120 protein-coding genes and 1 tRNA gene (2 of these 121 running past the window's edge) are annotated in these 109,757 nt (G+C 60.3%); 64 read left to right on the top strand and 57 right to left on the bottom strand.

Features of this window, described 5'->3' with window-relative positions:
- The 4 genes in view from ACK509_RS11405 to ACK509_RS11390 are tightly spaced (at most 55 nt apart) and all read right to left on the bottom strand, a layout consistent with a single transcriptional unit that may run on beyond the window.
- A protein-coding gene (locus ACK509_RS11405; RefSeq protein WP_410766661.1) for a YqcI/YcgG family protein crosses the window boundary here: on the bottom strand, positions 1-30 show its start. It extends 768 nt beyond the left edge of the window; 30 of the gene's 798 nt are visible here — the first part of the coding sequence; the start codon lies at positions 28-30; its stop codon lies beyond the left edge, outside the window.
- A 55-nt stretch (positions 31-85) separates the two neighbouring features.
- Entirely contained in the window at positions 86-559 is a 474-nt protein-coding gene (locus ACK509_RS11400) for a GNAT family N-acetyltransferase (protein WP_410766660.1), read from the bottom strand.
- Between the two features lie 42 nt (positions 560-601).
- Complete coding sequence (locus ACK509_RS11395; protein WP_410766659.1) at positions 602-2,101, bottom strand: sodium:solute symporter family protein; 1,500 nt, start codon at positions 2,099-2,101, stop codon at positions 602-604.
- Positions 2,101-2,316: a DUF3311 domain-containing protein gene (locus ACK509_RS11390; RefSeq protein ID WP_410766658.1), complete on the bottom strand. Its 216-nt coding sequence runs from the start codon at positions 2,314-2,316 to the stop codon at positions 2,101-2,103. The genes ACK509_RS11395 and ACK509_RS11390 overlap by 1 nt, the downstream gene beginning before the upstream one ends.
- A 159-nt stretch (positions 2,317-2,475) precedes the next feature.
- Between ACK509_RS11390 and ACK509_RS11385 the strand changes: the two genes are divergently transcribed.
- From ACK509_RS11385 to dnaG, 3 genes are all read left to right on the top strand, one after another.
- Entirely contained in the window at positions 2,476-3,219 is a 744-nt protein-coding gene (locus ACK509_RS11385) for a sugar phosphate isomerase/epimerase family protein (protein WP_410766657.1), read from the top strand.
- A gap of 2 nt (positions 3,220-3,221) precedes the next feature.
- Positions 3,222-3,422 (top strand): hypothetical protein, encoded by a 201-nt coding sequence (locus tag ACK509_RS11380; protein ID WP_410766656.1) that lies wholly within the window; start codon positions 3,222-3,224, stop codon positions 3,420-3,422.
- Positions 3,423-3,653: 231 nt separating this feature from the next.
- Positions 3,654-4,970 (top strand): DNA primase DnaG, encoded by a 1,317-nt coding sequence (dnaG, locus tag ACK509_RS11375; RefSeq protein WP_410766655.1) that lies wholly within the window; start codon positions 3,654-3,656, stop codon positions 4,968-4,970.
- A gap of 26 nt (positions 4,971-4,996) precedes the next feature.
- Here dnaG and ACK509_RS11370 read toward each other — a convergent pair whose 3' ends face one another.
- Positions 4,997-5,410: a GNAT family N-acetyltransferase gene (locus ACK509_RS11370; RefSeq protein ID WP_410766654.1), complete on the bottom strand. Its 414-nt coding sequence runs from the start codon at positions 5,408-5,410 to the stop codon at positions 4,997-4,999.
- Positions 5,395-6,708 (bottom strand): DUF92 domain-containing protein, encoded by a 1,314-nt coding sequence (locus tag ACK509_RS11365; protein WP_410766653.1) that lies wholly within the window; start codon positions 6,706-6,708, stop codon positions 5,395-5,397. Before ACK509_RS11365 ends, ACK509_RS11370 begins: the two co-directional genes overlap by 16 nt.
- A 165-nt stretch (positions 6,709-6,873) precedes the next feature.
- Here ACK509_RS11365 and ACK509_RS11360 point away from each other — a divergent pair, with 165 nt between their 5' ends.
- Entirely contained in the window at positions 6,874-7,482 is a 609-nt protein-coding gene (locus ACK509_RS11360; RefSeq protein WP_410766652.1) for an undecaprenyl diphosphate synthase family protein, read from the top strand.
- Between the two features lie 6 nt (positions 7,483-7,488).
- On the opposite strand, the gene uppS is transcribed toward ACK509_RS11360, so the two are convergent.
- Entirely contained in the window at positions 7,489-8,418 is a 930-nt protein-coding gene (uppS, locus tag ACK509_RS11355; RefSeq protein ID WP_410766651.1) for a polyprenyl diphosphate synthase, read from the bottom strand.
- A gap of 115 nt (positions 8,419-8,533) precedes the next feature.
- Here uppS and ACK509_RS11350 point away from each other — a divergent pair, with 115 nt between their 5' ends.
- The 7 genes from ACK509_RS11350 to ACK509_RS11320 are packed head-to-tail and all read left to right on the top strand — an operon-like array spanning position 8,534 to position 13,489.
- Positions 8,534-8,938 (top strand): DUF5778 family protein, encoded by a 405-nt coding sequence (locus ACK509_RS11350; protein ID WP_410766650.1) that lies wholly within the window; start codon positions 8,534-8,536, stop codon positions 8,936-8,938.
- Between the two features lie 47 nt (positions 8,939-8,985).
- A complete protein-coding gene (locus tag ACK509_RS11345) occupies positions 8,986-10,047 on the top strand; it encodes an Lrp/AsnC family transcriptional regulator (RefSeq protein ID WP_410766649.1) in 1,062 nt (353 codons plus the stop codon).
- A 1-nt stretch (position 10,048) separates the two neighbouring features.
- Positions 10,049-10,696, top strand: coding sequence for a bifunctional precorrin-2 dehydrogenase/sirohydrochlorin ferrochelatase (locus ACK509_RS11340; protein ID WP_410766648.1), 648 nt, complete (start codon positions 10,049-10,051; stop codon positions 10,694-10,696).
- Entirely contained in the window at positions 10,693-12,063 is a 1,371-nt protein-coding gene (gene hemA / locus ACK509_RS11335; protein ID WP_410766647.1) for a glutamyl-tRNA reductase, read from the top strand. The genes ACK509_RS11340 and hemA overlap by 4 nt, the downstream gene beginning before the upstream one ends.
- A gap of 49 nt (positions 12,064-12,112) precedes the next feature.
- Positions 12,113-12,388, top strand: a complete 276-nt coding sequence (locus ACK509_RS11330; protein WP_410766646.1) for a 4a-hydroxytetrahydrobiopterin dehydratase — start codon at positions 12,113-12,115, stop codon at positions 12,386-12,388.
- Between the two features lies 1 nt (position 12,389).
- The gene (gene lwrS, locus ACK509_RS11325) at positions 12,390-12,767 is read left to right on the top strand and encodes an LWR-salt protein (protein WP_410766645.1); all 378 of its coding nucleotides are present in this window, start codon (positions 12,390-12,392) and stop codon (positions 12,765-12,767) included.
- Between the two features lie 53 nt (positions 12,768-12,820).
- Positions 12,821-13,489, top strand: a complete 669-nt coding sequence (locus ACK509_RS11320) for an HAD family hydrolase (protein ID WP_410766644.1) — start codon at positions 12,821-12,823, stop codon at positions 13,487-13,489.
- Positions 13,490-13,550: 61 nt separating this feature from the next.
- Here ACK509_RS11320 and ACK509_RS11315 read toward each other — a convergent pair whose 3' ends face one another.
- From ACK509_RS11315 to glp, 3 genes are all read right to left on the bottom strand, one after another.
- The gene (locus tag ACK509_RS11315) at positions 13,551-14,297 is read right to left on the bottom strand and encodes a response regulator (protein ID WP_410766643.1); all 747 of its coding nucleotides are present in this window, start codon (positions 14,295-14,297) and stop codon (positions 13,551-13,553) included.
- Between the two features lie 87 nt (positions 14,298-14,384).
- Positions 14,385-16,268 (bottom strand): molybdopterin biosynthesis protein, encoded by a 1,884-nt coding sequence (locus ACK509_RS11310; protein ID WP_410766642.1) that lies wholly within the window; start codon positions 16,266-16,268, stop codon positions 14,385-14,387.
- Entirely contained in the window at positions 16,265-17,485 is a 1,221-nt protein-coding gene (glp, locus tag ACK509_RS11305) for a gephyrin-like molybdotransferase Glp (RefSeq protein ID WP_410766641.1), read from the bottom strand. Before glp ends, ACK509_RS11310 begins: the two co-directional genes overlap by 4 nt.
- A gap of 129 nt (positions 17,486-17,614) precedes the next feature.
- On the opposite strand from glp, the gene ACK509_RS11300 reads away from it, so the two are divergent.
- The 8 genes from ACK509_RS11300 to ACK509_RS11265 all read left to right on the top strand — a co-directional run bounded on the left by ACK509_RS11300 (position 17,615) and on the right by ACK509_RS11265 (position 24,846).
- Positions 17,615-18,004, top strand: coding sequence for an Hsp20/alpha crystallin family protein (locus ACK509_RS11300; RefSeq protein WP_410766640.1), 390 nt, complete (start codon positions 17,615-17,617; stop codon positions 18,002-18,004).
- Between the two features lie 8 nt (positions 18,005-18,012).
- Positions 18,013-19,689 (top strand): ABC1 kinase family protein, encoded by a 1,677-nt coding sequence (locus tag ACK509_RS11295; RefSeq protein WP_410766639.1) that lies wholly within the window; start codon positions 18,013-18,015, stop codon positions 19,687-19,689.
- A 57-nt stretch (positions 19,690-19,746) separates the two neighbouring features.
- Positions 19,747-20,175 (top strand): DUF5518 domain-containing protein, encoded by a 429-nt coding sequence (locus tag ACK509_RS11290; RefSeq protein ID WP_410766638.1) that lies wholly within the window; start codon positions 19,747-19,749, stop codon positions 20,173-20,175.
- Positions 20,176-20,249: 74 nt separating this feature from the next.
- Positions 20,250-20,624 (top strand): translation initiation factor IF-5A, encoded by a 375-nt coding sequence (locus ACK509_RS11285; RefSeq protein ID WP_410766637.1) that lies wholly within the window; start codon positions 20,250-20,252, stop codon positions 20,622-20,624.
- A gap of 15 nt (positions 20,625-20,639) precedes the next feature.
- On the top strand, positions 20,640-21,449 hold the full coding sequence (locus ACK509_RS11280) for an agmatinase family protein (protein ID WP_410766636.1): 810 nt from the start codon (positions 20,640-20,642) through the stop codon (positions 21,447-21,449).
- 288 nt (positions 21,450-21,737) lie between these two features.
- Positions 21,738-22,499 carry a Nif3-like dinuclear metal center hexameric protein gene (locus tag ACK509_RS11275; protein ID WP_410766635.1) on the top strand — a complete coding sequence of 254 codons (762 nt, stop codon included), beginning with the start codon at positions 21,738-21,740 and terminating at the stop codon, positions 22,497-22,499.
- Positions 22,500-22,604: 105 nt separating this feature from the next.
- Entirely contained in the window at positions 22,605-23,642 is a 1,038-nt protein-coding gene (locus ACK509_RS11270) for a deoxyhypusine synthase (RefSeq protein ID WP_410766634.1), read from the top strand.
- Positions 23,643-23,754: 112 nt separating this feature from the next.
- Entirely contained in the window at positions 23,755-24,846 is a 1,092-nt protein-coding gene (locus ACK509_RS11265) for a hypothetical protein (protein ID WP_410766633.1), read from the top strand.
- A 38-nt stretch (positions 24,847-24,884) separates the two neighbouring features.
- Here ACK509_RS11265 and ACK509_RS11260 read toward each other — a convergent pair whose 3' ends face one another.
- Positions 24,885-25,325, bottom strand: a complete 441-nt coding sequence (locus tag ACK509_RS11260; RefSeq protein WP_410766632.1) for an NUDIX hydrolase — start codon at positions 25,323-25,325, stop codon at positions 24,885-24,887.
- A 233-nt stretch (positions 25,326-25,558) separates the two neighbouring features.
- Between ACK509_RS11260 and ACK509_RS11255 the strand changes: the two genes are divergently transcribed.
- From ACK509_RS11255 to ACK509_RS11245, 3 genes are all read left to right on the top strand, one after another.
- Positions 25,559-26,437 (top strand): hypothetical protein, encoded by an 879-nt coding sequence (locus ACK509_RS11255; protein WP_410766631.1) that lies wholly within the window; start codon positions 25,559-25,561, stop codon positions 26,435-26,437.
- A 127-nt stretch (positions 26,438-26,564) separates the two neighbouring features.
- Entirely contained in the window at positions 26,565-27,464 is a 900-nt protein-coding gene (locus ACK509_RS11250) for a hypothetical protein (protein ID WP_410766630.1), read from the top strand.
- Between the two features lie 52 nt (positions 27,465-27,516).
- On the top strand, positions 27,517-28,368 hold the full coding sequence (locus ACK509_RS11245) for a hypothetical protein (RefSeq protein WP_410766629.1): 852 nt from the start codon (positions 27,517-27,519) through the stop codon (positions 28,366-28,368).
- On the opposite strand, the gene ACK509_RS11240 is transcribed toward ACK509_RS11245, so the two are convergent.
- Positions 28,328-29,389, bottom strand: a complete 1,062-nt coding sequence (locus ACK509_RS11240) for a GNAT family N-acetyltransferase (protein ID WP_410766628.1) — start codon at positions 29,387-29,389, stop codon at positions 28,328-28,330. The two genes, ACK509_RS11245 and ACK509_RS11240, sit on opposite strands and share 41 nt — an antisense overlap.
- Positions 29,390-29,628: 239 nt before the next feature.
- Positions 29,629-31,464: a cation:proton antiporter gene (locus ACK509_RS11235; protein WP_410766627.1), complete on the bottom strand. Its 1,836-nt coding sequence runs from the start codon at positions 31,462-31,464 to the stop codon at positions 29,629-29,631.
- Between the two features lie 219 nt (positions 31,465-31,683).
- On the opposite strand from ACK509_RS11235, the gene ACK509_RS11230 reads away from it, so the two are divergent.
- A complete protein-coding gene (locus ACK509_RS11230) occupies positions 31,684-32,364 on the top strand; it encodes a flavodoxin domain-containing protein (protein ID WP_410766626.1) in 681 nt (226 codons plus the stop codon).
- 108 nt (positions 32,365-32,472) lie between these two features.
- Here the strand turns inward: ACK509_RS11230 and eif1A are convergent, their stop codons facing one another.
- From eif1A to ACK509_RS11210, 4 genes are all read right to left on the bottom strand, one after another.
- Positions 32,473-32,757: a translation initiation factor eIF-1A gene (gene eif1A / locus ACK509_RS11225; RefSeq protein WP_410766625.1), complete on the bottom strand. Its 285-nt coding sequence runs from the start codon at positions 32,755-32,757 to the stop codon at positions 32,473-32,475.
- 265 nt (positions 32,758-33,022) lie between these two features.
- Positions 33,023-33,217 (bottom strand): cold-shock protein, encoded by a 195-nt coding sequence (locus ACK509_RS11220; RefSeq protein ID WP_410766624.1) that lies wholly within the window; start codon positions 33,215-33,217, stop codon positions 33,023-33,025.
- Positions 33,218-33,434: 217 nt separating this feature from the next.
- Positions 33,435-33,689: a HalOD1 output domain-containing protein gene (locus tag ACK509_RS11215; RefSeq protein WP_410766623.1), complete on the bottom strand. Its 255-nt coding sequence runs from the start codon at positions 33,687-33,689 to the stop codon at positions 33,435-33,437.
- A 76-nt stretch (positions 33,690-33,765) separates the two neighbouring features.
- Entirely contained in the window at positions 33,766-34,413 is a 648-nt protein-coding gene (locus ACK509_RS11210; RefSeq protein ID WP_410766622.1) for a helix-turn-helix domain-containing protein, read from the bottom strand.
- A 111-nt stretch (positions 34,414-34,524) separates the two neighbouring features.
- On the opposite strand from ACK509_RS11210, the gene ACK509_RS11205 reads away from it, so the two are divergent.
- The 5 genes from ACK509_RS11205 (at position 34,525) to ACK509_RS11185 (ending at position 38,826) form a co-directional block, all read left to right on the top strand.
- Positions 34,525-35,367 carry a potassium channel family protein gene (locus tag ACK509_RS11205; protein WP_410766621.1) on the top strand — a complete coding sequence of 281 codons (843 nt, stop codon included), beginning with the start codon at positions 34,525-34,527 and terminating at the stop codon, positions 35,365-35,367.
- Between the two features lie 82 nt (positions 35,368-35,449).
- A complete protein-coding gene (locus ACK509_RS11200; RefSeq protein WP_410766620.1) occupies positions 35,450-35,941 on the top strand; it encodes an SRPBCC family protein in 492 nt (163 codons plus the stop codon).
- 125 nt (positions 35,942-36,066) lie between these two features.
- Positions 36,067-36,882, top strand: a complete 816-nt coding sequence (locus ACK509_RS11195) for a hypothetical protein (protein WP_410766619.1) — start codon at positions 36,067-36,069, stop codon at positions 36,880-36,882.
- 142 nt (positions 36,883-37,024) lie between these two features.
- Positions 37,025-37,996 (top strand): aldo/keto reductase, encoded by a 972-nt coding sequence (locus ACK509_RS11190; RefSeq protein ID WP_410766618.1) that lies wholly within the window; start codon positions 37,025-37,027, stop codon positions 37,994-37,996.
- A gap of 86 nt (positions 37,997-38,082) precedes the next feature.
- Positions 38,083-38,826 (top strand): fumarylacetoacetate hydrolase family protein, encoded by a 744-nt coding sequence (locus ACK509_RS11185; RefSeq protein ID WP_410766617.1) that lies wholly within the window; start codon positions 38,083-38,085, stop codon positions 38,824-38,826.
- A gap of 18 nt (positions 38,827-38,844) precedes the next feature.
- Here the strand turns inward: ACK509_RS11185 and ACK509_RS11180 are convergent, their stop codons facing one another.
- Positions 38,845-39,063 carry a hypothetical protein gene (locus ACK509_RS11180; protein WP_410767257.1) on the bottom strand — a complete coding sequence of 73 codons (219 nt, stop codon included), beginning with the start codon at positions 39,061-39,063 and terminating at the stop codon, positions 38,845-38,847.
- Positions 39,064-39,265: 202 nt separating this feature from the next.
- Here ACK509_RS11180 and ACK509_RS11175 point away from each other — a divergent pair, with 202 nt between their 5' ends.
- Positions 39,266-39,874, top strand: a complete 609-nt coding sequence (locus ACK509_RS11175) for a translation initiation factor IF-2 subunit beta (protein WP_410766616.1) — start codon at positions 39,266-39,268, stop codon at positions 39,872-39,874.
- Positions 39,875-39,950: 76 nt separating this feature from the next.
- Positions 39,951-40,973 carry a response regulator gene (locus ACK509_RS11170; protein WP_410766615.1) on the top strand — a complete coding sequence of 341 codons (1,023 nt, stop codon included), beginning with the start codon at positions 39,951-39,953 and terminating at the stop codon, positions 40,971-40,973.
- Here the strand turns inward: ACK509_RS11170 and ACK509_RS11165 are convergent.
- Positions 40,970-41,986: an NAD-dependent epimerase/dehydratase family protein gene (locus tag ACK509_RS11165; RefSeq protein ID WP_410766614.1), complete on the bottom strand. Its 1,017-nt coding sequence runs from the start codon at positions 41,984-41,986 to the stop codon at positions 40,970-40,972. The two genes, ACK509_RS11170 and ACK509_RS11165, sit on opposite strands and share 4 nt — an antisense overlap.
- 81 nt (positions 41,987-42,067) lie before the next feature.
- On the opposite strand from ACK509_RS11165, the gene ACK509_RS11160 reads away from it, so the two are divergent.
- The gene (locus tag ACK509_RS11160; RefSeq protein WP_410766613.1) at positions 42,068-42,895 is read left to right on the top strand and encodes a helix-hairpin-helix domain-containing protein; all 828 of its coding nucleotides are present in this window, start codon (positions 42,068-42,070) and stop codon (positions 42,893-42,895) included.
- Between the two features lie 25 nt (positions 42,896-42,920).
- Here the strand turns inward: ACK509_RS11160 and ACK509_RS11155 are convergent, their stop codons facing one another.
- The 6 genes from ACK509_RS11155 to ACK509_RS11130 form a co-directional block, all read right to left on the bottom strand.
- Positions 42,921-43,193, bottom strand: coding sequence for a hypothetical protein (locus tag ACK509_RS11155; protein ID WP_410766612.1), 273 nt, complete (start codon positions 43,191-43,193; stop codon positions 42,921-42,923).
- 124 nt (positions 43,194-43,317) lie between these two features.
- Positions 43,318-43,722, bottom strand: a complete 405-nt coding sequence (gene msrB / locus ACK509_RS11150; protein ID WP_410766611.1) for a peptide-methionine (R)-S-oxide reductase MsrB — start codon at positions 43,720-43,722, stop codon at positions 43,318-43,320.
- Positions 43,723-43,764: 42 nt separating this feature from the next.
- Complete coding sequence (locus ACK509_RS11145; protein ID WP_410766610.1) at positions 43,765-44,181, bottom strand: hypothetical protein; 417 nt, start codon at positions 44,179-44,181, stop codon at positions 43,765-43,767.
- Positions 44,182-44,184: 3 nt separating this feature from the next.
- On the bottom strand, positions 44,185-44,886 hold the full coding sequence (locus ACK509_RS11140; protein WP_410766609.1) for an RAD55 family ATPase: 702 nt from the start codon (positions 44,884-44,886) through the stop codon (positions 44,185-44,187).
- Between the two features lie 83 nt (positions 44,887-44,969).
- Positions 44,970-45,743, bottom strand: a complete 774-nt coding sequence (locus ACK509_RS11135) for an aldo/keto reductase (protein WP_410766608.1) — start codon at positions 45,741-45,743, stop codon at positions 44,970-44,972.
- Complete coding sequence (locus ACK509_RS11130; protein WP_410766607.1) at positions 45,740-46,426, bottom strand: HAD family hydrolase; 687 nt, start codon at positions 46,424-46,426, stop codon at positions 45,740-45,742. Before ACK509_RS11130 ends, ACK509_RS11135 begins: the two co-directional genes overlap by 4 nt.
- 134 nt (positions 46,427-46,560) lie before the next feature.
- On the opposite strand from ACK509_RS11130, the gene ACK509_RS11125 reads away from it, so the two are divergent.
- Complete coding sequence (locus ACK509_RS11125) at positions 46,561-47,598, top strand: NAD(P)/FAD-dependent oxidoreductase (protein ID WP_410766606.1); 1,038 nt, start codon at positions 46,561-46,563, stop codon at positions 47,596-47,598.
- Positions 47,599-47,625: 27 nt separating this feature from the next.
- Here the strand turns inward: ACK509_RS11125 and ACK509_RS11120 are convergent, their stop codons facing one another.
- Positions 47,626-49,365 (bottom strand): Rieske (2Fe-2S) protein, encoded by a 1,740-nt coding sequence (locus ACK509_RS11120; RefSeq protein ID WP_410766605.1) that lies wholly within the window; start codon positions 49,363-49,365, stop codon positions 47,626-47,628.
- 143 nt (positions 49,366-49,508) lie between these two features.
- Between ACK509_RS11120 and ACK509_RS11115 the strand changes: the two genes are divergently transcribed.
- Entirely contained in the window at positions 49,509-50,372 is an 864-nt protein-coding gene (locus ACK509_RS11115; RefSeq protein ID WP_410766604.1) for a CehA/McbA family metallohydrolase, read from the top strand.
- Between the two features lie 15 nt (positions 50,373-50,387).
- Here the strand turns inward: ACK509_RS11115 and ACK509_RS11110 are convergent, their stop codons facing one another.
- Positions 50,388-51,290 (bottom strand): CPBP family intramembrane glutamic endopeptidase, encoded by a 903-nt coding sequence (locus ACK509_RS11110; protein WP_410766603.1) that lies wholly within the window; start codon positions 51,288-51,290, stop codon positions 50,388-50,390.
- A 132-nt stretch (positions 51,291-51,422) separates the two neighbouring features.
- Here ACK509_RS11110 and ACK509_RS11105 point away from each other — a divergent pair, with 132 nt between their 5' ends.
- On the top strand, positions 51,423-52,346 hold the full coding sequence (locus ACK509_RS11105) for a 2-dehydropantoate 2-reductase (RefSeq protein ID WP_410766602.1): 924 nt from the start codon (positions 51,423-51,425) through the stop codon (positions 52,344-52,346).
- A 24-nt stretch (positions 52,347-52,370) separates the two neighbouring features.
- On the opposite strand, the gene ACK509_RS11100 is transcribed toward ACK509_RS11105, so the two are convergent.
- From ACK509_RS11100 to ACK509_RS11090, 3 genes are all read right to left on the bottom strand, one after another.
- Entirely contained in the window at positions 52,371-52,781 is a 411-nt protein-coding gene (locus ACK509_RS11100; RefSeq protein ID WP_410766601.1) for a hypothetical protein, read from the bottom strand.
- Complete coding sequence (locus tag ACK509_RS11095) at positions 52,778-53,059, bottom strand: ArsR/SmtB family transcription factor (RefSeq protein ID WP_410766600.1); 282 nt, start codon at positions 53,057-53,059, stop codon at positions 52,778-52,780. The genes ACK509_RS11100 and ACK509_RS11095 overlap by 4 nt, the downstream gene beginning before the upstream one ends.
- 121 nt (positions 53,060-53,180) lie before the next feature.
- On the bottom strand, positions 53,181-53,804 hold the full coding sequence (locus ACK509_RS11090; protein ID WP_410766599.1) for a hypothetical protein: 624 nt from the start codon (positions 53,802-53,804) through the stop codon (positions 53,181-53,183).
- 160 nt (positions 53,805-53,964) lie between these two features.
- On the opposite strand from ACK509_RS11090, the gene ACK509_RS11085 reads away from it, so the two are divergent.
- Positions 53,965-54,597, top strand: coding sequence for a hypothetical protein (locus ACK509_RS11085; RefSeq protein ID WP_410766598.1), 633 nt, complete (start codon positions 53,965-53,967; stop codon positions 54,595-54,597).
- Between the two features lie 13 nt (positions 54,598-54,610).
- On the opposite strand, the gene ACK509_RS11080 is transcribed toward ACK509_RS11085, so the two are convergent.
- Positions 54,611-55,126 (bottom strand): hypothetical protein, encoded by a 516-nt coding sequence (locus ACK509_RS11080; protein WP_410766597.1) that lies wholly within the window; start codon positions 55,124-55,126, stop codon positions 54,611-54,613.
- Between the two features lie 186 nt (positions 55,127-55,312).
- On the bottom strand, positions 55,313-56,356 hold the full coding sequence (locus ACK509_RS11075; RefSeq protein ID WP_410766596.1) for an Lrp/AsnC family transcriptional regulator: 1,044 nt from the start codon (positions 56,354-56,356) through the stop codon (positions 55,313-55,315).
- A gap of 96 nt (positions 56,357-56,452) precedes the next feature.
- Here ACK509_RS11075 and ACK509_RS11070 point away from each other — a divergent pair, with 96 nt between their 5' ends.
- Positions 56,453-57,577: an anthranilate phosphoribosyltransferase gene (locus ACK509_RS11070; protein WP_410766595.1), complete on the top strand. Its 1,125-nt coding sequence runs from the start codon at positions 56,453-56,455 to the stop codon at positions 57,575-57,577.
- A 3-nt stretch (positions 57,578-57,580) separates the two neighbouring features.
- On the opposite strand, the gene ACK509_RS11065 is transcribed toward ACK509_RS11070, so the two are convergent.
- The 3 genes from ACK509_RS11065 to ACK509_RS11055 form a co-directional block, all read right to left on the bottom strand.
- A complete protein-coding gene (locus ACK509_RS11065; protein ID WP_410766594.1) occupies positions 57,581-58,123 on the bottom strand; it encodes a hypothetical protein in 543 nt (180 codons plus the stop codon).
- Between the two features lie 51 nt (positions 58,124-58,174).
- The gene (locus ACK509_RS11060; RefSeq protein WP_410766593.1) at positions 58,175-59,188 is read right to left on the bottom strand and encodes a succinylglutamate desuccinylase/aspartoacylase family protein; all 1,014 of its coding nucleotides are present in this window, start codon (positions 59,186-59,188) and stop codon (positions 58,175-58,177) included.
- 86 nt (positions 59,189-59,274) lie between these two features.
- A complete protein-coding gene (locus tag ACK509_RS11055) occupies positions 59,275-60,252 on the bottom strand; it encodes a bile acid:sodium symporter family protein (RefSeq protein ID WP_410766592.1) in 978 nt (325 codons plus the stop codon).
- A gap of 129 nt (positions 60,253-60,381) precedes the next feature.
- Here ACK509_RS11055 and ACK509_RS11050 point away from each other — a divergent pair, with 129 nt between their 5' ends.
- Positions 60,382-60,900: a peptidylprolyl isomerase gene (locus ACK509_RS11050; RefSeq protein WP_410766591.1), complete on the top strand. Its 519-nt coding sequence runs from the start codon at positions 60,382-60,384 to the stop codon at positions 60,898-60,900.
- A 2-nt stretch (positions 60,901-60,902) separates the two neighbouring features.
- Here ACK509_RS11050 and ACK509_RS11045 read toward each other — a convergent pair whose 3' ends face one another.
- Positions 60,903-62,096, bottom strand: coding sequence for a hypothetical protein (locus ACK509_RS11045; protein WP_410766590.1), 1,194 nt, complete (start codon positions 62,094-62,096; stop codon positions 60,903-60,905).
- Between the two features lie 92 nt (positions 62,097-62,188).
- On the opposite strand from ACK509_RS11045, the gene ACK509_RS11040 reads away from it, so the two are divergent.
- Complete coding sequence (locus ACK509_RS11040) at positions 62,189-62,533, top strand: ferredoxin (protein ID WP_410766589.1); 345 nt, start codon at positions 62,189-62,191, stop codon at positions 62,531-62,533.
- A gap of 40 nt (positions 62,534-62,573) precedes the next feature.
- A tRNA-Leu gene (locus ACK509_RS11035) sits at positions 62,574-62,658 on the top strand.
- Positions 62,659-62,945: 287 nt separating this feature from the next.
- Here ACK509_RS11035 and ACK509_RS11030 read toward each other — a convergent pair.
- Genes ACK509_RS11030 through ACK509_RS11020 form a run of 3 tightly spaced genes read right to left on the bottom strand, consistent with a single transcriptional unit; the run spans position 62,946 to position 66,299 of the window.
- Positions 62,946-63,761 carry a hypothetical protein gene (locus ACK509_RS11030; protein WP_410766588.1) on the bottom strand — a complete coding sequence of 272 codons (816 nt, stop codon included), beginning with the start codon at positions 63,759-63,761 and terminating at the stop codon, positions 62,946-62,948.
- On the bottom strand, positions 63,758-65,077 hold the full coding sequence (locus ACK509_RS11025; protein ID WP_410766587.1) for a tubulin/FtsZ family protein: 1,320 nt from the start codon (positions 65,075-65,077) through the stop codon (positions 63,758-63,760). The genes ACK509_RS11030 and ACK509_RS11025 overlap by 4 nt, the downstream gene beginning before the upstream one ends.
- 52 nt (positions 65,078-65,129) lie before the next feature.
- Complete coding sequence (locus tag ACK509_RS11020; protein WP_410766586.1) at positions 65,130-66,299, bottom strand: tubulin/FtsZ family protein; 1,170 nt, start codon at positions 66,297-66,299, stop codon at positions 65,130-65,132.
- Between the two features lie 490 nt (positions 66,300-66,789).
- Here ACK509_RS11020 and ACK509_RS11015 point away from each other — a divergent pair, with 490 nt between their 5' ends.
- The 5 genes from ACK509_RS11015 (at position 66,790) to ACK509_RS10995 (ending at position 72,717) form a co-directional block, all read left to right on the top strand.
- The gene (locus ACK509_RS11015) at positions 66,790-68,478 is read left to right on the top strand and encodes an MFS transporter (RefSeq protein ID WP_410766585.1); all 1,689 of its coding nucleotides are present in this window, start codon (positions 66,790-66,792) and stop codon (positions 68,476-68,478) included.
- A gap of 92 nt (positions 68,479-68,570) precedes the next feature.
- The gene (locus ACK509_RS11010; protein WP_410766584.1) at positions 68,571-69,308 is read left to right on the top strand and encodes a tetratricopeptide repeat protein; all 738 of its coding nucleotides are present in this window, start codon (positions 68,571-68,573) and stop codon (positions 69,306-69,308) included.
- 50 nt (positions 69,309-69,358) lie between these two features.
- Positions 69,359-69,535 carry a hypothetical protein gene (locus ACK509_RS11005; protein ID WP_410766583.1) on the top strand — a complete coding sequence of 59 codons (177 nt, stop codon included), beginning with the start codon at positions 69,359-69,361 and terminating at the stop codon, positions 69,533-69,535.
- Between the two features lie 73 nt (positions 69,536-69,608).
- Positions 69,609-71,903, top strand: coding sequence for a methyl-accepting chemotaxis protein (locus ACK509_RS11000; protein WP_410766582.1), 2,295 nt, complete (start codon positions 69,609-69,611; stop codon positions 71,901-71,903).
- Between the two features lie 310 nt (positions 71,904-72,213).
- Complete coding sequence (locus ACK509_RS10995; protein WP_410766581.1) at positions 72,214-72,717, top strand: DUF5813 family protein; 504 nt, start codon at positions 72,214-72,216, stop codon at positions 72,715-72,717.
- Positions 72,718-72,795: 78 nt separating this feature from the next.
- On the opposite strand, the gene ACK509_RS10990 is transcribed toward ACK509_RS10995, so the two are convergent.
- Together ACK509_RS10990 and ACK509_RS10985 are read right to left on the bottom strand one after the other, a co-directional pair.
- Positions 72,796-73,032 carry an Lrp/AsnC ligand binding domain-containing protein gene (locus ACK509_RS10990; protein WP_410766580.1) on the bottom strand — a complete coding sequence of 79 codons (237 nt, stop codon included), beginning with the start codon at positions 73,030-73,032 and terminating at the stop codon, positions 72,796-72,798.
- A gap of 2 nt (positions 73,033-73,034) precedes the next feature.
- On the bottom strand, positions 73,035-73,718 hold the full coding sequence (locus ACK509_RS10985) for a potassium channel family protein (protein WP_410766579.1): 684 nt from the start codon (positions 73,716-73,718) through the stop codon (positions 73,035-73,037).
- Positions 73,719-73,826: 108 nt separating this feature from the next.
- Between ACK509_RS10985 and ACK509_RS10980 the strand changes: the two genes are divergently transcribed.
- Entirely contained in the window at positions 73,827-74,060 is a 234-nt protein-coding gene (locus ACK509_RS10980; protein ID WP_410766577.1) for an Lrp/AsnC ligand binding domain-containing protein, read from the top strand.
- Between the two features lie 7 nt (positions 74,061-74,067).
- Here ACK509_RS10980 and ACK509_RS10975 read toward each other — a convergent pair whose 3' ends face one another.
- The gene (locus tag ACK509_RS10975) at positions 74,068-75,114 is read right to left on the bottom strand and encodes a thiamine pyrophosphate-dependent dehydrogenase E1 component subunit alpha (protein ID WP_410766576.1); all 1,047 of its coding nucleotides are present in this window, start codon (positions 75,112-75,114) and stop codon (positions 74,068-74,070) included.
- A gap of 110 nt (positions 75,115-75,224) precedes the next feature.
- Between ACK509_RS10975 and ACK509_RS10970 the strand changes: the two genes are divergently transcribed.
- The gene (locus ACK509_RS10970; RefSeq protein ID WP_410766575.1) at positions 75,225-75,545 is read left to right on the top strand and encodes a hypothetical protein; all 321 of its coding nucleotides are present in this window, start codon (positions 75,225-75,227) and stop codon (positions 75,543-75,545) included.
- Between the two features lie 4 nt (positions 75,546-75,549).
- Here the strand turns inward: ACK509_RS10970 and tmk are convergent, their stop codons facing one another.
- On the bottom strand, positions 75,550-76,143 hold the full coding sequence (tmk, locus tag ACK509_RS10965) for a dTMP kinase (RefSeq protein WP_410766574.1): 594 nt from the start codon (positions 76,141-76,143) through the stop codon (positions 75,550-75,552).
- A gap of 189 nt (positions 76,144-76,332) precedes the next feature.
- On the opposite strand from tmk, the gene ACK509_RS10960 reads away from it, so the two are divergent.
- The 5 genes from ACK509_RS10960 to cofG all read left to right on the top strand — a co-directional run bounded on the left by ACK509_RS10960 (position 76,333) and on the right by cofG (position 81,470).
- A complete protein-coding gene (locus ACK509_RS10960; RefSeq protein ID WP_410766573.1) occupies positions 76,333-77,238 on the top strand; it encodes a complex I NDUFA9 subunit family protein in 906 nt (301 codons plus the stop codon).
- A 216-nt stretch (positions 77,239-77,454) separates the two neighbouring features.
- Positions 77,455-78,639: a tubulin/FtsZ family protein gene (locus ACK509_RS10955; RefSeq protein WP_410766572.1), complete on the top strand. Its 1,185-nt coding sequence runs from the start codon at positions 77,455-77,457 to the stop codon at positions 78,637-78,639.
- The gene (locus ACK509_RS10950; protein WP_410766571.1) at positions 78,608-79,399 is read left to right on the top strand and encodes a hypothetical protein; all 792 of its coding nucleotides are present in this window, start codon (positions 78,608-78,610) and stop codon (positions 79,397-79,399) included. Before ACK509_RS10955 ends, ACK509_RS10950 begins: the two co-directional genes overlap by 32 nt.
- Before the next feature lie 6 nt (positions 79,400-79,405).
- Entirely contained in the window at positions 79,406-80,020 is a 615-nt protein-coding gene (cofC, locus tag ACK509_RS10945; protein WP_410766570.1) for a 2-phospho-L-lactate guanylyltransferase, read from the top strand.
- Positions 80,021-80,312: 292 nt separating this feature from the next.
- The gene (gene cofG, locus ACK509_RS10940) at positions 80,313-81,470 is read left to right on the top strand and encodes a 7,8-didemethyl-8-hydroxy-5-deazariboflavin synthase subunit CofG (RefSeq protein WP_410766569.1); all 1,158 of its coding nucleotides are present in this window, start codon (positions 80,313-80,315) and stop codon (positions 81,468-81,470) included.
- A 33-nt stretch (positions 81,471-81,503) separates the two neighbouring features.
- Here cofG and ACK509_RS10935 read toward each other — a convergent pair whose 3' ends face one another.
- Both ACK509_RS10935 and cofH read right to left on the bottom strand, forming a co-directional pair.
- The gene (locus ACK509_RS10935) at positions 81,504-82,052 is read right to left on the bottom strand and encodes a metal-dependent hydrolase (RefSeq protein WP_410766568.1); all 549 of its coding nucleotides are present in this window, start codon (positions 82,050-82,052) and stop codon (positions 81,504-81,506) included.
- Between the two features lie 12 nt (positions 82,053-82,064).
- Positions 82,065-83,435 (bottom strand): 7,8-didemethyl-8-hydroxy-5-deazariboflavin synthase subunit CofH, encoded by a 1,371-nt coding sequence (gene cofH / locus ACK509_RS10930; protein ID WP_410766567.1) that lies wholly within the window; start codon positions 83,433-83,435, stop codon positions 82,065-82,067.
- 132 nt (positions 83,436-83,567) lie between these two features.
- On the opposite strand from cofH, the gene ACK509_RS10925 reads away from it, so the two are divergent.
- A complete protein-coding gene (locus tag ACK509_RS10925; RefSeq protein WP_410766566.1) occupies positions 83,568-83,960 on the top strand; it encodes a DUF5518 domain-containing protein in 393 nt (130 codons plus the stop codon).
- Positions 83,961-84,070: 110 nt separating this feature from the next.
- The gene (locus tag ACK509_RS10920; protein ID WP_410766565.1) at positions 84,071-84,319 is read left to right on the top strand and encodes a hypothetical protein; all 249 of its coding nucleotides are present in this window, start codon (positions 84,071-84,073) and stop codon (positions 84,317-84,319) included.
- A gap of 48 nt (positions 84,320-84,367) precedes the next feature.
- Here the strand turns inward: ACK509_RS10920 and ACK509_RS10915 are convergent, their stop codons facing one another.
- On the bottom strand, positions 84,368-85,081 hold the full coding sequence (locus ACK509_RS10915) for a DUF2270 domain-containing protein (protein WP_410766564.1): 714 nt from the start codon (positions 85,079-85,081) through the stop codon (positions 84,368-84,370).
- A 229-nt stretch (positions 85,082-85,310) separates the two neighbouring features.
- Here ACK509_RS10915 and ACK509_RS10910 point away from each other — a divergent pair, with 229 nt between their 5' ends.
- The gene (locus tag ACK509_RS10910; RefSeq protein WP_410766563.1) at positions 85,311-86,330 is read left to right on the top strand and encodes a phosphoribosylaminoimidazolesuccinocarboxamide synthase; all 1,020 of its coding nucleotides are present in this window, start codon (positions 85,311-85,313) and stop codon (positions 86,328-86,330) included.
- A 271-nt stretch (positions 86,331-86,601) separates the two neighbouring features.
- Here the strand turns inward: ACK509_RS10910 and ACK509_RS10905 are convergent, their stop codons facing one another.
- Complete coding sequence (locus ACK509_RS10905) at positions 86,602-86,952, bottom strand: VOC family protein (protein ID WP_410766562.1); 351 nt, start codon at positions 86,950-86,952, stop codon at positions 86,602-86,604.
- Between the two features lie 33 nt (positions 86,953-86,985).
- On the bottom strand, positions 86,986-87,972 hold the full coding sequence (locus ACK509_RS10900) for a formyltetrahydrofolate deformylase (protein ID WP_410766561.1): 987 nt from the start codon (positions 87,970-87,972) through the stop codon (positions 86,986-86,988).
- 177 nt (positions 87,973-88,149) lie between these two features.
- Here ACK509_RS10900 and ACK509_RS10895 point away from each other — a divergent pair, with 177 nt between their 5' ends.
- The 4 genes from ACK509_RS10895 to purQ all read left to right on the top strand — a co-directional run bounded on the left by ACK509_RS10895 (position 88,150) and on the right by purQ (position 90,315).
- Complete coding sequence (locus ACK509_RS10895) at positions 88,150-88,389, top strand: hypothetical protein (protein WP_410766560.1); 240 nt, start codon at positions 88,150-88,152, stop codon at positions 88,387-88,389.
- Between the two features lie 47 nt (positions 88,390-88,436).
- Positions 88,437-89,315, top strand: a complete 879-nt coding sequence (locus ACK509_RS10890; protein ID WP_410766559.1) for a winged helix-turn-helix domain-containing protein — start codon at positions 88,437-88,439, stop codon at positions 89,313-89,315.
- A 72-nt stretch (positions 89,316-89,387) separates the two neighbouring features.
- Positions 89,388-89,639, top strand: coding sequence for a phosphoribosylformylglycinamidine synthase subunit PurS (gene purS / locus ACK509_RS10885; RefSeq protein WP_410766558.1), 252 nt, complete (start codon positions 89,388-89,390; stop codon positions 89,637-89,639).
- Between the two features lies 1 nt (position 89,640).
- Positions 89,641-90,315, top strand: coding sequence for a phosphoribosylformylglycinamidine synthase I (gene purQ / locus ACK509_RS10880; RefSeq protein WP_410766557.1), 675 nt, complete (start codon positions 89,641-89,643; stop codon positions 90,313-90,315).
- On the opposite strand, the gene ACK509_RS10875 is transcribed toward purQ, so the two are convergent.
- Entirely contained in the window at positions 90,316-91,788 is a 1,473-nt protein-coding gene (locus ACK509_RS10875; RefSeq protein ID WP_410766556.1) for an HTTM domain-containing protein, read from the bottom strand.
- A 564-nt stretch (positions 91,789-92,352) separates the two neighbouring features.
- Here ACK509_RS10875 and ACK509_RS10870 point away from each other — a divergent pair.
- A complete protein-coding gene (locus tag ACK509_RS10870) occupies positions 92,353-94,014 on the top strand; it encodes a multicopper oxidase family protein (protein ID WP_410766555.1) in 1,662 nt (553 codons plus the stop codon).
- Between the two features lie 572 nt (positions 94,015-94,586).
- Here ACK509_RS10870 and ACK509_RS10865 read toward each other — a convergent pair.
- A complete protein-coding gene (locus ACK509_RS10865; protein WP_410766554.1) occupies positions 94,587-95,663 on the bottom strand; it encodes an archaeosine biosynthesis radical SAM protein RaSEA in 1,077 nt (358 codons plus the stop codon).
- Between the two features lie 93 nt (positions 95,664-95,756).
- On the opposite strand from ACK509_RS10865, the gene ACK509_RS10860 reads away from it, so the two are divergent.
- From ACK509_RS10860 to ACK509_RS10850, 3 genes are all read left to right on the top strand, one after another.
- Positions 95,757-96,827: a hypothetical protein gene (locus tag ACK509_RS10860; protein ID WP_410766553.1), complete on the top strand. Its 1,071-nt coding sequence runs from the start codon at positions 95,757-95,759 to the stop codon at positions 96,825-96,827.
- Positions 96,828-96,953: 126 nt separating this feature from the next.
- A complete protein-coding gene (locus tag ACK509_RS10855) occupies positions 96,954-98,885 on the top strand; it encodes an aldehyde ferredoxin oxidoreductase family protein (RefSeq protein WP_410766552.1) in 1,932 nt (643 codons plus the stop codon).
- Between the two features lie 104 nt (positions 98,886-98,989).
- A complete protein-coding gene (locus ACK509_RS10850) occupies positions 98,990-99,232 on the top strand; it encodes a hypothetical protein (protein ID WP_410766551.1) in 243 nt (80 codons plus the stop codon).
- A 24-nt stretch (positions 99,233-99,256) separates the two neighbouring features.
- Here the strand turns inward: ACK509_RS10850 and ACK509_RS10845 are convergent, their stop codons facing one another.
- From ACK509_RS10845 to ACK509_RS10825, 5 genes are read right to left on the bottom strand one after another with little or no spacing between them, the layout of a single operon-like run.
- Positions 99,257-99,595, bottom strand: a complete 339-nt coding sequence (locus ACK509_RS10845; RefSeq protein WP_410766549.1) for an AzlD domain-containing protein — start codon at positions 99,593-99,595, stop codon at positions 99,257-99,259.
- Positions 99,595-100,284, bottom strand: coding sequence for an AzlC family ABC transporter permease (locus ACK509_RS10840; RefSeq protein WP_410766548.1), 690 nt, complete (start codon positions 100,282-100,284; stop codon positions 99,595-99,597). Before ACK509_RS10840 ends, ACK509_RS10845 begins: the two co-directional genes overlap by 1 nt.
- Before the next feature lie 59 nt (positions 100,285-100,343).
- Complete coding sequence (locus ACK509_RS10835; RefSeq protein WP_410767256.1) at positions 100,344-100,781, bottom strand: hypothetical protein; 438 nt, start codon at positions 100,779-100,781, stop codon at positions 100,344-100,346.
- Complete coding sequence (locus ACK509_RS10830; RefSeq protein ID WP_410766547.1) at positions 100,778-101,035, bottom strand: hypothetical protein; 258 nt, start codon at positions 101,033-101,035, stop codon at positions 100,778-100,780. Before ACK509_RS10830 ends, ACK509_RS10835 begins: the two co-directional genes overlap by 4 nt.
- A gap of 1 nt (position 101,036) precedes the next feature.
- A complete protein-coding gene (locus ACK509_RS10825; RefSeq protein ID WP_410766546.1) occupies positions 101,037-101,315 on the bottom strand; it encodes a ubiquitin-like small modifier protein 1 in 279 nt (92 codons plus the stop codon).
- 303 nt (positions 101,316-101,618) lie between these two features.
- Here ACK509_RS10825 and ACK509_RS10820 point away from each other — a divergent pair, with 303 nt between their 5' ends.
- Positions 101,619-102,386, top strand: a complete 768-nt coding sequence (locus tag ACK509_RS10820; protein ID WP_410767255.1) for a DUF502 domain-containing protein — start codon at positions 101,619-101,621, stop codon at positions 102,384-102,386.
- A gap of 167 nt (positions 102,387-102,553) precedes the next feature.
- A complete protein-coding gene (locus tag ACK509_RS10815; RefSeq protein WP_410766545.1) occupies positions 102,554-107,782 on the top strand; it encodes a beta strand repeat-containing protein in 5,229 nt (1,742 codons plus the stop codon).
- A gap of 53 nt (positions 107,783-107,835) precedes the next feature.
- Here ACK509_RS10815 and ACK509_RS10810 read toward each other — a convergent pair whose 3' ends face one another.
- Both ACK509_RS10810 and arcS read right to left on the bottom strand, forming a co-directional pair.
- Positions 107,836-108,222, bottom strand: coding sequence for a hypothetical protein (locus ACK509_RS10810; RefSeq protein WP_410766544.1), 387 nt, complete (start codon positions 108,220-108,222; stop codon positions 107,836-107,838).
- 71 nt (positions 108,223-108,293) lie between these two features.
- Positions 108,294-109,757, bottom strand: partial view of an archaeosine synthase subunit alpha gene (arcS, locus tag ACK509_RS10805; RefSeq protein WP_410766543.1) — the 3' portion only. The gene runs 294 nt beyond the window's last position; only the last 1,464 of its 1,758 coding nucleotides appear in the window; its start codon lies beyond the right edge, outside the window; the stop codon is at positions 108,294-108,296.

The following is a 109,757-nucleotide window of genomic DNA, read 5'->3' as shown; positions in this document are numbered from 1 at the left end:
CATGAGTACTTGCAGCCCCGACTCGTTCATGTTCGGGGCTTAGTGTGCGTAGATTTGAGTATTCGGGTTTGCAGGTCGAACACCCTCAGAGCGGACGGTCCATCTTCACGTATCGCGTCTCGTAATCCATCGCCTCGTAACACTGGCGGGCGGTCTCGTTGCGGGCGTGGACCGTGAGCGCGGCACTCTCACAGTCTCGCTCGCGGCCCCACTCGTGTGCGCGTTCGAGCAATTCGGTCCCGAAACCTGCGCCCCGATTTTCCGGCGCGACGTAGAGGTCCTTGATTTTGGCACGGGGGCCACGAGCGAAGACCGACGGCCCTTCGGAGTACGTTACTGTCGTATAACCGGCGAGGACCCCATCTTCGACCGCGACGAAGGTCTGTACGTCCTCGTCGTCGAGTTGCGCTCGTCGATAGTCGATTGCCTCGGTGCGGACATCTACCTCCTCAGCGAGTGAATCGCGTTCGTCGATTCCTCGCATCTCGTCGGCGAAGGGAAGCCACAGGTCGTCGATGAGTACGGGAACCTCGTCGGCGCGGATAGGGCGAATATCCATGCGTATCCCGACAACTCGATGACACGAAAAAGGAGTTGTGATTCAGTCGGCGCGGAGTTCCTCGGAGAACCGATACTGATTCTCGTCGGGGGCGGCGGCGGTGATGACAGAGACACCGACCGTCAGAATCAGCGAGAGCAACATGCCCCAGAGGGCGTAGTCCCACGTGAGATACGTCGCACCGAGGACAGCCATCCCGCCGACTTCGACCGGTGGGACGAAGACGTGCGCGAGGTAGAACACCTGTGCGCCGAGGATTCCGGCGAACATCCCGGTTCGCGTCGTTCGCGTCCAGTAGAGGGCGACGATGACGGGCAGGGCCATCTGGGCGAACCCACCGAATGCGGTGTCACCGACTTCGATGAGCGTCCCGGGGCGGAACAGACTGGCGACGAAGGTGAGCGTCGCAAAGAGTGCCACACCGAGGCGGGCAACCCACGCTTCGCGGGCGTCGCTCGCGTCGGGTGCGACGAACGGCCGGTAGAGGTCACGGGTGAAGTACGACGACCCAGAGAGAAGCATCGAGTCCGACGACGACATCATCGCGGCCATCGCACCCGCGACGACGAGCGCGGCGAACCAGACGGGCGTGTACTCGTTGAGGAGGACGGGAAGGACGTTGGCTCCTTCAGGAACCGAGATACCGAGTCCGGCCGCCCACGACCCGAGGATGAACGCAGGAACGAACAGCAGGACGACGAGAACGGGCCACAGGGCGAACGAGCGTTTGAGTACTTTCGCCGACTTCGCGACGAAGAAGCGTTGGTTGATTTGCGGGAACATCGCCACGCCGAAGGCGATGGTAATCGCCGAAGAGATGATGAACTGCGGCGTGTAGAGGCCGCCGCCGAGTGCGACGAACTCGGGCTTGTTGGTCACGAGCGCGTTCGAGAGTGCCGCAGGGCCACCTGCCGCGGCAGCGACCCATCCGACGGCCAGCCAGACGACGCCGAGCATGAACAATCCTTGGAGGGTGTCGGTCCACGCGACGCCACGCAGGCCAGAGAGGACGACGTAGGCAATCATGAACACCGTGATACCGGCGGCACCGGCCCAGTAGGGAACGATACCGTTCGTGAGGCCGACGATTGCTTCACCGGCACCCATCTGTTGGAGCATTACGTAGGGAAAGAGCCAGAAGAGGCTGATACCGGCGACGAGCGCACGGAGGCGAGTCGAGCCGAATCGGTCGCCGAGCATCTCGCCGAGGGTCACGTAGCCGTGTGCCTTGCCGACGAGCCACTGTTTGTACCCGATGAGGTACCAGAGGATGGCGAAGAGAATCCCATCCATGACGCCCATGACGAGAATCCACTCGGGACCGGCGCGGAAAGCGAGGTCCGGACCGCCGAAGAAGGTAAACGCCGAGAGGAGGGTTGCGAAGGTCGTAAACAGCAGAACGACGGTGCCGATGGAACGACCAGCGAGATAGTAATCTTCCGCCTGTCTGCTGGTGAGCCGATAGGCGAGAAGCCCAATTGCGAGGGCGACGACGAGGTATATCCCGATGATTCCCAGTTGGATTCCGAGGGCAGAGACCATCAGCGAGTCACCTCGTTCATTCCACGGTCCCACGCACTGCGCGTGAACTGGTAGAAAATCACAGCGGCCAGTCCCATCCAGCCGATGTGCCACCAGAGCCACAGTGGTAACCCTGCGAAGACACGGCTATCGCCCCAGAGGAACCACGGAACGGCGAACGTTACGAGGACCGCGAAGGTGGCAATCCATAGATAGTCGATACGTGCTCTCGACATGATTGGAGACAATAATAGTTATCCAAACGTAAGTGTTACTCTATTAACCTACACCCGAAGCTATTGGAGAAGAATTTTCTTCAAAGAGGGGTATCGAACTGATAATACCTCTTCAACCCGGTCGGAAAGGTTTCGTGACGGGAAAATGAGGTGTGAACGATGAATTTCGGTCTCCAACTGTACTCACTGCGTGACCTCGGCGAATCGACATCGGCACTCGTTCGACGCGTTGCCGACGCTGGCCTCGACGGCGTGGAGTTCGCTGGCTTGGACGACGACGACGCGATTCTCGATGCACTCGCAGAGACAGGACTCAGCGCTCCCGCCGCACACGTCCCAATCGAGGACCTCGAATCCGACCTCGACGCCGTCTGCAAGCGATACGGCGAAGTTGGCGTCGAAACGTTGGTCGTGCCGTATCTCCCACCAGAAGCCTTCGCAGATGTCGATGCCGTGGACGAGACGGCGCACCGATTAGACGACCTGACCGCCCGTTGTGACGACCGTGGATTTCGCCTCTGCTATCACAATCACGAACACGAACTGGCGATGGTCGATGGCGAACGCGCACTGGACCGACTCGCAGAAGAGTCCGGAATCGGATTCGAACTCGACCTCGCGTGGATTCTCGCCGCCGGTGCCGACCCTATTACCTACATCTCTCGATACGCCGACCGTACGCCGCTCGTCCACCTCAAAGACGTGGTGGTGGACGAAACCGCCGAGCGTGGTGGTCGCCCGGTGATGCTCGGTGAGGGCGAACTCGATATCGACGCGTCACTCGCAGTCGCTCGCGACGCCGCCGTCGAGTGGGCAATCGTCGAACACGACTTCCCAGACGACCCCGCGGCGTTCTGCGAGTCGGCCGGGGAGACGACTTCCAGCCTTCGAGAGGCGTTCTGACCGTGACTAGCCCTATCGCCGTGGTGATTCCCGGCGGCGTCGGCTTCGGAATTGGACTGCTCCTTGCAGGACCGCTCGGGGCCGGTGTTGGCGTGATGCTCGGTGTCGCACTTGGTGTAGTGGCGAGTCAAACGGAGTTAGATATCGACGAGTCACGACCGGATTCGAACGACACAACCGAGCATACCCCGTCAGAGAACTAACCAAAACTGGACGCACATTAGCCGTTTTTCGCACACAGAACGGTCGTGGTTGCGTTCTGAGTGCCCATTATATTCGACTCAGGAATGGATATATAAAGAGAAAATTTTTGTGTAGTTATCGAACGACCACGATAGATATTTCCCTCGTGCATGACTTATATACAGGTAGGCTGTGGGTATCCCCCGCATCATCATCATCAATTCACCACTCCCCGCAAGGGGGTTTCATCAATGGACGACACTGCAAAATATCTCATTCACGCTTCAATCTCCGCCGATGGGGTGGTCGAACGGAGTGACGTCGTTGGAGCGGTCTTCGGACAAACCGAAGGTCTGCTCGGCGACGAACTCGACCTCCGCGACCTCCAACAGTCCTCCAAAGTCGGTCGGATAGACGTACAGATAAGTTCCGAGAACGGCCACTCGTTCGGGAACCTCACTATCGCCAGTAGCCTCGATAAAGTCAAGACGGCCATCCTCGCTGCCTCACTCGAAACGCTCACTCGCGTCGGGCCGTGTCAAGCCGTCATCGAAGTGACGAACATCGAAGACATCCGCGAGGCCAAACGCCGGATGGTCGTCGAACGCGCGAAAGAACTGCTCACCACCTCGTTCGACGACACCATCATGTCTTCGACCGAGATTCTCGAAGAGGTCCAAGAGAGCGTTCGCGTCGAGGACATCACCGACTATCACGGCCTTCCCGCCGGACCGCGTGTTGCTGATTCGGATGCCATCATCGTCGTCGAAGGCCGCGCAGACGTGCTGACACTCCTTCGTTACGGCATCAAAAACGCTGTCGCCGTCGAAGGCACGAACGTCCCCGACGAAGTGGCCGCTCTCACCCAAGAGCGCACCGTCACCACCTTCCTCGATGGCGACCGGGGTGGCGAACTCATCCTCCGCGAACTCGCACAGGTCGGGGATGTAGACTACGTCGCGTTCGCCCCCGACGGTGAGTCGGTCGAAGACCTCGAACGAGAGGCCGTCATCAAGTCCCTTCGAAACAAGGTCGCATTCGCGGCCCTCCCCGACGAAGGTGACCTTCGTGCCGCGGTGAGCGTCGCACAACAGAGTCTCCAAACACACACCGACCACCTCTCAGAACCACCGACACCGGACGATGACGCCGTGCCGACACCAACAGACCCGACCGAGGTTCCGAGCGAAACCACCTCGGATGGCGGCGCAGTCGCAGTCGAGCGCACCGCCGACGAAGGGTCGGTCGAGGCCGTCGCAGTCGAACAGGAGACCAAGACGCTCGTTGACCACGTGAGCGAGGTCGTCACCGACGAGAGCGGTCTCGCGCGACTCCTCGACCACGGCCTGAAACTGAGCGACGAAGTAGCCGTCGAGAAGATTTACGAGACGCTCGAACACACCGACACCGCTCCGCTCGTCGTCATCGTCGATGGCGAAGTGAGTCAGAAACTCGTCGATATCGCGGCCCAACGCGGCGTCCAACACGTCATCGGCCGCTCCAAAGGCGAGTTCGTCAAAAAGCCAATCAGCGTTCGCGTTCGCACGGCGAGTCAGTTGCTCCCGTAGGAGCGTCGGACCGAACACTCGGCTTCTCACTTCGGTTGGCGAATCATTCGAATCCCTTCTTCCCCAGCGAACGCGTCGGCGACGCGTCCATCTACTTCGAATCCAAGGCTTTCGTAGCACGCCCGCGCCACAGCGTTCTCTGGATAAACGAAGAGCGTCAACTGTGAGTCTGGCCGCTGGGCGTGATACGCATCGATAAGGTCCGTTCCACGGCCTTCACGCCGAAAACCCGGGGCAACTGCGAGTTCTGCGAGGTGGTCACCAATTGCGAGGAGATACCCAACTGGAGCGTCGTCGGAATCGACCGAGACGAGAACTGTACCGACTGTCGGCCACGAATCGAGCAGGTCAGAAGATGGATGCGAGAGCAGTTTCTGGAGGGATGAAAGACGGGCGCGTTCGTCGGGACTCGCTCGGCGAACCGTCACAGCGGGAGCCATACGAGCATCGCGCCGAGTGCGCCAGCGAGCGTCGCAAGGAAGTTGACTGCCTGGTTACCGAGCCCAGCGCCTTCGACCGTCGCGCCGAGGAGGCTATCGACGGTCATACCGATGATGCCGCCACCGAGGACGGCGAACGCGGCGAGTGGCGACGGAAGCGGAAGCAACACGAGCGCGAGTCCAGCGACGATTGCCCCGCCGACGATACCGGCGATTTCACCCTGCCACGTCACCGCGCCGTCGGTTCCCGGTGAGACGCGCTTGAACGTGGTGATGAGTCGTGGGTTGTCGTAGAGACCGCCGATTTCGCTGGACAGCGTGTCGCTCATCGCGGCGGCGACAGAGCCAGCGAAGGCGAGAACGAACAGATTCGTGCCGAGTTGATGGCCGATGGTTTGCGTGAGTGCGAACCCGACGACGGCGACGAGCGAGACGGCGGAGTTGCCGAGGACGTTCCCCGTTCCGCGCGCACCTTCGTTCTCTTCGGCGACGCCGCGGGACTCTTTCTGGTCGTAGCGGAATTTGGTTGCGAGGCCGCCAATTCCGAAGAACGAGATGAGGACGATGAACCAGCCAATGCCGCCGAGTGCGGTTGCGAGCAAGCCGAGAAAGACGCCGGTCAACATGCCCGCAATCGACGCCGTGCCAATCGCGTAGGCGGCGTATCCCAGTGCGATGGTCAGGCCGATACCGAAGGCGGCTTCGAGGGTCGAAATCTGTCCGGCGAGAACGTCGACACCCCAGAGCGCGAAGGCGATAGAGACCATGACGAGCGGGTCGTCCCGCTCGTAGAGCGTGGTCCGAAGGAGTGCCGCGAGAAGTCCGCCGAGTGTGGCGAGGAACGCGAACCGCGGAAGCAACAAGATGGTGTCAGAGATGCTCGCGACTGCGACCTGCCCGAACGTTCCGGCGAGGAACGCCCCGGCGACGAATCCTGCTGTCGTGAGAAAGTCGTCGGTCGAACGTTCTCCCACGAGTTTTGCACCGAGGTTGCCGTAGGCCAGCATGAGGACGCTCGCGACGAAGAGTGACATCGGGAGTTTGACCCGAGGAATCGTCGCCAAGAGTGCCAGTCCGGTCGCCGCGAGTGCGAACCCGGCGAGGCCGTTGAGTCGGCCGTCTTTTCGGTCGCCGGGACGAGCAAACAGCTCGAAGAGGGGGCCATCGTCGATGACGAAGGCGGCGAGAAGTGCCACTGCGGCGAACGGGACAAACGCGGCGCTCCCGAGGGACGGTGCGGCGAGTGCCAGCGTCCCCACGCCTGCGAATCCACCCGCTCGCCGGAGTGTGGAAGTCACATCGTCCGATTTCCCCGACGCGCACTTAACCCTCCCGACATGGGAAATCGCAGGATTCCTGCGAGTGTTAGCAGTCGAAAATGGGTCGTAGTTTCTGAACGAACGATGCCTGCCCGAGGGAACCGAACCCGAACAATTAGGTCCGACGACGGCGGATGAACCGCCGTGGGACTGTACGACCACTACCTCGCGCTCAGATTCCGGTTAGACGAGACGGCCGCGCCGCAGCACATCGCGCTCGTCATCACCGAACGCGACCTCTTGGAGCAAGGCGCCTACGACACGCTCTCGAAGTTCATCCAGTGGGCCTTCGAGTACGGTGCCGAACGCATCACTATCTCCGTGAGCGTCCTCGACGAGGCGGTGGTCCCGACGCTCTCCCGAGAACTTCGAAACCTCGATGCAACCCAGCAAATCGAGGTGCGCGAACCCGGCGACACCGAGCAAGCGACCGCACCGATTCAGGTCAATATCGGTCTCGGCGGGAAACGCGAGTTCGCCGAAGTGGTTCGCTCGCTCGCCGAAGAGGTAGACGCTGGCGAACTCGACCCCGAAGACATCGACGGCACCGAAGTCGAGCGACGACTCGTGTTCCCGAGCGAACCGGATTTAGTCATCAAAACGGGTGCCGAGCGACTCTCGGATTTCATGATTTGGCAGTCCGTCTACGCCGAACTCTACTTCACCGACGTGAACTGGCGCGATTTCAGAAAGCGCGACTTCTTGCGGGCGTTGCGGGACTACAAGGATAGACAGCGAAGATATGGTCGGTAATCGCGCTCAATCCGCCGATTCCTCGCTCCGCTTTGCCAACTCCTCTGTGACCTCCGCGGCCCCAGACGACGAGAGTTGCTGACGAAGACGCCCAGCCACCGTCTTTGCATCTGCCAGTTCGACTTCGGCGACGGCACGGACGAGTGCGACGGCGCGCTCCGTACGGGTTCGTTGCCACGATTTCTCACGAGATTCGTACGTTCGAATGCCACGCAGGAAGTCGATTCGAGAGAACTCCGGCCAGTATGGCGCACAGAAGTAGACTGCGGCCTCGTTGCCGTTGGCGTGCCACGGCAGGAAGTTCGACGTTCGCTCGTCGCCGCCGGTGCGGATGATGAGGTCAACGTCGCGGACGTGTTGCCGCGAGAGACGTGATTCGACGGCATCGACATCGACCTCGTCGGGCGAGAGTGCGCCGGATTCGACGGCGCGACATACGTCTCGGGCGGCCCCGAGCAGTTCGGCGCGGCCACCGTAAGCGAGTGCGATGTTCAGCGTGAAGTTGTCGTAGTGGGCGGTTTCTGACTCGGCGAAGTCGATTGCCTCCTGGACTCTCTCGGGGAGCATGTCAACCTCGCCGATGGCGCGGATGGCGACTTCGCTCTCGTGGACGCGCTCGGCTTTGGCGAACTCGTAGAGTTTCGACTCGAAGAGGTCGAACAACGGTTCACGCTCGTGGTCCGGTCGGTCGAAGTTCTCGGTCGAGAAGGCGTAAAGTGTGAGTTCTTCGATGCCGAGTTGTTCGCACCACTCCAAGACGCGCTCTGTCGTCTGCGCTCCGGCGCGGTGACCGTCTGGTGCATCCTCGCCGTGTTCGCGTGCGTAGCGCCGGTTTCCGTCCTGAATGATTGCGACGTGAGTGGGACCGTCACCGATTTCGCGGCGCAGCATGCGCTCGTAAGCGCGCTGAAATCCCTGTCGAACCCACCCGAGCATACCTGTTCGTGTATTGGTGGACGCATGTGTCTTGTGGGTTTCGGCAGAATGCGTCGAATCGAACCCTGTCCACGCAAATCGCCACCCGTTTGTATCCCGCCACGAAGCGTCATACATGAGCGAGACTATCGACGACGACCTGTACAAGCGAACCCTCGCCCTCCTCGAACCGGGCGACATCGAACTCGTCGGTGCAATCGTCCACACCGACCTTTCGGGGCAAGAAGACCTCGAAATGCACGAACTCACCGTCGCAATCAACGATATCATCGCCGGGAACGCGAACAAGGGCGACGCGTGGATTTACGCCGGAAACGACGACACCAACTTCTCGTCGAACCAATTTCAGGGGCTCTCTGTCGAAGACGACGAGTTCGTCTGGGAGTGCCAGCAACTCCTCCGACAGGGAACGTTCGACCTCGTGTTCTACTACGAAGCGACCGCCGACCACGAGGCAATCGTCGCCGACCTCGGCGCACTGGACCACGTCGAGCGCGTGACGCCAGTCCCCAGCGAATAGGGCGGCCAAGCGAGTCGTTTATCGTCATCGCATCCTGAGTCACGCCCATGACTCAGGCGGACGCGGACCTCTCTCCTCTCGACCGCGCCATCGTCAATGCCTTTCAGGGTGGGTTCCCTGTCGTCGAACGCCCCTTCGAACCCGCCGCAGAAGCGCTCCGTGAGCGCGGCATCGACGTGACTGGGACCGAACTCTGCGAACGAGTGCAAACGCTGGACAAGGACGGAATCCTCTCCCGCTTCGGCGCGCTCGTCAACGCCGAAGAAATCGGCGGCACGGCGACCCTCGTCGCCATGCACGCCCCACCGGACCGCTTCGACGAGGTGGCCGAACAGGTGAACGCCCACCGGGAAGTCGCCCACAACTACGAGCGCGAACACCCGCACCTCAACATGTGGTTCGTCGTCTCCGTCGCCGACGAGTCGCGCGTCGAAGAGGTTCTCGGCGAAATCGAGGACGAGACCGGCCAACCGACGTACAACATGCCGAAACTCCACGAGTTCCACGTCGGCGCGAAGTTCCTTCTCGACGGCCCCATCTCCGACGGCGACTTGGACCTCTCACACCTCGGCCCCGACGTCGAACCCACAGACGAGCGAACCCTGACGCCCGACGAGCGCGACCTCGTCCTCGAAATTCAGGGCGGCCTCCCGATTACCGAAACCCCGTATGCGGACGTTGCAGACGCGCTCGGCCAAGACACCGAGTGGGTCGTCTCGACTATCAAGCGATTCAATCTCGAAGGGAAGGTTCGACGCGTCGGCGTCATTCCGAACCACTACGCACTCGGTTACACCGAGAATGGAATGACCGTCTGGAACGTCCCCGACGACATCGTGATGGAAGTCGGCCCGGAAATCGCCAGCCTCGACTTCGTAACCCACTGTTATCGCCGCCCGCGCCACGAAGGTGTGTGGCAGTACAACTTCTTCGCGATGACGCACGGCCGCTCAGAAGCAGAGAGCCAAGCACGCATCGAGCGCGTCCGCGAGGTAATGAGCGAGTATTGGGACGTGGGCGACGACGACTGGGATTCCCTGTTCTCGACACGCATCTTGAAGAAGACCGGCATCCGAATGGAAGAACGAGCGGACGCGAACACGGAGTGAAATGATACCGCTGGTACACGATTTCGAGGGTGAGACGGTACTCGTCGTCGGTGGCGGACCGGTCGGTGCGCGCAAAGCCCGTCGATTCGCCGAAGAAGCCCGAACCGTCGTCGTCAGCCCCGAATTCACCGACCGCGACTTTGGCGATGCCGAACTCGTTCGTGCGACAGTGACGACCGACGACGCCGACGAGTGGATTTCCAAATTCGCCCCGGCGCTCGTCGTCGCGGCGACGAACGAGTCTGCTGTGAACGATGCACTCGTCGCTGCCGCCCGAAATCGTGGGGTACTGGTCAATCGAGCCGACAAGAGCGGTGAGCGCGACGTTGGAAGCGTCGTCGTCCCGGCGACCATCGAGGATGGCGACGTGTCGGTCGCAATCACGACCGGCGGCGCGAGTCCTGCGCTGTCGAAGTACCTGCGAGAACGCCTCGAAGTAGAGATAGCGGGCGCGGGGAAGATGGCCGAATTGACCGAAGAATTGCGGGCGGAACTGAAAGATTCGAATCGCACACCAGCCGAACGCCGTGACGCGATTCGTGCGGTCGTGCGCGACCCGTCAGTTTGGAAGGCTTTACGTAGCGGGGATACAAACCCCCGGCGAGAGGCAGCGCGCGTGATTCGAACCACTGCAAACGAGGACGCATGAAAGACACAGGCATCATCTCCGGTGTAAGCGTCGCCCACGACCGGGCCAGTATCCCGGAGATAGAGTCGGCCTCGGTCGAAGACATCCACACCGTCGTCGAGCGATTACTCTCTCGAGACGGCGTGACCGAAGCGTACTCGCTCCAAACCTGCAACCGCGCGGAAGCGTACGTCGTCACCGACAACGCAACCGCTGGTCGCCGCGCGCTCGAAGATTTCGCACTCGACGTTCGAGAGGGTGCAGTTCGCCACATGGACCACGAAGAGTCCCTTCGCCACCTCATGCGGGTCGCGTCCGGACTCGAATCGCTCGTCCTCGGCGAAGACCAAATTCTCGGACAGGTCAAAGACGCCCTCGAAGTCTCGAAAGAACTCGGGGGCATCGACCTGATGCTCGAAGACGCACTCATGAAAGCCGTCCACGTCGGCGAACGCGCCCGCGACGAGACGGCCATCAACGAAGGCGCAGTCTCGCTCGGCAGTGCCGCGGTCAGACTCGCCCGCGCCGAGTTCGACCAGCCGATTTCGTCGGTCAACGCACTCGTTGTCGGCGCAGGCGAGATGGGAACACTCGCCGCAAAAGCACTCGCCGCCGCCGACGTGGCCGAAATCGTCGTCGCAAACCGAACCGAGTCGAACGCCCAGCACGTCGCCCGGGAGGTTCCGGCCGACGCGACCGCGACCGGTCTCGACAGACTCCAAGACCAACTGAGAGACGCCGACCTCGTGATTTCGGCGACGAGCAGTCCGGAGTACGTCATCGACGTGGCCACACTCGAAGAGGCGGGCGAGACGATGCTCATCGACATCGCCCAACCGCGTGACATTCACCCCGAATCGTCCACCCTCGAAACCGTCACACTCCGTGATATCGACGACCTCGAAACCGTCACCGACCAGACCGAGAGTCGCCGCGAAGAGGCCGCACGCGCCGTCGAGTCGATGATCGACGACGAACTCGACAACCTTCTGGACGCGTACAAACGCAAGCGCGCAGACGACGCAATCAGCGCCATGTACGAGGCCGCCGAACGCGTCAAGCAACGCGAAGTCTCGACGGCGATTTCGAAATTAGAGGCCCAAGACGACCTGTCCGACGAACAGCGCGAGACGGTCGAATCGCTCGCCGACGCACTCATCGGCCAACTGCTCGCCGCGCCAACCAAGAGTCTTCGTGAGGCCGCTGGCGACGACGACTGGACGACCATCCAGACCGCGATGCGCCTGTTCGACCCCGGATTCGAAGACGGCGCAGTCGAGATGGAGGCACCGCCATCGGGACTCATTCCCGACGATGCAACGGCCTCGGACCTGCCGGACGACGAGGAGATTCCGCGACGCGTCATCGAACAGTTTTCGGACGACTGAGTCGAGACCACCCCCGAATCCTTATTCTACTAGCCCGCGACACGTTCGTATGGCACAGCGACTGTCTGACGACGAGGTTGACTCGAAACTCGCCGACGGCTGGAACCGAGAGGGAGACGAAATCGTCCGCGTCTACGAGTTCGATACGTACCTCGATGGCGTCGATTTCGCCGCGTCCATCGGCGAGGTAGCCGAAGAAGAGTACCACCACCCCGAAATCACCATTCGATACAAGAAGGTCGAAGTTCGTCTGACGAGCCACGAAGAAGGTGGACTCACCGAAAAAGACCTGCGACTCGCCGACCTGTTCGACGACGAGTTGTGAGATGGCAACCTACGTGTTCCGGGTCCGCTTTCGACTCGACACTGCCCCCGGCGTTCGAACGACTCCGAAGACGTTCGAGACGACCGTTCGCGTTCCGGCGGTGAGGCCGGGCGAAGACGGATGGTTGCTGTTTCGGGATGCACTCTGGAGAGGCGAGGTAAACGACGAGCGCCACGCCCGCAAACTGGCCGAGTCGTGGCTCAGCGTCCCGGTCGATTCGTGTTCGTTTTCGGAGTTCCAGACGACCGAAACGGAGTTAGCGACGCTTCGTGAGGCGATTTCGGACGACCTCGATGCGTTCAACGCCGAATCGGTTCGTGACGTTCTGCACAAGTACTTCGGCAGTGCGATTCGCGTCGAAGGTGACAAAATCGAGTAATCTCTGGCCCGACGGAAGAAATTTATCCAAACATCGCCTATAGAATAGTCCGAATGGTCCTCGATGAATACGATTTCTGGTTGTTCGACCTCGACGGAACCCTCGTCGATGCCGAGTGGTCATACACCCGTGACGTGTTCGACCGCGTCGGCGACAGACTCGGGTACGCCTTCTCTAATCGCGAGGCTGAGACGATTTGGCACGGACTCGGGGGTGCCCGCGACCCGACCCTCCGCGAGTGGGGAATCGACCCCGGCGAGTTCTGGCCAGCCTTCCACGCAGAAGAAGACCCGTTGAAACGCGCCGAAGTAACCTACCTCCACGACGATGCCGAACGCCTCATCGCAGACGTTCACGATGCGGGCCTCCCGGTCGGTGTCGTCACCCACTGCCAGCAGTTCTTGACCGACCCCGTCCTCGACCACCTCGACATCCGTGACTGGTTCGACACGGTCATCTGCTGTACCGAAGAGACGGGGTGGAAACCCGACCCCGCACCCGTGAGACGTGCAATCTCGCAATTGGGCATCGATACGCGACTGCGCACTGACGGTGGTGTCGCGGGCGTCCTCGCGGGCGACGGCGAGAGCGACATCGGCGCGGCGTGGAACGCTGGTTTGGATGGCATCCACGTCGAACGCCACGGACCGGACCACCGCGGACGGTGTGTTCTCGGTGACTACCGTCTCAACACGTTCGACGACCTGATGCGGCAGCGATAGCACAGACTGTCAGCGTGCTGTATCTGGATTTCGCGCGGAGAACGAAGAGAGACGCCGACGCTCAGTAGTCTTTTATCGAGCGTGGTCGAGCGTAGATGTCTCCGGCGCTCGTGACGGCGAGTTCGAACTCTCCGTACTCGAATCTGACTTCGACGCTCGATTCTGCTTGCTTGTCTACGAGCGGTTCGAGGAGTGACTGGAGCGCCTCGGGGTCGATTGCGTCGAACAGTGGCACTTCGATAGCCGCGAGTCCTGCGTGTGCCTCCATCGCTTCGATGATGGTTATCGAGAGTTCGGCCTCACCGACCCACTGACCGATGAGGTCCCACTCTTCGGCGAGTCCGAGCGATGCCTTCGATGCCGCACTCGCGTGCGTCGAAAGTGCCTCTTGGAGTGCCGATTCGCCTGCTTCGAACGAAGCTTCGAACTCGTCCGATTCGTTGACTAACTCTTCGACGCGCTTGAGGACGGTCGAGAGGTCGCCCGGCCCTGCTTTCTGTACGTACTCGGCCACACCCGCGGCAGTGGCGATATCGGCGACCTCAACCCACTCTTTCGCGGTGAAAAGGAGGATTGGAAGGTCGTCGTCTCGTTGGTTGATAGCCGCGACGAGAGGGGTCCCGTTGGGGAGTACAAGCGAATCGCTCACTACACAGTCGATGTGCGATTCGTCCAGCACATCGAGTGCTTGTGCCGCCGACGCTGCGGTAACGAGTGTGACCGCATCGATCTGCTCGAATGCCGCCTCAGAGAGGGCGAGCATATCGGGATCGTCATCGACGTGGAGGACAGCCAAATGGCGATGCATGTGACCACCTATACACCACAGCGATATATGTGTTTCACATTTTTTATATTTCTTGATGACAAGAATGTCGATAAAATCATACCACTTTTAGACAGACCGATATCCGTCGAGATTCGTGAGGACGGTGGCTGTCGATTCGAGTGCGGCACGCAACGCAACGACACCCGGTTTTTCTGTTCGGTCTGGGGCGGCAAAGACGCGAACTGGCTGTTCGCCAAGCGACACGAAGTCGAGACCTAGTGTCTCTGCCGACGTTCGGAGTCCGAGTCCCACGTCGGCACGGCCAGTGAGTACGGCACGCGCAGGGCTTTCGAAGGCTTTGGTCGTCCGGTCGAACCCCTCGATGTCTTCGACGAGTTCGTGTCGCGTGCGACCCTGTTGGTCGGCGAGCGTGCCAATTTCGGTTGCGAGCGCCGTTCGGAGCCCCGAGTTCGTATCGCGGTTGACGAATCGGAGGTCGGATTCCACGAGGTCGGAGAGTCCTCTGACATTCGCGGGATTTCCCTCGGGGACGACGAGTCCCCACTCGCGCGTCCACGACCCGAGTTCGACACCCACGTCGTCGCGGTTGGCGTCGCCAGCGACGACTGCGACGTCGGGGACGCCATCGCGGAGGCGACGAAGTCCTTCGCGCGACCCAACCGCGAGATAGCGCGGCGACGAGACGCGGTCCAAGAGCCGTGAGAGTGCCGGGTCGTCCTCGCCGACACCGAGGAGTTCGGGTGGGCGAACGTCGGCCGAGAAGAGCTGTACTTCGACCGTCTCGCCTTCAGCGAGATACGATACGTCCGGCGGGACTTCGACCACGCCGTCGGCTTCGACGAGACTCGTCGTCGCACCCGAGCCTTTATCGACCGGATAGACGAGCAACTCGCCGTCGCCGTCAGAGACCAGTCCGACGGGCATGAGTCGCATTCGCCCTTCGGTGTAGCGTTCGCGGACCGCCATCGCCCCCTCGATGGTCGCCGTCCGCGGTTCTGGAAGCCCTGCGGCGTCGCGGATTTTCGGGGCGACGAACGAGCGGAAGATGGTGAGTGCCGAGACGGGATAGCCCGGCAGACCGATGTATGCACTTCCCTCGCCCAACGTGCCGACGAGCATCGGTTTGCCGGGTTTGACGGCGACACCGTGCATGAGGAGGTCGCCGCGTTCTTCGACCACGCGATAGATGACGTCCACCGCGCTCGCGGAGGTTGACCCGGACGAGAGGACGAGGTCGCACTCGTCGGCAGCCTGGCGGAGCAGGCGCTCCATCTCGTCGTAGTCGTCACCCGCGTGCGGGTAGAGTTTCGGAACGCCACCCGCTTCTTCGACGCCCGTGGCGATGGTGTAGGAGTTCACGTCGTAGATTTGCCCCGCTTCTGGTCGCAGGGATTCGCCGGGTCGAACGAGTTCGTCACCGGTCGAAACGATGCCCACGAGTGGCTTCCCGCGAACGGGGATTTCGTCCACACCGAGTGCCGAAAGCAGGCCGATTTCGCGGGGTGTAATGCGTGTGCCGGGGCCAAGTGCGCGGGCACCGGCGGCGATGTCGGTTCCGGCGGGCATCACGCTGTCGCCGGGTGCGACGGCCTTGTAGACGGCAATTTCTCCGTCTCGTTCTTCGATTCGCTCGACGATGACCACGGCATCCGCACCGGGTGGCATGACCGCACCAGTCGAGATTTCGACTGCCGTTCCGGGTTCGACTTCGACATCGGGTTCGGAACCGGCGTGGACTGCTCCCACGAGTTCGAGTTCGATGGGGTCCATCTCGTCTGCGCCGAAGGTGTCGCGGGCGCGGACTGCGAATCCATCCATGCTCGCGCGGTCGAATCCGGGCACGTCCATCGTCGCGTCGATTCGCTCGGCGAGGATTCTCCCGCGCGACTCGGAGAGCGAGACGGTCTCTGTCTCGGGTGAGATAGCCAACGAGTCGATAGTTTCGCGGGCCATCTCGGGGGAGGCGAGGTCGCGGAACTGTTTTCTCATGCGGACCACTCCCAGCCTTCGACGGTGACGGTTTCACCTTCGTCGTATCCCTCGACTGCTTCGGGGACGACGACCCATCCATCGGAGAGGGCGACGCTCGATAAGATACCAGAGCCACTGGTTCTGGTCGGTTCGGCCAGCGGTTCACCCTCGGAGTAATCGAGTCGGATGCGGGCGAAGGTTCGAGTGCCGGGCGAACTCGGAAGCTTTCGCGTCAAGGCCGCTTCGACCGTTGGGAGGGGTCGTTCTGTGAGGTTGCCGACGTGCTTGATGACGGGTCGGAGGAACTGGAAGGCGTTGACGACGCAGGCGACAGGATAGCCCGGCAGCATGACGATTGGCGTCTCTTCGATGATTCCAAGCGCGACCGGGTGGCCGGGTTTGAGTGCGACCCCGTGGACGACGACCTCGCCGAGTTCAGAGACGACATCCGGAATCAAGTCGCGCTCGCCGACCGACGACCCGCCGGTGGTGACGATAACGTCGTGGTCGAGATTCGATTCGAGTGCGTCGCTGAGTCGGTCGTGGTCGTCGGTGACGATATCTCGATAGCTTGCATGGCCGCCCCAGCGCTCGGCTAATCGAGAGACAGTGAGGCCGTTCGTTTCGATAACTTCGCCCGGTTCGGGGTTAGATTCGACGACTTCCTCGCCGGTCGGAATCACCGCGACAGTCGGGCGTTCGTAAACAGAGACGGATTCAGCACCGACAGAGCGGAGCAATCCGAGGTCGGAGGGTCGAAGTTCGTGCCCCGCGTCGAAGAGTTGGTCGCCTTCTTCCACGTCTTCGCCCCGTTCGCCGACGTTTTCGCCCTCGGCGAGTGCTTCGAACACTTCGAGTTCGTCGCCGAACTGTTCGGTGTCCTCTATCATGACGACCGCATCAGCGCCGTCGGGGAGGTTGCTCCCGGTGTGGACGCGGACTGCGGTATTCGGTTCGACCGTCTCGTCGGCGACGCGGAGGACGTTCGGTGCGCGGCGACTCGCCCCGAAGGTGTCACGAGCGCGGACCGCGAATCCATCGACTGCGGCGCGGTCGTAGCCGGGAACGTCCGCGAGGGCGGCGGCGGGTTCGGCGAGAACACAGCTATCAGCCTCGCCGAGTGGCCGTTCGACGATTCGCTCGTGCGGCGAGAGTGCCGCGAGAAATGTCTCGCGGGCCTCGGCCAACCGGGTTCGTTCTTTGAACCCGGCAGTGCGTCGGTCGTCGTGGTTCATGTCCGTCCTTTGGTGCGGGTGACAAAAAGCGTCAGCCTCACACAGTCCCGGCGGGATTGGCCGGTTTTCGCCCACCCCACGGCGAAAATGACCGCCGGGTTTTTCGACCCCGCGTCCTTATTGACCCTCATGTCAGCACTGCGCGACGCGCTGTCCAGCCTTCCGGACGCGGTGTTCGCCGACCTCCTAGAGTCCGACGAGGAGTATCTTCTCGTCCTCGACCTGCCCGGTGTCACTGCCGAAACGGCCGACCTTCGGGTCGAAAACGGCCGATTGGTCATCGAAGCGCGACGCGACAAGCGTCTTCCAACCGAATTCGAGTACGTCCGCGAAGAACGCCCGTTGTTCCTCGATGCAGAAGTTCCCCTGCCGCCGGATGCACTCGGTGACGACGCCTCGGCCGCTCTCGACCGTGGGGTACTCGAAATCCACCTGCCCAAGCGCTCGAAAGCCGGTGAACGGACGATTCCGATTACGTCCGGCGACGAGGAACCCTCGTCGGCCAGCGACGACGCCTAACGAGGCTGGTGGTCACGCTGGTCAATTTCCGCGCCTACTGGCGGTTTCTCGTCGTCCTGTACCAGTTCTTTCCGCTCATCGTCGCTTACACCCGCGACAGGCGGAAGTACATCTTCTTCGGCGGCCAACGGCGCGTCTCACCCGAGATGCGCGTCGAACGCGCTGAGGTTCTCTTAGCGTCGCTATTGACGCTCGGTCCGACGTTCATCAAGTTGGGCCAACTGCTCTCTACGCGGCCTGATATCCTGCCACCGCAGTACATCGACGTCCTCGGAACGCTCCAAGACGACGTACCTCCCGCGCCGTGGGAAGAATCTAAAGTCGTCCTCGAAGAGGAACTCGGGCCAATCGACGAGGCGTTCGACTCGTTCGATACCAACCCCATCAGCGGCGCGAGTCTCGGACAGGTGTACGTCGCCGAGTACGAGGGCGAAGAAGTCGCCGTGAAGATTCGTCGCCCCGGTATCGAAGAACTCGTCGAGGCCGACCTTCGAGTGGTTCGCTGGTCGCTGCCGCTCCTCATGCGGTTTATCGGTGAAGGCCGGGCGTTCTCGCTCGAAAACCTCGCCGACGAGTTCGCCAAGACCATCCGCGAAGAGATGGACTACGACGAGGAAGCCCGAACCTTGGAGGCGATTCAGCAGAACTTCGCCGACAACGATTCGCTCGTCATCCCGACACCGGTTCACGAGCGCTCCGACGACCGGGTTCTCACGATGGAGTACCTGCCGGGGACGAAAATCAACAACGTCGAACGACTCGACGAACTCGGCATCGACCGAACCGCGTTGGCGACGAACCTCCAGCGCATCTACCTCCAGATGATTGTGGACGACGGCGTCTTCCACGCCGACCCCCATCCGGGCAACCTCTCTGTCACCGACGACGGGAAGATTATCTTCTATGACTTCGGGATGCACGGCGAAGTTGACCCCTTCATCCAGGGGAAGATTGTGGAGTTCTACATCGCCGTCGCAAATCAGGACGTAGACGCCATCCTCGACACCCTCATCGAGATGGGGACGCTGAGCCCCAACGTCGATAGACAGGTGATGGGCGACGTGATGGAACTCGCTATCGCCGACGCCCGTGGCGACGATATCGAACAGTATCGCGTCAATCAAATCCTCGAACAGGTCGAATCCACGATTTACGAGTTCCCGCTTCGCTTACCGCGGAATCTCGCACTCGTGCTTCGGGTTGCGGGCGTCGTCGAAGGCGTGTGTGTCACCCTCGACCCGGACTTCGACTTCATTTCGGTCGCAACCAGTTACCTCACCGAGGAGGGCTACCGCGAGGAGAGTATCGAGAAGATTGCGAAGGGCGTCGGCCAGCAGGCACAGAAGACCGCACAGTCACTCTTCCGTGTCCCGCCGAAACTCGAACGCGTCCTCGACCGGGCCGACCGCGACAACCTGACGGTCAACGTCAAACTCGAAGACGGAAAGGGCGTCTTCGACCGACTGGCGAAGCGACTCATCTACGGAATTTTCCTCTCATTCGGGTTCGTCTCGACGGTTCTCGTCTACGCCTTGAATCCAGAGAATCTCGTCGCGGTCGGGGCCGCAGGGATACCGACGGTGTTCGTCGCACTGCTCCTTTGGCGGTCGTTCCGCGCCAAGAAAGGTATCCGTGCGACCCCGCAATTCACCCGACAGAACCTTCGGGAACGTCGCCAAGAGTAATCACATCTGAGAACCGGGCGCACACGTTTATCTGCGTCCACGAGAGTATGTCCCTGTATGACACAGTGGCGAGTAGTGTTCACTGGGGTGGGTCTCGCCGCATGCACCGAGCTGTTGGTCTATCTCATGACGGGGCAGTTCACCCTCGTCGGTGGGGTGACTGGGAGTGCCCTCGCAGGGTACGTCGTCGGAACCGACCCCGCAGATGGGGCGTGGCACGGTCTCTTATCCGGTGTCGTTTGGGGGTGTTTGTTGATGCCACTCTCGATTCTGCTCACCTTCTTGAACGAGACGCCGATTCTCTTTCCATTTCAGTATCTACTCCCATTCTTCGAGACGTCGGGTGAACTCACGACGGCAATCATGCTCGCGCTCTCGTTGCCAAACGTCGCTTCGGGGGCGCTCGGAAGTGTTGCGAGACGCGATGCCGAGGGGACGTGGTTCGACCCGTCGATGGCAGAGGTCGAAGCGGTAGACGAGGCCTAAGTCGATTACGGGAACACACCACGTAGGAGCGCCGTTCCAAACCGTTTATACCCTCCTTCCCATAACGGAGAGACATGGCGAAAGAGCAAAAGCAGGTTCGCGAACTCCAAGAAGGAAGCTACGTCATGATGGAAGAAAAGCCGTGCAAAATCTACGCTTACAGTACCGCAAAGCCCGGTAAGCACGGCAGTGCGAAGGCTCGTGTCGAAGCCCGTGGTGTCTTCGACACGAAGAAGCGTTCGCTCTCGCAACCTGTCGACGCGAAGGTTTGGGTCCCGATTATCGAGCGAAAGCAGGGTCAGGTCGTCTCTGTCACCGGCGAAGACGCTCAGATTATGGACCTCGAGACCTACCAGACGTTCACGATGCGCATCCCCGACGACGAGGAACTCAACCCCGAAGACGAAATCGAGTACCTCGAATACGAAGGCCAGCGCAAGATCGTCTAAACGGGGGATACTGAGATGTTCCCCGGGGCAATCGCAGACCGTGAGGTAGCAAGCTACGTCATCGTCGGCGCCCCGCTCGACATCTCCACCTCTTTCCAACCTGGAACCCGTTTCGGACCGAATCGAATCCGTCAGTTCGCCGGGTCGTTCGACGACTACGACCGCCGAACTGACCAATTTTTCACCGAGTTGGGCGTCCACGACGCGGACGATGTCCGCGCGTGGGACGACGCACCCGAATACATCGAATGGCTCACCGGGAGCGTCCGCGACGCAAAGTGGGACGACGCCGCCCCTCTCCTCCTCGGCGGCGAACACACTATCACCGCCGCGGGCGTCTCTGGTGTCGAACCCGACGTGTTCGTCTGTCTCGACGCACACCTCGATTTGAGAAAAGCGTACGACGGTAACGAGTGGAGTCACGCGACCATCACCCGGCGCGCCCTCGACGAACTCGGCGTCGAACGCGCAATCATCCTCGGCGCTCGAACTGGCTCACCCGACGAGTGGGAACGTGCCGAAGCAGACGATGTGACCGTCGTTCCACCCGAAGAAGTCGCCGATTGGGAACCGGATTTCGACGACGAATCCATCTATCTGAGTGTCGATATCGACGCCGCCGACCCGGCATATGCGCCGGGAACCGGGACGAAAGAGCCGTTCGGCCTCACCTCTCGTGAGATGCGCGACGTGGTTCGGTCGGTCGCGCCGTCTGCTGATGGTTTCGACGTAGTGGAAGTCAACGACCGCGACGACGGCCAAGCGGCGACGTTGGCGGCGAAGTTGCTTCGGGAGTTCGTGTTTTCGCACGCGGACGGGCAGTAGCCTCGGCGCGCTCGCTGATTTTCGTCTCTTTCTGCTGTTGAAACCTGTCCGTCTATGACGAGAATGACGTGTTGCGTAGAGAAAGCGAAGTCATCATCGACGGAAATTCGACCTCGGCGACCTCGGTCGTAAAAATCGAGATGGGAAGATGAAAGCGTGTGCGAGAGTACGTTAGAGTTCGACGACACCGAGTTGCTGAAGCATACCGAGGTCGTCCTGTTGATACTCGGTGAGTAAGGGGTTCACCAATCCCGTTTCTTACAAGTCCCCGAACCACGACTGACGAGTATGAGACTCTCCGAAGTCGTCGCCCGATTCGACGAGGTACTTTCACCCGACGAGTTCGCCGACGTTGACGCCAGTCCGAACGGCTTGCAAGTCGGACCCGACGAAGCCGAGGTCGAAACCGTCGTCTTCGCCGTCGATGGCGCGACCGCAACTTTTGAAAAGGCAATCGAACTCGATGCCGACCTCTTCGTGACGCACCACGGTCTGATTTGGGGCGGGTTGGACCGAATTACAGGAAACGAGTACGACCGCATCGCACCGCTCATCGAGAACGATATCGCGCTCTACGCGTCGCATCTCCCGCTCGATGGAAATCAGAAGTACGGCAACGCGGCAGGTGTCGCCGACCACCTCGGTCTCGGCTCGCGCGAACCGTTCGGCTCCGTTGGCCCGGTTCACATCGGCCAGTACGGCGAGTTCGAATCCGGGAAGACGAGCGAGGAGATTCGAGACGCACTGGACGAACTCGAAGGCAACGACGGCACGCAAGTACTCGACTTCGGCCCCGACGAGATTTCCTCGGTCGCTATCATCACCGGGTCGGGAACCGATTGGCTGGACGAAGCAGTCGAACGAGGTGCAGATGCACTCGTGACGGGCGAAGGAAAACAGCAGGCCTACCACGAGGCACGCGAAGCGGGGATTTCGATATTCCTCGCAGGCCACTACGCGACGGAGACGTTCGGTGTGAAGAACCTCCAATCACTCGCCGACGAGTGGGAACTGGAGACCGAGTACGTCAGTCATCCGACTGGGCTGTAGTCCGGCTACTCGACTCGAGTGCAGACACGTCTTTCGGCCTGCTATTTTATCCCACACTCTCGGCGGACCGGGGCGTTGAAACGCCCCGCCATCGCAGAGAGAGGCATGAGCGACCACGACGCCCACGAAGACGAGGGCGGCTACGAGATGCCGCACCGCGAAGAGTTCCAGCACAACCCGCTCGGGCACGCCGAAATCACGAGTGGCATGACTGTCGGCGAACTCGTCCAGCAGTACGGCCACGCCGGTATCGGCGCGGCAGACGTCCACGAGGCCGCAGATATCTACTACGAGATGTTGGCCGACGACGACTGTACGGTGTTCGTGTCGCTCGCGGGCGCGATGGTCCCCACTGGCATGCGAAAAGTCGTCTCCGACCTCATCCGTGATGGCCACGTCGATGCGCTCGTGACGACTGGTGCGAACCTCACCCACGACGCCATCGAAGCCATCGGCGGCAAGCACCACCACGGCGCACACGACCACGAAGAGAAGACGCCGCGCGAACACGACGAGACACTCCGTGACGAAGAAGTCGACCGTATCTACAACGTCTATCTCCCGCAGGAGTACTTCGCACTGTTCGAGTCGCACCTCCGCGACGAAGTCTTCCCGCCGCTCGAAGCGGAAGGCATCGTCAGCATCGAGCGCCTCTGTCGAGAACTCGGTCGTGCCAACAGCGAGGTCAACGAACGCGAAGGTATCGAGGAAGACGCCGGTGTCGCCGCCGCTGCCTACGAAGCCGACGTGCCGATTTACTGCCCCGCAGTGCAAGATTCAGTACTCGGATTGCAGGCGTGGATGTACTCTCAAACTTCACCGTTTTCGCTCGATGCGCTCTCGGACATGACGCCGCTGACGGACCTCGCCTACGATGCCGACACGGCTGGCTGTCTCCTCGTCGGCGGCGGCGTTCCGAAGAACTTCACCCTCCAGACGATGCTCGTCACCCCCGGTGCATACGACTACGCCGTCCAGATTACGATGGACCCCGCGGCGACCGGTGGCCTCTCGGGGGCGACTCTCGACGAAGCTCGTTCGTGGGGTAAATTAGAGAAGGACGCCCGCAACGCGACCGTTCTCGGCGATGCGACGATAATGCTCCCGCTCTTGGTCGCCGCCGCCCGCGAACGCCTCGAATAAGCGGTCTCTCGTCGCCCCATCTGCACTCTTTTCCATCGGTCGATAGCCACGTTCTCACTCCCGAGAATAGGGCAGAAACACCTAACAGCCTCTTATCGAATCGGTAGCACGAATGACGGCCACGCCGCTCGCGTCACTCATCGACGAGTGTTCAGATGTCGAACTCGCCGCCATCTTCGAGTACATCTGGGAGGCACGAGGGTACAATACACGCGTCCGGTTCAAAGGCCCGCACGTCACCGTCGAAGCCGACGGTGAAACAGAAGATGGAACGCCCCGCGAACTTCGAATCTGGATAACGACGACGAAACGGATTACCGCCGATATGACGAGCGCGTTCGTTCGGACCTGCAAGCGGGCGAGCGTCGAACCATACCTTGCTGTCGTTGGTCGTGGGGGGCTAGACTCCGACGCCCACCAGACCGGTCTGGTCGAACTCGATGCTCCCACAATCGCCGTCGAAGTTCGAGAGACTGGGGTCGAAGATTTCGTCCGTGGACTCGTCGGCACCGAAGAGCCAGTCTCTCGAAACTGGCTCGGCGAACCCGTCGAATCCGAGGACGAGAGTGTGACGGGTGACGAGCGCGAGAACGAAGCCGAGACCGAACAAGAACTGTCTCGTCGCGACGCACTGAAGACGGTTGGTCAGTACGTCGTCGGTGGGGTCGTGCTATACGTCGTCGTCGAACGCATCTCTGATTTCGTCCAATCGTCGCCCACACTCCGCGCCGAAGTCACCGCTGGACGGGAGTGGGTCGGCTCCCACCTTCCCGACGCGTCGCTTCCAACCGTCGAGTGGTCGATTCCGACACCACAGCCACTCTACGCCGAGTCGGAGAATCCGAACACCGACCCGAAGTCGGGAGACAAACCAACGACTGCAACCACGGTTGCATACGAGAACCTCGCTACGGACCCGGATGGTTACACGGGGACCGCAGTGACGTACACTGGCCGAGTCGATTCGACGAGGGAAGACGAGACGGTCCGACTCGCAACCGTGACTGTCGAGGGGGAAGACGGTCGTTTGACCGGCGACGTGGTTACTCGATGGCCGACCGGAGAGTTCTTCGACGACGCTGTCGGGTTTCGACTGCTCGAAGGCGACGAAATACGGTTCTGGGGGACTGTCGCCGGGTCGATGTCGCTGTCTGGTAGGCCGTCGGTTCCACTCATCGACGTGAGTGCGCTGGAGAAGGCCTAATCTAGCTGACGGCCAGCGAACGTCCACTGTCGTAGGCCTCAGTGTTCTGCAATCACATCGACGATGGCTTCCGGGTACAGCGTCCGCGAATTCGTTTCGAATTCGGCCACGGGTATCCATCGGACTTCGAACTCTTCGCCAATCGTCTCTTCATACCCAACCATCGCCTCCTGTTGGTACACTGCTTCGTCAGCGATATCACCCTCGTAGAGGAGGGCGATTTCGTGACATTGCGTCCCGTCGAAGGTGAACCGGTTCTCGACGTGTGTGAGTAGTTCGACGTTCTCCAATTCGACACCCAGTTCTTCGTCGAATTCCCGACACACTGCCTCCTCGCTGTGTTCGCCAAACTCGATTCCACCACCGAGTGGCCGCCAGAACGTTTCGTCTGCTTCGGGGTCGTATCCACGCCCAACCAACAACTCGTCGTCTCGCCAAACGAGCCCTAAAACCACCGGACGGATGTCGCGCCAACTCATGGCCCCTCTCTTCGAAGAAGAGGTCTAAATGTGTTCTGCAGACGAAAAGTGACTTGCCCACCCATCGGAAAGGTGTGAATGGCCGATGACGAGGCACCCGTTCCGAACCGAACTAGGCACTCGGTGATGCGGAGCCCTATGAGTGCCGAGGCCGCATTCCTATTCATCTCGACGTGTGTGACATTCCACACGTTTACTACGACGGAGGGCGGTACAATTGCTACTACGTGACCATGTCGTGGGAAGAAAGCGTACGCAAACGACCAGAGGGCGTCGATATCCGCGACATCTTTGAAGACGTCTACTCGCCTTCGAACGCCACGCAGTACGAGGCAGTCGTTGGAATCGCGTGGCTCGCAGAGTTGTGCCCAGAGCGACTTCGAGAGAAAGAAGACGCCCTCATCGGCTTGATTGGCACGCTCCCAGATTACGACGTACTCGGACAGCAACAGCGCAACCCATTCACACTCTCTGGGACCAGAATGTGGGCGATGCGGGCCGTGGGACTGTATCTTCGAATCCGTCCAGACCTGTTCACGACCCTCTTTTCGATGCTCGAAGAAGGTAGTCGTAGCGTCCAAGAAGACGCGTGTGTGGCACTGGCAGTTGCAACGCAGATTGGGCCGACGTATGTTGCAAACGTAGAGCCGACGCCGAGTTCGAGTCACTACGCACGAGAGTGGCCGAAGAGTGTGTCTGCACTGGCCCACGAGAGCGACATCGTTTCGGCAAACGCGCTCTATCTCCTCGCCGCTGGTGTCCCAGAACGGTGTGTAGACGCCTCGAATCTTGTCTCAGAACTCGAATTTCAGGCTACAACAGGAACAATCAAACCCGGGGTCGTCCCGTTCCTTCGAGAGCTTGCCCTGTGCAACCCAGAACACGCTTCAGAAATCGTTGGTCGTCTGCTTTCGCTGTTCGGAGATATCCACGACTACGAGGGCGAGTTGCTCGTCTGGACGCTCCTCGCCTGCAAAGAAATCGCAGCCACGAACCCAGACGCGTTCGCTGACCATCTGACGACAATTCGTGCGTTGGTAGACCACGAATCGCCAGCTGTGGAGCGGTATGCAAGCGACGTGCTTGCGGCCGTCAGTACCGAAATCGACTGACTGTGCCAGCGCCCGGCGCGTCTGCCATAGCACATCGTGTGCGCATTTGGTCAAGAAGGTTCGGCCGGAACCACACGCCGAACGTGGACGGCGGAAACACTATACAATATCAACTAGATGACCTGATATGAATCTAATAACTCGGTTGCTGAACCGAATTACTGGCGGTTCTGACGACGAACAATCGGCGGCTGAGACACCAGCAGACGAGGACAGTGGGCAACCGAACGGTTCCGAGCGACGACCAGCAGACCCACCGACAGAGCCAATGGGAGCATCGCCAGTCGCCGACGGCACAGTCACGATGCAGAGCCACGGCAGCCATTGGGATACAGTCCTTCCAGACGACGGAACCGGCACGAACATCGATGACCTCGTGTTTCAGACCGTAAAAGAAGGCGAACCAGTGGAGGGCGTCACACACGAAGACCAGAACGTCACTGGCTACATCGGCGACGGCGAAGAAGTCAAACCGATGGTCGTCACCCTCGACAGCCAAGTTGCGACGGCCTACCCACGCATCGAAGGTGTGACACACGAGTTTTCAGCGACGCAATTGAACGAGTGGAACATTGGAATCGAGGCATGGATTGGCGGTGACCTCGGCCCCGCAGGCGTCACAGCCTTCGCGACGAACTACTTCGAACACCCACCCGAACACTTCGGTGGCGACTGCTCGGTTTCACTGGCGCTGTCGGCCTACGACTTCGGCGAGTCTGATTACGATACTATCGTCGGCGAGGATGGTGAAGAGTTGGACGTCTCCGATTTCGTCGGCTTCCGCCCGTGGGAGCGAGGTGCGCCCGACGACTACGTGGTCCGGACGAAAGTCAAAGAGACGACCCGAGTCGAACACGGACCGATACAGGGCTACCTGCTCCGCGTTCCACTCTTCAGACCGGAAGGCGAGGCAGGGCCGGAATTCGACGTGAACCTCTTCGTCGCCGACCACGTCGCAGGCGAGTACGAACCCAACGTCGGCGACAGTGTCGAAGGAGCCTGCTGGTTGCAAGCCGAATTCAACTGACGGAATTACTGTCAGCACATAGATATTTATAACGTGTTCGTGAACTGAACTTATGCCAAACTGGACAGTCTACAACTTCGAGTGTGAAGACGTGAGCAGTCGCGAGGCGCTCATGGAGTGGTTCGAGGCGAACCACCCGGTCGAATTTCCGGCAGACGACGATTCGGTGTTCGCCGACTACGACAACGGTGAGCGAACGGTCGGTGCGGACTACGCGTGGATCGACCGGTATCTGTACGTCACGGTGATGGGCGAAGCAGAGACACTCGTCGCCGAGACGTTGGACCTGTGGAACCGGGCCGCAATCGCCGAGTTCGACAGCAAAACGGAGACGGTAACGGACATCACGCTCATCGTCGATACAGAAGCAGGACGAGACGACGAGATTGCGGCCGTCAAGTTCGAAGGCGAAGAAGGGTACGGTGGCAACGACGTGATGTACGCGCTGGCGATGGCGCACCAGTTCCGATTCCGAGCCTATTCCGCACAGTCGCCGACGAGTCAAATCACCCCACATCCTGCCGCATTCGACTACGTGACAAACGTCGATGCGTTCGTCGAAGACCTTGGAGACGTAACTGGCGTCGAACCAACCGACGAAGGGCTCGAATTCATTCGCACGGACCCCGCTATCGACTACAAGGTGGCCCGCGACGACCCGACCGAGAGCGACGAGCGTGGGGTGGACCGCGTTACCGTCGTCGATACGGACACTGGTGAGGTGACGGCGTACAACTCTGGGGACGAGGTTCCCGAAGAAGAAGAAAAAAAGTGGGTTGTTCGGCCGTATTCGGAATCTGTTGGGATGAGTAACCTTCTCGAATCCAGTGCCTATCGTATCCGAACGTCCAGCTTATCCACGATTACAACCCTTTCTCGACGACTTTCTGCCGTCCGAATTTGAACAGCGGCCACATGAGTTGATTCCGCCCGCGCTCCCACCGGAGAACTGGGACAGGTTGTGCGCCGTATTGGGTCTTGAAGCGGAACACGGAGTTGTCGAAGTGTGAGCCAGCGCCCCCGAAACTGTACGTCTCGAACTCCTGTTCGATGCCCCATTTGATTGCCCGGGAGTGGATGAGTTCAGACGGATAGAAGTCGTAGCAGTCGCGGTCCGGAATCGCCGAGAGCCAGTGGTGGAGCGTCGAGTTCTCGGTGTCGAGCAGGTAGATGTACTTGCCCTTTACGTTTCCATCAACGTAGGCCGTAAACACGCGAATACGCTCGCCGAAGTAATCTCGGAGAGTCTCGAAGAAGGAAAACGGGATGAGATTTCCATCGACGCGTTCGGTGTTCTTCTCGTACATCCCGTAGGTTTGGTGGATGTTCGTTCCAAGTGTGCTAATGTCGATTTGGTACTCTTGTTCGTGTGCCCGGCGGACGTCCTTGCGTCGTGACTTGTCCATCTCGGCGAGAATCTTCTCCCACCCATCCGAGAGGTCGATCAAAAACGTGGCGACGTTCGAGTTCGGTTCGTATCCGCGGGCGCGAAGATACTGCCCATAGCGGATGTGTCCAAGGTCGTAGGTCGAAATGAGATGATACAGTAGTCGGCCGTCAGACGCTGAGTCGAGGGCCTCGAAGAGTCGGTCGATGTTCTCGCGCTCGTTGGTGGAGATTATCGGCCCCCCGTGGCCGATTCCACCGGACTCCATCACGGAGATATCGAGAGCCGAGATGACGGAGTTCGTGACGTCGTTCGGAACGGTCAACTCCGAGACGAAATTGGGGAAGATAGCGATTGGATTGGAGTCTTTACTCACGACGACGTGCCGAGGTTCGTAATCGAGTCCATCTTCCACGGCGGCGAGCCATTCGTGGCGATGGAACAGAGTTCCCTGTTCAGTATGCGTTACGAGGTTGTTCCACTGGTTTTCGTTGAACTCGTGGATACTCCTCAGGACCGTCGTCCCGTCCGTGTTCACACGAGAAGTTTTCCCTAGGGCCATAGTCCGGAAAACTGGTGGAACTATATTGGTTATTTGTCACCTTATCTGGTTGTTTCGGTATTCGAACAGTATCAGCACAGCCTCGAGAGAATCTATTCGTCACTGAAAACCACCACCCGACGTGAATGGTATGTTAATGGTCGGGACTGGTGGCGCTCTCGTGTTGGATGCGTCGGTACAGAAACCGAGAGACTGCAACGCAGTTCGAACATCCATCACCCGGTGAGGAGTTCTCTCGCACGTTCGACTGCGTTCGACCGGCCGAAGATGGTGACTCGGTCACCTTTCCGCAGTACCGTCTCTTGTGTGGGGACGATAAATGCAGACCCACGCTTGACCAAGACGAGAACGGCCTGGTCCGGGACGTGGAGCGCGCCGATTGCCTTGCCGTCCACGGCGTCGGAGATGACGGTTTCTTCGGCGAACTTCTGTCGGTGTTTGGTGGTCGCTCGCCACTCGAAGAGACTCGGAAGAGCGACCAGTTCTTCGATTCCGTTGACCGTCGCTGTCGTGGGTGTGAGCGTCGAAACGCCGATATCGCGGAAGGCACCAACTTTGGTTTGGTCGTTCACCAGCGAGATGAGCGTCTCGACACCGAACGTCGAACGAGCGATTTGGCACGCGAGGACGTTCACTGCGTCGTCGCTCGTCGCCGCGATAACCATCTCGGCGTCCTGTGCGCCCGCGTCTTTCAGCACGTCCGCATTCGTTCCGTCGCCGTGGACGACCGAGTAACCCGCCGCCTGTAACGACGAGATGGTCCGGTCGTCGCGCTCGACGATGACGGGGTTCTCCCCCCGCTCGTCGAGCCTATCTGCGAGCAATCGTCCGATTTCGCTACCGCCGATGATGAGTGTGGTCATGGGTACGATGTTGAGTGTCTGCGCGATGAGCGGTGCCGCCCCTGCTTCGATGACGACAGTCACGAGGATGACGAGAAAGACGAGACTCACGACGCTCGATGCGTTCGCGATGCCCGCAGAACTGAGTTGCAACGAAAAGAGCGTCGCCGTCGCCGCCGGAATGATTCCTCGCGGGCCGATAGCCGCGATGAAGGCTCGCTGATTCAGCGAGAACTCCGAGTTGTAAGTCGAGACGAACACCGCGAGTGGACGGACGACGACCATCGCAAGGACGACGACACCGAGCCCGCCCACTCCGAGTGCGACGATATCTTCGAATTGGATGAGCGCCGCGAGGACGATGTACACCGCGCTCAGCACCGTCGTCGAAATCGCATCGCTGAACCCGGCAATTTCCTCACTGAACGGGATATCGGTGTTCCCCATCGCTAACCCGGCGACCGCGACGGCGACGACACCCGCTTCGGTGGCGAACAGACTCGCAACGGCGTAGGTCAGCAACGCTGCGGCGAGGACGACGATTCGGGAATCTCGCACCGAGTTGCTGAACGACCGTAGAACGAACGCCAAGAGGAGTACGGTAACGAGACCGAACAGGATACCAATCGCCACTTGGCTGATGAAGTCGGCGACGATATCTCCTTCACCCGACACGCGTATCGACCCGATTGTCACCGAGAAGACGACCGCACCAACCACCGCCGCAACGGGGTCGTTGACGATGCCTTCGGTTTCGAGGATGCTCGAAACCTTCTCAGAGACGGATATTTGCTCCAAGACGGGTGTGATGACGGTCGGGCCGGTTGCGATGAGAAGCGCGGAGACGAGAAACGAAATCGACCACTGCAATCCGAGCAGGCCGCGAATCGCCAACCCAAGTCCGACGAAGGTAATGGCCGACCCGATGGTTACGAGATAGAGCGTCGGTCTGGGTGTGGCCCGAATCTTCGTTCGAGTGAGAGAGAACGCTCCCTCGAAGATGATGATTGCGACGGCGATATCGACGAAGAGTGAGAGTTGCTCGCTCGTGAGACCTGCACTGAAAAACCCGATACCCTCCGGTCCGATAGCGATGCCGAATGCGAGCAAGAACACGACGTTCGGAACCCCAACCCACTCCGAGATGAGTTTCGAGACGGCCCCGAGCGCGATGATGACCGAGATGATGACCAACGGGTCTGTTGCCATTTCTTCTCCTTTGTGACGGCCCTTGACAGGTCAGGTGCGTCGCTCTGTAGAGAGAGGAGTCCGACGGAGAAAAACGAGCCATACCGAATGAAGACGACCTCCGTTCGGAGGGTCGAGTGACCAAGTCCGTTGGCACGAAACCGTTCTCTCTGCTGTGTGCATGCAGCTGGCTATCACCAGTTAATGCCACGAACAGCGTATGCGTAGGTGTGAGTTCAAATGGTATCGATTCTCGTGGCGTACGGAACAGGTGAAGGGCAGACGGCGAAAGTATCCAAACACATCACAACCGTCCTCGAAGCACGGGGACACGAAGTAACGAGCGTGAACGTCACGGACGACCCAGATGTCGATGTCGAACCGTTCGATGCGGTGCTGGTTGGTTCACCAGTGAACAACCGCAAACACCGTCCTGCGGTGGTCGCGTTCGTCGAGCGAAATCGTGCGGCGCTCGAAGCGCGTCCGAACGGCTTTTTCCAACTGTCGTTGGCGTCGATTATTCCGCTTCGATGGGCACGAGAAGGCGCAGGCAAGTTCGTCGATGACCTCACCGACCGAACTGGGTGGCACCCCGACCGTGTTGGTCTGTTCGCAGGGGCCGTCGCGTACACGAAATATCCCCCGATGGAGCGAGTGATATTCAAACTCGTCTCGGCGGTGACGACGGGTGATACAGACACCTCACGCGATTACGAGTACACCGACTGGGACGACGTGTCGGCGTTCGCAACCGAGTTCGCCGAGTTCGTCGAATCGACGGTTGGTTCGAAGACCGTGAAGGCTGGCAAGAGCGAGGTGAGACGAGTCGTGAAAGTGGTTGCCGGTACCGCACTGGTGGTTGCACTCGTGGGCGTGGTGTACGAACTGGCCGTTCGCAGGCCGTTTCTTCACGAGTGTTAGCAGTTTCGCGGTCTCTGTCGATAGTTCACTGCGCGCACCGGGCAGTAGCCTCCGCTCGCACGCTCGAACTCGGCTAGAAGAAGTCTCGCCTTTCGGCGAAGGGGGTCATTAGTCGATGTGGCCTTCGCGACGGAGTTGCTCGGCGTCTTGGTCGGAGTAGCGCCATTCGATGTTCGCTTTCTCGTCTTGCCAGTCCCACGGTTCAACGATGACGGTGTCGCCCTCGTTGATCCAGGTGCGGTACTTCATTCGGCCGGGGATACGGCCCATTCGCTCTTTGCCGTCGTTACAACGGACGCGAACGTGGTTTCCACCATTGTGTTCTGTTACGACTGCGAACAGTTCGTCTCCCCGAGGCATTCGGAGATTTCGGCGTTGAGTTTCTTCGCTCACGGGTTACCGTAGAGCGGGAGACGGATAAGTTATCGGAGAGTCCTGATACCGTGTGTCAAGCTGGGAGAAATCGAATTTTAACTCTCGTGTGACCGCGAGAGCATCGCTCGCTCATTTTAAGCCCGGTATCGCTCGAATCGAACGTTCTCAGAGCGTTGGAAATACGCTTGACATGAGGCCGGTACAGTGACTATTGGCACTCAAAATGCAAGTCGTCGTAAAATCTGATGTCTTTCGCCGCAGTTACGCGGTGTACTAAACTAATTTAAAGACGCGTCAGGTTTGCTGCGCGTGGTCCCTTGGGGGACTGTTCGATACTGAATTCAACATCCTGGTTCTCTTCGAGGTCCGGACCGCCGATGTCGTCCATGTGGAAGAACACGTCGTCGTCTGCGTCGTCCGTCGAGATGAAACCGTAGCCGCCTGTGTCGTTGAAGAAATCAACGTTTCCTTTCGCCATTGCTTTTGGACAAAGTGCCCATCAACGGTTAAGACTTGCGAGGTTTGTTATACCACGGCTCCAAAAATTTTGAAATTATTTTCGTTCTCCCGGGCCAGTTAGACAATCGTCTTCTGATTACTAGGAGTTGCCGGGAGTCACCACCCGATTCGGAGGCCACAGGCTGAGCTTCTGTGGTATCCACAGTTCGATAGAAAACGGTCACAAAGAGACTGGTTTACTGCTTGAGCGAGAGCGCCGAGACGTGTCCACTCTCATCGACGGTCACTTCGTAGCCGTAGTAGCAGAACGTGAGTGAAGAAAAACCATCGTCGCCTTCGACGAGGGTGTCCAGTGCTTCCGGGTCGATAACGTCCGCGAGTGGCGTCGTGAGGTCGGTTTCGTGAACAGACTCTTCGCGCGCGACGGCCTGAACGACTCGAAAACTCGGAAGTGAGTTGGCATCGTGCCGTGGGGATAGTGTGGGTGTCATTCCTGTGTCTGAGCAGTGGTGGCGACGTGACATTTGCCCGTTCCTTGACTATGTAAGACAACGACCCCATGAGTGACTAGGAGTTGGCGACGAGGGGAGTGATGAGCGTTCGCGTCCCGCGACGCAAGCGGCCTGCGAGTGCCTGTCTGGAGATGCCGAGTGAAGACGCGATATCTTCGAGCGTGGCACGCCTTGGTTCGTCAAAGTACCCCTGTTGATACGCGATGACGAGCGCTTCGTGCTGTGCGTTCGAGAGGCCTTTCTCATCGGGACTCTTCACAGCACTGGCGTGGTAGATTTTAGTGAGTGACACCGGGATATCACGGGTCGAACACCACTCGAATAGCTGACTCACGTTAGTTCTGTTCTCTGCTCGTAGCGTGAAGGTCCACGAGTCGTCGGTCCCCGTACCACCCATCAAAGTGAGCGGGAGTTGAGAGAGTTCGGTAATTGCGCTCTCAACGGAGTCTGACCATTCGATTCGGTAGAGTGTTCCATGGCCTTCTACTTCGTCCACTACACGAACGCGATGAATTCCATCGTGTACAGTCGTGGCTTCGACGACGTTCTGTGGTTCGACGCCCCGAACCCACAGGAACGGAACCACCGCATTCACCGTCGGAACGACTCTATCGAGTTCGACTTCGATACCGGGCAGGTCGGCAAACACCCGACCGATATCGAATGCATCCGCAGGAATCTGTATCTCGACGATGGTTGCCATGCACGCTGTTCGTGCCCGATATGCCTGATTCTATGCCCTGTTTCGACGAGTAGGCCGAACCGATACCTGTCGGCAGAGAGATTCATTACGATTCGGAGTTCCAAACACTGTATGGGAACGCACGCCTCGACGCGAGCGCCACGTGGATTTCGAGAGCAAGTAGAGTTCTATCTCGTCGACCACGAAACCCCGCTCGGAAAAGCCATCGACATCTCGCTTTTGGTGTTGAACTTGGTTTTCGTCGGCGTGTTCGTCGCCCAAACGTACTCGCTTTCAGAGCCGACACAAGAGTTGCTTTGGCAGGCAGAAGTTGGTATCGCGCTCGTGTTCGTCGCCGAGTACGTTCTTCGTCTCTACGGCGCACCAAATCGACTCGCCGAGTTCACCAACCCGTACACGATAGTCGATTTACTCTCGGTAGTCCCGACGCTCTCGGTGCTGTTACTTCCTCCGTCGATTATCGTCCTCAACATCGGGTTCCTCCGGGTCGTTCGAGTCATCCGAGTGCTTCGGTTTTACCGATTCACGAAAGACGAAGAGTTCTTCTTCGGGACGGTCTCGGTCGAGACACTCCGTGTGATGAAACTCCTCTTGACGGTACTCGTCATCTTCTTCGTCTCTGCGGGGTTGTTTTACAGCGTCGAGTTCCGGGCGAATCCGAGCGTGAACAACTTCGGCGACGCATTCTACTACATGGTCGTTAGTCTCACTACTGTGGGCTTTGGCGACATCATCCCGATGACGCATGCGGGGCGTTGGGTGACAGTCGCTAGCGTCCTCGCCGCAATCGTGCTGATTCCGTGGCAGGCAGGGAAGATTGTACGCGAGTGGGCACACAGAGACCAGGTCAACGTCGTCTGCCCCGATTGTGGCCTCTCGTATCACGACCCAGACGCCTCACACTGCAAGGCGTGCGGGCACGTCATCTACCAAGAGTACGAACCGCCGGAGTAGCGACAGAAAGAGGTTTCAGACGGTGGTTTTCTTCACCGATCCGACAGCAAGGATATGTGTTCAGCACGCGACTAGTAGGGAGATGGAAGCATCCGCAACGGTCGAAGTACGCAGACCAATCGAGGACGTATTCGCGTACATCTCTACTATCGAAGCGATGAGCGAGTGGGTCGTCGGCGTCGGCGAAACACATCGTATCTCGGGTGACGAGGCCACCGTGGGTGCGCGTTACGAGAGTACCTACTCCTACAGCGGACGGACACAACCGATGGTACTCGAACTGACTGCTATCGACGCACCGTCTCGTCTCGAGATGACCGCTATCGAGGGGCCGTTCCCGTTCGACGCCCGTCTCGAACTGGCCGAAACGCCGAGCGGGACGCTCGTCACGAATACCGTCGACAACAAGCCTGACGGCCGTGTTACGGCGTTCATGTTCACCGTCTTCAAGCCAGTCATGCGATGGCTCATGGCGCGACAACTCCGTTCGGAACTGCGCGAACTCAAATCGAGGCTAGAAACTGACGTGAAGATGAACCGTCCACCGGCCCCACAGGAAACGTCAACACATTGAATTTTGTAGCTTGTTTTTGCCTTTATAAGGGCTATCGAAAACAAGAAAATAGCCGTTGTGAGCAGATAATGCACGGTTATCGCACCAGTGGATTAATCAAGTATTATCCCGAACCCATGTGTCAAATGGGGGAGCATAGTCGGAAATTCAACGGGGATACGAAGGTTCTCTACCGACAGGCGGTCAAGACGCCATTGCCAAACGAAGACGCAGAGCGCGTCTTTCATGAGAACATGATGGGGGTCGCGGATGCGCAGGTCAAGAAGGCAGATATGCTGGAAGACCCAGATGTTCCACTCATCGAAGCGTACGAACGACAACTCGAAGGGATTTCAGCGGCGTATCGAACTCGACTCGACCAGATTGCGGGAGACGAGTACGAGCGTGTCGCAATGGAGTACCACACCGGCGAGCGAGACGACACCAAAGGGGCGCTCGCCGCGTACTACTTCGAGGGGTTGTGGCGGATGCAACAACGGATTACAGTCGCAGATATGCTGTTCTTTCCTATCATCCTCCGGTACCCAGACTGCTTTACGGTGAACATCAGATTCGCTAGCACCTACTTGACCACCGAGTCGGTGCTGTACGAGTCACCGGAACATTCTGAGGAGGACCTCGACGAGAAGTATCACGAACGGTACTACAACGATAGCCTCTACTCCCAGAAAGAGGCCGCCCAACAGATTCGAGATTGGGCGACAATCATCCGCGAAGAGTTCCCGGACCCAGACGAGGTGCCGTTTGAGGAACGAAAGTACGGAGGCATCGTCTCCGCCGGAGGACGCCGTGGGTCGGTGTTCTCTTCGATGCTCAAACGTGTCGAACCCGACCCCGACCGCTTTTCGGACAGTATCGACCAGCCGATGCTCGTAGACGAAGGGCCTGAAGCACAGCGGACCGAAGACGAACTACTCACCGAAGACGCGCTGATTATCTAACATCGAGAAGGCCCAACGTTAGCCGAATATATGAGTCCGCTTTTGATACTTGCTTAGGTCAGCGTTGGGCCACTCAATCGGTCTTCGACCACCAACTCACCACCCGGCCGTGTTTATCTGTCAGGCCGTCAAACACCAGACGATGGAGTACACGACATTCGGCTCGACGGGCATGACCGTGAGTAAAATCTGTCTCGGCTGTATGAGCTTCGGGGCGAACTGGGACGACTGGACGCTCGACACCGACGAAAGCAGGGAACTCATCGAGCGCGCAATCGACCTCGGAATCAACTTCTTCGATACAGCAAACGTCTACTCCTACGGCGAATCCGAGGAGATTCTGGGCGACGTCCTCGCCGACTACGACCGCGACGAGATGGTCGTCGCGACCAAAGTCTACGGACAGATGCGTGACGACGACCCGAACTCGGGTGGCCTCTCGCGCAAGACCATCGAACAGGAGTTAGACAATTCGCTCGACCGACTCGGCATGGACACGGTTGACCTCTATCAAATCCACCGCTGGGATTACGACACGCCAATCGAGACGACGATGCGCGCGCTCGACGACGCCGTTCGACGCGGAAAGACCCGCTATATCGGTGCCTCGTCGATGTGGGCCCACCAGTTCGCAGAAGCACAGTACACCGCCGATGCACAGCACCTCGACAAATTCGTCTCGATGCAGAATCTCTACAACCTCGCCTACCGCGAAGAAGAGCGTGAGATGATGCCGTACTGCGCGAAGAACGACATCGCCACGATGCCGTGGAGCCCGATGGCCGCAGGATTCCTCACGCGCCCCTACGAGGACTTCGAATCGACGACTCGCGGCGAACACGAAGCCGACGTGGGCCGACCGTACCTCGAAGGTGGCGGCCCGGCAGTCAACGAACGCGTGCAGGAACTCGCCGACGAGAAGGGCGTGAAGATGGCCCAAATCGCCCTCGCGTGGCAGTTCAACAAAGATTGGGTGACGACGCCCATCGTCGGCACCTCCAGTATCGAGCACCTCGAAGATGCGGTCGAAGCCCTCGATATCAAGCTCTCCAGTTCTGAGATGGAGTATCTCGAAGACCCCTACGAGGCAGTTCGCGTCTCCGGCCACGAATAGGCCGAGGCCCGATTCTCTCCGTTCACTTCCGACACACGCCGCCGCCAGCCGTAGGGCTAAGTGAGCGGCGAACCCACCCACTGCCGATGCGACTGGCACGAATTCAGACTGACGAGGGGGTCGAGACGGGCGAGTACGTCGGCGAGGATAATGCAGGCGAAACCGGCGTCGTCCGCGTCGATGGCGCGGAGTACACGCTGGGCGAAGACGCCGAACTGCTCGCACCGTGCGACCCATCGGCGCTCTACTGCGTCGGACGGAACTTCGCGGCGACACTCGACCAGATGGACTACGACGTGCCGGACGAACCGGACTGGTTCATCAAACCGCCTGTCTCGGTTCGCGGGCCGGGCGCGAAGGTGCCGTATCCGTCGTGGACTGACGAACTCACGTATGCGGGCGAGTTGGCGGCCGTCATCGACCGCGAGTGTTCGAACGTTTCTGAACAAGACGTTGCGGATGTGGTTCGCGGCTACACCATCCTCGACGACCTCGACGCGCTCGACCAACCGGGCCGAACCGCACGCAAAGCATTCGATGGCTCTGGACCGCTCGGGCCGTGGATTGAGACGGATGTCGACCCGGCGAACCTCGACATGACGACCCACGTCGGCAGCGAGTTGCGCCAGGAGTCGAACACGGAACTGATGCTCTTTCCACCAGCGAAAATCATCTCGCACCTCTCGGAACACTACACGTTCCAACCCGGCGACGTCGTCTCGTTCGGCAGTCCCGCGAATCCGGGGCTGGTCGAACCCGGCGAGACGGTCGAAATTTGGTACGAAGGCGTCGGGATACTGAAGCACGAAATCGTCGAGGCGTCGGACTGAAAACGAGAGTGCCGGACGTCAGTTCAGGGCATCCACTTCGTTCGTGAGGTCTGCCGGTTGGTCCACGGGCCCGTTGACGAACAACCCGTGGGCCATTACGACGGCAGCGACTGCGCTAAACCCGACGATGGCCGTCGTCGGTGCTATTGCAGTGAACTGCCCGACGAGAACACCAGCGACGAGGCTGCCGAAGATGCCTGCGAGGACGAGGTCGTAGTACTGCCACGTGTACCCCATATCTACGAGTTCGAGCGCCAGCACTGAAGTGGTATCGACCAGTTCCGCAACAGGTGATTTTGAAACGAATGCAGGTGTCGTCGGATGGGGTCGCTTCGGTCTGTTCGTGGCGTTATCGGCCACCGAATCGATATCGGACTCCTCGAACCCGCATCCGAGACGTTGACGGAACGGCTATACGTTGCGAGAAACTCGTGTGCCTATGGAATACCAATCGGCGCTCGATAGAGCCCTCGATATTCTCCCGGAGCGGAACGTCGAACAAGAGCGGTTGCGAGTCCCGGACCCGCAAGGTGAAACGGACGGTGCATTCACGCGCCTGACCAACCTCGGCGAAATTGCCGACGCCCTCTCGCGCACACCGAACCACCTGCACAGTGCAGTCCAGCGCGCACTGGGTACGAGCGGACAACTCGAAGGTGACCGCGCACGCTACAGCGGTTCCTTCTCTATCCGCGACTTCAACGAGGCAATCGACGACTACGTGGACGAGTACGTCACCTGTTCCGAGTGTGGCCTGCCCGACACGCGTCTCACCACCGAAGACGGCGTAGACATGCTTCGCTGTGAGGCATGTGGTGCGTTCCGTCCGGTCCAGAAACGCTCCAGTGCGAGTGCGAACCGCCAGCAAAACGCCGTCGAAGAAGGCCGCACGTACGAAGTCGAAATCACGGGCACGGGCCGGAAAGGCGACGGCGTCGCACAGCGCGGCGAGTACACTATCTTCGTCCCCGGCGCACGCGAAGGCGAGACTGTCCGCGTCTACATCAAGAACGTAAGCGGGTCGCTCGCGTTCGCCGAGAAGGCATAAATTTCTCACTCGTCGGTCGTTTTCCAGAATACGCACCATCCCGAATGCATATCAAATGGCACATCGACTAGAGAGTATGTCTCGGGTGAGTGACGCGGCTGTCGGCCACTTCATCTCTCATCGCGCACGTGAGGAACCCATCGAGGTGCTTCACGTCGACGATGACCCCAGATTCGCCGAGTTATCAGCGGCATTCTTACAGCGCGAATCGACCAACTCCCCACCGCTCGAAGTCCAAACCGAGACGGACCCGACTGCAGTGTCCGACCACTTGGACGAGGTCGAGTGCGTCGTCAGCGACTACGACATGCCCGAGGTTGACGGACTCGAACTACTAGAAACAGTCCGAAACTACGACGCAGAATTACCGTTTATCCTCTTTACCGGCAGAGGGTCCGAAGAGATTGCGAGCAAAGCAATCTCCGCTGGCGTCACCGACTATCTCCGAAAAGGTGGTGGGTCGGACAACTTCGACGTGTTGGCAAAGCGGATTCGAAATGCCGTCGCCACGCGCCGCGCCCAACACGCTGCCGAACAGAGCCATCGACTACTCAGAAACGTCATCGACGAACTTCCGCAGTGTGTCTTCGTGAAAGACATCGACGGGCGGTATCTCCTCATCAACGAGACGGGGGCGAACGCGTACGGCGGCACCGCTGCGGAAATCGAGGGCAAGACTGAGCGGGAACTGAACGACTCGGAGACCGCCGAGCGATTTCACGAGGAGGACAAAGCAGTCATCGAACGCGGGGAGGCGACCCACATCCGCGACCAGTATCGAGTTGACGACGACGGTGACGAATTCGTCGAGCAAGTCACGAAGGTTCCGTTCAGTATCGAGACGCTCTCGGCGACTGGCGTACTCGGTATCGCCGACGAAGTGACCGAAGAGCGACGGAAAACGGCACAGCTCCAGAGCGCCGTAGCGACGCTTGAGAAGTTGCGGGCGCAGTTGGACACCGAATCCGACGACGGAACCTCACAGTCACCTGTCGCCGACGACCCCGCCACGCTCATCGACGAACTCGAAACGACACTCACCGACCCAGACTCGGTGGACGTACAAACTGTTCTGCAACGCGACGAAGACGAAGCCTAGCGGCCAGGCTCGAACGAAGCGAGAAAGGAGTTCGTATTCTCGCGCCACGCCGTTGCGAGTTCGTCGTCCAACGGCTCTGCGTCCCACGCGTCGATTCCATCGTTCGAATCCAGCCACTCGACCGTCCTTTCGACTCCCGTCTCGAAGTCGATTGTGTACTCGAAGTCGAGGTCGGCTTTCGCCCGGGAGTTGTCGAAGACAGTGCTGTACTGGAAGTGGTCACGGAGCATCCGTGTTCGCTCGGGAGCGACGGTGCGGAGGACGTGAGTCGGGATGTGAACGAGGTCCGGGTCGGGTGCATCGAGGGCGTTGGCGACGCGAGCGTGGTACTGATTCCACGTCATCGTCTCCTCGCTGGTGACATTGTAGGCACGCCCACCGACACCGGGATTTTCGACTGCGCCCACGAATGCCCGTGCGACGTCGTCACGGTGGCACGGCCCCCACAGCGAGGTGCCGTCACCGTGGACGATAATCGGCTTTCCCTTGCGGATTCGGTCGAGGTAGTACGACCCCATGCCGAGGGTGTGGACGAGTGGAGAACCCTCGCCATATGTGTTCCACGGTCGGAGAACAACGACGTCGATGTCATCACCGTGTGCCTCGAAGAACACGTCTTCGGCGGCGATTTTCCCGGCGGCGTAGTCGCTCACTGGTGGATTTCGTGGACTCGATTCGCGAACGGGATTCTTCGGTGGCGGTCGGTGATACACGTCGATAGTGCTACAAAAGACGTAGCGCTCGACCGACTGTGGACAGCACGACAGTGCGTTACGGGCAGTCTTGGCGTCGAAGCAGGCCAAATCGACGATTGCATTTGGAGACGCTTCTTCGAGCGCCGAGGCGAGGTGGTCGCTGTCGCCTCGGTCGCCGGTCACGGTGGTCACCGACTCGGGAAGGTGGTCGTCGGTGTGGCCCCGCTGGAAACTCGTCACCTCGTGGTCTGCGTCGAGTAATCTGCGGACGATTCCGGTCCCGAGAAGTCCCGTTCCGCCGATGACGAAGACGTGCATACACTTCTGGGGCGTGCGGCCACCAAAAAGCCCGCCCCGATGTCGAAAACAGTCATTCTGTTGGAAGACCAAGGGTAGTAGATGAAAGTCTACACGACAGATGGGTTGGTAATCGACTGCGGTGGCTACAAAGCAGTCCGTGCGGGTGGGGTCGTACTTACGAAGGATAAGAAGCGAAAACACGTCATCGGCTACGTCCCCGAGACGCAACTGCGGTATATCCTTCCGGACGACGTCGAACCGGAGACTGACGAGGACGACGAAACCGGAGAGACGGAAAGAGAAAGTTCCGAAGGCGGCGACGAGTCTGTGAACGACGAAGCCGACGACGCAGTGAGCGAAGACGCCGAGGACGCAGAAGACGGAGAAGTAGACGAAGACGCGGTTATCGACTTCACGAGCGAATCTGTAGATACGACGACGAGCGACGGGGGCGGATCCGACACCGACGCCGAGACTCACGAAGAGTCAGTCGCCGCAGCGGAAGTTACTTCGGACGAAATCGGTGTTGTGAGCGCCCCGAGCGACGAAGGGGTCGCTTCGCACACCCACGACGATTTGGTGGCGTCACTTGGCGACCACGACAGCCGAATCAGTGCGCTCGAATCGCGCGTCGATGAGTTGTCGGCCCAGATGACGAACGTCCTCGAAGAAATTGAAGTCGAACCGTACGACCCAGAGGAACTCACGAACATCCGAGGAATCGGGTCTGCGTACGCGACACGACTCCGCGAGGCGGGTATCGACACGGTCACGAAACTACTCGAAACGCCCGTCGAAGACCTCGTGGTGGCGACTGAGGTGAGCGACCGTCGCGCCGAAGAGTGGAAGCACCGCGCCGAGACACACATCGAGCGTGAGCAAGCAGTGAGTACGTACGCTACCGAAGACGAAGTTGACGAAGAATAAATCGCAGTAGTCTCGCGGGGGACACTCAGGAGAGTCTCACGAAGAGAAGTAAGACACCGAAGAGAGTCGAAGCACCACTGATAAAGAGCAACCCACCACTCATGACGAGAACCGCACCATCGAAGGAGACGGGTGCGCCACTGGTTGCGATGTCGGTCAACGTGAGTCCGGTCGTGAGGTCGGCGACCGGTCCGAGAACCGCGAGGCAAAACGTCAGCGCGCCGACGAGGACGAACACGTACGGCGTGAGAGAAAATTCACGCCGAGGGGGGCGGTGTGTGGAGTAGCCGCGAGACATACTCCTCTTTCGTGAGCAGGGGTGTTTGCTACGAATCGACTACCATCAGACACGACGAGTTAGCCGAAACCTACCAGAATCGGAGAAATACACCAAAGCACGAGCATCGCTCGTTACGAAGTGCCTACTCGTCCGTTTCGGAGTCGAAATCCAGTGCGACCGAGTTGATACAGTATCGCTCGCCGGTTGGGTTCGGTCCGTCTTGGAAGACGTGTCCCAGATGGCCGCCACAGGTCTTACAGACGACTTCGACGCGGTTCATCCCGTGACTCGTGTCGCGGCGGCGTTCGATGTTCGTCTCGTTGCCAGCGAAGAAACTGGGCCATCCACACCCGGAGTGGTACTTCGTCTCCGAGTCGAACAGTTCGGTTCCGCATCCGGCACACCGGTAGGTTCCGTCGTCGGTTCGGTCCACGTGTTCGCCCGAGAATCGAGGTTCAGTCCCCTGTTGGCGAAGGACGTTGTACGCGTCTGGGGAGAGTCGTTCGCGCCACTCTGCTTCTGAGAGTGAGAGTTCGTTTTGCGCCATACCTAGACAAAAGTGTGCCAGTCAGAAAGCCGCGTCGGCGACTTACTGCTTGCGGTGAAGAAACTTCGGGAGGCGCAGTCGCCCCAAGTCGTCGGCGTTGATATCGAGCAACGTCGTTCGGCTGACTGCCCCAGGAACGCCGGTGTTCTCGGTGGGGCGAAGCATCCCGACAGCGGACTCGACTTCCTCGACTTCTTCGTCCTGTTCGACGAGTGCTTCCCACGCGTCGGCTTTCGTCTCGAAGTTGCCGCGCTGGTTTCGCACGCGCTGTTTCCCTTCTTCGAAGGAGAGTTGAAGCACGCTCCGGCCATAAGCGGTGTTCGCTTGGCGGCGGAGGCGCTCGAACTCGTCTTGGTTTGGCGCACCGAGTGCCGTCGAGACACCGAGTGCGTACATTCGGCGAATCAACTCTTCGTCGGTGAGCGTTCGCCACTCTGTTCCGAATGCCTGGTCGTACATGCGTTAGAGGTCGACTTTCGAACGCGGGTCGACGATGAGTCCGTTGTCGGTGAATTTGAGCGAACGGATATCGCAGTCGATGTTCGTCCCGCGCATCTTGATGACTTGGATTCCGCGAGTCATCCCCGTTGCTTCTAGGTAGTTATGGAAGAAGATAACCCCGTGGGCGAGGAAGTGTTCGTCCGCGTAAGACGATGGGTCGGTCATCTCCGAGATGAGTAACGTCGTCGCCTCACCCTGCTTGAGCGCCGTCAAAAAGCGCGTCATCTCTTCTTCGCCGTTGGAGAAGAAGAGTCGAAGCAACATCGTCGAGTCGATGACGAGCCGGTCGACCTGTCGCGAGTTGACGAACGCGACGATTTTGTCGGTCAGACTCTGGACGTTCGAAGAGCCACCCTGTGAAAACTGGTTCAACAGGTGCTTGCCCTTCGGACTCACGAGGTTGATGTATCGGAACGTATCCGAGTTCGTGAGCGTCTCGAAGCCGAAGTTGAAGCTCGACATGTCGTTGACGAGTTCGTCTTCGGTTTCGTGCATGGTGATGTACATACACGTCTCTCCGTTTCGGAGACCTTCGGCGATGAACTGTGCTGTGAACGTGGTCTTACCACTGCCTGGAGGGCCGCTGAGGACATACAGTCGGTGCGGCAGGAAGCCGCCCTGAATAAGGTCGTCGAACCCGCTTACCCCACTCGGAATCCGCATGGTCAGACCCACCGTGCGTCCTGTAATAATCGTTCCGGGATGAGTAATAAATTTGAGAATTCGTGGCGCTCGTTTCTGTGGTATTACTCTGGGAATAGCTCGACTTCGTTCTCGATGCTATCGAGATGTTCGACATCCTCCACGTCGAGGCTGAGCGTCGTCGCCTCCATGTTTGCTCGAAGGTGTCTCTCACTCGATGCCTTCGGAATGACACAGACGCCTTTTGCGACCAGCCACGCGATACTGACTGCTTCCGGAGTCGTATCGTGTTTGTCTGCGACTGCGACGACTTCGTCGATCTCACCGACGCGCCCGCCTGCGAGCGGCGAGTAGGCGACGACATCGTAGCCGTGTTCGCGTGCGTGTTCGAGGAGTTCTGGGCGTTGGAACAGCGGGTGATACTCGGTCTGGTGGGCCGCGAGCGGTGCAGAGAGGAGGTCCACTGCTTCGTCCAGTTCCTCGACCGTGAAGTTGCTCACGCCGACGTTCTCGACGAGACTCGAATCGACGAGTTCGTCGAACGCGCGCAACGTCTCCGGCGGGTCGTAGGTCTCGATGGGGCGATGGACGTAGAGGAGGTCAGCGTAGTCGGTTCCGAGGCGGTCGAGACTCTCGCGTGTCGTCCGCAATACGTCGTCGTAGGCGAGGCTATCGGCCCACACTTTCGTTGCGAGAGAGATATCGTCGCGCGGAACATCAGCTTTGGCGAGTGCGTCGCCGACGACCTGTTCGTTCTCGTAAATCTGTGCAGTGTCGATGTGGCGATAGCCGAGTTCGAGCGCCGTCGTGACCGCAGTCGCCTTTTCTGGTGTGTCGAGACCCATCGTACCGAGACCGGGATTCGGAAGTGAGGTCATCGAGCTACCTCCGTCGAATCGAGAACGGGGACGCCATCGAGCGTGAGTAAGTCATCGAGTCCCGCTATCTCGTGAGTCGGGTCGGGAGAAGGCGTGTGGTCGCGGCGGTGTCCGCGGCGGATGAACGCCGAATCGACGCCCGCGGCGTGGGCAGCGACGATGTCGCTGTCACTGTCGCCGACGTAGAGCGGCGAATCGACGCCGAGGTCGTCCATCGCTCGTTCGATGTAGTAGGGGTCGGGTTTCTTGCGCTGGAGGCTCGTCATCGACGGTTCGCGGCCGTAGGCGGTCGGGAAGAGGTCGGTTACGTCCATGGTTTCAACCACGTGGTCGATGGTCGCCTGCTGGTTGTTCGAGACGATGCCCATGGGGGCGTCGATACGGCGAACCGAGTCGAAGTCGTCGTACGGGGTCTTGTGTCCGGCGTCGATTGCCTCACACTGGGCGGCCGACGCGAGTTCGTCGCGGGTGCGGAACAGCGTTTCAGGGTCGAGGTCGTAGGTGTCGGCGACTGCGCGCACGTCTTCGGGGACGACGTGGATGACGAGTCGTTCGACGTGGTCCGGGTCAGGGTTCGAAACACCAAGCGTTTCGAACGTCTCCCACGTCGCCTCGCGGAGGACAGAGAGTTCGACGAGCGTCGTGAGTACGCCGTCGTGGTCGAAAATGACCGAATCGTACATACAAAGTGTGAGAAAGCGGGAGGTGAATTGTTTTCGCCTTGCGGCACCCGCCGACATTCGCCGGTGAGAGAGCCTTTTAGCACCTTGCGTCCTCAGCTAGGAGCAATGCTGGCTGGAGCAGACGGAGAGTGGCAATGAGCCGGAACGTGTGTATCGTCGGCGCTGGCGTTGCGGGTATCGGGGCGGCCTACGCGCTGCGTACGACTGATTCGAACGTGACGATTCTCGAGAAGAGTCGTGGCGTCGCAGGTCGCGCGGCAACCCGCCGAAAGAACGGGTGCCGATACGACCACGGCGCGAACTACGTCAAAGACTACGACGAGCGAACCGCAGACCTGATTCAAGAACTCGGAACCGACGGCTTGGTCGATATCGACGAACCAATCTGGACGTTCGACACCGACGGCGAGATTGCCGAGGGTGACAGCCGCGACGAACACAAGTGGACGTGGGAAGCGGGAATCACCCAACTCGGAAAGCGCCTCCTCGAACAGACGAACGCGACGGTCGAACGCGAGACGCGTGTCGCCGCAATCGACCGCGACTACGAGACTGGCGTCTGGTCGGTAGTCGATACCGACGACGTTCGACACGGCCCGTTCGACGTGGTTCTGCTCACGCCACCTGCCCCACAGACCGCCAGTATCCTCACCGAGATGGGCTGGGGAAGTCAAGATATGGTCGCCCTCCGCGAGGCGATAGGTAGCGTGACCTACCGGACGATTCGCTCGATAATGCTCCACTACCCCTTCGAGCGCGACGACCCGTGGTACGCACTCGTCAACACCGACAAAGACCACGATATCGGCTGGCTCGCCCGCGAAGAGTGTAAAGACGGCCACGTCCCCGACGGTGAGAGCCTCTTAGTCGTCCAGATGAGCCCCGAGTGGTCAGAAGCGCACTACGACGACGACCCCGAGGAGATTGCCACCGTGGCCGCCGACAAAGCCGCCACACTCCTCGACGATGACCGCCTGCGCGACCCAGACTGGGTTGACCACCAAGGCTGGCGATACGCGCTTCCGAACGGCACGGCGTTCGAAGAAGTCATCCGCCGCGGCGAGGACGCCGGACTCTACTTTGCTGGCGATTGGACCGTCGGTGAAGGGAGAGTTCACGCCGCTCTCTGGAGCGGTATCGAGACGGGAGAGCGAATCATCGACCAGTTCTGAACGCCACTCGTGGCATGGTCGGCGATATCAGTCGTCTGCTTCGTGAATCGCCTCGCCGCGCTGGAGTCGTGCCGCGATAGTGAACGTCTGCTCACGCTCTCGTCGCGTCGGCGAATGGGCGGCGAGATACCGGGCAACCCCGACCATGAGCGTCCGTGCTTCTTCTGATGGCCGCTCGGCCGCCTGTGTGAATCCTGCTTCGAGGGCTTGGTAGGTGTGGAACCCTGCATCTTCACGCAAGAGAGCCGCGGCGAGTTCGTTTCGGAGCGTCCCGATTTCGCCGCCTGAGTCGAGGAAGTGCGCGGCGGCCGCGCCCGCATCGTTGACCTGTCCTTCCATGTCGAACGCCTGAGTGAGGCGTGCCAGCGTCTCGTCCGGGTTCATCCCGTCGTCGGTGGTCGGGAGCGGCGCTGGTGGTGTGTTGAGGAAGCGGTCGAGATAGACGTTGATAGCGGCGTCGAAGACACCACGGTAGAGTTCTTTCGCGTCGGTTCGGCGGGTAAGTTGGTGAACCGCGTTCGCGTAAGTGAACGTGTGGTGAACGGTGTTCCAGTCGGAGAACTCGTTGGTGGTCGAGAACTGTGTCACGCGCATACCGGCGGCGAACGCGACGACGCTGGCGAGGTCTTCGGGCGTCGCGCCTTCTCGAATCGCTTCGACCAGTACGTCGATGATTGCGTCGGGGTCGTCCTCAAGGAGCGTTTCGAGCATGTCCGCTGGTTTGGACCACGTTCGATTCCTGCCGAATCGGATGAACTGGTCCAGTTCGTCGAACGTGTCGTCTAAGCGCCCGGCGAGGTCGATAGGGCGTCGCCACGACGCGGACTCTTCTGCTCTGTCGGCCATTGCGAGGCCTCGAACCAGACTCGGAAGTACGTCGTCGGCGTGTTCCCAGCCGATGTGGTCGAGCGACTCGCAGGCTTTGTTGACGAAATCGAGCATGTGGCCGGTGTCGAGGTATCGGTGATCCGTGGCGGCCGCACCGAGCATGTGCGCGATGTCGGCATCGACGTAACCGGCGGCGATAGCGGTTCGTAAGACGCGTTCTGCGCCGTCGGGGTCGCGGACTTCGATACTCTCGCGGAACCACGACAGCAAGCGGTCGAAGTCGGCATCGACGTCTTCGAACGCGTCTTGGTCGAATCGGGGCGGTTCGCCTGCGGTGTCGCTGGCGACCTGAATCAGCCCGTGATACAGCGCGCGTTTGGCGTCGTCGCCCTCGACGTCGCCGAGGACGTTCGCCATCGCGGTGAGGATGGTGAGACCGGGACCCCATCCCTCACGTCGATACTGTGCGCCAAACCTGACGCCCGCTTCGATGGCGTCGGTGGTCGGGACACCCTCGTCTTGGAGGCCGATGACGGCCTTTGCGACGACGAGTCGGAGGTTTCGTTCGAGGCCGTCTTCGAGGCGTTGTCGCCAGTGAACTGCGGGCGGTTCGTCGGGTTCCGGAGAGGGGTCCACGTAGACGGTTCCGTCTCGAATTTCGACCGGGTACGAGAGTACGTCGTCGGCCCACGGGTCGAAGGTGTCGCCGCAGGAGAGTTCGAAGCGCGCGTGATGCCAGTGGCACGTGAGAACACCGTCATCGACGGTCCCACGAATCAGTGGAAAACCCATGTGGGGGCACGCGTTTGCAACCGCTCGAACCGACCCTTCGTGGTCGAAGAGAGCGATTGCATGACCGTCGAGTGAGACGAGTTTGCGGCCCGCCTCAGTGAGTTCGTCGCGGTCACAGGCGGGGACGAATGTGTCAGAGACTGCCATACACTGAGTTGGTGTGGAGTGTTCCTAAAGATTCGCTGAAATGAATTTACGTAAATTCCACGACGAGAGCGAGTTCAGTGGTATGAAAAAAGCTAGCACGATTCGGACGTGGATTTTTCGTCTTCGAAGTCGAAACGTGTTATGTGTCCACGCTGACTGTCCGTCTCGACCCACACGTTCACTCCGAGGGGTCATACGACGCGCACGACCCAGTGGAACTCATCTTGGAGCAGGCCGCCGAAATCGGCCTCGACGCCGTGGTCATCACCGACCACGACGTCATCGACGAGTCGGTTCGCGCGGCGCAACTCGCGCCGATGTACGGCCTCGTCGGCATCCCGGGTGTCGAAGTTTCCACTGCGGACGGCCACCTCCTCGCCCTCGGCGTCGAGAAACTTCCACCCCGGCGGCGACCACTCGATGAGACTGCCCAATGGGTCCACGACCACGGCGGTGTCGCTATCGTCCCGCATCCCTTCCAGCGGAGTCGCCACGGCATCCGAAAGAAGCGCCTCGCGGCCTATCACGAGAAAGTGGGCCGTGACGCCTTCGACGCTATCGAGACGTACAACTCGTGGCTCTTTACGGGCTACAAGAACCGCCGCGCACGCCGCTTTGCGGCCCGCCGCGCCTACCCGAGTGTCGCCGGAAGCGACGCCCACAAAGTCGGGTACGTCGGGCGTGCCTACACCGAAATCGAGATTCCAGACGTGTCGCGGGCGTCGCTCACGGCCGACGACATCCTCGATGCGATTCGTGAGGGTTCGACCCGCGTTCAGGGCCGCCGCACCCCACTGCCGACGAGTACGAAACACTACGCCGGTGCCGCCGGTCGGAAATCTGCCTACTACGCGAAACAGGGCGCACTCGTCAGTGCCATTCTCGCCAAAGAAGGCGCACTCAAATCTGGCTACTACGCCAAGATTGGCGCGCTCAAGAGCGGGTACTTAGCCAAGCGCGGTGCGGTTCGTGGCGCGCAGTTGCTTGGTCGGTTCGCATCGCGGTAGACTCACAGTTTCTTCTCAGTTAGCTTGTCGCGGGTGACGTGTCGATGATATCGTCTCAGAGAACCCGCTGGTCTCTGCTGGATGGCGTGCGAGGTGGTCTGGTCCCTGTGTGGCGATGAGTACGAGCGCAACGAGCCACACTGCCGCCGCAAACGCACCGATAGCGGCCACGCGAACTTCGTCGTAGATTGGCGTCCCGACGACCGTCGCGTCGATTGGGATGAGACCACTCAAGAGGTTCATCGCACCGTGACCGAGCATCGCTATCCACGCACTGCCCGTCTCGTTGTAGAGCCACGTCAAGACGAGTGAGAAGCCGACGATGCTGACGCCCCAGAGTACCTGCTGTCCGAGCGGCCACGTCCCGTGGGGTGCCGAGGCGGTGAAGAACATCGGGAGGTGCCAGAGTGCCCAGAGGACACCGATGAGCAGTCCTGATTGCACCGCGCCGTATCGGGCTTGCAACTTCGGCAGGGCGAACCCTCGCCAGCCCAGTTCTTCTTTCCCGCCACCGACGATGGCTTCGAAGAGGATGAAAAGCGGGAGTGTGAGGTAGAACACGAATCCTAAATCGAGGACGCCGAGGTCGATGGGGTACCCGAGGAGACCGTATATTGCCGTCCCGAGTGCGACGAACACGAGTGGGATACCGACGACAGCGATGTACCACCGGGGGGCGAGTCGCCAGCGAAGTCGTGGTGTGAACCACTCTCGGACCGACTCACCGGCCGCCCACAAGACGACGACAGCAGCGAGGAACGGACCGAGCGCACCGAGAGTAAAAAGACCCCACGTCGTCCACGATGGTTCCAAGTCGAACAAGAAGACGGGTGCCTCGATAGCCCACGTAATGGCATACGCGAGGATGAAAAAGACCGCTACTGGGTGTGTACTGATTCGGTGTTTGATGGAAGGCATGGTTGTTCACCTACGAATTCGTGTCAACAGAATATTACATATGGCACCGGTTCTCATCCAGAGAGAACGACGCACGGGACGAGAGAGCCCCGCCTTCCCAATCTCTTTCATCTGGTCTCGTCTACTTGCGCTATGAAATTCGCCATCTTTGGAGCGGGCGGAGTCGGTGGATATCTCGGGGCGAGACTGGCAGACGCCGGGCACGAAGTCCATCTCATCGCCCGAGGGCCGCACCTCGATGCACTCCAGTCCGAGGGGTTGCGCGTCGAGAGCGTCGCTGGCGACACGGCAGTCGAACTCCCGGCGACAGACGACCCAGAAGACATCGGGTCGTGTGAGTACGTATTGCTCTGCACGAAAGCGTACGACGTCAAAGGGGCCGCGGCGGACCTCGAACCACTTCTCGGCGAGAACACGGCGGTCGTCTCGTTTCAGAACGGCGTCGACAGCGAGCGATGGGTTGCCGAGGTCGTCGGCGACGAACACGTGGTCGGTGGCGTCGCGTACATCTTCTCGACCATCAAAGAACCGGGCGTCGTCGAACACACTGGTGGCCCGGCACGATTCGTCTACGGCGAACTCGATGGCGAGAAGAGCGACCGAATCGCCGCACTTCACGATGCGTTCTCAGCGAGTGACGGTATCGACGCCGTCCACGCGGAGGACATCAACACCGAGCTCTGGCGAAAGTTCGCGTTCATCTGTGCGCAGGCAGGAATGACTGCGACCACGCGTCTCCCGATAGGCGACGTTCGAGAGAGCGACGCCTCGTGGGAGATGTTTCGTGACATCATGGTTGAAGTGGTCACAGTCGCCCGCGCGGAGGGCGTAGACCTTCCTGAGGGCCTCGTTACGGAGTGGCTCGAATTCGCGCGTGACCTCGACCCAGCGATGTACTCGTCGCTCCACTACGACCTGACTCACGACAAACCGATGGAACTCGAAGCACTCCACGGGTCGGTGGCTCGACACGCCGACGCCGTCGGTATCGACGTGCCGATGAACGAGGCGGTCTACGCGATTCTCAGTCCATGGGCAGACCGAAATAGCCGATAGAAGGCCGAGACAGCCACCGCGCCCTCACCGATAACTCTGATACAGCAAGACGACGACCGCGACGGTCGCAAAGAGGTCGGGGAGGAAGGTGAACGCCCCGATACTCACCTGTGGGCGGAATCCGAAGACGATGGCCGCCAGCGGATTCGAGGTGAGCGCGTACAGCAACAGCGAGATGGTGAACACGACGAGACTCAGGGTAAACGGGTTCGGCAAGTCGCGGTAGACCCGAACGTAGTTGTACGCGAGCGCGACGAGCAAGACGACGTTGAACGTCGAGACGAGCAGTTTCACCTGCAAGAAGAGCGCAAGCCGCGGACGGATATCGCGTCCGAGTGCGGCAGGAACGATGAGTGTCGCACCGATTGCGATGAGTACGCCGATGAGCGTCACAAACAGCGTCCGCTTCATTGGGTCGGGTTCAACGTCGCTCATTCGAGGTCGGCCTCCTGTGCGATTTGGTCGAGGATGTCTACGTTCTGTTCCATGCGGTCTGAGAGAAAGTACGTCTTGCCGTAGCCGTCGCCCATGGTGGTCAAAACTCCGTTTTCTTCGAGGAGTTCGAGGTGGTGACGGACCGTCTTGTAGTTCAAATCCAGTTCGTCGGCGAGTTGGTTCGCGTTCATCGGTGTGTCGGCGAGCGTCCGAACGATACGCAGGCGGTTTTTCCCACCGCGAGCACCGCCGATGAGCCACCAGAGCACCCGACGCATCTGTTTGCACCTCTCAGGTTGAGTATAAAAACGATGGGGGCCGGTGGAGGGACCGGAACAGCATCCATGTTCGAAATAGAGAGAGACACGAGTGGTCAGCGAGATTAGCGTTCGCGCGTTGTTAGCGACCAACTCCGCGGTCACGGTCGCCGTCGTGGCGATGCCAGTTCTGGGCCGAACGCTCATTCCAACGTTCGCGGAGGTCGCTCACGTCGTGGCCGAGCTTTTCGAGTGTGTCGAGAGCGACTTCACGAAGTTCACCGGGGTTCGCGCCGTCTGCACGGGCAGCCTCGACCGCATCACGGAGCGTCTCGACTTCGTCGTCGCTCAGGTCGTAGTGGGCTTGTAGGCGGTCGAGTTTCCCATCGAGGCGATTCTCGAAGCGGACTTCGTGCATATCTTCGTGCGTGACGCCGTACTGGTGGAGTCGCCCGTGGACGACGAGACGAATCGCGTGGGAAGACGCGTCGTCGGCACGCATCTCGCTCACTTCGTCTTCGATAGATTGCTTCTGTTCGTCGGTCAGGTCGAACTGGTCGAGGAACGTCGAGAGGTTGGTGTAAGCGGGGTCCGTCGGTCGGCGGTCTGTTACGTTGTCCGTGGTCGAGTCGGTCGCTTGGTCAGCGGTCTGTGCGTCGTCGGTCGGTTGCTCGGTTGTCGTCTCCTGTGCCGCGGCGAGTCCGACGATACCGCCGGAGACGACGAGTACCGCGAGGAGTGCGCCGATGAGTGTCTTGGTTCGCATTGGGTATCACCCACTCATCTCGTGGCCGGGGGGTATGAAACAGATTTGCCGAATTCGGGCACGAGACGGACATCAGACGGGCACGAGTTAGACCCAAATTCCAGTGGAAACAGAGGTTTTGGTCCAGAAAGTACTTGTCAGCAGTTCGTGGAGTTCAGGTATGAATCGAGAGGCCGTCGTTGTACTGTTGGCCGCAGTCGTCGGACTCTCACTCGTTGCGTCGCCGGTGCTGATGCACGACTGGACCGAGCGGGCGACTTTCTCGACAGAACCAGCAGCGCAGTCGTTGTTAGATGGTGAGATACCCATACATCAGTACGACGACTTATCGCAAGATGCGCAACGCGCGGTACGGAAGTCTATCGAATCGCCAGATGGCTCGCATTCGATTTACGGACGCGAGGACTGGCCTGACGATTTTGAGTATGCGACAGACACCGTTGACCCCGGCTCTGGGTGGTACATCGCTGACTATCAAGGAGCGTACTACGAACTCAAAACGTGGGGAGATGGCGGATTTTGGTTCGTCTACTGGGCGTACGAACTCCCGGTCATGGGCTACGGATTCGTACTGCTGTGGCTCACTAGACGAGCGTATATCGGCCGCTATCCAGCCCGAAACATGGTGGCGCTCGCCGCACTCGGCGTCACCTTCCACCTTCTCGGCCCTGAATTCGACTTTCCGATACTCGCCCCAATGCAGTTAGTCGGGGCGTGGACTGTCGCCAGCGTCGCCATCGTACTCGTGGCCGTGAGAGAGTACACGTACACCCGACCACCGGTCGAGGCGTAGGGCCGGTGAGCCACTATTCGTTCTGTTCTCCTCGCATCCCACTCCGCGGTTGTCCGCCCTCGAAACACCCATCGGGTAGATAGACTTTCGCCGGTGGTTCACCGGAGATTTGAATGTCGATTTCGAGCAGGAGAAACTCGGTGTCGCCGAAGGAGTCGGTCACGCGACCGGTGAGCGGCCCCGCAGAAGACCACTGCACCTCGTCGGTCGTCTCGTCGCGGTAGAGGAGGTCGAGGAAGTACTCGACCGAAGCGGGTTCCATGCGCAACGAGAAGTCGGTGCAGTCCAGCGACACCGTCGCAGTTGCCCGCCGGAATTCGATTGTTTGAGTCTTTGACTCCGGTTCGGAATCAGTCGGTGATGGGGTAGCTAGCTCCGCAACAGATATCGAATCCGAATCGGGAACTCGTGTCGCCATCATCGGGACGTTGTTCTCTGTCGATGGTGTCGCTGTCGAACACCCCGCTGTCCATCCCGTCAGGCCGACCCCGATGAGGTGCAGTATGCGCCGCCGTGATTGCGGTTCCATCGTCCTGTAGTCGTATCCGCCCGAAACGAGAGACAGACACCGTCTCGCCGTCGTCGTGTGTTGGTTTTCCGAGCGATTCGAGGAGAGAACACCCCCAAAAATGTATATACAGATACAACTTCCACTGGCAAAACCGTTCTGTCAGCCCGTAATACGCACTTTCAGGAAAAGAGACGAGTCGCCAGTTCAGTCCTCGGAACTGACGAGTGCTTCGTACTGCGCGCCGGTCTGTTTCAGGGTCTTGGTGGAGTAGAGACGCTCGTGTTCGAAGGGGAGGTACTCGTCGGCGAGTTCGTCTATCTTCTCGTCCACGGCATCGGCTTCGCGGCCATGAATCATCGTGAAGAGGTTGTACGGCCAGTCCTGTTCTGGGCGACGCGGGCGGTGGTAGCAGAGGGTGACGTAGGGGAGACTCCCGACGTGTTCACCTCGAGCATCGAGTTCGTCGTCGGGGACGTTCCAGACGACCATGCAGTTGTTGTGAAAGCCCGTGACGACGTGGTTGACGATACAGCCGATTCGTTTGATACAGCCGTCGGCGAGGAGACGTTCGATGGCGTCGATGACTTCCGCCGGTTCGGCGTCGATGGCCTCGGCAACGTCGCGGTAGGGCGTCTTCGAGAGCGGGAACCCGTCTTGAATCTCCACGAGGAGGCGAGCGTCGAGGTCCGAGAGGTTGCCCGTGGCGTTCTCGGAGATTCGGGTGGCACTCACCTCGGTCTGTTCGAGGCTCTCGCGGGCGAAACGGTCCTCGTTCATCACCGGAAATTCGAGGTCGATGTAGTAGTCGGTCAGCATCGGGAGGTTCAGCACCTCACACCCCGTTCGTTCCTCGATTTCTGCGAGTAGTCGGTCGCGCGTCTCCCGAGAGCCAGCGGTGACGACGAACCACATGTTCCAGTCGTGGTCGCGGCGGTAGTTGTGGTTCACTTGCTGATAGCCGTTGATGACCTCGGCAACCTCGTCGAATCGGTCGTCAGGAGCCGAAACGGCCGCGAGGGTCGAACTCCCGATGACCGGCGGGTTGAGGACCGCACCGAACCGCCGGAAGATGCCCTTCTCGCGGAGCCGTTTGACTCGTTCCAGGGCGTCGTCTTCCTCGATACCGAGTTCGTCGGCGACGACGCGGAAGGGACGTTCGGCGACCGGGAAGCCACTCTGGTAGTCGTCGATGAGGGCGGCATCGACCTCGTCGAGGTCGTCTCGCCAATCCTCCGACAGCGCGCTCATTGTCGCGGCTTAGGAGTCCGGAAGCCTATCCCTTTCGGACGCGGGCGGGCAGGCACGAACAGGACGTTTTTTGCGCGCTCACTCGAACACTCAGCCATGACGAATGCCGACAACGAGTTCGGACCGTGGCCGCTGAAGCGCCTGATGACCGAGGTCGTCGGAACGGGCACGAAATCGGCCGAAGACATGAGCCGCGAGCAGGCGACAGAAGCGATGGAGCGCATCCTCGCGGACGAACCCGACCACACGACGCTCGGCGCGTTCTGGCTGGCGAACCGGTGGAAACACAACAACGCCGAGGAACTGGCGGCCTACGCCGACGTGATGGCCCAATACGTCGAGTACGCCGAACCCGACGTGGACCCCGTGGACTGCGGTGCCAACTACGACGGCAAGGGCAAGACCGCAATTCTCGGCGTCGGCGCAGGTGTCGTCGCGGCGGCCGCGGGCACGCCCGTGGTCGTCCACTCCGGTGACCGCGTCCCCACGCAGAAACAGGACGCCTACAAGCACGTCCTCGACGCACTCGACGTTCGCACGGAACTCGAACCCAGCGAGTCGGCGGATATGGTGGACGAGACTGGTTTCGGCTTCTACTACCAACCGAAGTTCAACCCCGCGATTCACGCACTGTGGGAGCGCCGCGACAACATGGGCGTTCGCACCTTCGTCAACACCATCGAGACCATCGCCAATCCGGCGAATGCCTCCACTCATCTTGGGTCGTTCTACCACCTCGCCTTTGCGAAGAAGATGACGGACACCTTCAAAGAGAGCCAGCACCACGACCTCGACCGCATCGTCATGTTCCAGGGAATGGAAGGCTACGACGACATCCGCCCCGGCTACACGAAGGTCGCCGAGTGGACCGCGAGTGCGTCGCATAGCGACGCAGAACAGTCGAGCGGTGATGAACCGCGAGACGACGACGGCACCTTCGAGGATTTCGACATCGAGACGGCCAACTATGGAATGGACTTCGAGTACGACGACCTCGGTGTCAACGAAGACGACGTTGCGGGCGACTCCGCCGAAATTACGGAAGCCGTTCTCTCCGGCGAACGCGACGACCGATTCGCCGACGCAATCGCCCTCAACGCGGCACTCCGCATCTACGCCCGGCAGGATGCAGACTCCATCGACGAAGGTCTGGAGATGGCTCGTGAGGCTATCGACTCCGGTGCCGCAGAAGCAGTCCTCGAAAACCTGCGCGACTTCTAAGGCTCAGGCTTCGACTACGTCGAATATCGCACCGAACGAGTTGTGTTCGTTTTCTTTTTCGTCGCCGATATCGACATCGCGCGCCTCGAAGCAGTAGCGACCCGGTTCGAAGGCGGCTTCAGTAATCTCCCCGAACGCTGAAGACCTCCCATCGGATGCCTCGGCGTGGACAGCAAGATTCCAGACGTACGACCCGCCAGCAGGGACGCCAGCACCCATATCGAGGACATAGTTTCGAGGCCTGATATCGACCCATTCTCCATCCTCAAGACGCCACAGCCACCAGTAGTCGGGACCGATGAACAGGTCGTGGTCACTCCGGTTGACGAGGTGCATCTGTACCTCGTCGCCGATGGTGACCTGTTCGCTGTCTGGGTAGAGAAACACCTGCTCGTCGGTCAGTTCGTGATAACACAAGTCGATGCTGTCTGGACAGGGAGCCTCGGGGTCGAATCGTGAGTTCGGGCTTGCCGCCGGTGCAGCACACCCAGCCAACCCAGCAACTCCAACAGACCCCAAAAATCGCAACACGTCGCGTCGTTGCATATCTGCGGCTCAAACTGCGGCGATAAATGTCTTCTTGCCTACTATTCGAGCCTAAAAGTCGAACTCCTCGTCCACGCTGTCGAACGGGTCATCTTCGTCTCCATCCAGCGGGAGTGCCACGCCGACGAGCGTCGTTCCGGCGGTGACGGTGGCCTCGCGGGCGATAGAGTAGACGACGCCGCCGCGTTCGGCTTCGACTTCTTGGAGCATCTCGTAGGTGGTCGGGTCGTACACCCAGCCGAGGTGGTCGCCGGGGCGCACGTCGCGGCCGAGTTCGAGGTCTTCGCGGGCGACGAAGAGACCGGATTCGGCGGCAGTGACGCGCCCGAGGTGATTTCTGTAGGTCTTGCCGTCCCACGAATCGACTGCGCCGGAGAGAATGCCGAGGTGGCGAGCGACGTTGAGAACCCCAGAGACGCCCGCGTCGATAGCGTCTTCGACCAGTTGCTTGTTGTGCGCCAGTTCGGGCGTGATAGAGGGTATGTTGGCTTCGGTGGCGGCGACACGGAGTTTGCCGCCGAAGTTGCGCTCGGCCCACTCTTCTTCGGCGTCTTCGCCCGCGGCCTCGGCGAGCAGGACGTCGATACCGAAGGCTTCGGCGAGGGTCCGTGACTCGTCGTGGCCTTTTCGGTAGACCGTGTGAGTCAGCATGTCTGGACTGCCGGTGTGGAGGTCAACGATAGCGTCCGCTTCGCTGGCGTACTCCCAGAGTGCGGCGGCCATGCGTTCGTGGAGTGAGCCATCCGAATCGCCGGGCCACACGCGATTCATGTTCGGATTGACCGAATCGACCGCCTCGGGCGTGGTGTACGAGACGCGGTCGAACGTCAGTGGGTCGGCGACGGGAACGGCGATAATGCGTCCAGAGATGGATTCGCGGTCCAATCGGCTGTGGAGTCGTCGGAGGACTTCGGTGCCATTTATCTCTCGGCCGTGTTGGGCCGCTTGGATGTAGAGTGTCGCCCTGTCGGCCGTCCCGTCGGCCGGTTCGTAGACGTGAACCGTCGTCTGGACCGGGACACCGGAAGGAAGTCGGGCGAGCGTCACGGTCTCCGCAGTGTGCATACACACCGCAACGCAATCGTATCTCTTGTAGGTAGGGGGAATCCGCAGTCGGCGACGTGAAAAATCGGTCGCGTGTCGGGCGGTACTCAGTCGTCGGCGGGTGCGGCAGTCGGCCGACTCGACTCTTGGCGCGAGAAGTAGCTTGCGAGCGCCGGGCCGGTGACGTTGTGCCACACGCTGAACAGTGCGGGCGGCAGTGCGGCGAGCGGCGAGAAGAACGCGACAGCGAGTGCGGCGGCGAGTCCACTATTTTGCAGGCCGACTTCGAAGGTCGTCGTCCGAACACGGTCGTCGGGCATGCCTGCGAGCTTGCCAGCGCCGTAGCCTGCACTGAGTCCAATCGCGTTGTGGATGACGACGGCGGCGATGGCGGCGACTCCTGCGCCGAGAATCGTATCCACGTTGAGGCCGACGACGGCCGCGACGATGGCGACGATAGTCACCACAGAGATGAGCGGGAACACGTCGAGTCCGGCCTCAGCAGCCTCGGGCGCGGAGCGGTCGAGCGCGATTCGGAGCGCGAAGCCGAGGACGACCGGGATGAAGACGATTTGGACGATACTCAGAAAGAGGTCCATGAAGCCGACCTGCAACTGCTCGCCAGCGAGGGCGACCACCCACGCAGGCATGACAATCGGCGCGGCGAGCGTCGTGACGGTCGTAATCGCAACCGAGAGCGCCACGTCACCTTCACCGAGATAGGCCATGACGTTCGACGCCGTGCCCCCAGGAGCGGCACCGACGAGGATGACGCCGACGGCGAGTTCGGGCGGGAGCGAGAGAGCAACGGTGAGCGCGTAGGCCGCGAGCGGCATCACGAGCCATTGGGCGAGAACACCGACTGCAACCGCACCGGGTTGTTCGGCGAGTCGTTTGAAGTCGATTGGTTGGAGCGTCAGGCCCATCCCGAGCATGATGATGCCGAGTCCGAGCGAGATATGTGGGGCAATCCACGTGAACAGACTCGGTTCGACCAGCGCGAGACCCGCCGCGGCGAGGACGAGAACGACGAAGTACGTGTTTGCGAGATTCGAGGCCTTTCGAAGGGCTGAGAGGGCGCTCATTTTGGTCGCCCTCCAGTGACATGACATGTCATCTCATCACAATCGTTTGTGTCAAATTGATATGTCTGTCGATACGACTATTGTAGTCGGAGCGGCACGGTTTTCACGCGCCCGCCCGACGATGGGTATATGAGCGATAACCCAACTGCCACGCTCCACACGACAAAGGGCGACATCACGGTCGAACTGTTCGCCGACAAGGTCCCCAACACGGTGGACAACTTCGTCGGTCTCGCCACGGGCGAGAAGACGTGGGTACACCCCGAGACGGACGAGACGAAAGAGGACGAACCCCTCTACGAGGATATCCTCTTCCACCGCATCATCGACGGTTTCATGATTCAGGGTGGCGACCCGACCGGAACCGGCCGCGGCGGCCCCGGCTATACGTTCGACGACGAGTTCGACTCGGACCTTAGCCACGACGGCGCTGGCGTCCTCTCGATGGCGAACCGCGGCCCCAACACCAACGGCTCGCAGTTCTTCATCACGCTCGCCGCACAGCCGCACCTCGACGGCAAACACGCCGTCTTCGGGAAGGTCACCGACGGCATGGACGTCGTCGAAGAAATCGGCTCGGTCCCGACCGACCGCCAAGACAAGCCGGTTTCGGACATCGTCCTCGAATCCGTCGACGTCGAACAGTAAGCTTAGCGCGCGTTGACGGCCCACGACGGTGGCTCCACCGTCGTCTCGTCGATTGCCCTATATTCGAACCACACTGTTACTGTCACGCCATCTCGCGTCTCGTACGACACCTCCATCGACCGCACGAAGCCAGAGTCTTCGATAATCGCGCTGACGGTGTATCGAACCGACCGCGGGAACTCGTTACCACTGCCGACGATTTCGTACAGTTGCGTGCCGTTTTCGACCGACGAGTTCACGACCCGAGAGTTCTCTGTCGAGAGGTACCAGTCGATGTACGACTCCGCGCGAATGGCTTGGCGACCCGGCCCGGCCACGGTCTCGGGGTCGATGACGCGAACGGCGACACCATCGGGTTCGGACGGGCGACGGGCGTACCGGAACGTCCCATCCGCGAAGGCGTCTTCGGAGGCTGTTGGCCGCGGAAAGGCTCTGAGCGTGCCACTTCGCTGGACGGACGAGCGGTATCGATGCGGCGCTTCGACGGCGACGGTCTCTACCGCGCTGCCGGTCTGATTGCCCGCAATCGACTCACGATACCCAATCGTCCACTGATACGAGTGATTCCCGAGTGCCTCGCGGTGGGCTGTAGCGAGCGCTGTGGCATTTTCGACGCCCGCCGTCGTCAGACCGGGGGCAATCGCACGGGGGACGGGTGTCGCTGTCGGCGTCGAAGTGGAGGATTCCGTGGCCGCAGGCGACGCGTCTTGGGTCGCCAGTTGGACGCCCGAAAGTGGAATCATCCCAGTTACGACCGCGGCGGCCACAACCAACAAAAGAGCGACGAGAACGAGCAAGGGGCCAAGCCATCTGCGCCGCGGGCGCTCTGTAACCGGCGTGCTGAGGAGGGAACCAAAGTGCGCAGAAAAGAGTCGGTCACTTTGGGCTTCCGGCAGTCCGTACCGAGCCATCTCGAAGATATCACCGACCGAATAAACCGTCGCTGTCGGCGAGTCAATCTCCCCGAGTGCGACGATGACGTTCGTCTCTGCTGGCGGCGAGCGCGTCCCTAAAAACGACTCAGTAGCGAGTGCGATACGCTTGGTTTCACCGCCGCGAGTGGCGACGATAGTTTGCCCGTCGATTCTCGTCTCCCATCCCCGCGCCGCCCAGAGGTCCGCGAGAAACTGCCGTTGCTCGCGGTGAGAGCGGGAGCGAAACGCGCTGTCGAAGCGCTCGCGTCGGGGACGGGCCATCAGCCATCGTAGGAGAGCAACGCGGAAAGAGCCACCGGGCACACTCGAAGGCGACCGACAGCGCAAAGTCGCCGCGGTTGCAACCCCCGTCGATGAGTGAGGAGACCGAGCGTCCGAAGCCGAGCGACTTCGGAAGCGACGCAAACGCTCCGCCGGTCGAAGAAAAGCCCTACAAAATCATCTTCGAGGCCAACAAGTGCTTCGGCGCGGGGCGGTGTGCCGAGGTCGCAGACAACTGGGAGATGGACCTTGCAACCGGACTCGCCCGAGCGAAGTCGTACTTTATCGGTGAGGACGAACTCGACGAGAACATCCGCGCTGCAGAGGTGTGCCCGGCGAAGAAAGGCCGTGGCGTCATCCACGTCATCGACCGACGGACGGACGAAGAAATCTCGCCAGACCCGAATGGCGATGGCTCGCTGTCGGTCGATTGGTAACCGAAAGCACTTTTCTTCCCCCCTGATAACGAACGACTGAGCGGGGGTGGCTGAGCCTGGCCAAAAGCGGCGGACTTAAGATCCGCTCTCGTAGGAGTTCGCGAGTTCAAATCTCGTCCCCCGCACTTGTACCGAGGAACTTTGTGACGAGTGCCAAGTGCGGCCAGAGTGATTTGAATCAGGGAGCAATGTGCGACATTTCGTGTCGCAAAAAGACGAACGGCGAAGCCGTGAGTCGCGTTGCGACCGTGGTTCAAATCGAACGGCGAGTTTGAACGAGACGAGACGCAGCGCCGAAGGCGACCGTCTCGACGTTGTTCAAATCTCGTCCCTCGAATCGATTGTAACAAAGAGAGCGATGCGTCCAGAATCCCGGCCGACAAAGACAGTGAAGTTGCGAAAAAAGTGTTCGTCAGTACAATCGCGACCCACCGTCGTCGACGTGGCTCGATGGACCGTCGTTCCTGACGCCATCGACGAGCGTGACGAGTCCGCCGAGGAACCAGCCAACTGGAACCGCGAGGGCGAACCACATGCCGACGTACGCCAATCCCTGCAACTCGAAGGAGGCACGGATGAACGAGGCGACGCCAGCGAAGTCGAGGACGTTGTCGAGAATCCAGATTGCAAGCGACGTCGAACTCGGGAAGACGATAGACGCCAGCGTCGGGGAGTAGAGTGATGCGACGACTGGGGGAAGGAAGATAGCTGTTACACCGAGTGGATATGCGAGGAGGACGGTCACGGGCCGACCATCCAGACGCTTGAAGTAGAGTGTGAGAACCGCAGAGATAGTTGCGACGACGCCCGCGACGACGACGGCGACGAACCCTTCGAACGCGATGGGTGAGATGTACGTCGCTGCCGAGAAGAGACCCCAGATGAGGACCGAAAGCACAGCCACGCCAACGAACCCGAGTCCGGCCGTGAATCGGTCGATTCGGTGGGCGTAATATCGGGTGGCGAGACCGACGACGAAGAGCGGATAGCCGACGACGAGGAAGAGTACGCCGAGGGCCGCCCACAGGTGGTACGCGACAGCACCGCCGGTGTCCTCCGGTTTTCGGTTTTCGACGACCGAATTGCTGCGGTCACGGGCGAAGACGACCTCCATCCACGACATGTGCAACCACCGCAGGTCGATTCGCATGCCTGTGACCATCTCTGCGGCCCAGTTCGGCATCCACCACGGGGAGTCGTCCCACTCCGGGTCGATTGGACTGGTCATCTCGAATCAGCCGCCCCGACCTCTGACACCTCGGCGTCCAAGGCTTGTTGGTGTTCGATGGCAGTCTCCTGAATCTCTTTGATTCTATCGACGTCGGTCACGTTCGAGAACAGGATGACCACGGTGAGCGACGGAGCCCTGTCGTGCGGTTCGTCGCCCGCCATCACTTCGACGATGTCGGCTTCTCGTTCGAGCCAATATCGACCACCCTCGAATCCCTTTCGAGAGAGCGTTCGAGACGGGCCAGTGAGGACGATGAGCGCTCGGTCGGCACTCGAAATCTCACACGGGAGCGTCAGTTTCGACAGCGCCGCTTTGCGGACGAGTCTGTTTATCTTCGCCGCGTCAGTCGCGGTATCGTCGTCGTCCATCTCGGCTTTGTTTGCCCAGTTGGAGTCGGGCATCCACGCAAAGCGGTCGCTCATCGAACGAACCCACGAGCGAACCCCACCGGCCTGTGGCAGGTCGAACGAGGCGTAGCCGATAGACGAGATGCCGCCCGTATCGAGCGTCCGCATGATGTCGCTCGGGTCCATCCGGTTTTCGGACTCGGTACTCCCGCGGAACTCGCCTGCGGCGAATAGTGTGACGAGTCGCTCGGCGAGTGCGACGTTCATGCGCTCGAACTCACCGGTGGAGTCGTCGGCAGGGTTGGTCGCGTCAGCAGTGTCGGGGGCGTCAGCGGTGTCGGTATCGTCGGTGGGCACGTCCTCGTCGGAGCCTGTCGCTTCGTCTGCGGCATCGTCTTCTTCAGGTTGCAGACGACCCACAGAGTCGAAGTCGGCGTCTCGCCACGCGTCGTTGTCGAAGGTGATGACGTTGTCCGCCGTGGCGACGAAGGACTGAAGCGTTCGTGCGGCGGTCAACGCCGGTTCTTGTCCTTCTGACGTGGCGGGAAGGACGCCGACTGCGTACACCGGTTCGTCACAGATTTCTTTCAACTGGTCGATGACGACGGCACCGGCACCGCCGCCGGTTCCGCGCCCGAGTCCGGCGACGACGAGGATGCCGTCTACCTGATGGAACTCGATGAGGTCGAACGCACGGATGATGTCGTTCTTCTCCTCGCGGGCGATTTCGGCCGCCAAATCCGGGTCGCCGTCGATGTCTTCGCCGCTCGCTTCCCAGTAGACGTCTCCGATAGTCAGCCGACGCTCTTCGGGAACGTGTTCGGGGGCGTCGAACGCGGTTGGCGTCGAGTTGATGAGCAGGGTATTCCCGTTGCAAAGGTTTCGACCCGTCTCCTTCTCGAACTCCAAGACTTGGTTGACGATACGACTCCCTGCGTTACCAACGCCGACGACTGCGAGCTTCATGGCACCAGTCCCTGAGAGGTGTGTGCTACCTCCCGGTTCACGGGACTCATGGTCAGATGACCGGGTCGATTTTGCCGTCTTTGTCCGTTATCAGGTCGGCTATCTCTTCTTCGCGGACGGCCTCCTGCTCGGCAATTTTCTCCTGAGCAGCAACCGCTTGCTCCTGAATCTTTTCGATTCGAGGGGTCTGGGTGACGTTCGACAGCAAGACGACCGCAGAGAGCGCAGAGGCGTTCTCTCGTGGGTCGTCGCCAGCGAGTACTTCGACCGTATCGACCTCGTTTTCGATCCATTCACGGGCACTCTCGAGTCCCTTCCGCGAGAGTTCCGAGGGCGGACCGGAGAGGACGATGAGCGCACGGTCTGCGCTCGACGGTTCACACGGCAGCGTAAGTCGGGAGTTGACCGCTCGACGGACGAGACCGTTTATCTTCGCCGCAGAGTTGGAACTGTCCTGGACTTCGTGGTCCTCGCGGAATCGCTTGAGGAGCCCGTCACCGTTCTCGACCGACGTGGACGCGTAGCCGATAGACGAGATACCGTCTGTATCGAGCGTGCGGATGATGTCACTGGAGTCCATCGCGTTCTCTGCCACGGTCGGTTCGTCGTACTCGCCTGCTCCGAGGAGGGTGACGATACGAGTCGCCAGTTCGCGGTTCATGCCCTCGTAGCCCTCACCGACCGTTTGGTCCTTCGAGCGCCACGCGTCGTTGTCGAAGGCGATGAAGTTGTCCGTGTTGTTGACGAACGATTGGAGCGAACGGGCCGCGTTCAACGCTGGCCGACCGCCTTCGTACTTGCCGGGGAGGACGCCCAATCCGTAGATTGGTTCGTCGTACATCTTCTGCAGTTCGTTGATGACGACTGGCCCTGCACCGCTGCCGGTTCCGCCGCCGAGAGACGCACAGACCAAGATTGCGTCCACTTCGTGGATGTCCACGTCGTCGAACGCGCGTCGAATCTCGTCCATGTCGTTTCGGGCGACTTCCGCACCGACGTCGACGTCGCCACCGACACCGTGACCCTTGGCTTTCTGGTGTGTGTCTCCGATGAGAATTCGTCGTTCTTCCGGGATGTGGTCCGGTTTGGTGAGGTCAGTCCGTGCGGTGTTTATCACCATCACGTGACGACAGAGTTTCCGATTCGTGAGCGATTCGAATTCGACCATCTTGTCGACAATCTTGCTACCCGCGTTGCCGACTCCGATAATTCCTAGTTTCATGGTTGGGTTACGACCAGGGTTAGAACTCTCCTGGCCGGCTTATCCGGAGAGTTCCACCGCTAGAATCCACCCGAATTACCCCCCTGGATTATTCCCCACCCCAGTTGATTTTTCAATGCAAAGCCAGTCTATTTAAACAATTTGGCCACCTGTCATGTATTCGAACAGTCGTGTGGTGTGTTTACGTTCGTCAGAGAGGTGGGGAAATCTCGTCGTTCCCTGACGGAAACGAGTTGCTGTCGGTCGATTAGTAACCGGACTCAGTTTCGGTTCCCCGAGAGTGGACACCGACCGAGGGTGGTCAATAGCGGCGAACTCTCGTTGCCCTCATTTTCACCAAACGAAAATTCGGCGTTCAAATTTCGTCCTCCGAATCCACCGGCCGACGCTGTAGAAAATGAGAACCTCACGACGAACGCAATTCGATTACTGACAGTGTGGTACCCCTAGACTACCCTTAACAGACTACTCAACGTACTGTTACCTTCGTATGAGTGAGATTAATTCGGGGGCTACGAACGAACAATCAGGAATGAAGTTCTGGGGGCCAGCGGTCATCGCCGCGATAAGCATGTTCCTCGGCGTCCTCGATTCGTCGATGATGAACGTCGCTGTTCCGTCTATCGTTCAGGACCTGGACACCACGGTCAGCGCGTTGCAAGGTGCTATCGCGGTGTACTCGATGGTGATGGCCGCGCTCATCATCCCAGGCGGGAGCCTTCGAGCGGCTATCGACACCAAACGACTCCTCATCATCACGCTCGCGATATACAGCGTCGGAACGCTCATGGCAGGATTCAGCCCGAGTTTCGCGGTGTTGTTCCTCGGCTGGTCGGTCATCGAAGGCATCGCCGCCGCCTTGCTGCTGCCAATCACGTACTCGATTATCGTCGAGAACTACAAGGGGAGCGACCGCGCGAAGGCTTTCGGGGCAATCGGTGGTGTGACGGCCGTCGGCGTCGCCGTCGGACCCATGATTGGAGGGACACTCACGACCTACGGCAGCTGGCGCTGGGGTTTGATTGGTGAGTTCTTCGTCGTCCTGATAATCGTCGGGTTGACCCTTCGGTATCTGCCGTCGAAGCCGAACGAAGAGGCCATCCAGTTCGATACGGGGGGGACGATTCTGTCGATTCTGGGAATCGTCTCCATCATCGTGGGGTCGTTACTCGCCGGGCAGTACGGCTGGATTCGACCGCTTCGACCGTTCGTGATTAATGGGACACAGATACAGCCACTCGGACTCTCACCCGCAATCTGGTTAATCGGATTTGGCCTAGTCTTCCTCGTTGCCTTCGTCCGGTGGGAAATTCGACAGCAACGTGCAGGCCAACCAGTGCTGATTCCGCTGACAGTCCTGCGAAACCGGACGTTCATCTCGGGCACCTCCACGTTTGCGAGCGAGTCCCTGTTCCTCTCCGGTTTCATGTTCACTATACCGGTGTTTCTCCAGTCAGCACTCGGCTTCTCGGCGTTCGATTCCGGCATCGCGCTGTTGCCGTTCTCGGCGGCGACCCTCGTGGTAGCGGTTATCTCAACCGGCTGGCGAGAGTACTTCGCCCAGAAGCGCATCGTCATCGTCGGCCTCGTACTCATCGGAGCCGGGATGTTACTGCTGATAAGTCGGCTTGCGCTCGATTTGACCACCTCCGAGATGGTCCTGCCGATGCTGATTATCGGTGTCGGACTCGGACTGTTCACCGGGCAGTTGGTCGACCTGACGATGTCCGCCGTTCCCGAGTCGGACTCTGCTGTCTCGTCGGGGGTCATCAACTCGGTGAGTCAACTCGGCTACGCGTTCGGGACGGCCGTCGCCGGGTCCGTACTCTTCTCGCAGTTCTACGGGAGCGTCGTCAGTGGCGTAACCCAGTTGCAGGGTAGTACGTCGATTTCCGCGGACAGTCGGCGTCAGCTTTCGGTACAACTGCAAAACGCCGTCGATACGACGACACAAGCACAACAGCAGGCGTTCATCCAGGGGTTGCCGCCAAGTACCCAACAGCAGGTCGTGGAAATCATCCACAACGCGATGGTGACAGCACAGAAGAGCGTGCTGGTGGTCATCGTTCTCTTCATCCTCGTGACGATACTCGCATCGAGCTTCCTGCCGCTGCGAAAGCCGTCACGGGGAGACGAGCAAGAGACGAGGGCTACGACCGGAGAGAAAGGAGCAGTGTAGCCCGGCAAATGATGTGGAAGCGACCACTGAAACACCCAGACATTTGGTAACACCCCGAACACGCTATCTCGTTGGCCCGCGAATACACACGAATGGGTTCGACGCGAAAACACGACTACTCGGATGGGCAAGGGTTCGACGACCCCTACAGGGGATTCGACCTCGACCCACCGGAACTCCGCCTGAATGGCCGCCAGATAGACCCTGCGGACAATCACGTACTGGCGGAGTTCGTGGATGAATCGCAGGTCGTCCCCGAAGACGTGGACGTCACGACCCTCATCGATATCGGACTGACGTACGTCAGTATCGGCGAGTACGAGCAAGCTATCGACAGTTTCACGCGGGCAATCGCTTTCGGTGACGAGGATTCAGAACAGGTGCAAGAAGCACTCGTGAACAAGGGTGTCGCCCACGCGCAACTCGAAGAGTACGACGAAGCAATCGGTGCGTACCGCGATGCACTGCGTATCAACCCCGATAACGACCACGCCGCGACGGCCGAGACGAATCTCGCGTACGCGATGTGGGAAGATGGTGATTCGTCACACCCACTGGAACACGCCGAGCGTGCGGTCGAACTCGACGCACGCGTCCCGCAGGCGTGGTACAATCGAGGGTACTTCCTGCTCGAACGTGGGCTTGCCGAAGCGGCGGTTCTATGCTTCGAAAACGCACTCAAACTCGGCATGCGCAACAGATGGGTTTACGAAGAGCGTGCCCGCGCCTACGAGTTACTCGGTGAGGTCGAACTCGCCGAAATCGACCGCGAGATAGCCGAATCCAGTCGAGTCCCCGCCGATGGTGGCTACCCAGAGCGCGGCGAGTAGACCCGCAGCCCCAAACCCTTTGAACTGCGGTAATAATATGTAATTAGCCCATGCGGCCACCGATATTTCCCACACGGTTCGACCTCGCGCTTGCCGTAATGGCCGCGTTCGTCCTCGGCGGCGGCGTGCTGGGTCTGCTGCTCAGTATCCCGCTGTATCTTGGGATGACAAGCGGCGCGACCGGTGCGGCGGCGGTGGCCATCTTCACGACTGTCTCTGAGTTGTAATTCTCACTTTGTTATCGGTGCTGATATTCAGACAGTCAGGACTTTATCAGTGATTTGCCTGTCGAACGGTAGCATGAAATTCGCTACGGTCGTCCCGAAGGTGTTCAGGAGGAGCTACCTTCGGAAGTTCCTGCTCGTCGTCGTCGTCGTCGCGGCGGTCTTAGGCGGGTTAGGGGTCTACGTGTCCGAGTCGGTCGGCACGGAGGTCAGAGCAGACGCGCACTCCGACCTCGAACTCGTCGCAACGCTAGAAGCCGAAAAACTCGCCAATTGGGTCGATGGCCACACGCGTACGGCGCGAATGCTCTCGGAGTTCGAAGCAGTCCGGTCGGGCAACCCGGACGAAATCGAACCCGTCCTCGAAAAAGAAAAAGAGCAGTTACCGCCCGAAGTACTCGCAATCCACTACGTCAAGCCGTCGAACCGAGATATCATCCGGAGTACGGACTCCACCTTGGAGACGAAGACGATGGAAGACCTCGACATCTCGTGGGCAGTCGGGTCGCTCACGATGCTCGACCCCAGCGGTGTGGCTATCTCTGAAGTCTATCGCTACGCCGGGGGCGAGCGTATCGCCTTCATGAGTCCGGTCGAAGGGCAAGATGCGGCTGTGGTCGTCGTGGTCGATGCGACCCGACACGCCGAATCGCTCAACGAACCCATCGAGGGGTCGCACACACGCGTCGTCAACTCGGAGGGCGTGATTGCCATCGACAAGTACGGAAAGAACGTCTTGCGACTGTACAACGACGGTGAGGAGACGCCAGCACTCGCGGCGGCAATAGACGGCGAGTCGGGCGTATTGACCCGCGAAGGGACGCTCGTCGCCTACGCACCAGTCGAAGGAACCGAGTGGGCCGTCCTCATCGAATCACCACCCGCACAGACCTACGCAGTCGCCTCGTTCGTCGAAGAGCAGGTGACGATTCTCATCGCGGTTGCACTCGGCGGTCTCGCGTTAGTCGGTCTCAGCATGGGTGGCGGGACCGTGCGCTCGCTCCGTCGTCTCCGCAAGCGCGCAGAGGCGCTCTCGAGCGGAGACCTCGAAGTCGATTTGACCACCAGCAGAGTGGACGAGTTCGGCGCACTCACTGCGGCGTTCTCCGAGATGCGCGACTCGCTACAGGGGAGGATTGAAGAGGCAGAACGCGCCCAGACGGACCTGGAAACCGCGGCAGCAGACTACAGAGAGACGATGGAACACGCCGCAAACGGTGACCTGACCGTTCGAACCGAGGTCACGCCCGAAGACGAGGCGATGGCGGCCGTCGGCGACGGCATCGACGCGATGCTCTCGGACCTCGAATCCACGATTGGCAAGGTGGCCTCGTTCGCGGCCACCGTCGAAGAGACGGGCGAACGCGTCACCGCCGGAACCGAAGAAGTGACCGCCGCCTCCGAGCGTGTCGGGCAGGCGACCGCCGACATCTCCGAGGGCGCGGGCGAACAGGCGTCGCTCCTCGACGAGGTGTCCTCAGAGATGCAGGACCTCTCGGCGACGGTCCAAGAGGTTGCCGCGTCCGCGGACGAACTGGCCGGACTCGCCAGCGACGCGAGCGAACACGGCGCGGCGGGCCGCACTGCGACCGAAACCGTCCACGACGAGATGGTCGAAATCGACGAGCGAATCGCCGCCGCCGCGGACGGTGTCGAAGCACTGCGCGAAGAAGTCGGCCAAATCAGCGACGTCGTCGACCTCATCGAAGACATTGCCGACCAGACCAACCTGCTCGCGCTCAACGCCTCTATCGAGGCCGCACGCGCAGGTGACGCCGGTGCTGGATTCGCCGTCGTCGCTGAGAGCGTCAAAGAACTCGCCGGAGAGACAGCCGACGCGACCACCGAAATCGCCGACTCGATTTCCGAAGTCGAGACGACCGCAGAGGAGACGGTCTCCGAGGTACACGGCGCACGCGAGCAAGTCGGAGTCGGTGTCGAAGCAATCGAAGACGGGAAAGTCGCCATCGACGAGGCAGTCGAACAGCTCGGCGAAGTCGATATCGGCGTCGCGGCAATCGACGACGCGGCGGCGACGCAAGCGACCGCCGCGCAGTCAGTTGCCCGACTGGCCGACGAAGCCGCGACGATTTCCTCCGAAGCACAGACCGAATCTGCGGCCGTCGCCAACGCGGCCAGCGAACAGAACGAAGCGATGCTCGGCGTCGCCTCGGAGATGCAGGAACTCGCAGACGTGACCGAGGAACTCCGGTCGCTCGCCGACCGATTCGAAGTCTCGACCGACGCCGGTGAGACGAGAGAACGTGGCGGCGACTCGCCTGCAAGCAACTCGTCCCCAAGCAGTGACGAAACCGTCTCGTCGCCGACGATGGCCGAACTCGCGGCTGACGGCGCTGGAACCGAAGAGTAGTCTCTCCGTTTCGGGACGAACGCGACGTTTTGACTCAGTTCGAGTTGGGAAACGACAGAAATCGACAGCAGCAGCGCTCTATGAGTGAGTTTCTGAGAAAGGGATGGGCAGCCGCACGGGAGCAGCCCGTGCGGCGATGCCGCCCTAAATTTGGTCCCCGCTGACGCTTCGGCCCTCCAGATCGAAGCGTCACGTGAAAGGTGCGCGGCAATCTACTTAAACGTGCCGCCACGCCGCCGATTACGCCTCAGTAGGGCGAAACGAACACGGACACAACGGGCTTTTCTCTCGGGAGTTCCTTCGGTTGTCCATGAGCGAACAGGACGAACTTTCTGGGCGTGTTCGGCGGGCCTTCGGCGACCACGGGTCGTTCGAACACACGACAGGCCGAACGTTCGAATCGGTGACCACGCCGTTCGACGGCGAAGTCACTGCCTCGGAACTGGACAACGGACACATCGAGTTCGATATCGTCGTTCGCGTACCGATGCTCTCTGCGGTAGTCGATGAGGGCGTCGCCGACGTCGTCGAAGACGGCTGGTACGAGACGTTCGAACTGCGGATGGAAGATGCCGGTGGCGTCACCGCCAAAGGCCACGATCTCGTCCCCGAGGTACAGCGCAGTGGCGACGAAGCAGTCGTCCGCGTCTCTTTCACCGACATCAACGAACGCCGCGGCATCGACGACGCTGGCGCCGTTATCGACTACGTCGAAGGGACGTTCGTCCAGGGAATCATCCCCGGATACGACTACACCGAACCGGTGTCGAGCATCCTCGACCAAGCCCGCGAGACGGCGGGAACTGGGTTCTAAGGACTGCAAAGCGCACTACCGACTGCGAGAAGCGGATGTAAAAGGAGCGTCGGGCCGGAGAAACTGGGCTGGCGAAGCTCAGTCCATCGCGATGTACGTTTGTGTGTCTTCGATACCGTCTACGGCTTGAATCCCGCCGGCAATCTCTTTGACGTTGGCGGGGGCGTCCACGTCCACTTTGACGATGAAGTCGATGTCGCCAGCGACGATGTGAACGCTCTCGATGCCGTTGTCCACGTCCAGCAAGTGCTGTTTTAGCTCGTCGATACTGCCCGAGACGGCCGAGGCTTTGACCATGATGTAGGCGTGAACCACGTTCAGACACCTCCTGCGGTCGCGGCCATCTCGTCACCGACGAGGAGTTGGCGAACGTCGTTGAGGACGTCGAATTCGGCTAAGACCGCAACTCTGTCACCAGTTTCGAGCGAGTCGTCGGGGAGGGGGATACCCATCGGTTTGCCGTTCTTCCCGAAGGCGAGCAATCGTGCCTGTGAAGGCAGTGCGACCTCGCCGATGCTGTACCCGTTCATCGGTGAGCTTTCGGTCACCGTCACGAGAACGACTTGCAGACTCTTTGCGATGTCTGCGATAGCCTGAATCGACCCGCCGAGGAGTGCGTTCTTCGCACCGATTGCGCCGAGGCGCTCGGGGTAGACGATTTCGTCCACCTCTTTGGCGTACTTTTGGTACACCTCTTCGCGGTAGTCTTCGTCCACTCGGAGTACCGTTCGACAACCGAAGTGTTTAGCAATCATACAGGCCGCGAAGTTCACGTTGAGGTCTGCCGTGAGCGCCCCGAGGGCGTCGGCATCCTCGATTCCTGCTTCGAGCAGGGTCTCTTCGTGCGAGCCATCGCCTTGGACGACTTCAAAACTCATGTCGCGGGCGCGACTCGCCCGGTCACGGTCTAATTCGACCAGTGTGACATCGTGTCCTTCTTCGCGGAGAACGCGAGCTGTTCGTAGCCCAACCCGACCAGAACCAATGATAACGAACCGCATGCGAATACGGTATGACGGCGGAGGCAAATAACCTTGCCCCGCCGGAGTCGAATCGCCCGGCCTCACCGGGAGCAAGGCTTTTGCATAGAGTGATAGAATATCACACACATGGTTCATGCGTTTATCATGGTGAAAACAGGCGCCGGTGAGTCCGAACAGTTGCTTTCGCCAATCCGTGAATTAGAGACCGTCTCAGAAGCACACATCGTCGCTGGCGCATACGATATCATCGCCGAAGTCGAGACAGAAGCAGTCTACGAAGTGCTGAAAACGGCATCGAGTCGGGTCCAAGGACTCCAAGGCGTCACCGACACGAAAACGTACATCTCGCTCGACGAGTAGCGGCCACTCACCGGTCGAGAGAGAACGGACCGTACTTCTCGACAAATTCCAGGTTCTCCGAACGCTGAGCGGCGAGTTCGGGCGTGAGTTCCGCGTACACGTGGTCGAACAACTCCTCAGGGCCGAGGTCGTCTTCGGCTTCGGCCAGTTCGACTGCCTCACTGAGTTCTTCGTTCGCGTCTTCGTACATCGAGTCGATGAGTTCGTCGTCGGCGACGCCGTTGGTTCGACAGAACTCTTCGAACCGTTCGAGTGGGTCACGAGTTCGCCACTCGGGCATATCCTGTTGGCCGTCGCGGTAGCGCGATGGGTCGTCTGCGGTCGTGTGCGGCCCCTGTCGATAGGTGAGACTCTCGATGAGAACCGGGTTGCCGCCACGTGCCTTTTCGAGTGCGTCTTCGACGACTTCTCTGACTGCGAGGGGGTCGTTGCCATCGACTTGGACGCCTTCGATTCCGTAGGCGTCGGCTTTGATTGCAATCGACTCGCTGGCCGTCTGTTTCTCTCTGGGGAGCGAAATCGCCCATCCGTTGTTCTCACAGAAGAAGACGACAGGTGCGTCGAACACCCCGGCGAAGTTCAGTCCCACGTGGAAGTCGCCTTCGGAGGTTGCCCCGTCACCGAAGCAGACCAGTGCGGCGTAATCGTCACCGGTGTAATTGGACGCCATACCGACGCCTGCCGCGTGTGGGATTTGACTGGCAATCGGGACTGCCTGCGGGAAAATCGGGATGCCGTGGTCGGACTGGTACTCGGCGAATCCGCGTCGGAACATGAACATATCCCTCGCGGGGACGCCGCGGGCGAGTTGGAGGGCGTTGGACCGGTACGTCGGGAGCAACACGTCGTCTTCGCGCATGGCGTGTGCCGCGCCGATTTGTGAGGCTTCCTGTCCACGGTACGGCGGATAACCGCTCATCCACCCGCGTCGTTGGAGGGCCAATGCGCGCTCGTCGAACCGGCGCGCCCGAATCATATCGCGGAGTGCAAGGCGGGCATCATCCTCAGTGAATTTGGTGTCCGCCAACCCGCGCTCGTCGATGAGTCGGTGCATAGCGATTTCTCACGCTCCTTCATGATAAACATCACCACTCAAAAACACGTCACGAGCGCCCGGATATCCGAGAACGATAGGCCAAAGACGCCTCACTCCGTAGCGCAGGTATGGTTTCAGTCGTCTCCCTCGTCCTCCTGGGGGTCGTCATCCTCCTCCACACGCTCGTCGCGGCGGTCATGACGCGATTCTTCCGCCTTCGGCTGAGTACCCAGTGGGGCTACATCATCTACGCCCTGTTTCTCATCCCGCTGGTGCTGTTCTTCTCGACGCTCGTCTTCACGGGGGTACTCGGCATCGGTGTCAACCTCGGCAGCCCGGCCGCCGCACTCGGCGTGATGATTGGGATGCCACTCGTCCTTGGATTCACCATCGATACGCTGTACGTCCCCCCGCCGGAAGAGTACGAAAATATGCCCGACTCGCGGTAGTCCGTTAGGCTTCTTCGAGAATTTCTTCGAGTGCCGCTTCGACAGCGTCGAGGACGTCTTCTGGCGGTTGGGTCGCATCGACGCGGACGAATCGCTCGGGTTCGGCCTCGATAATTCGTTCGTAGTTCGCACGCACGTCCGCGAGGTAGGCCGCTTGTTCGAACTTGTTCGTCGAGCCACTGCGTGCGGCTGCCGTCTCGGGGTCCACGTCGAGGTAGATGGTCTTGTCCGGGGTGCGAGAGAAGGCGGCGTGGATGCCCATGATGTACTCCATCGGGCGTTCGAGGTCGGTGTGCCGGAGCGAAGCGGCTTGGTAGGCGTAGCGTGAGTCGGAGTAGCGGTCGGAGATGACGAGTTCGCCGTCGGCGAGGTTCGGTCGAATCACGCGAGAGAGATGGTCTGCGTGGTCGGCAGTAAAGAGAAAGAGCGTCGCCAATGGGTCGGCATCGTCGTCGGCGATGGCGCGGTTGACAGCCTCGCCATACCACGAGTCGTCGGTGGGCTCACGGGTGAAGACCGCATCGGGGTAGGTGTCGTGGAGGGCCTCCCAGACGGTTGTCTTTCCGCTCCCGTCGAGTCCTTCGAGAGTGATGAGCATACCTCCTCTGAGACCCCCCGCATGAAAAAGCGCCCTGAACCTCGGTGGGACGCACCGGCCACCCGGCGTGTTGGTCGGTGGTAACTCCACCTGTCGTCACCTCGGAATTGCTTGCTGTCGGAGCGTTCTCGGGCGAAATCCACCGGTATCTCCCGTTAGCTTTACCGTCATTCCGTCGAACATTAGAGCATGAACGTGCTTGTTGTCGGCGGCAGTGGATTCATCGGAACACACCTGTGCCGAGAGCTGTCCTCGCGCGGACACAGTGTGACGGCGATGTCACGGGACCCGAGCAGTGCCGACCTCCCAGACGGCGTGGAGGGCGTCGCAGGCGACATCACGGACTACGACTCCATCGTAGACGCCTTCGAGGGGAAAGACGCCGTGGTGAACCTCGTCGCCCTCTCGCCGCTGTTCGAACCGAAAGGCGGCAACAAGATGCACGACATCATCCACCGACAGGGGACCGCCAATGCGGTGAGCGCCGCCGAAGAACACGGCGTCTCGCGGTTCGTTCAGATGAGCGCGCTGGGTGCCGACCCCAACGGGGACACTGCGTACATCCGCGCGAAGGGGAATGCAGAGGCCGCAGTCACCGACTCCGACCTCGAGTGGGTCATCTTCCGACCGTCGGTCGTCTTCGGCGACGGCGGTGAGTTCGTCTCTTTCACGAAACGACTCAAGGGGATGTTCGCCCCTGGCGTGCCGCTCTACCCACTCCCCGGCAATGGGAAAACGCGCTTCCAGCCGATTTGGGTCGGTGACCTCGTGCCGATGCTCGCGGACGCAGTGGAGGACGACGCACACGTCGGTCAGACCTACACGATTGGCGGGCCGGAAAAGCTCACCCTCCGAACGATTACGGAGATGGTCTACGATTCGGAGAACAAGTCGATTTCCATCGTCCCGCTTCCGATGGCGCTCGCAGGCGTCGGGTTGACCGTCTTGGGCGCAGTACCGGGGTTCCCGATGGGCCCAGACCAGTACCGGTCGCTTCAGTTCGACAACACCACCACTGACAATCAGGTCGAGGCCTTTGGGGTCTCCGAATCAGACATGAAAACGTTCGAACAGTATCTCACCGAGCGGCCCTGACTGACAGGCGCGCGCTCACCGTTCAGATTAACCTAATATAAAAACCCGAATTTTCGCCTCGTTAGTAAACGGCCAAAAAGTATAATGAGGAGTTAATGGCTTCTCTCCGTCTTCCGTTTTTTCCACCTAATATGTCTGTGTAGGTACAGAAATCCATCACAACGCTTATGTCCACGTTTGTACTGGCATTTACGCAATGGAGAGGGGACCGAACCCATGAAGCTTGCAATGATCGGATTCGGGCAAGCTGGTGGAAAAATCGTCGACAAATTTGTCGAATATGACCGCCAACGCAACGCGGGCATCGTCCGCGCGGCCGTCGCAGTGAACTCTGCGAAGGCCGACTTGCTCGGATTGAAGAACATCCCGAAGGACCAGCGCGTCCTCATCGGCCAGTCTCGCGTAAAGGGACACGGCGTCGGTGCGGACAACGAACTCGGCGCGGAAATCGCCGAAGAGGACATCGACGAAGTGCAGGGTGCAATCGACAGCATCCCCGTCCACGAAGTCGATGCGTTCCTCGTCGTCTCCGGTCTCGGCGGTGGGACCGGTTCCGGCGGTGCGCCCGTGCTCGCAAAGCACCTCAAGCGCATCTACACCGAACCCGTCTACGGACTCGGTGTCCTCCCCGGTTCCGACGAGGGTGGCATCTACACGCTCAACGCCGCACGCTCGTTCCAGACGTTCGTCCGCGAGGTCGACAACCTCCTCGTGTTCGACAACGACGCGTGGCGGAAGACCGGCGAGTCCGTCCAAGGCGGCTACGACGAGATCAACGAAGAGATCGTCAACCGCTTCGGCGTACTCTTCGGTGCGGGCGAGGTCAAAGACGGAGCAAACGTCGCAGAGAGTGTCGTTGACTCCTCCGAGATTATCAACACGCTCGCTGGCGGCGGCGTCTCCACCGTTGGCTACGCCTCCGAAGGTGTCGAACCCAAGAAGAAGAGCGGCGGTCTGTTGTCCCGTATCACCGGTGGCAACGAGGCAGACGACAACCTCGACACCGCACACACGACCAACCGCATCACCAGCCTCGTTCGCAAAGCCGCACTCGGCCGCCTGACGCTCCCCTGTGAGATCGAAGGCTCTGAGCGCGCACTGCTCGTCCTCGCTGGCCCGCCGGAGCATCTGAACAGAAAAGGCATAGAGCGCGGGCGGAAGTGGATCGAGGAGCAGACCGGGTCGATGGAAGTCCGCGGTGGAGACTACCCGATTCCGGGTGCTGGCAAGGTCGCCAGTGTCATCCTTCTGTCGGGCGTGACGAACGTCCCGCGCATCAAGGAACTCCAGCAAGTTGCTATCGAAGCCCAAGACAACATCGAAGAGATCCGTGAGGAGAGCGATTCCAATCTGGAGAACCTCGTAAACGATGACGAAGACGAACTGGAATCGCTTTTCTAAGCTGGCGTTCGCACTCGTCGTACTCCTGTCGGTCGTTGCGGTTCCGGCAGGCGCCGTGAGCGTCGCGTCTGAGGACGTCACCTCGGACGCCGCCGTCGGTGACCAGGTGACCGCATCGGTCACCCTCGACGAGCTGTATCAGAACCCAGAACTCGAATCGTGGACCCTCGCAGGGAACACGGAACTCGAGTCCGTGACGTGGACCGTCACGTACTACGACCAGACGGGTGCGAAAGTCGGTCAGGAATCCTTCGACGGGCAGAACTTCACCGGTGGCGAAATCGCCGCCGCTGACGGAACGAGCGAAGTCGAAGTCAAAGTGACCGGGACGGTGCCGGAAGTCGAGGCGTACTCGTACGACCCCGCACAGTCCTTTACGGTCATGTCGCTCAACCAGACCCGCGAAGGCGGTTCCAGCAACGATATCGGGGCGTGGAGCGCAACCCACCACACCGATGACAGTGCGGCCGCACGCACGGCGTTAGATTCCGCAGAGGCGGCTATCGCGTCGTCTTCGGGCAACACCCAAGAGGCTCAGCAGTCGTTCAACAACGCTGTTGACGCCTACGAAAGCGGTAACTTCGACCTCGCAACGACGCTGGCCGAAGAAGCAGAGACGCGCGCGAACCAAGCAAACCAGTCGAGCCAAACCACCCAACTGCTCATCTACGCTGTGGGTGGACTCGTCGTCGTTGCCCTGCTCGCCGGTGGCTTCCTCTACTGGCGTTCGCAGCAGGACACCTACGACAAACTGGGCTGATTCTCTGTGCGGGTCGTCGTCCCGTTCGGGGTGCAATCCCCGAAGACGCGACTCGACTCTCTGTTCTCACTCGCCAAGCGACGCGAACTCGCAGTGGCGATGCTCCACGACGTCCTCGACGCACTCGACGGACACGACCCGGTCGTCGTCGCGGACGCGCCGCTCGAATCATCTCTCGACGCTCCTGTCGAACTCGACGAACGACCGTTGACGGATGTCGTTGCAGCGCGACTCGGTGGCGACGAACCTGTTGCCGTCGTCATGGCCGACCTCGCGCTCGCAACGTCTGATTCACTCACGCGACTGTTCGAAACGCCCGGCGATATCGTCGCCGCGCCCGGACTCGGTGGGGGGACGAACGCGCTCGTCGTTCGACATCCGGATTTCACGGTTGATTATCACGGCGCGTCTATCTGTGACCACAGACGAATTGCGAGCGATATCGGTGCAACGTTCTCCGAACTCGATTCGATGCGACTGGCGATAGATATCGACAAACCGAGAGACCTCGCCGAAGTCCTCATCCACGGTGAGGGGCGCACGAAGGCGTGGCTCATCGACGCAGGTATCGAGTTGAAAGAGACCGATAGCCGTGTTTCCGTGAGCCGAGTACGCCGATAGGACCATAATGTTTGCCAACAAATACCAACTGGCGCGGTGATAGACGTGTGCCCGGCGGGAACTGAGGCCACGCGTGCCGCGCCCTCCCGTGCCGTCATCATGACGTCGCGTGAGGCGGAGTGGATCCGAACAGCAGTGGGAGAGCCGAGCAATTCGACAGCAGTCGTTTTGCGCGCAACACCGCGATTCGGAGAGTCGAGCATGTGTCTGGCACCACCACTCGACTCCTTTTTGAGTTCCAGAATCGACCACGAGTGACACGTTTTTGAGGGTCGAATACAGACCGAGAGGTATGTTCGTGGGTGCCGACCAATACGACATCGAACTCGACATCGACCCGGACGATGCCGAGCGACTGCTGGCAGTTACTCCCGACGACGTTTCGGCACCCACCTCGCTGTCCTTCTCGCGGAACGTCTTCATTCCGCTCACCACTGCGTGTAGGTACACCTGCACCTACTGCACGTACTACGACGTCCCCAGCGAGGCGACGCTCATGTCGCCCGAGGAAATCCGCGAAGCCGTCACAGTCGGCGCGGACGCGGGGTGTACAGAAGCCCTGTTCACCTTCGGTGACGACCCCGACGCCCGCTACGCCGAAATCCACCGGCAACTCGACGAGTGGGGCTACGACACCATCCGCGACTACCTCTATCGCGCCTGCGAAATCGCGCTCGAAGAGGGCCTACTTCCGCACTCGAACCCCGGCGACTTGACCCGTGAGTCGTTCGAGAAACTCGCGCCCGTCAACGCCAGTATGGGCGTGATGCTGGAGACGACTGCCGACGTGGACGCGCACTCCGGCAACCGCCGGAAGACGCCCGGCCAACGACTCAACACCATCCGCGCCGCCGGTGAGGTTGGCATGCCTTTCACCACTGGTATCCTCGTCGGCATCGGCGAGACGTGGCGTGACCGGGCCGAAAGCCTGCTCGCAATCCGTGACCTCCACGAACGCTACGGCCACGTACAGGAGGTCATCGTCCAGAACGTCGTCCCGAACGAGCGCTCGTCGTTCGAACGTCCGTCGCTCGAAACGATGCGCCGCGTGGTTTCGATGGCCCGTGTCGCACTGCCAGAAGAAATCTCCGTGCAGGTGCCACCGAACCTCTCGAACGCCACCGAACTCGTCGAGTGCGGCGTCGATGACCTCGGCGGCGTCTCCCCCGTCACTGACGACTACATCAACCCGGACTACAAGTGGCCCGCCCTCCGCGAACTCGCCGATATCGCCGACACGGCGGGAGTCCCACTTCGAGAGCGACTTCCAGTCTACAATCGCTTCCTGCCGGAATCATTCCGAGGTGACGACGAAGATGTGGCTGCTGGCGCAGACGATGGCGCGTGGCTTCGCGCACCCATCGCCGACCGTCTTCGGTCAGATGACGTTCACGGCAAGCGACTTCGCGGTGTCGCACACGGAGACGGGCCGCTCGCAGTGCCGAAGTAAGATGACTCGCGTGGTCGAATCAGCGACTGATTTTCAGATACCGAACCACTCGGGCATGCGCTTGCGGAATCCAGTGTAGAAGAGCGCGATAGCGACGCCGAGCGCGACGAACACTCGAATCGTCCCGTCGAAGGCGAGAAACCCGGGGACGAACAAGACCAGCGTCAGTGCGAGGTCCTCAGGTGCGCCGTCGTATCTGACGATGTACTTCGGTCGAAGCCAGCGCCGAAGTGGGTGGACGTACACCGCGCGCGGCGAGGTTCGATTCCACGGACGCAGTTCGTCGCCCGCGCCGAACCAGTCTGTAATCGAGTGCAACCCCGCCGAGAGGAAGAAGAACGCGCCAGCGACGAATATCGGTGCTGGCGCGGCGAGTGCGACCGCGCCGACGAGGAGACCAGCGACGGAGTAGTAGACGGGAAAGTGCAGGCTCTTACGATGGGTTCCAACGAACAGGTCCACGTCGGGGAAGACTCCGCCCACGAGGGAACCGAGCGCCGCCACCATCGCGAGTTCGGGCGCGACCACGGTAAGTGCGGCCGCGAGCGAGAGCCCCGCCGCGGCGTGCGTCGTCGCCATCATCGTGGGCGAACCTCAATCATCCGCCGCCGCAGGTGAATTTTGGTTCGTCAGCATCGGCGTTCCGTCCGCTCGCGGACCGAGCATCGGCCCGTGAGAGTCGTCGTCGATATCGAGCGGTCGGCGCGTCCGGTAATCGGTCGAGCGCTCGACCGGTTGTCGGCCGATTGCGGTTATCATCTCGACGTACTCGTCGAAGGAGCGGAATTCTCCAAATTCGCCGCCTGCGCGCTTCGTGATTTCCTCGGAGAGAATCGTCCCCATCAGGTCGTCCGCGCCGCAGTTGAGCAGTTTCAGGGCTTTCGCGTTGCCGAACTTCACCCACGAGGACTGGATGTGTTCCACGTTGTCTAAGAAGAGGCGCGCGACGGCAATCATGAGTTCGTCTTCGTCGTCCGACGCGCCCCCGGTCACGAGTCCGCGGTCGTAGAGCGGCGTGTTCTGGTAGACGAACGAGAGCGGAACGAACTCCCTAATTCCGCCGTAGCGGTCCTGCAAGTCGCGGATGACTTTCAGATGGCGCACGCGGTGCATCTCGTTCTCGACGTGGCCGTACATGATAGTCGCCGTCACGTCTAATCCGGCGTCCATCGCACCTTCCATCCCAGCGACCCACTCGTCGGTGCCGATTTTCCCGGGGCAAATCACGTCGCGCACCTCGGGGACAAGAATCTCGGCCGCGGTTCCGGGCGCGCTGTCGAGTCCGGCGTCTGCGAGTCGGCGGTACACGTCTTCGTAACTCCAGTCGGTGCCCCGCTTAGCGTGGTGGGCTTCTTCCGGCGTCATCGAGTGGACGTGGACGTCATCGACAGACATCGCCTCCAGTTGGGCGGTGTAGCTCACGGGGTCGGCGTCGTAGACTTCGGGCGGTTTGTAGTTCACCTCGGCGGCGGGGTTGTCGTAGTCGGTGAGGATTTCGCGGTGTTCCTCGTCGAGGACGAGCGCCGGGTGGAGACCGGAGACAGAAGTGACTTCGTAGATACCCATCTCGACGGCACCCTCGACGATTTCTCGTGACTCCGTGGGCGTCTTGGTGAACCCCGAGTGTTCGATGTCCGAATCGGATTCGAACAGGTGAGCGGTGTTCTTGAAGTTACAGAAGAGACATCCAGTCGTACACGCCGTCGTCACGTTGTTGTTCAGATTGGCGACGAAAGTCACCTCGTCGCCGACCATCTCGGCGCGGCGACGGTCCGCCGCTTCGAGGACGAGTTCCTTCCGCACGGGGTCGATTCCCTCGAATCCCGTCCCCGTCGTCATCAGTTCGACGCCGTCGTCGATGGTGAGTCGCACCCCCGCTCGCGCCTTCTCCAGGGCGTTCTCGAACGACTGGTCGGTTTCGGGAACGTGTTCGAATCCGAAGTCGTCGCGCGCGGGGCCAGACATGATAGAGATTGACGACCCACGGTGCTAAAAACGGGGCGGTCCCGGTGGCCTCCGCCGGAGTCGAAATCACGCGACTCCGTGCTGTCCGAAAGCAGAGAAAGGATTAGGCCATCGGGTTGCATGGGTTGAGTCATGTCACAACCATCGCGACAGGACGACAACGAGAGCATCCTCTTTTCGGCACTCGTCGGTGCGGCCGTGAGCATCGTCCTCTCGTTCATCCCCTTTTCTCCGATTCTGGGCGGCGCAGTCGCGGGCTACCTCACGGGGAGCGACCGTGATCTCGCGCTCAAATCCGGCGCGCTCTCGGGCGTCTTCCTGAGTCTCGTCGGTCTCGTCATCGGTGCTATCGTCTTCTTGTTCTTCAGCTTCTTCGCCATCTTCGCGCCGTCAGAAGTCGGACTCGGTCTCCTCGGATTCGCCATTATCGGCCTGTTCGTCTTCGTCCTCACGCTGCTCTACACTGTCGGTCTCAGCGCCCTCGGTGGCTACCTCGGCGCGTACCTGCACGAAGAGTTCGCCTGAGTATTCTCGCCACACTACGACACTCACCAGTACGAAGTGGTTCGCGTTCCAGACCGTCGGAGACAGGCCCAATTAGCTATTTTGCGCTCGTGCCCCCACATCGAGGTCCAATGTCCGACGACACTGAAGCGGACGTGACCGACCGCAACCCAGACATCGAAGACGACGAGGGCCACGGAATCACCGTCGAAGGCGGTGGCGACGCCGGTGCCTCGTCGCCCGAGGAGAGCGAGGAAGTCGAGGCGGAGAATCCGGACGAAGCCGAGGAACCGGACAAAGAAGACGAGATGCGCGCCGAGGAAGCCAAAGAGACCGAGAACGTCGATAACCACCGCGACGAGGAACCGTTCGAATCCTGAATCGTCGGGGGTGACCCAGACTTCGTCGCCGAACCCGTGGTTCGATCGTCAGCGCTCCCGTCGCCAGCGACCCGCTTCTTCGCCGTGGAACTCGCCGCGGGCCTCGCGCTCGTACGGCCAGAACGTCAAGGCGGTGATGGCGACGAAGAAGAGCGCGACGAGTCCGGCGATGAGGACCCCCGAGATACCCGGCACCGACGCCGTGACGGTCCACGGTTCCGACGGGGCGTAGAGCGTGACTCGGAAGACCCACGCCAGACCCAACAAGACGAAAACCGCGTAGTAGACGCGCCGAAGTCGGCGACCGACGGCCTCCCGAAACGTCACTTTCAGCGTCGGCGTCCGGAGGTCCGCCGCGAGTTCGACGCGCCACTCTTCGAGCGGGGCGTCGCCGGGGTCGAAGGCGTTTGCGAACACGTTCTCTTCGAGCAGTCGAATCCGGGCGCGACTCGCGTCGAAGGTGCGGTAGCGCCGCACGTCGAACAGTAAGAAAAGGACCACGCCGATTAACCCGATGAGCAACAGGTACGCAGAGGAATCGGGGCCTTGGAAGGCGAGCGCCAAGACGACGGTGACGAGGACGATAGCCCAGTCGGTCGTAAGGTCGAGTCGTGACAGGAGATTTCCCGATTGCGAGACCTCGCCGCGATAGTAGTGGGGGATGAGCGAGAGGAACTCGTCGCGTTTGGTCCCCGCCCCTGCAGCGACTGCTCTCGCCTCGGTGGTCGTCGCGTCGAAATCGTCCGTGTTCTGGTCGGTCATCAGCCACCGCCCGCGGGGTGGGCGTGCAGTCGGCGTTCGGCGGTGCGTCGAGTGACAGACGAGGCGTGTAACATCGGTTACAGTTGGCTCCGAACCCAGATGAACTACTCGCGTCAGGTCCCGCTGGAAACCGAGAATATGCACAGTCGTGAATATATATTACTCCTGCGTCTCCAAGATACGCACAGAAGTGGAAGGTTCTTAGTGGGTGGCCTGCGCAGGGGCGACCATGACCAGCGTGAAGGACTTCCGCGTCGAGGAGGAACCGACGGCGACGGACCTCGGTCGGGGCCGCTTCGTCTTCACCGACCGCTACTCCGTGTTCGACTGGGGCGAGATGCCCGACCACATCCCGAACAAGGGCGCGAGTCTCTGTCTGATGGGCGCGTACAACTTCGAACTCTTGGACGTGAACCACGTCCCCACGCACTACCTGGGCGTCGTCGAAGACGGCGAAGTGAAGGAACTCGGCGAGTGCGAGTCGCCGCCGACCGAGATGGCAATCGAACTGACGCAGGTCCCCGACCTGCCGCACGTCGATGGCGCGTACGACTACGACGCCTACCACGATGCCGCGGGCGACAACTTCCTGATTCCGCTCGAAATCGTGTTTCGGAACACGGTTCCTGTGGGTTCCAGCCTCCGAAAGCGCGGGACGCCCGCCGACTACGGCCTCGAGTACGAGGAGTGGCCGGACGAACCCATCTCGCTTCCAACTCCCGTCGTCGAATTCTCCACGAAGTACGAAGAACAAGACCGCTACCTGAGCCGCGAGGAGGCCGACGAAATCGCAGGCAAAGTCGATATCGACCGCCTCGAAGAACTCGCACTCGCGGTCAACCACATCCTCACCGACCGCGCTGCGAAATCCGGATTCAGCCACGAAGACGGGAAAATCGAGTGTCTGTACCACGACGGAACCGTCAAAGTCGGCGACGTGGTCGGGACGTTCGACGAGAATCGCTTCTCCTACGACGGCCAGCAAGTCTCGAAGGAAGTCGTCCGCCAGTACTACAAGCGCGTCCAACCCGAGTGGGTCGATGCCGTGAAAGCCGCGAAGAAAGAGGCCCTCGAAACGGGCGAACCCGAATGGCGCGGTGAGTGTGACATCGAACCCGAACACCTCCCCGACGAAATCGTGGATACACTCGCTGACCTCTACTGCGCGGGAACCAACGCGTACGTGCAGTACGACTGGTTCGACGCACCCGACATCGAAGCGGCAGTCGCGGCGGTTCAAGATATATAACTGTCCAGTACTGCTCCGGGTTCGCGCTACAGCACCCAGTACTCGTACTGGTCGTTTCGCCGTTTAAAATGAGCGTGTGCGCCGTCTAGAAGTCTCGCCCGGTCGCTTCTTCTGCGACTTCCTCGACTCCCTCCGAGAGTGCCTCGTCGGTGCCGCCATCGAGGTATCCTTCGACCATCTCCGCCAGTATCTTGAGAACGTTCATGCCTACGTGACTGTCTGCGTATTGAATAAGATATTGGCTGTCGGATTACAGAAACGGTGGCGAGTACTACGCGTACTGCTCGTTTTTGTCCGACCCATCGGGGTCGAAACACACGAACTCGACTCTGTTTCCTTCGGGGTCGATAGTCGTGTGTGCTTGGTCGATGCCTTCGTAGCCGTCAGTCTCGGTTCGGTCGAAGAGGACGAAGACGGCTTCGTGACCCGCCGCGCTCTCGCCGAGGCCAAAGAAGGCCATGGTATCGTACTCACCGATTTGCTCTCCGAGTCCGACGACGTCGCGGTAGAAGGTGTACATCGTCTCGAACGCTTCGACTCGGAGGGCGAACTCGCCAAGGGCACGAACTGCACCGGGACCGTCGGGTCGGCCACTAAAATCAGGAGGTGGAGAATCGGTCATCCCCCTCAGTGGGAGGGGAACTGAGAAAAATACTCAGTCTTCAGACTGGTCGGGGGCGAGCGCCTCTTTCGAGACGTCGAGTGCATCGACGATACCGTCGACGGGACGGTCGGGGTTCGACGCTTGGGCTTCGCGGGTCAAGCCGAGTTGGTACTCCTCTGAGCTGACCTCTTCGCGGAGGCTCGTCCGGCCACGGTGGACGGTGAGTGCGTCGTTGAGGTGGAGTTGTACGGCTTCGAGCAGGGCGTCTGCTTCGAGCGGTTGCCCTCGCGTCTTGATTTCGTCGAGCGTCGCGTCGTCGGGCACGTCGAAGGCGCGCTGAGCGATAATCGGCCCTTGGTCGAGGTCCGTCGTCACGTAGTGAGCGGTGACGCCAGCGATGCGAACACCCTCTTCTTTCGCCTGTCGGTAGGCCGCCGCACCGGGGAACGCTGGGAGGAGCGACGGGTGGATGTTGATGATGCGGTCCTCGTAGCGGAAGACGACTTTGGGGCCGAGAATCCGCATGTAGCGGGCGAGGACGATGAGGTCCACGTCGTACTGTTCGAGGAGTTCGAGGAGACGGTCCTCGTTGGCAGTGCCTTTCTCGTCGCCGATGTCGTGGAACGGAACGTCGTAGTGGTCTGCCAGGGGTTCGAGCGTACTTCGGTTGCCGATAACGACCGAGATGTCGGCACCGAGGTCGTCGTTCGCCCACGCTTCGAAGAGGGCTTCCAGACAGTGCGATTCCTTCGTCACGAGTACCGCGATTTCGCGGGTGCCACGGTCGGCAGGGAACCGTACTCGGATATCAACGCCGAGGTCGTCGCCGAGTTCCGTCAGGGCTTCTCGGAGTTCCTCGGGTGAGGTCGTCATACTCGACGTATCGGCGTGGAGGGTCATCCGGAAGATGCCTTCACGAACCGCCTGGTCGAGGTCCTCGATGTTGATTCCGCGCTCGAACAGCAACGTGGTCACGTTCGCGATGAGTCCGGTCTTGTCTCCTCCGATGACCGTAATTTCGGTTAACTCGCGCGTCATGCCGTCACCTCCAGCTGTTCGATGCTGAACATAACACTCCTTGCGTGGGCGAGTGGTAAACGCCTGTCGCTCTCCGCAATCAGTTCGACTCGCTAACTGAACGACGCTTCTGTACGCGTTCGTACATAAATGTCATTCTGCTTTCGCTTATGTCGATTGCTGTCGTGAGAACGAGTGATGACTGCGAACGCCAGACGACCACTCCGACACCTAAACCGCCTCACGCCGATTCGACCGTTCGTCGCCCCACTCGTCGGCCTCGTCGTGCTGGCGATGCTTCTGCCGAGCATCGGTGCCGTGCTCGCACCCATCATCGCCGTGCTGCTTCTCGTCGGGTGGTGGCTCCTCGGTTTCGGATTGGCGCTCGCCACACCGTTCGCAGTCGTCACCGCGGTCTCGATAGTGGCCGAAAGATGAGTCACGCCCACAAACCCGTTAAGTCAGACTCTGACGTGTCAGAATCTATGCCTGCCCGCGAGATACCGGAGATAATCGACGCAGAGACGGAGGCCGCATTTTCGCTCTTGGCCGACGAGACGCGGTTGTCGATTCTTCGTGTGCTTGCCGACTCGCCGCACGAGAAACTGACGTTCTCACAACTGCGCGGGCGTGTTGGCATCGCCGACAGCGGCCGGTTCAACTACCACCTCGGGAAGCTCACCAACCTCTTCGTGAAGAAGACGGAGGGGGGCTACGAGCTGCGACTCGCCGGGTGGATGGTCGTCGGTGCGATTCTCGCCGGGTCGTACACCCGCGGCGAGGACATCGGCCCAGTTCCGGTCAGCGCGCCCTGTGCAGTCTGCGGTGGAACCGTCGAAGCGACCTACGCCAACGAGACGGTCGCTATCGCCTGTGTCGACTGCGACCAACAGTACACGAGTGCGGGCATCCCACCGGGCGTGTTCGAAGGATACGACGACGCCGACTTAGCGGACGTGGCTGACTTGTACACCCGGTCGGTGTTCTCACAGGCGCGACTCGGTTTCTGTTCGCGGTGCCACGGGCGCATCGAACCGCGCCTCGTGACCGACACGAGCGAGTTGTTGATGCACGACTGCAAGGGCCCCACCGCGGCCTACACCTGCGAGCGATGCCACGACGAACACATTTCGAGCGTTCATCTGGCCTTCATCGACCACCCGGCGGTGGTTTCGTTCTACTACGACCACGACGTGGACCTCACGCGACCGCACCTCTGGGGAGGTCCGTGGCAAAGCAAACCCACGGTCGAACTCGAATCTGAAGACCCACTGCGTGCCCGCGTGGAGTTCGCCGCTGGCGACGAGACCCTGCGGCTCTCCGTCGACGACGCCCTCAGCGTCCTCGATATCGAGCGCCAGTAATCAATATACACATCTGTGTATAACTAACTGAACCCAAAACCGTTTTTGCACATCACTACGCATCAGCATCTGATGACGACCTACACCGCGACGGTGACGGTGCGACTCAAGCACGGCGTGCTGGACCCGGAGGCGGAGACGACAAAGCGCGCACTGGAGCGACTCGGCTACGAACTCGAAGCCTTGCGCTTTACCGAGCAGTACGAAGTTGACCTCGAAGCCGAGAGCGCCGAGGACGCCGAAGAACGCGCCACCGAGATGGCAGACCGTCTTCTGGCGAATCCGACTATCCACGACTACGACGTCGTCGTCACCGAGGCCTGAGATGATTGCTGTCATCCAGTTCGGTGGGTCGAACTGTGACCGTGACGCGGTTCGCGCTCTCTCGGACCTCGGTTTCGAGGCCGAACGCGTCTGGCACGAAGATTCGCTCCCCGAGAACACGACGGGCATCATGCTCCCCGGTGGGTTCTCCTACGGTGACTACCTCCGCGGTGGCGCGATGGCCGCACGCTCCCCTGTGATGAACGCCGTCCGCGACGCAATCGAGGACGGAATTCCAGTCCTCGGTGTCTGTAACGGCGCGCAGGTTGGCTGTGAGTCGGGTCTCACACCCGGCGTCTTCACGACGAACGCCAGCGCCCGCTTCCAGTGTGAACGCGTCTACCTCCGCGTCGAGAACGCCGATACCCCGTGGACCAGCGCCTACGAGGAAGGCGAGGTCATCGAACTCCCTATCGCCCACGGCGAAGGTCGATTCGAAATCGACGACGAGGGCTACGAAGCACTCGAAAACGAGAACCGGATTCTCTTCCGCTACTGTGATGCAGACGGCAACGTCACCGACGAGGCCAACCCCAACGGCTCACGCGGCAACGTCGCAGGCATCCTCGGCGACAACGAATCTATCGCCGTGTTGATGCCGCACCCCGAGCGCGCGTCGCTTCCGACGCTGGGCAACACCGACGGCCGCGGCGTCCTCCAGGGCTTCGGCAATTAATCAGCACTGGTAGGTCGCGAGCGTCTCCGTCCGCGACCCGCCCGCGTTCGCTCCGGCACGGTCGAACTTTCTGAGCGTCAGCGTGACGTGCTCCAACTCGGTGTCGTGGGTCTCGGCCCAGTGGTCGCAGACGTGCTGTGAGAAGCTCTCGATGACTACCGGGACGCGCATCATTCGCATGTTGGTGAGGTACTTTCGCCAGCGTGCCGTCTCGTAGGCAGCACCGTGTTCGAGCGTCTCGCTGACCGACTGTGCGTCCTTCGGGAAGGCGACCACCTCCTCGCCCGCGGTCGTCTCGCCGATGACCGCATAGCGCGTATCGAACGTCGGCGGTGAGGCGAACATCGGCCACGTGTAGTCCGTCGATGCCGCGGAGTCTGCGACCGGTTCGGGAGCGGGAACGTAGCCGAGGGTCATCCCGTTCCAGAGCGCCATGACCACCAAGCAACAGACGAGGGCGACGCGCAGCACGCGACGACCGGTTGTGAGGAGTCGATTCGTGGTACTCCCGCCATCCGAAACCACGTCGCCATCGGTTCCAGATTGGCGGGGGAAGAAATTCAGGAGCCCACTATCGACGACCGACTGCTCGATTCGGTCCCACACGCCCGAGTGAACGAACGGGACGAGCGCGGTGAGACTGATTGGTGGGAACATGCCGACGGTCATCATCACGAGCATGCCGACGTGGATGCTACCGAAGGCCGCCGCGAGTGCGGTTCGGTGACGGCCAGTAAGGAAAACGAGCAATCCCGACCCGACCAACAATCCCAGCCACGCCCACGTTGCGAGTTCCGAGAGGACTGGAAGCGACCCCACGGCGCGGCCAAGTGGCGTCGTGTACGTGTCGAGGTGGAGGATGATACGAACCTCTTCGCCACGAATCCAGCCGGAGTGTTGGAGTTTGAACAACCCCGTTACGGTGTAGACGAAGACGACTTGCAGCAGCAAGCCCGCCGACGCGACGCTGGCGACCACTCCGGATGAGTCGGGAGTCGTCGCACGGCGACGAGCATCGAGCGACCACCGGCGTCCGAGCGGGAGAAACAGCCCCCAAAAGAGGAGCCGTTCGAGCAACAGGTCGCCGCTGTTGAGCACGAGGAGGTTGCGAACGTGGAGCGAGAGCAGGAGGACGAGCGAGACGAGGGTGACGAATTTGGTTCGATAGCCCGCAATCAGGGCGACGGCGAACGCGCCCGCGACGACGAATAAGAGGGCCTGAAACCACAGCGCGCCCGAGAGCGCGTGGAGCGAGAGCGGTCCAATCGACGGCGTGACTTCGAAGGCGGCAGAACGGGGGAAGACGCCGGCGTCGGTGTAGAACGTGGAGAGGTTGCGCGCGCGAAGGAGGAGGTCGAAGAGGATGACGAAACCGAGCGCGATTCGAAACGCGGCGAGGGCGCGGGCGTCGATGGCGGCACGGCTCGCGAGTGCGCGTCGAACACGGGGGAGGTCAACGGGGAGGCGAATCATGACGACAGCGAAGCGAACTGCTCAGTAGAACGAACTGATGTGTCGAATAAATGCTTTCTCTCTCGCGGGTGAGCCACGGTAGTCAATTAGCAAAAAATGGCTCTGTTGAATCCCTTAAAATTTGACAGAAACCACGTGACGCAGATAGAGGGTGGATGCAGCACGCAGATGAGGGGTCTGCAATAAGTACTCGACATTTGAAATACGCGTGGATGAGATTCGGGTGTGAATTTTTTAATTCTAAACGGGTGTTACTCGCCTCGTCATTTAGGTTAAAAATACCATTACAATAGTCAGAACTTCCGTTAGTTGTTAGTATCCTGTTACAACATATGTCGTTTTAATCGACATTTTCGGAGTGACAGGAAACTGTCCACAACTATGAGTGACGAACGAAAGCAATCACGCTACCTTGATCGACGGACCGTTCTCAAAGCAGCTGGGGCTGCCAGCCTCGCTGCAGCATCGCCCTGGACCACGGGACAAGTTGCAGCCGTTACTGGCAACACGCCGCTGGCGCTTGGAGACCACAAATGGGAAGATCCGCTCCCGCGGCCGGGAGTATTGACGCCAGCCAGCAGGAAGGGTCGGACCGACCGTTACGAAATCGAACTGACCGAGTTTACGCAGACAGTGCTTCCCAGTTCGCTGGGGAAGGACACGACACTCTGGGGGTACGAAGGGACGTATCCCGCAGCGACCATCGAGGCACGGCCCGGACGTTCCGTCGAAGTCGAATACATCAACAACCTTCCCTCGGACCACCTGTTGAGCGTCGACGAACGGGTCCACGGCGCGGGCCAGGGCGCACCCGCCGTCCGGACGGTTACCCACCTCCACGGCGGGGTAGTCGCCCCGGAGGACGACGGGTACCCTGAAGCGTGGGTCTCGTCGGGTGGCCAGACCGCCGGGGACATCACAAGCGTCCCGAACAGCGAAGTTCCGTACAAGAACCCCAAGGAGTACCCAAACGACCAGAAACCGGGGACGCTGTGGTACCACGACCACGCGCTCGGCATCACGCGCCTGAACGTGTACGCCGGTCTGGCGGGCTTCTACCTGCTCCGGGACCCGATGGAGAACGCCCTCCCGAGCGAGCAGTACGAGATCCCGATCCTCTTTCAGGACCGGACGTTCGAATCGAACGGTGGCCTGTTCTACCCACCGGGCGACGAGGATGACTACGAAGCGGAGTTCGCCGGCGACATCCCGGTCGTCAACGGGAAGGCGTACCCGTACCTCGAAGTCGAACCCAGGTCCTACCGGTTCCGGTTCCTGAACGGGTCGAACAACCGGTCGTTCAACATGCGGTTCTACAACGAGGACACAGACTCGTATAGCGACGTTCCGTTGATGCAGCAGATCGGCGTGGACCTAGGCTTCCTCGACGAAGTGGTCTCCGTGGGCCCTGGCGGCACGGTCGGCCCAGAGGGGCCAATCGACTCGATGCTTCTCTCTGGGGCCGAGCGGGCGGACGTGGTCGTCGACTTCAGCGGCTACGAGGGGACGACGTTTACGGTCAAAAACAATGCCGAGTTCCCGTACGCCGGAGAGAACAGCGGTCCGGACATCGAATCGATGGGTGAGATGCTCCAGGTCCGGGTCACGGATACGGTGACTGAACCGGACGAGACCATCCCGCCACAGCGGTTCCTCGACCGAATTACCAACAAGTACGAGGTGCCGAAGACCACTTCGTCCGGAATCACCCGGACGTTTACGCTCGACAGCGCGGTGTTCACGGTCGAAACTGGCGACATCGAAGGAGACGAACTGGACAGCCACTTCCTCGACCTCGCGTTCTGGGAGGATGACGACGCAATCGTGAACCCGACGCTCGGCACCTCCGAAGTCTGGGAGCTGTACAACACCACGGGTGATTCTCACCCGATCCACCTGCACCTCGTCGACTTCGAAGTGCTTGAGAGGGAGAGCTTCACCTGGGATGACGAAGCCGGGTACCAGGATGCTGCCCAGGACTTCATCGACAGCGAGACTACCACGAGGCCGGACATCACGGACTACGTGACGCTCTCTGGAGCGCCCACGCTGCCGAATCCAAACAAGCGTTTCCACAAAGATACAGTGCTGGTCAACCCGCAGGAGGTGGTCCGCATCAAGCCCGACTTCACCGGCTACACCGGCATCTACCCCTGGCACTGCCACATCCTCGAACACGAAGACCAGGAGATGATGCTCCCCTACGAGGTGGTGTCATCGGAGTAGACACCATCTGTTGAAACTGGCTCAAGATCTTCCTCGTAGCCAATCCAATTCTAAACGGAGGTGCATGCAAGATACGCGCGCTCTATTCAGCACAGTCTCAACAAACTATCAGCGACTGAGGATTTCAACAGAGTACAAAAAATCACACACGAGGTGGTGGAGCAAGACCGCCCGCGGGGTGCAGCACAGTACAGGGTCGAGGGGCGAATGTGCAGCGTACACGATGAGCGATAGGGTTTGACTTGGATGTGGAGGCGTCAGTTTCTGACCCGCATACTGCGTACTATGGAACGAGCGCGTGAGGTGCATCCGTCGCAATCCATGCTTCGGCGTTTTCCTCTTCGCGGATTTCGAACCATCCATCTGCGTAGTAGACGGTCTTGTATGTGTGTGTCGTCATGATGCGGGCAGTCCGGGTGAACACGACCGAACTCCCAACCATGAGAATGCATTGCACTATCTTTGATACGAATATCCTATCGAGCGGTTAGGTCCGGGCTACAACGGGATGTGGTACCCTAAATCCCGAAAACGTCCAGAACGACCGAGAAAAACTGCAGATTGTCGTTCGGTTATCGGACCAGCGGCATTGAGTAGCTCGTCTCTTCTTCGATGACGAACTCCCACGTCGCTTCGCACTCGCAGGACACCTGGTCGAAGACGCTCGGGTCCTGTCGGAGGTTGAAGTCCTTGATTGCCTTGAACACGAGTTCGTCGCACTCGCCACAGTTGTGCGCACCTCGGTCTTGCCCGCCACCGACTGGGTCGGAGACGACGATTGCATCCTCGTCGACCGTCTCACGGAGGACGTCAGCGACCGACCAGAGCCACGGCGGGCGGTAGCCGCCGTTGAAGTGGAGTTCGTCCACCATCGTGTAGCGCTGGACGTTCGTGGGGTTCATCGAGACGGTGTGGCAGTTGTCCACTGCGGCACAGCGCCGAACTGACGATTTCATATCTTCGAGTGCTTCCGGTTCCGAGAGGAACGGCGGCTTCATCAGGAGGTAGGCTTTCACGCCTGCACCTGCGGCGGCGGCCTCTTCGCACGCGTCCTCGAAGTCGGCGAAGTCGAAGTACTTGTTCACACAGTCGTGGCGAACGCGGTCCGTGGCGGTTTCGAGACCGACCGCAACGTCCGTTTCGAGTCCGTGCTGGGTGAAGTCCTCTAATTTCTCGCGCGTGACGAAGTCTGGGAGCGATTCGACGACCATCCGGTCGCGGTCGGAGAACGTCTCTGCAATCGCGGCACGGGTCTCGGCGGGGACTTCGCGCTCGTCGAGGAACGACCCGGAGGTGTAGATTTTGATGAGACCGGCCTCCTCGCCGAGGTTCTCTTCTTCGTGGTCGAGACAGACCTGAATCTGGTCCATGAGGGCCTCGTGGGCGACGGTGCCGCCTTCGACGGACTCGGCGACGTAGCCACACATGGTACATCCGCCAGCGCGTGCCCAGCGGCACCCGCCGGTGTTGAGAATGATGGTGAGCGAGTCGTAGACACCGTCGGGCGTGTTGTCCTCGTCTATCCACACCCGCGTCGGCTCGTGCGGGTCGTACGTCTTCTGCTTCTGGGAACGGATGTCGCGCATCACTTTGTTGTGTGCGTCCATCCCGCGCCCCCGTTCGTAGACCTCGGGGCTCGGCTTACTCATTGGACTCTTCTATCGGATGGGACGGTAAAGCCGCTTCGTCTGCGCCCGAGAGCGGGCGCGGGCCTTGATATACGACCAATTCCTATCAGACGTATGAACCGCCGCGCCCTCCTCACGCTCCTCGCCGCAGGCACAACTGGGCTTGCCGGGTGTGGAACACCGAACGGTGAGACCGACACGCCGACGCCCGAAACCGGCACGCCGGAGGAGACTGCGACGCCACAAGAAGAACGTATCCGCCAACAACTCACGCTCTGGAACCCCACACCCGACCCGGTGTTCGTCACCTCGGTCGGCATCCGCGACGGCGACGACGTGTTCTTCGAGAACGCAGACCTCCTGCCCGGCGAGCGACGCGACCGTTGGGTGTCGGTGCCGGAAGCCGACCTCGAAGTCCTCATCGAGACGGACACCGGCCTCCGAACGAGTTCGACGTGGGCGGTCGACCCCTTGATGGATGGGTTCGAAGTCGTCGTCGAAAGAGACGCCATCGAGTTCTGGCAGCGCGTGAGTTGCTCGCCGACCGATGGCTGTGCGCTCGATATGGGCGGTGATTCCGACGACCTCCCACTAGTCGGTGACGGGCAATCTCGGTGGTACGCGCCCGCAGGTGTGGTCATCGAGAACCCCGGCCCAGAGACGACGATTCAACTCGCTATCGACTGGTACGACAATCCGATTCTCAATCGGTCGTATCGACTCCCCACCGAAACCCGATTGGGAGTGCCCGTCACGTACCGAACCGGCATCTACCGCGTTGCTGTCGAAACCGACGACCAGTCTATCGAGACCCAGTGGCCCGTCCCCGACGAACCATCGAAATACATCGACGTCGGGAGCGGCAACGTCGGGTGCGGCCCGGCGAACTCCACGTTGACCGTCGCCAACCGCGACGACGTACCGCATCGCATCACTATCGAAATCGACATCGACACCGAAGGAGGCGAAGAGACAGTCGAAGAGACGCTCGACCTCGAACCGGGCGAGGTGCAGTCGTTCGTCCCGGTTTCGACCTCCGGACGCCACGAAGTGTCCGCTCGCCTCGAAAACGGGGCAGAGATATCGAATTCGTGGTGGTCTTGCCCGCCACGAGGGCCTGCGTCTCTTGTCATCGACGCAACCGGAAACGTGTCCCTCAGCGTCTCTGGACCGCAACCAGGATAATTAGCCCCGTTATCACCGATTCCCAGACGGTACAGCGTCAATCGAGAGTCACGTAACCAATTTTGGTTTCTGCCCTGTGGGAATCACTAACTCATTCCCGCCCGTATATAATCAACGAGCATTACAATGACCGAACTCGGTGGATTTCAGGACAGAGTGGCACGGGTGGACCTCACAGCTGGTGATGTCCAATACGAAGGAATCGACGACGAAGACGCGAAGAAGTACATCGGGGGTCGTGGCCTCGGTGTGAAGTACGTCTTCGAACAAGGAGCGGACGTGGACCCGATGGGTCCCGACAACCTGCTCGCATTCATGACCGGCCCACTCACGGGGACTCAAACCGTGATGAGTGGCCGGCTCGCCGTCGTGACGAAATCCCCGCTCACGGGGACCGTCACCGACTCGCACCAAGGTGGCTGGAGTGGTGCCCGCCTCAAGTGGTCTGGGATGGACGGCTTGCTCTTTACGGGCAAGTCCGAAAGCCCAGTGTATGCTTACGTCGAAGACGGCAATCTCGAACTTCGAGATGCGTCTCACGTCTGGGGCATGGGCGTCCACGAGACTATCGACACACTCGCCGAAGAAGTCGATGGCAACCTCGGCAAGAACCTCTCGATTATGGCTATCGGGCCGGGCGGCGAGAACGGCGTGAAATACGGCTGTATCATGAACGAAGACGACCGCGCATCCGGTCGCGGTGGCACGGGGACGGTCATGGGGTCGAAGAACCTCAAGGCCGTCGTCGTCAAATCCGGCACGCGCATGCCCAAGCCCGCCAACCCAGAGACGTTCAAGAAGGGCTACCAGCAGGCAGTCCAACTCATCCGTGAGTCCGAAGTCACCGCCCCGAACGAGGGAGGTCTGTCACTCTACGGGACGAACGTCCTGATGAACGCGGGCGAGGAGATGGACGGTCTTCCGACGAAGAACGGCAAGTACACCTCGACGGGGTCGTACCGCGACGCCGAGGGCGTCGATATCGACGCAGAGCGCGTCTCCGGCGAGAACGTCCGTGAGAACATTCTCGTGGACGAACCGACCTGTCACTCCTGTCCTGTCGCCTGTAAGAAGGAAGTCGAAGTGACGGTCATGCACAAGGGCGAAGAGATGAACGTCCGCGGTGAGTCCTACGAGTACGAATCCGCGTACGCACTCGGCCCGAACTCCGGACACACCGAGCGCGACGAAATCGCGGTCATGATCGACCGCTGTAACGACATGGGTGTGGACACCATCGAGATGGGGAACATGATGGCGATGGCCATGGAGATGTCCGAACAGGGCAAACTCGACGGCCTGAGCGAACAACTCGACTGGGGCGACACCGAACGGATGATCGACCTCATCGAAGACGTCTCTCGCCGTGACGGCGACCTCGCCGAGGCACTCGGAGAGGGTGCAAACGGTCTCGCCGAGCGCTTCGACGCCGCTAACAACTCGCTGGCTGTCAAGGGCCAGACCATCCCCGCGTACGACCCACGTTGTATGAAGGGTATGGGAATCGGCTACGCCACCTCGAACCGCGGTGCGTGCCACCTGCGCGGCTACACGCCATCCGCAGAGATTCTGGGCATCCCAGAGAAACACGACCCCTACGAATGGCGCGGCAAGGGCGAACTCGTCGCCCTCTTCCAGGACATGCACGCCATCTCCGACTCGTTCGACATCTGCAAGTTCAACGCCTTCGCAGAGGGTATCGAAGAGTACGTCCTCCAGTACAACGGCATGACCGGTCTCGACGTCACCGAAGACGAACTCATGGAGACGGGCGACCGCATCTACACGCTGGAACGCTACTACAACAACCTCGCTGGCTTCGATGGCTCGGACGACTCCCTGCCGGGACGCTTCATCCCCGGTGACGAAGCAATGCCCGGACAGGGTGCCTCCGAAGGCCAACTGTGCGAACTCGACGAGATGAAAGAAGAGTACTACGCACGTCGCCAGTGGGTTGACGGCGTCGTCCCCGACGAGCGTCTCGAACAACTCCGCATCGACATCGGCCCCGGTACCGGTGTCTCCAGCGGCGATTCGACGGCACCGGCAGACGACTAATCGAACTGCTGTCGAACTCACTTCGACAGAATTCGAAGGGGTGTCAGAGTCGAACCACGCGACACGCCTTTTTCTATATCACAACTGAGCCGACGGCTTGCTCCGTGAGTGTACTGCCACGGCTTCAACGCGGCGAACACGCCACCAATCCCACCGACCCGACGAGTGCCGTCGGTGGCGACGAAGAGCCAGCCGGAGACGAGAAGGGCGCCGAGGACGACGGCGGCGACACCAGTGGCGACGGCAGTCGAAACGAGCGCTCGTCTGTCGTCAGCCAACAGTCGAGCGAAGAATGGAGGGAGCGACGGGGACATCGACGTGCAGTTGTAGGGCGTCTGCAGTTGTAGGGCGTCGATTGTGTAACTTGGGCTTCAGACCACGAACCGGAGTAGCCACAACACGCCCATTCCCACTACGATAGTCGCAAACACGTTTTCCGTGTACCACGCGACACCCGCAGCGACGAGACCGGCGATGAGTTGTTCGTTGGCCATCGAAAGTTGGACCGTCCCTGTGGGGGCGACGAGGTCGGGGAGAACGAGCGCCGCAAACACCGCTGGTGGGACGTAATCCAGCGCACGCTCGGCGAGTGGCGGAACGTTGTCGATGCGGCCGAAGAGGTAGATGAACGACGCACGGATAGTGAACGTCAGCACACCAGCGACGAGGATGACGCCCCACACTGTGGTCGCGTCGTAATCGGTCGGCATCACTCATCGCCCCCCATCATATCGACGGCGAGGCCCGCGAGTACGCCGACGACTGCCGCAAACATGAGATTGAGATGGAACGGGACGTTCACCGCAAGGACGGCGACGACGCCACCGACGAGTCCCGCGGTGGTCGAAGCGCGGTCTTTCAACGCGGGAACGAGCAGCGCGAGAAAGACGAGCGGCGCGGCAAATTCCAGTCCCCACTCCGGTGGCAGGCCGGACCCGAGGATAACTCCTGCGACGGTGGACGCCTGCCAAACGAGCCACAGGGATGCCCCAACGCTGAGGTAGTACGCGAGGCGGTCTGTCTCTCCGTCTTCACCGTAGCGAGCTATCGAGAGTGCGTAGGCTTGGTCGGTGAGGAGATACGAGCAGACGGTCTTCCAGCGCGCAGTGAACGAGCGAAAATACGGCGCAATCGACGCCGAGTACATGACCATCCGAAGGTTGATGACGACGGCAGTGCCGACGACGACCGCCAGCGGCGCGTTCGACCCGAGGAGTTCGATCATCGCGAGTTGCGACGCGCCCGCAAAGACGATCGACGAAAACCCGACTGCGTGCAAGGGCGACAACCCCTGTTCGACGGCGGCGACGCCCGCGACGAGCCCAAACGGTACGATTCCGAAATAGAGGGGGGCAACGTCGCGGAGTCCTGCCCGGAGGTCGGAAGTGCGTAGTCCCATTCGCGAGAGAACGGTACTCCCCCCGAAATAGGCGTCTATCGACGTACGGCTTGCCGCCTCTAGGTGCGACCAATGACTGCGACTTCGCGGATTTCTAAGGCCGTCTCGAACTCTTCGCGGCGGTCGGTGTCCGTTCCGAGTCGGCGGAGGTGTTCTGTGTGTGCTCGGCGGACGGCATCGACCTCTCGAGGAGAGAATTCCATGTCTACTCCTTGAGTGTCCCAGTGGCCCAACGGGACGAAGAAGACTGCAAGTTCGTCGTCTGCGTAGACGCACTCGAACTCGCGGGCGTACTCTTTGGCGTGCAGTGCGAGGTGTGCCTGTGCGGTATCGAGCAGGTACGGGACGACGCTCGCGGGAACGCTCGCTTTGGCGGCGGCCATCATGATTGCCGTGCCATCGATTGCCCCGCCTTGCGGGTCCTCGCGCGACGACTCGTGTGTATCTCGGGTGGGGTCAGGTGCGCCGGTCGAGTCGTCGTCCAATCCCACCATCAGCCACCTGCACGCATCGCTTTCTGTGCAAATTCGTCGATGAGCGAGTCGAGCGTCTCCTCGTCGCCTTCGAACGTCAGTTGAACCTCCGTGAGCTGAATCGACTTCGTAATCGAGACCGGTTCGGTCGTGAGTTCGACCGACCAGTCCGAGCCGACGACTCGGTGTTCATTCTCGGCGGTTCCGCCGAGGTTCTCCAAGTAGTGAATCGCAAGTCGAGTCGAGATCCCGCGAAATGCTCGCTCGCGTGTGACCATCTCAGCCCCCCGCAACTGGCGGGAAGACGCTTACCGTGTCACCGCTTTCGAGGGTTGTTTCGAGGCCGTCGAGATGAAGGACTTCACGCCCGTTTCGTAGCACGTTCACGTGGGGGCGGAGGTCGCCATTTTCGAGCAACTGGCCGGAGAGTCCTTCGTACTCGGCTTCGAGCGAAGAGAGTACGTCGCCCACGGTTGCGCCCGCCTCGACGTTCTCCATGAGGGTTTTCTGCCCGACTGCCTCACGGAACGTCGCAAAGAAGCGCAGTTCGAGTTCCATACTATTGTTCGGCGCGCGCTCACCAAAAAGGTACGTCGCGCGGACGGGGGCATTACCGTGCCGTCTCCCGGATGTCGCTGGGGCGAACACCACTACTTTTCGGTCGCTCGTGGTAACGACTCGGCGTTCACGCAATCGGGTTCGAGAGCGTATTCTCCACCGTCAGAAACCTGTCCTGACAATGCCATCAAGATTTTACCATGCTCAAGAATACGTGGATTAGTGCCCCGCCCTGACAGTCCCCAGACACCGAAGAATATCGCGACGACCGCCAAAGAAACCGGTCAGTCGCTGTACGAACGGATGTACAACACGATACTGACTGGTATTGCGATAATCATTCCAATCGTCATCACGCTGTACGTCCTGCGCATCGCACTCGACTTCGTGCGCGATGCACTGAATCCGTTTGTCGATTTCCTGCAATGGGCGGGTGTCATCCAACGCTTCGAGAGCGTCGAGTTCATCAGCCTCTTGATAGAACTCGGCATCTATTCGTGGGTCATCGACTTCTTCGCCGAGCTAGTCGCACTCGTCCTCCTGTTCGCAATCGTCGCTATCGTCGGAACGGTCGGTCGCAATCAGTACGGTGAGAAAATCATCGGCGTGTTCGACTTCGTCGTCTCGTCGATTCCGGGCATCGGAACCGTGTACAAGAGTTTCCGACGGATGGGTGACGTCGTCCTCGACGAAGGGAACAACGACTTTCAGGACGTCAAACTCGTCCAATGTTTCGACGAAAACGTCTACGTTCTCGGCTTCCAGACGGGGGAGTCTCCCGCAACCATCGAACACTCGACTGGCCACGAAGAGATGGTCTCGATGTTCCTGCCGCTAGCACCCAACCCGGTGACTGGCGGGATTCTCACGTACATCCCGAAACCTGACGTGTACGACATCGACATGACCGTCGAAGAGGGAATCAGGAGCATCCTCACGAGTGGTGTCGCCAGTGAGAGCGAACCCTCGAACATGCTCAACGTCGATATGAACGAACTGCGAGATTCAGAGCGATTCCAAGACCTCCGTGAAGCGATGGTTACGGCGAGAACCGACGACGAAGAGGAGTAACGAGGACTGAAATCAGTGACGAGAATTAGGAAGGGCCAGATGACAACCCGAATGTGACTGCTTTCGGCGCATAGTGTTCCACAAGTAGAAAGTCAGGACAGGCTGAATTTCTTTTTTGATAATGTCTACCAACACTTAATAACTGCCCATTAAGTCATGTGTCAGAGATGTCAAATAGACGACCGAGGGCGCTCCTGCTATCGATTATTCTCTTGATTTCTACCGTTTCAGGTGGTGTTTCAGTCGGGGCGGCCGCTGAATCGACGGTAACTGTAACGGGTACAGTCGAAGATGCGAACGGACAACCGCAGAGTGGATGGTTCACGCAGTTGACCCCGAACGGAGACTACGGGTACATAGCATCGGACGGGACCTTCGAGATTACCGTCGATGCGAACGCGAACTACAGTCTCAAATTCAGCCAGTACAATCACACGTACGCGGCTTCCGACTACTACCCGAAAGACGGCGTTCCGGACGTCTATGCCCTCGACACCGTCTCGGTCGGCGATACCGGCGAGGCCCTCGGAACGTACCAACTCCCGACTACGCACGACGTGAACATCACCGTCGTGGACGAGTCGGGCGCTCCGGTTTCGAACGCCATCGTGTACATTCAACACGAGAACGGGGATGCGTCTGCAAGCTCTGACGGTGAAACCAACGCCGACGGCGAGTTCGTGTGGAACGACGCCGTCGAACCCGGTGCAGAGGTCACCGGAGACATCAGCGTTCACGTCTACCCGGAGACAGACACGCTCGGAAACGCCCATCCAGATTACAACATCACTGGCGACCGGGACATCGAAATCACGCTCAGAGAACAGCGTGAAGTGACGGGTCGCCTCGTCTCGCCCGACGGACAACCGATTACCGGTGCGGACCTCACCGCACTCACCAACGGGAGTATCGAATTCGGGGAGACAGACTCGAACGGGAATTTCAGCATCTACCTCCCAACGGACGATTCGTACAGCATCGGATACCTCGAAGCGCGGTCGAGCACGAGCGACGACGCCGGTGAGGTGAACGGCGTGGCCGACATAGCTGAAATCGCCGACGTGAACTCATCGGTGACCAGCGAACTGGGCAACGTCACCGCGCCGGTCGGTCACGAAGTGTCGATTCGCGTAATCGACGACAGCGGAGAACCCATCCCGGACGCGCAGGTACACCTCGACGCGGTGGACGCACAGAACGACAGTCGGGGATTCAGCTGGATAGAACACGTGGACGACGACGGCTACCTCTACGGAGAGGTTGACACCACGCACGGTTTCGAACTCAACGGGACGGTCAACGTCACGCCAGTCGCCCCCGATGGAGATTACAGAGACATAGAGGGTCAACTCGTCACCGTCGATGGCCCCACGACGCTCACGTACGTCGTGAATGGTAACAATTGGACACGGAAGGTACCACTGTCGCTCAGTGCGAACGAGACGACCGTTCCCGCCGGTGACGACGTGCTGTTTCGCGTCACCAACGACAACGACGACGCAGTGGATGCCGTGAACCTCACCGTCGAAGCGCCTGATGGCAGTTCGACGACCTACCAGACGAATGCCACCGGGGAAGTCGCCGTCTCGACGAACGGGACGGGCGATTACGCGATTACTGCGACGAAAGGAGAGTCCAACAACACGACTTACGTCTCTGACTCGCTCGCCGTCACGGCGAAAGAACCCGGTCAACTTTCGGTCGGTAGCATCGACCCGCCTGCGGAAGTCGTCCGCGGTGAGAATGCGACGGTCGATATCACGCTCTCGAACCCCGGTGCGTTCGAGGCAACAGACACCCTCACCGTCGGAAACGGAACTGGCACCAGTGACAGTACGGTCACGCTCGCGGCAGGAGAGACACTGACGGTCACCCGAACCGTCGAAACCGCCGACACGACGAGCGATTCACTCACCGTCACCGTCAGCACGAGTACGGACTCGGCGACGGCGACGGCGACGCTCCTCGAACCGGCGAACATCTCCGTCGATGACTACGCGCTCGACCAGACGACGATTCTCGCCAACGAGCCCGTCAACGTGACGGCGGTGCTGAACAACACCGGTGATGTCGAAGGAGTGTATCTCCTCTCACTATCGGTCGATGGCGATACGGTCGCCAATCAGACGGTGAGCGTTGGTCCTACCTCGACGGCGACGACGACCATCGAAACACTCGTCGCGTGGCAGACCTACGGCACGCACAGCGTCACCGTGGCTACCGAACCCACGACCGACATTACCGTTCTCCAACCGACCAACCCCGATGCCTCGGTGACGATTACGTCACTCGCCGACGGTGACGTCCTCGATTCGGGGAGCCACACGGTTTCGTACGACCTCTCGAACACGAGTACGGGCGTCGAACGCGTCGAATACCGCGTCGATGACGGGTCGTATCAAGAGATTACGAACGGTCTCACGACGACGTCGCAAGCCATCTCAGTCGGGGAGGGCAAACACACCGTCGCCGTCCGGCTCGTCGATAACCTCGGCAACGAAATCGCGGTCTCCGAACGTCGCTTCCGTGTCGATACCAGCGCACCGGTCATCTCACTCGAGGCGAACCGGACGACTGCAATCGGTCCAAACGAGCCCGTCACGGTGACAGTCGAAAGTACCGATTCCGCACCCGAGAGTACGACGTTCGTCGTCACGAATGGGTCGGGCGACCTCTCCCAGCGCGACGTCACCGACGAAGTTGCCGATGGAACGACGACTTTCTCGTGGGATGCAACGGTCAGCGGGTCGGCGCTCTCTTCTGGGTCGTACACACTCGAAGTGCGCAGTACCGACGCTGCTGGCAACACGAACACGACGACTCAAACGGTCTCGGTCGATGCCGACGGGCCGACCGTGAACGTGACTGACGTGACCGACGGCACCGAGACGAAGACCGTGTTCGTCAACGACACAGATTCGGTCACTATCTCCGGCACAGTGAGCGATTCTGAATCGAGCGTCTCGGTCGTCGATGCGGTCGTCCGTTCGGACTCGACGACGTTCCAACACGCGGTCGAAGCGACACTACCCGGTGATGGCTCGTGGAGCGCGACGCTCGATGCGAGCGTACTCCCCGACGACGGAAACTACACCGTCGGCGCACGTGCGACCGACGAAGCGAACAACAACGGCGATACGCTCAACGACTCACTCGCAGTCGTCGTCGACCGCGACGCACCCGAAGTCGGTGTCTCCTTCCAGAACGTAACGGGGTCCACCGGCCACGTCAACGTCACCACGAGCGAACCACTCAGCTCGGCACCTGACGTGACCGTCTTCACACCGGATGGAAACGAGCGGACCGTCTCGCTCACCTCCTCCGAGGATGGCTGGACCGGAACGTTCACCTACGACAGTGACGGCGAGTATCGTCTCGTCGCAAATGCGACAGACCGCGCCGGAAACCGCGGCTCTGCCGAAGCAACCGCACAGGTTCACACGAACATCATAACGCAGAACAACGTCACGATAATCAAGAACGACAAGACTGGGGCGTTCATCGAACTTCACACTGCTGCCGACGTGAGCGACGGATTCGGCGCACTCACTGAAACCAATGCACCGCTCGCCGTCCTCTCGGCGAAGCTCTCCGGAAATCAGTTCATCGAAGGCGAACTCGGCAACAGCCTCGACGAGAACCTGACGTACGCGTTCATCGGCATCCCGGTGAACGAGTCAGAGTTGCCATCGGGAATCGCACCCGGTAACGTCGATATCCGGCGTTTCAACGAGACGACCAACGAGTGGGAACTCGTCGGTGACACGACCGTAGAGACGCGGAACGTCACCGGAACGCCAATCGAGTACTACGTCGTCAACGTCTCTCACTTCTCGACGTACGGTGCCGTCGTAGTTGACGACACTGCGCCGTCTATCGACAGCAGCCAACTTTCGGGAAGCGGTTCGCCGTACAGCTACGATACCGAGACGGTCGATGTGTCGTTCGAGTACAGTGACGCCCAGAGCGGTATCAACGCCAGCAACGTCACCGTCATGCTCGACGGGCAGACGATTACCAGCGGCTACGTTGGCGACTTGCAGGTGACCAGCAGCTCGACGACGTTGACTGCGGTGAACCTCGTCGGCTCCGGTGACCACACCGTGACGCTCGAACTCACTGACGAGGCAGGCAACGAGCAGACGACGACGAAGACGTTCACCATCGAAGAGGACACCGCCGCACCCGACCTCTCGACGGCGTTCTCCAACACGTCGTACGCGTACGGAACCGAGACGGTTAGCTTCGACCTCTCGTACACCGATTCGCAAAGCGGTGTCGACACGAGCGGTGTCGAAGTCAGCCTCGACGGGAGCGACGTGACCGCACCCGCGACGATTACCAGTAGCGGCGTCGAGTACACCGCCAACGACCTGACCGACGGGAGCTACACCCTCACTGTGACGGTTCCCGACGAAGCTGGGAACTCGAAGACGCTCACGCGAACATTCAGCATCGATGACGACGACACGGCACCGACGATTACCTCCGTGACGCACACGCCAACCGCGAGTGGCACGCTCTTCCCACCGACGACGACGCAAGTGAAGACGAATCTCGAATACAGTGACGCAGAAAGCGGCGTCGATGCCAGTGCAGTCACAGTCGAATTCGACGACGGAAGTGGCTTCGTCGATGTGACCGACCAAGCCGTCGTCACGACGACACAGGCGAACTACACGGCGTTCGACCTCTCACCGGGAACCTACACCCTCCGGACAACGGTGGTCGATGCCGATGGAAACGAGCGTGAATCAGAGCGCACTTTCACCATCGGCACGGGGACTGCACCGCAACTCTCCGGCGGGTCACTGACGCCCGCAGCAGACGGCGATACGTTGCCACCGGGGACGAGTCAGGCGACGATTGAACTCTCGTACACTGACGCCGAGGGCGACGTAACCCCGAACGATATTTCTGCAACGTTCGATGGCGCGGACGTGACAGCCGACCTCTCGGTCTCCGATGGCACCATCACGTACCAAGCGACCGGACTCGCCGACGATACGAGCCACACGTTCTCTGTCGAAGTGGTCGATAGCGCGAGCAATACGGCTTCGAAATCTGTCACGTTCGACATCGCCGCCGGGACACAGTCTGACAGTAGCGGGTCGAGTGGTTCGTCTTCGGATGAGACAACCGACTCGGAAACTGAATCGACCGACGACGAGACCACAGACGCGACCACGGTTGTGACGACTGACCAATCTGACGACGACTCGGAACCGACGGCGACGGAGACGACGCAGAAACCAAGCGAGGGCGAACAGGCGACCGACACCGTCGATACTGAGTCGGAAACGGAGACGACCTCGACCGGAACCCCCGGATTCAGTCTCCTAACCGCAGTCGGCGCGTTGGGTGCGCTGATTGCACTCGCTCGTCGCCGACTGTAATCCACGACTCCCTACTCTTTTACAAAAATCGAATTCGTGATTCGCGGTGCGTTTCAGCGCTTGTTGAATCGGATTCCGTCATCGACCAGTCGGAAGTTTCGCTCGCGGTCGATGTGCGGGGTCAACCACTCGTACTCCGAAATCTGGAGGATGAGGTCGGCTTGGAGGTTACGCCAGGCGATTGCGTAGATTGGCGATTGTCCCCACGCTCGGAGTTCGGGGATGAACTCGTCGTATCGCTGGTAGTGGTCTTCGAGGCGCTCGATAGCATCGACGACGTACTGAGCCGCCTCCGATTCGGTCTCTGCACCGTCGATAGCTCGGTTTAGACGATTTTCGAGACCCTGCACGGCTTTCTGCATGTCTTGGGCGGTCGTCCCATCAGGTTCGGGAAGCGCGTCGAGAATCGGCTTCGGGACGCCAAGTGAGAGTTCTTCCATAGACTGTGATGGGAGTGCAATCCGCAAAAAACCCGGCGGCGTTGTGGACGTTCGAAAGTCGGCGGGCGCAACTACTTCTCTTCGACGTGGCGAATCTCGACACCGATACCGCGCATCGAAGAGACCATCTCCGGACCGCTCATCTCGGCACGGCCGATAGCGAACGCCTTCGGGCCTTCGACCACGACTTCGTCGCCCGGTCGAATCTCTTCGTCGGCGTCGACGACACCGGGTGCGAGGACTGACCCGTGCGGAACGAAGCCGTCGATTTCGACGACTTTCGTCGGTGCGTCGCTGTCGTACCAGACTTTCGCACCTTCCAGTGTGAACGCGAGCATACCGTACTGCGGAACCATCGTCGCCAACTGCTCGCCCTCGTCGTTCCAGACCTGCAACTTGGGGTAGCGACTCGTCATCGAAATCTCGACGTTCGAGAAGAGTTCCTCACCTGCGCCATCGCCGAACTGGTAGTCTGCGAGCGCCTTCACGACGTTGTTCTCACGCTGCTCGCGGGTGAACTTGGGTTCGCCCGAGAGCGTACTCATGAGGTTGCTGATGGACTCAGTTGCGGTCGGGTGACCTTCGACAGTGTACTCGACATCGAGACCGAGGTCTTCCTCCACGCGCTCGACGATTTCCGTGTATGCACCCGGCGGAACGTGCGCGATGATTCTCGAATAGTCGTTGCGCTTCAGGTAGCGGCGAAGCACTTCTGCGACGAAGCGCATCTCGTCTTCGGACCAGTCACCGGTCACCACCGAATCGTAGTGCTGGGCGGGGTAGGTGAGTTCGAGTTCCTGCGGGACGACGCCGATTGGTGAGGTCATCGACACCATGTGCGCGCGGAACTGGACGGCTTCTTGGAACTGGCGGTGGCTCTGGGACTCGCTGTAGGGCTTTTTCGCCGAACACGGCAGAAGAACGAGCGGGTTGTCGAAGCGGTTTTTGTATCGGCTCGTCACGCGGTCGGCGAATCGCTGAATCTCTACGCGGTCGATAGACTCCTCGGACGCCGCGGTGAGTTCCGAGTCACGGATGACGGGGGTTCGCTCTTCCATGTAGCTGTACTGCTGGTCGAACCGGCGGAACGTCGCGGTGAGCCACTGGTCGTGGCGGGCCTGCCCCTCGACGTAATCTCGAAGTCGGCCATCGCGGATGCGGCGGCGAACCCGTGCGAGTTCGGCGGCCAGCGCGTTGGCGTTGTGTTCGGCGCAGTCCGCACGAGTGAACTCCTCGACCGACTGCTGGCAGGCCGCACAGGCACACGGCAGTTCGTCGAGATCTTCGAGGAAGTACTCGCCGTCGGTCGTGAGATAGAAGCCTTCCAAGCCACGCGCCCGAGCGAGTTTGGCGTCGAAGAGGTCAACGCCCGCGTAGGCGAGAATAGAGACGTTTCGCGGCGTCGCCGCCCCCGAGAGCATGAGTCCGCTGTCGGCGGGGAGGGCTTCTTTGGCCTCGATAATCGCGTCGCGGAAGGCGCGAGCGTGGCCGAGATATCCCTGCGCGTCGGAGAGAATGTAGGCGTCAGCGCCGTA

The organism is Haloferax sp. DFSO60, from assembly GCF_046557615.1.
Lineage (GTDB): Archaea > Halobacteriota > Halobacteria > Halobacteriales > Haloferacaceae > Haloferax.
This window is presented reverse-complemented; position numbering and strand designations above follow the sequence as displayed.

What these genes read in the sequence shown, in the direction of transcription:
- ACK509_RS11400 (WP_410766660.1), bottom strand. Translation starts at nt 559, where the DNA reads ATGGATATTCGCCCTATCCGCGCCGACGAGGTTCCCGTACTCATCGAC.
- ACK509_RS11395 (WP_410766659.1), bottom strand. Translation starts at nt 2,101, where the DNA reads ATGGTCTCTGCCCTCGGAATCCAACTGGGAATCATCGGGATATACCTC.
- ACK509_RS11390 (WP_410766658.1), bottom strand. Translation starts at nt 2,316, where the DNA reads ATGTCGAGAGCACGTATCGACTATCTATGGATTGCCACCTTCGCGGTC.
- ACK509_RS11385 (WP_410766657.1), top strand. Translation starts at nt 2,476, where the DNA reads ATGAATTTCGGTCTCCAACTGTACTCACTGCGTGACCTCGGCGAATCG.
- dnaG (WP_410766655.1), top strand. Translation starts at nt 3,654, where the DNA reads ATGGACGACACTGCAAAATATCTCATTCACGCTTCAATCTCCGCCGAT.
- ACK509_RS11370 (WP_410766654.1), bottom strand. Translation starts at nt 5,410, where the DNA reads ATGGCTCCCGCTGTGACGGTTCGCCGAGCGAGTCCCGACGAACGCGCC.
- uppS (WP_410766651.1), bottom strand. Translation starts at nt 8,418, where the DNA reads ATGCTCGGGTGGGTTCGACAGGGATTTCAGCGCGCTTACGAGCGCATG.
- ACK509_RS11350 (WP_410766650.1), top strand. Translation starts at nt 8,534, where the DNA reads ATGAGCGAGACTATCGACGACGACCTGTACAAGCGAACCCTCGCCCTC.
- ACK509_RS11345 (WP_410766649.1), top strand. Translation starts at nt 8,986, where the DNA reads ATGACTCAGGCGGACGCGGACCTCTCTCCTCTCGACCGCGCCATCGTC.
- ACK509_RS11340 (WP_410766648.1), top strand. Translation starts at nt 10,049, where the DNA reads ATGATACCGCTGGTACACGATTTCGAGGGTGAGACGGTACTCGTCGTC.
- hemA (WP_410766647.1), top strand. Translation starts at nt 10,693, where the DNA reads ATGAAAGACACAGGCATCATCTCCGGTGTAAGCGTCGCCCACGACCGG.
- ACK509_RS11330 (WP_410766646.1), top strand. Translation starts at nt 12,113, where the DNA reads ATGGCACAGCGACTGTCTGACGACGAGGTTGACTCGAAACTCGCCGAC.
- lwrS (WP_410766645.1), top strand. Translation starts at nt 12,390, where the DNA reads ATGGCAACCTACGTGTTCCGGGTCCGCTTTCGACTCGACACTGCCCCC.
- ACK509_RS11320 (WP_410766644.1), top strand. Translation starts at nt 12,821, where the DNA reads ATGGTCCTCGATGAATACGATTTCTGGTTGTTCGACCTCGACGGAACC.
- ACK509_RS11315 (WP_410766643.1), bottom strand. Translation starts at nt 14,297, where the DNA reads ATGCATCGCCATTTGGCTGTCCTCCACGTCGATGACGATCCCGATATG.
- ACK509_RS11310 (WP_410766642.1), bottom strand. Translation starts at nt 16,268, where the DNA reads ATGAGAAAACAGTTCCGCGACCTCGCCTCCCCCGAGATGGCCCGCGAA.
- glp (WP_410766641.1), bottom strand. Translation starts at nt 17,485, where the DNA reads ATGAACCACGACGACCGACGCACTGCCGGGTTCAAAGAACGAACCCGG.
- ACK509_RS11300 (WP_410766640.1), top strand. Translation starts at nt 17,615, where the DNA reads ATGTCAGCACTGCGCGACGCGCTGTCCAGCCTTCCGGACGCGGTGTTC.
- ACK509_RS11290 (WP_410766638.1), top strand. Translation starts at nt 19,747, where the DNA reads ATGACACAGTGGCGAGTAGTGTTCACTGGGGTGGGTCTCGCCGCATGC.
- ACK509_RS11285 (WP_410766637.1), top strand. Translation starts at nt 20,250, where the DNA reads ATGGCGAAAGAGCAAAAGCAGGTTCGCGAACTCCAAGAAGGAAGCTAC.
- ACK509_RS11280 (WP_410766636.1), top strand. Translation starts at nt 20,640, where the DNA reads ATGTTCCCCGGGGCAATCGCAGACCGTGAGGTAGCAAGCTACGTCATC.
- ACK509_RS11275 (WP_410766635.1), top strand. Translation starts at nt 21,738, where the DNA reads ATGAGACTCTCCGAAGTCGTCGCCCGATTCGACGAGGTACTTTCACCC.
- ACK509_RS11270 (WP_410766634.1), top strand. Translation starts at nt 22,605, where the DNA reads ATGAGCGACCACGACGCCCACGAAGACGAGGGCGGCTACGAGATGCCG.
- ACK509_RS11265 (WP_410766633.1), top strand. Translation starts at nt 23,755, where the DNA reads ATGACGGCCACGCCGCTCGCGTCACTCATCGACGAGTGTTCAGATGTC.
- ACK509_RS11260 (WP_410766632.1), bottom strand. Translation starts at nt 25,325, where the DNA reads ATGAGTTGGCGCGACATCCGTCCGGTGGTTTTAGGGCTCGTTTGGCGA.
- ACK509_RS11255 (WP_410766631.1), top strand. Translation starts at nt 25,559, where the DNA reads ATGTCGTGGGAAGAAAGCGTACGCAAACGACCAGAGGGCGTCGATATC.
- ACK509_RS11250 (WP_410766630.1), top strand. Translation starts at nt 26,565, where the DNA reads ATGAATCTAATAACTCGGTTGCTGAACCGAATTACTGGCGGTTCTGAC.
- ACK509_RS11245 (WP_410766629.1), top strand. Translation starts at nt 27,517, where the DNA reads ATGCCAAACTGGACAGTCTACAACTTCGAGTGTGAAGACGTGAGCAGT.
- ACK509_RS11235 (WP_410766627.1), bottom strand. Translation starts at nt 31,464, where the DNA reads ATGGCAACAGACCCGTTGGTCATCATCTCGGTCATCATCGCGCTCGGG.
- ACK509_RS11230 (WP_410766626.1), top strand. Translation starts at nt 31,684, where the DNA reads ATGGTATCGATTCTCGTGGCGTACGGAACAGGTGAAGGGCAGACGGCG.
- ACK509_RS11220 (WP_410766624.1), bottom strand. Translation starts at nt 33,217, where the DNA reads ATGGCGAAAGGAAACGTTGATTTCTTCAACGACACAGGCGGCTACGGT.
- ACK509_RS11215 (WP_410766623.1), bottom strand. Translation starts at nt 33,689, where the DNA reads ATGACACCCACACTATCCCCACGGCACGATGCCAACTCACTTCCGAGT.
- ACK509_RS11210 (WP_410766622.1), bottom strand. Translation starts at nt 34,413, where the DNA reads ATGGCAACCATCGTCGAGATACAGATTCCTGCGGATGCATTCGATATC.
- ACK509_RS11205 (WP_410766621.1), top strand. Translation starts at nt 34,525, where the DNA reads ATGGGAACGCACGCCTCGACGCGAGCGCCACGTGGATTTCGAGAGCAA.
- ACK509_RS11200 (WP_410766620.1), top strand. Translation starts at nt 35,450, where the DNA reads ATGGAAGCATCCGCAACGGTCGAAGTACGCAGACCAATCGAGGACGTA.
- ACK509_RS11195 (WP_410766619.1), top strand. Translation starts at nt 36,067, where the DNA reads ATGGGGGAGCATAGTCGGAAATTCAACGGGGATACGAAGGTTCTCTAC.
- ACK509_RS11190 (WP_410766618.1), top strand. Translation starts at nt 37,025, where the DNA reads ATGGAGTACACGACATTCGGCTCGACGGGCATGACCGTGAGTAAAATC.
- ACK509_RS11185 (WP_410766617.1), top strand. Translation starts at nt 38,083, where the DNA reads ATGCGACTGGCACGAATTCAGACTGACGAGGGGGTCGAGACGGGCGAG.
- ACK509_RS11180 (WP_410767257.1), bottom strand. Translation starts at nt 39,063, where the DNA reads ATGGGGTACACGTGGCAGTACTACGACCTCGTCCTCGCAGGCATCTTC.
- ACK509_RS11175 (WP_410766616.1), top strand. Translation starts at nt 39,266, where the DNA reads ATGGAATACCAATCGGCGCTCGATAGAGCCCTCGATATTCTCCCGGAG.
- ACK509_RS11170 (WP_410766615.1), top strand. Translation starts at nt 39,951, where the DNA reads ATGTCTCGGGTGAGTGACGCGGCTGTCGGCCACTTCATCTCTCATCGC.
- ACK509_RS11165 (WP_410766614.1), bottom strand. Translation starts at nt 41,986, where the DNA reads ATGCACGTCTTCGTCATCGGCGGAACGGGACTTCTCGGGACCGGAATC.
- ACK509_RS11160 (WP_410766613.1), top strand. Translation starts at nt 42,068, where the DNA reads ATGAAAGTCTACACGACAGATGGGTTGGTAATCGACTGCGGTGGCTAC.
- ACK509_RS11155 (WP_410766612.1), bottom strand. Translation starts at nt 43,193, where the DNA reads ATGTCTCGCGGCTACTCCACACACCGCCCCCCTCGGCGTGAATTTTCT.
- msrB (WP_410766611.1), bottom strand. Translation starts at nt 43,722, where the DNA reads ATGGCGCAAAACGAACTCTCACTCTCAGAAGCAGAGTGGCGCGAACGA.
- ACK509_RS11145 (WP_410766610.1), bottom strand. Translation starts at nt 44,181, where the DNA reads ATGTACGACCAGGCATTCGGAACAGAGTGGCGAACGCTCACCGACGAA.
- ACK509_RS11140 (WP_410766609.1), bottom strand. Translation starts at nt 44,886, where the DNA reads ATGCGGATTCCGAGTGGGGTAAGCGGGTTCGACGACCTTATTCAGGGC.
- ACK509_RS11135 (WP_410766608.1), bottom strand. Translation starts at nt 45,743, where the DNA reads ATGACCTCACTTCCGAATCCCGGTCTCGGTACGATGGGTCTCGACACA.
- ACK509_RS11130 (WP_410766607.1), bottom strand. Translation starts at nt 46,426, where the DNA reads ATGTACGATTCGGTCATTTTCGACCACGACGGCGTACTCACGACGCTC.
- ACK509_RS11125 (WP_410766606.1), top strand. Translation starts at nt 46,561, where the DNA reads ATGAGCCGGAACGTGTGTATCGTCGGCGCTGGCGTTGCGGGTATCGGG.
- ACK509_RS11120 (WP_410766605.1), bottom strand. Translation starts at nt 49,365, where the DNA reads ATGGCAGTCTCTGACACATTCGTCCCCGCCTGTGACCGCGACGAACTC.
- ACK509_RS11110 (WP_410766603.1), bottom strand. Translation starts at nt 51,290, where the DNA reads ATGCCTTCCATCAAACACCGAATCAGTACACACCCAGTAGCGGTCTTT.
- ACK509_RS11105 (WP_410766602.1), top strand. Translation starts at nt 51,423, where the DNA reads ATGAAATTCGCCATCTTTGGAGCGGGCGGAGTCGGTGGATATCTCGGG.
- ACK509_RS11100 (WP_410766601.1), bottom strand. Translation starts at nt 52,781, where the DNA reads ATGAGCGACGTTGAACCCGACCCAATGAAGCGGACGCTGTTTGTGACG.
- ACK509_RS11095 (WP_410766600.1), bottom strand. Translation starts at nt 53,059, where the DNA reads ATGCGTCGGGTGCTCTGGTGGCTCATCGGCGGTGCTCGCGGTGGGAAA.
- ACK509_RS11090 (WP_410766599.1), bottom strand. Translation starts at nt 53,804, where the DNA reads ATGCGAACCAAGACACTCATCGGCGCACTCCTCGCGGTACTCGTCGTC.
- ACK509_RS11085 (WP_410766598.1), top strand. Translation starts at nt 53,965, where the DNA reads ATGAATCGAGAGGCCGTCGTTGTACTGTTGGCCGCAGTCGTCGGACTC.
- ACK509_RS11080 (WP_410766597.1), bottom strand. Translation starts at nt 55,126, where the DNA reads ATGGAACCGCAATCACGGCGGCGCATACTGCACCTCATCGGGGTCGGC.
- ACK509_RS11075 (WP_410766596.1), bottom strand. Translation starts at nt 56,356, where the DNA reads ATGAGCGCGCTGTCGGAGGATTGGCGAGACGACCTCGACGAGGTCGAT.
- ACK509_RS11070 (WP_410766595.1), top strand. Translation starts at nt 56,453, where the DNA reads ATGACGAATGCCGACAACGAGTTCGGACCGTGGCCGCTGAAGCGCCTG.
- ACK509_RS11065 (WP_410766594.1), bottom strand. Translation starts at nt 58,123, where the DNA reads ATGCAACGACGCGACGTGTTGCGATTTTTGGGGTCTGTTGGAGTTGCT.
- ACK509_RS11060 (WP_410766593.1), bottom strand. Translation starts at nt 59,188, where the DNA reads ATGCACACTGCGGAGACCGTGACGCTCGCCCGACTTCCTTCCGGTGTC.
- ACK509_RS11055 (WP_410766592.1), bottom strand. Translation starts at nt 60,252, where the DNA reads ATGAGCGCCCTCTCAGCCCTTCGAAAGGCCTCGAATCTCGCAAACACG.
- ACK509_RS11050 (WP_410766591.1), top strand. Translation starts at nt 60,382, where the DNA reads ATGAGCGATAACCCAACTGCCACGCTCCACACGACAAAGGGCGACATC.
- ACK509_RS11045 (WP_410766590.1), bottom strand. Translation starts at nt 62,096, where the DNA reads ATGGCCCGTCCCCGACGCGAGCGCTTCGACAGCGCGTTTCGCTCCCGC.
- ACK509_RS11040 (WP_410766589.1), top strand. Translation starts at nt 62,189, where the DNA reads ATGAGTGAGGAGACCGAGCGTCCGAAGCCGAGCGACTTCGGAAGCGAC.
- ACK509_RS11030 (WP_410766588.1), bottom strand. Translation starts at nt 63,761, where the DNA reads ATGACCAGTCCAATCGACCCGGAGTGGGACGACTCCCCGTGGTGGATG.
- ACK509_RS11025 (WP_410766587.1), bottom strand. Translation starts at nt 65,077, where the DNA reads ATGAAGCTCGCAGTCGTCGGCGTTGGTAACGCAGGGAGTCGTATCGTC.
- ACK509_RS11020 (WP_410766586.1), bottom strand. Translation starts at nt 66,299, where the DNA reads ATGAAACTAGGAATTATCGGAGTCGGCAACGCGGGTAGCAAGATTGTC.
- ACK509_RS11015 (WP_410766585.1), top strand. Translation starts at nt 66,790, where the DNA reads ATGAGTGAGATTAATTCGGGGGCTACGAACGAACAATCAGGAATGAAG.
- ACK509_RS11010 (WP_410766584.1), top strand. Translation starts at nt 68,571, where the DNA reads ATGGGTTCGACGCGAAAACACGACTACTCGGATGGGCAAGGGTTCGAC.
- ACK509_RS11005 (WP_410766583.1), top strand. Translation starts at nt 69,359, where the DNA reads ATGCGGCCACCGATATTTCCCACACGGTTCGACCTCGCGCTTGCCGTA.
- ACK509_RS11000 (WP_410766582.1), top strand. Translation starts at nt 69,609, where the DNA reads ATGAAATTCGCTACGGTCGTCCCGAAGGTGTTCAGGAGGAGCTACCTT.
- ACK509_RS10995 (WP_410766581.1), top strand. Translation starts at nt 72,214, where the DNA reads ATGAGCGAACAGGACGAACTTTCTGGGCGTGTTCGGCGGGCCTTCGGC.
- ACK509_RS10985 (WP_410766579.1), bottom strand. Translation starts at nt 73,718, where the DNA reads ATGCGGTTCGTTATCATTGGTTCTGGTCGGGTTGGGCTACGAACAGCT.
- ACK509_RS10980 (WP_410766577.1), top strand. Translation starts at nt 73,827, where the DNA reads ATGGTTCATGCGTTTATCATGGTGAAAACAGGCGCCGGTGAGTCCGAA.
- ACK509_RS10975 (WP_410766576.1), bottom strand. Translation starts at nt 75,114, where the DNA reads ATGCACCGACTCATCGACGAGCGCGGGTTGGCGGACACCAAATTCACT.
- ACK509_RS10970 (WP_410766575.1), top strand. Translation starts at nt 75,225, where the DNA reads ATGGTTTCAGTCGTCTCCCTCGTCCTCCTGGGGGTCGTCATCCTCCTC.
- tmk (WP_410766574.1), bottom strand. Translation starts at nt 76,143, where the DNA reads ATGCTCATCACTCTCGAAGGACTCGACGGGAGCGGAAAGACAACCGTC.
- ACK509_RS10960 (WP_410766573.1), top strand. Translation starts at nt 76,333, where the DNA reads ATGAACGTGCTTGTTGTCGGCGGCAGTGGATTCATCGGAACACACCTG.
- ACK509_RS10955 (WP_410766572.1), top strand. Translation starts at nt 77,455, where the DNA reads ATGAAGCTTGCAATGATCGGATTCGGGCAAGCTGGTGGAAAAATCGTC.
- ACK509_RS10950 (WP_410766571.1), top strand. Translation starts at nt 78,608, where the DNA reads ATGACGAAGACGAACTGGAATCGCTTTTCTAAGCTGGCGTTCGCACTC.
- cofG (WP_410766569.1), top strand. Translation starts at nt 80,313, where the DNA reads ATGTTCGTGGGTGCCGACCAATACGACATCGAACTCGACATCGACCCG.
- ACK509_RS10935 (WP_410766568.1), bottom strand. Translation starts at nt 82,052, where the DNA reads ATGATGGCGACGACGCACGCCGCGGCGGGGCTCTCGCTCGCGGCCGCA.
- cofH (WP_410766567.1), bottom strand. Translation starts at nt 83,435, where the DNA reads ATGTCTGGCCCCGCGCGCGACGACTTCGGATTCGAACACGTTCCCGAA.
- ACK509_RS10925 (WP_410766566.1), top strand. Translation starts at nt 83,568, where the DNA reads ATGTCACAACCATCGCGACAGGACGACAACGAGAGCATCCTCTTTTCG.
- ACK509_RS10920 (WP_410766565.1), top strand. Translation starts at nt 84,071, where the DNA reads ATGTCCGACGACACTGAAGCGGACGTGACCGACCGCAACCCAGACATC.
- ACK509_RS10915 (WP_410766564.1), bottom strand. Translation starts at nt 85,081, where the DNA reads ATGACCGACCAGAACACGGACGATTTCGACGCGACGACCACCGAGGCG.
- ACK509_RS10910 (WP_410766563.1), top strand. Translation starts at nt 85,311, where the DNA reads ATGACCAGCGTGAAGGACTTCCGCGTCGAGGAGGAACCGACGGCGACG.
- ACK509_RS10905 (WP_410766562.1), bottom strand. Translation starts at nt 86,952, where the DNA reads ATGACCGATTCTCCACCTCCTGATTTTAGTGGCCGACCCGACGGTCCC.
- ACK509_RS10900 (WP_410766561.1), bottom strand. Translation starts at nt 87,972, where the DNA reads ATGACGCGCGAGTTAACCGAAATTACGGTCATCGGAGGAGACAAGACC.
- ACK509_RS10895 (WP_410766560.1), top strand. Translation starts at nt 88,150, where the DNA reads ATGACTGCGAACGCCAGACGACCACTCCGACACCTAAACCGCCTCACG.
- ACK509_RS10890 (WP_410766559.1), top strand. Translation starts at nt 88,437, where the DNA reads ATGCCTGCCCGCGAGATACCGGAGATAATCGACGCAGAGACGGAGGCC.
- purS (WP_410766558.1), top strand. Translation starts at nt 89,388, where the DNA reads ATGACGACCTACACCGCGACGGTGACGGTGCGACTCAAGCACGGCGTG.
- purQ (WP_410766557.1), top strand. Translation starts at nt 89,641, where the DNA reads ATGATTGCTGTCATCCAGTTCGGTGGGTCGAACTGTGACCGTGACGCG.
- ACK509_RS10875 (WP_410766556.1), bottom strand. Translation starts at nt 91,788, where the DNA reads ATGATTCGCCTCCCCGTTGACCTCCCCCGTGTTCGACGCGCACTCGCG.
- ACK509_RS10865 (WP_410766554.1), bottom strand. Translation starts at nt 95,663, where the DNA reads ATGAGTAAGCCGAGCCCCGAGGTCTACGAACGGGGGCGCGGGATGGAC.
- ACK509_RS10860 (WP_410766553.1), top strand. Translation starts at nt 95,757, where the DNA reads ATGAACCGCCGCGCCCTCCTCACGCTCCTCGCCGCAGGCACAACTGGG.
- ACK509_RS10855 (WP_410766552.1), top strand. Translation starts at nt 96,954, where the DNA reads ATGACCGAACTCGGTGGATTTCAGGACAGAGTGGCACGGGTGGACCTC.
- ACK509_RS10845 (WP_410766549.1), bottom strand. Translation starts at nt 99,595, where the DNA reads ATGCCGACCGATTACGACGCGACCACAGTGTGGGGCGTCATCCTCGTC.
- ACK509_RS10840 (WP_410766548.1), bottom strand. Translation starts at nt 100,284, where the DNA reads ATGGGACTACGCACTTCCGACCTCCGGGCAGGACTCCGCGACGTTGCC.
- ACK509_RS10830 (WP_410766547.1), bottom strand. Translation starts at nt 101,035, where the DNA reads ATGGTCACACGCGAGCGAGCATTTCGCGGGATCTCGACTCGACTTGCG.
- ACK509_RS10825 (WP_410766546.1), bottom strand. Translation starts at nt 101,315, where the DNA reads ATGGAACTCGAACTGCGCTTCTTTGCGACGTTCCGTGAGGCAGTCGGG.
- ACK509_RS10820 (WP_410767255.1), top strand. Translation starts at nt 101,619, where the DNA reads ATGTACAACACGATACTGACTGGTATTGCGATAATCATTCCAATCGTC.
- ACK509_RS10815 (WP_410766545.1), top strand. Translation starts at nt 102,554, where the DNA reads ATGTCAAATAGACGACCGAGGGCGCTCCTGCTATCGATTATTCTCTTG.
- ACK509_RS10810 (WP_410766544.1), bottom strand. Translation starts at nt 108,222, where the DNA reads ATGGAAGAACTCTCACTTGGCGTCCCGAAGCCGATTCTCGACGCGCTT.